We start from the raw sequence: 115,343 nt of genomic DNA on the forward strand, positions 1-115,343 counted from the left end.
ACGTCATAATGAATTTCATTATGTGTTCACTCTTAAGACTTGATATTTTTTTGCGTCCGGAGACGCTTGATATCAATCCTGCGAGTGCCCACACAGATTGTCTGATAAATTGTTAAAGAGCGTTGCGAGCAGTGCTTTCGCTTCCTGCCGCGAGGTGGCGTATATTACGCTTTCCTCCTTCAGAGTCAACCTCTTTTTCAGAAGTTTTCTCCGGCGATTCAGCTTCCTGAACCTCCTGAGCCGCTGGCCTGTAAGCCGTTGTGCCGTCTCAGTGGTTGCGCATTATAGGGAGGCGCCGCGGAAAGGCAAGCGTAAAAATAAACTTTTTTATCGTTCGCTCTATTTTTACTCGCAACGCTGCTTTTTAGCGCTTTTTGATGCGCGAAGGCAGGTCAGCAAGGCTATCTATCACCCAATCTGCTGCATTTTCGCCCTCTTCCGTCACCGGCTTGCCGCTGCGCACTAATACCTTTGTGCCTACACCTGCCGCTTTACCTGCCAGCAGGTCATCAATTTTGTCGCCTACTATATAAGAAGCCGCCATATCGATATTCAGCTCTTTTTGGGCAGAGAGCAGCATGCCCGGCTGCGGCTTACGGCAGTCGCATTCCTGACGATACTCTTCCACTACGCCTTCCGGATGGTGAGGACAATAATAGATGCCGTCCAGGTCGACTTCGCGATCGGCCAGCGACCAGTCCATCCACTCCGTTAACTGCATAAAGGTATCTTCCGTAAAGAGGCCGCGAGCGATACCAGATTGGTTGGTGACCACCACCAGCGCGAAACCCATTTTTTTCAGTTCCTGCATCGCTTCGATAACACCGTCGATAAACTGAAAGTTGTCGATCTCATGGACATAGCCGCGATCGATATTCATGGTACCGTCACGGTCGAGAAATATTGCGGGGACTTTGTTCGTCACGTGGAAACTCCTGCTACTAATGTTAAGACAGAGTATCGCACGTTTGTATCCGCAGAGAGAATGCCCCTTAAGCGCGCATTGATTGATTCAGACGTCTGGATGCCTTACCATCCACTCGCAGCTCTCTGCAGGAAAGTGCAGACGAATATTTGCCACGGCCCACTCTATTACGATAATAAAATGATAAAACTTCAAAATATCAGCAAAGTGTTCCGACAGGGCACCCGCACTATTACCGCGCTGACGGATGTCAGCCTGGAAGTGCCCGCCGGACAAATTTATGGCGTAATCGGCTCGTCCGGCGCCGGGAAAAGCACGCTTATCCGCTGCGTGAATCTGCTTGAGCGTCCTACCTCAGGCACCGTGTTAGTGGATAGCCAGGATTTAACCGCCTTTTCAGAAAGCCAGCTGACCCAGGCGCGCCGCCAAATCGGTATGATCTTCCAGCACTTTAACCTGCTGAACTCCCGTACCGTTGCGGGCAATGTCGCGCTGCCGCTGGAGCTGGGCAAGCTTTCCCGCAGCGAGATCGACTCGCGGGTTAACGAGCTGCTGGAACTGGTTGGTCTGGCGGATAAAAAGGACGCCTGGCCTGCCAATCTTTCCGGCGGACAAAAGCAGCGCGTCGCTATCGCCCGCGCGCTGGCCACCAATCCTAAAGTGCTGCTGTGCGACGAAGCCACCAGCGCCCTCGATCCGGCGACGACCAGAGCGATTCTGGAGCTGCTGAAAGATATCAACCGTCGCCTGGGGATCACTATCCTGCTAATCACCCATGAAATGGACGTGGTGAAACGCATCTGCGATCGCGTCGCCGTGATCAGCAACGGCAAGCTGATTGAACAGGACACGGTCAGCGAAGTCTTTTCTCATCCCAAGACGCCGCTGGCACAGCAGTTTATTCAGTCCACGCTGCATCTGGATATTCCGGAGGATTATGCCGCGCGGCTGTCGGCAACGGCGAAACCGGAAAGCGTCCCTTTATTACGTCTGGAATTTACCGGCAAGTCCGTAGATGCTCCGCTGCTGTCGGAAGCAGCCCGCCGTTTTAACGTTAACAACAATATTATCAGCGCGCAGATGGATTACGCGGGCGGCGTTAAGTTCGGCATTATGCTGACGGAAATGCACGGCGCAGCGGCTGATACGCAGACAGCAATCGCTTTTCTGCAGGAACACCATGTAAAGGTAGAGGTATTAGGTTATGTCTGAGGCAATGATTCTGCTGCTCTGCCGTGGCGTATGGGAAACGCTGGTCATGACTTTTGTTTCCGGTTTCTTTGGCTTCGTGCTCGGCCTGCCGCTTGGCGTGCTGCTGTACGTAACGCGTCCGGGCCAGATTATCGAAAACCGCGGGCTGTATCGCTTTTTATCCGCGCTGGTGAATATTTTCCGCGCCATTCCTTTTATTATCCTGCTGGTCTGGATGATCCCGTTTACCCGCATGATCGTCGGCACCTCGATTGGCTTACAGGCGGCTATCGTACCGTTAACCATCGGCGCCGCGCCTTTTATCGCGCGCATGGTAGAGAACACGCTGCTGGAGCTGCCGCATGGCCTGATTGAGGCCTCGCGGGCGATGGGCGCGACGCCGTTGCAGATTGTGAAAAAAGTGCTGCTGCCGGAAGCCCTTCCCGGCCTGATCAATGCGGCGACCATTACGCTTATTACCCTGGTCGGCTATTCGGCCATGGGCGGCGCCGTCGGCGCGGGCGGTCTGGGACAAATCGGTATTCAGTATGGTTATATCGGCTACAACGCCACCGTGATGAATACCGTATTGGTGCTGTTAGTGGTTCTGGTTTATTTGATTCAGTTCTGTGGCGACCGCATTGTTCGTGCTGTCACCCACAAGTAAATAACGCTTCTTACAGATTAAGGAAAGGATATGTTTAATTTTAAAACGATTGCCGCTGTGGGTGCGCTGATTGGTTCGCTGGCGCTGGTCGGGTGCGATCAGAAAGAGAAGGATCCTAACCATATTAAGGTCGGCGTGATTGTAGGTTCCGAGCAGCAGGTTGCCGAAGTCGCCAAAAAGGTCGCCAAAGATAAATATGGTCTGGATGTAGAGCTGGTCACCTTTAATGATTATGTCCTGCCGAACGAAGCGTTGAGCAAGGGCGATATCGACGTTAATGCTTTCCAGCACAAGCCTTATCTGGATCAGCAGATCAAAGATCGCAACTATAAGCTGGTGCCTGTTGGCAGCACCTTCGTTTATCCAATTGCGGGCTACTCGAAAAAGATCAAGTCGCTGGACGAGCTGCAGAATGGCGCGCAGGTTGCCATTCCGAACGATCCCACTAATCTTGGCCGCTCACTGCTGCTGCTGCAGAAAGTAGGTCTGATTAAGCTGAAAGACGGCATCGGCCTGCTGCCGACCGTGCTGGACGTGGTAGAAAACCCGAAAAACATTAAGCTGGTTGAGCTGGAAGCGCCGCAGCTGCCACGTTCACTGGACGATCAGCAAATTGCGCTGGCGGTGATCAACACTACCTATGCCAGCCAGATCAACCTGACGCCGGCCAAAGACGGCATCTTCGTTGAGGATAAAGATTCTCCTTACGTGAACCTGATCGTGGCGCGTGAAGATAACAAAGATGCTGAAAACGTGAAGAAATTCGTTGAAGCCTATCAGTCCGACGAAGTCAGCGAAGCGGCTAATAAGATTTTCAACGGCGGCGCGGTGAAAGGCTGGTAATTTCCTTTCAGTACCACACTATTCTGGCGGTCACCTGGCCGTCACCTCAGCAAAGCGGGCAATAGCCCGCTTTGTTCATTTATGCGCGCTTGTTATTTGCCGCCGGGCTTGCTTCAATAACGCCTCTTTTACCGACAATGAGGATGTTCCCATGCGTGTTGTACCGCTCTGTTTGTTAGCCCTTTCGCTGACAGGGTGTTCATTGCTGCATAAGCCTTATAAGCCCGTAGAGCCTTTTAAGCAGCCTGCACAAACTGAGCCAGTCAGGAGCAAACCCGCGCCGCGTCCCGCACCGGTAAAACTTTACAGCGACGCCAGCGATCTGGTCAGCAAGCCTTTCCGCGATCTGGGCGAAGTCTATGGCGAAGATTGCCAGAGCAGCAGACAAAGCTCGCCGCCGGCTATCGCCACCGCCCGTAAAAGAATGCAGATCCGCGCCTCCGCGATGAAAGCCAATGCGGTGCTGCTGCACAAGTGTGAAATCGTCACCAATTCCCAGGGCTGCTACCGCCAGGCGGTGTGCCAGGGTTCGGCCCTGAAAGTCAGCGGCCAATGAGTTTTACCTTCCAGCCAATTGGCACTATCCATTCGCCGTGGAAAGAGAAGTTCGCGGTTCCGCGTCAGCCAGGCCTGATCCAGGACGGCGGCGGCGAGCTGCGGCTGCTGTCGCCCTATAATCAGCCGGAAGCGGTGCGCGGGCTGGAAGCGTTCAGCCATCTGTGGCTGCTGTTTGTGTTTCACCAGACGATGGCAGGCGGCTGGCGACCCACCGTTCGCCCTCCCCGGCTGGGCGGCAATGCGCGCATGGGCGTCTTCGCCACCCGATCCACCTTTCGTCCCAACCCGATCGGCATGTCGCTGGTAGAGCTGAAGGGTATCCGCACGGGAAAAGGCGAGGTGGTGCTGGAACTGGGCAGTCTGGATCTGGTCGACGGCACGCCGATAGTGGATATCAAGCCCTATCTGCCTTTCGCCGAGTCGATCCCCACGGCGCGGGCGGGCTTTGCGCAGGAAGCGCCGGAAGCCGCCATGCCGGTAGCCTTCTCGCCGCAGGCGACCCAACAGATTGCGCAGCACGGCGCGCGCTATCCGCATCTGCAACGCTTTATCGCCGAAGTGCTGGCCCAGGATCCGCGTCCGGCCTACCGGAAAGGCGAAGAGCCGGAGCGGCAATACGCCGCCTGGCTGCTGGATTTCAACGTGCGCTGGCGCGTCGACGCCTCGGGCACGCTGGTGACCGCCGTAGAGCGTCGTTAATTTATCTTCTGTCTCTTTTGAGTCTCTGACCACGCTGGTACACTAGCCGCCAGCAATTATTTAGCCTGGCTTAATGTAGCTTTCTGCTTAACTGGAATCGTAACTCATGCGTACTACTCAATATCTGCTCTCCACCCAGAAGGAGACGCCTGCCGACGCTGAAGTGATCAGCCACCAGCTGATGCTGCGCGCCGGGATGATCCGCAAACTGGCTTCCGGGCTTTACACCTGGCTGCCAACCGGCCTGCGCGTTCTGAAAAAAGTCGAAAACATCGTGCGTGAAGAGATGAACAACGCCGGTGCTATCGAAATCTCTATGCCGGTCGTGCAGCCCGCCGATCTGTGGCAGGAGAGCGGACGCTGGGAGCAGTACGGACCGGAGCTGCTGCGCCTGGTCGATCGCGGCGACCGTCCTTTCGTGCTTGGCCCAACGCACGAGGAAGTGATCACCGATCTGATCCGCAACGAGCTGAGCTCTTACAAGCAGCTGCCGCTGAATCTTTTCCAGATCCAGACCAAGTTCCGCGATGAGGTACGTCCTCGCTTCGGCGTGATGCGCTCGCGCGAGTTCATCATGAAGGATGCCTACTCGTTCCATACCTCGCAGGAATCGCTACAGGCGACCTACGACGATATGTATCGCGCTTACAGCCAGAGCTTTGCGCGTATGGGGCTGGATTTCCGTGCCGTGCAGGCCGATACCGGCTCCATCGGCGGCAGCGCCTCACATGAGTTCCAGGTACTGGCCGAGAGCGGCGAAGACGATATCGTGTTCTCTACCGGCTCCGACTACGCGGCGAATATCGAACTGGCCGAGGCCGTTGCGCCAGCCGGCAGCCGTGCAGACGCCACCCAGCCAATGGTGGAAATCGACACGCCGAACGCGAAAACCATCGCGGCGCTGGTTGAACAGCATAAGCTGCCGATTGAGAAGACCGTGAAGACGCTGCTGGTACAGGCAACCAAAGAGAGCGGCCATTCGCTGGTTGCGCTGATTGTGCGCGGCGACCATGAGCTTAACGAAATCAAAGCCGAAAAAATTGATATCGTCGCCGCGCCGCTGACCTTTGCAAGCGAAGAGGAGATTCGCGCGGCAACGGGCGCAGGCCCTGGCTCCCTTGGCCCGGTCGGCCTGACGCTGCCAATCGTGGTTGACCGCACCGTCGCGATGATGAGCGATTTCTGCGCCGGTGCGAACCAGGACGGCAAGCACCTGACCGGCATCAACTGGCAGCGCGATCTGCCGCTGCCGCGCGTGGCCGATCTGCGCAACGTGGTGGAAGGCGACGCCAGCCCGGATGGAAAAGGCACGCTGCTGATCAAGCGCGGCATCGAAGTTGGTCATATCTTCCAGCTCGGCACCAAGTATTCCGAAGCGATGAAAGCCTCCGTGCAGGGCGAAGACGGCCGCAATCAGGTGCTGACCATGGGCTGTTACGGCATCGGCATCACGCGTATCGTGGCTGCCGCTATCGAGCAAAACCATGACGAGCGCGGCATTATCTGGCCTGCGGCGCTGGCGCCGTTCCAGGTGGCTATTCTGCCGATGAATATGCACAAATCCTTCCGCGTGAAGGAGCTGGCGGAAGAGCTGTACGCTCAGCTGCGCGCTAAAGGCATCGACGTGATCCTTGACGATCGCAAAGAGCGTCCTGGCGTGATGTTTGCCGATATGGAACTGATTGGCGTGCCGCACACCGTCGTCATCGGCGACCGTAATCTCGACAGCGAGGAAGTGGAGTACAAATCCCGCCGCGCGGGCGAGAAGCAGATGATTAAAACAGGCGAAATCCTGGATTTCCTGCTGGCCGAAATCAACAAGTAGTCGTCAGGCGGCGGGCGTTCTGTCCGCCGCTTCAGCTGCCCGTTTCTACCGGCGCCAGCCGATAGTTCAGCGTGGTCGATAGCGCTTCGCCGCTCGCGTCCGTCATCTCCAGCCCGCTGTCGCGCGGCCGAAAATAGCGCTTCTCTCCCTGATCCGATACCAACACCAGTTTTTCCGCCGTGCGCGACCAGTGGCCCTGCTGCTGATTTTCAACGTGTTCGTCGGTCAGATAGCGCTCCTGCAAACGGTAGCGCCCGCCCTGCTCTAAAGAGAGCGTGACCTGGATGCCTTCACAGTCGGCGCAGGGAATAACGCCGCGATAGTTCTGCACCTGTGCCTCGCGCGGCTGCACCGTTGCCGCCGCATCGTAGTTCTGACAGCCCATCAGCGGGCCAAAGAACAGCGATATCACCAGAACAATCAGAACCTTTTTCACTTTCCCTCCTCTGTCATACGATCAGTCAGGCACGCGTCGCATTTTGCCGCGCAGCGATTTGGTGGTGGCTTTGCGCGCCTTGCCCTCCAGCCGCCGCTTTTTAGACGCCAGCGTGGGCCGCGTGGCCCGCCTTGTTTTTTCGACTACCGTCAGCTCCTGGATCAGGTTTTCCAGCCTTTTCAGCGCCGCTTCACGATTCATCTCCTGGCTGCGATACTCCTGCGCCTTGATAATCACTATCCCTTCCGGCGTAATCAGATGGTGACTGGCCGACAGCAGCCGCTCTTTATAAAACTCCGGCAGGCTGGAGGCGCGAATATCAAACCGTAAATGGATCGCCGTAGAGCTTTTATTCACGTTCTGACCGCCGTTCCCCTGCGCTCGGATAGCGGTTAATTCCAGCTCGCTATCGGGAATGGTCGCGTGGCGTGACAGGACGATCATGCCGGTTTACCGTCGAGCAGCCAGTCGGTAAAGCGCAGTTCCAGATGCTGCTGCTCGTCGGAAAGCCAGATGGTGCCGTCCTGAATGGTCGCCTGGAGCGTCATGGAGCGTGAGGCAAGCTGCGTCAGCGCCTTCAGCTGCTCATCATCCAGGAAACGCACGGTCAGGTTCGCCTGCTGAAGCTTATTCTGGTTTTGCAGCCACCAAATCTGCGCGGCGCGGGCGTTATAAGTATACAAGTATACGCGGGCTGCGCGATTGCACGCTTTTTTTAGCCGCCGCTCGTCCGGCAGCCCCAGCTCTATCCAGACCTCAATGCCGTTGTGATCGTTCATCAGCCAGATTTCCGGCTCGTCTTCCGCGCTCAGGCCGCGCGTAAAGGTCAGCCTTTCATGCGCGTTAACCAGCCACGCCAGCAGACGCAGCATCAGCCTTTCTTCCGTTTCGGAAGGATGTCGGGCCAGCGTCAGCACGCTGTCCAGAAACACGTTTTTGTCCATATCGGCCACGTTGACGGTGGCTTTATAAATTGTCGCTTTAAGTGCCATGGTATTCCTTATAGTCGTTGTCGGGCATTGTAACCCGTGCGGGCAGCAAATCACGCTCCGCCTGGCTGATTTCCCGTGAAATCCTGTGTTATAGTCGTCAGGTCGCCAAAGAAAATTCTTGAGGTGCATGTGCAAAAGTATTGTGAATTAGTTCGTCGTAAATATGCTGAAATCGGCAGCGGCGATCTGGGATACGTGCCGGACGCGATAGCTTGCGTTTTAAAAGCACTGAATGAGGTAGCCGCAAATCCTGAGCTACACTCTTCAATCAGGGAACAGGCAGCTTTTGCTGCTGCTAACTTATTGGTGAGCGATTATGTTGACGAATGAATACCAACCGATCAACTGCGATGATTACGACAATCTGGAACTTGCCTGCCAGAAACAGCTGACGCTGGCGCTGGCGCTGAAGGACGGCGAGCAGTTGAAGGCAAAGGCCATAGATATGCTGTTGCGCAAGAAGGTGGAATACCTGGTCGTCGATCTCTCAGGCGAGATCCGCGAGCTGCGTCTGGATCATATCGCCAGTTTCAGCCACCCTGAACTGGGTACCGTCGTGGTCAGCGAGTCTGACTAACCCCCAATCGGGCGGAAGCTATTCCGCCCTCCGTCGTCAGGGCTTCAGGCCCGCATAGTAAGCCGCCAGATCCGCCATATCCTCATCGCTCAGTCCCGCTACGAAAGCTTTCATCACCTCTGCCTGGCCGCCGCTGCGCTCGCCTTTTTGATAGGCGTGGAGCGAGTGAGCGAGATAGTCTGCATTCTGGCCCGCCAGATTGGGATACAGCGACACGGCGGCTTTGCCTGCGGCGCCGTGACAGCCCTGACAGCTGGCGGCTTTTTGCTGGCCGCTCTGCGCGTTGCCCGCCAGCGCGGAGAAACTGATCGCCAGCAGCAGCGCCGACGCGATTACTTTTTTCATTGCTCATCCTGTTGCCAGCTGATTTGCCAGCCGGGTTGCTCTTTCGGATCGCCTTCACGGGTAACGAAGACGCCCACGGCGGCAATCAGCTGATTGCCATAAAACAGCAGCGGCGTACGCTCGCGCAGCCACGGGGCCACACCAAGCTCCTGCCAGATTTTTTTTATCGGCCGACTGCCCGCGCGTCCGACAATATGTATTTTCCCCTGCGCCTGGAAGCGCACGCTGACCGCCTCGTCAGCCTGCGGCACCCGCACTTTTGTGCCTGTGTCACCGCGTACCAGCCTGCCCATTTTAGCCGGCAGCGCCAGCGATAAAGACGTCAAAGGCCAGGCAAGCACCTCATCACGGACAGATACGGCGACCGGTAGCCAGTACAGGCGGCCGCGAAAGCGCCGGATTTCAACATTGCCCAACAGCAGGCGCGGCTCCGCATCTTCACGGCTACAGGCCACTTCCTGCCAGATACGCGCCAGCGCATCCCGCGAAGGCATCAGCCCCTGATGCTGCGCTATCCAGCGTCGCAGCAGCGCGGCGCGTCGGCTGTCGCTCATCGCGGCCAGCGGCGCTATCGCCAGCGCGCCCTTTTCATCCATTAGCGAACGGAGCGATTCAGCCAGCAGCTCATCCAGCAGCTGTTCCTGCTCGCCGCACAGGGCCGCGCTGCGCGCCGCCGCGCGGGCAAAATGAGGCCAGCGCGCGCTCAGTTCGGGCAGAATAACCTGACGCAGGAAATTACGGTCGTAGCGCGTATCCTGATTGCTGTCGTCCTCAACCCAGCTCAGCTGATGTTCTGCCGCCCACTGCTCCAGCTGCGCTCGCGTCTGCGTCAACAGCGGCCGTAGGTGCAGATGCGAATCAAGTCTGCCGCTGACGGGCATAGCGGCCAGCCCGGCCGGCCCGCTGCCTCTTTTCAGCGCCAGCAGCAGCGTTTCGCACTGATCGTCCAGATGCTGCGCGGTCAACAGGCATTCGCCGGGCTGAAGGTGCTGACGAAACGCCTGATAGCGCGCCTCGCGGGCAGCCGCCTCTATGCCTTTTTCCCGCCCGTCGACCTGCACATACACCACTTCCAGCGCCACCTGCCAGCGCGCGCACTGCTGCCGACAGTGCGTCGCCCAGCTTTCCGCCAGCGGATTAAGGCCGTGATGAATATGAATGGCGCGTAAAGTGAGGGCGTGCTGCTGACGCAGGCAGACCAGCTGGTGCAGCAGCACGCTGGAATCCAGGCCGCCGCTGAAGGCCACCAGCAGCTGCCGTTGTCCGGCAAGATGGTGTTGAAGATCGGACAGTGACATGCAAATCCCTGAAGCAAAAAGGCCCGGCCGACAGCGGCCAGGCGCTATTTTACGCCTGATACAGCTCCAGCGGCAAACCGTCCGGATCTTTAAAGAAGGTATAGCGCTTGTCGGTCAGCGGATCGACGCGGATCGCCTCGCAGCTGACGCCCTTCTCTTCAAGATGCTGCTTTGCCGCCTCGATATCCTCCACGCTGAACGCCAGATGGCGCAGGCCGCAGGCTTCCGGGCCGTCCGGCCGCGCAGGCGGAAAAGGAAACGAAAACAGTTCAATAGCGTACTCGCCGTTCAGCGCCAGATCGCCTTTCCAGGAATCCCGCGCTTCCCGATACACTTCACCCATCAGCGTAAAACCCAGCACGTCGCAATAGAAAGCCTTACTGGTTTCATAATGGCTGGCGATAATGGCGATATGGTGCACTTTCCTGATAAACATGTCTTTCTCCTGAATAAAAGCTTCCGGCTACCTTACGCAGGCCGGAAGCACAGGACAATGGCACAATTCCGGAACTACGCTTTCAGCACGCGAACCAGATACTGCCCTTCGTCGGTCAGGGTGGCGCCATGAATATCGGTTTCGAAACCGGGATAGTGACGACCGATGGTGCAGAGCATCAGCAGGAAGTCGAGCACCGCGCGGCTCTCTTCGGTGATCATCTCGCCCGGCATCACCACCGGCACGCCCGGCGGATAAGGCAGGATCATATTGGCCGATACTCGCCCGACTAATTTGCTGAGGTCTACCGTTTCCACATTGCCTTTCACCTGCTGCTGGAACATCTGGTGCGGCGTCAGCTTCATTTCCGGCAGCTTATCGAAGGCCTGAAGCATCAGCCTTGGCAAATCGTGATCGCGGATCAGCTTATGGATGCCCTGAGCCAGCGTCTGAATGCGCATATTGCGATAAAACTCCGGCGCCTGCGCGTAGAGGTCCGGCAGCATGTTTCTGACCCGCAGATTAAGGTCGTAGGCGCGCTTAAACTCGGTCAGGCCGCGCAGCACGCTCATCGCCTTGGTTTTATCAATGCCGATGCTGAACAGGAACAGCAGATTGTAAGGCCCGGTTTTTTCCACCACCACGCCGCGCTCGTCGAGGTATTTCGCCACCAGCGCCGCCGGGATCCCTTCATCCGCCATCACGCCCTGCTCGCTCATGCCCGGCGTCAGGATCGTTACCTTAATAGGATCGAGGTACATATGATCGGCGTCGGCATCGTTAAAGCCGTGCCAGTCTTCCTCGCCCGGCTGGATAGGCCAGCACTGCGGCTCGTCGACGCCTTCCGGCTGCCAGATATCGAAGAACCAGCCTTCCGACTCTTCCCGCAGCCGCTGAACTTCGCGCCGGAAATGCAGCGCGCGCTCTACGGAACGATTAATCAGCCGCTTGCCCGGATTGCCGCGCAGCATCGCCGCCGCCGTTTCTATCGACGCCACGATGGGATAGTTCGGCGAGGTGGTGGTGTGCATCATATAGGCTTCATTAAAGGTTTGTTCGTCGTACTCCCCTTTAATATGGATCAGCGAGGCCTGCGAAAAAGCGGCCAGCAGCTTATGGGTGGACTGGGTTTCGTAGATGATCTTACCCGGCGTGCGGTCACCGCTCATGCCGCTCAGCCCGTTATAGATAGGATGGAAATTGGTGTACGGCACCCAGGCGGAATCAAAGTGGATCGACGGCACGTCCAGCGTCTCTTTGATGTAGCGGGTGCTGTAGAGCAGCCCGTCATAGGTGGAATTAGTGATAACCGCGTGCACCGGCCAGCTGGCGCGTTCGGTCTGCTCCACCTTTTGCGCTATGCTCTCGCGGGTAAACTCCCGCTTAGGGATGCCGCCCAGAATGCCCAGCGCGTTGCGCGTTGGCTTCAGCCAGATGGGTACGATATCGCTCATCATCAGCAGGTGCGTTAAGGATTTATGGCAGTTGCGATCGATCAACACCGTGCTGCCCGACGGTGCGGCGTACATGCCGACGATTTTGTTGGAGGTCGAGGTGCCGTTGGTCACCATATAGCTTTGCTCGGCGCCGAAGGTGCGGGCGACATACTCTTCCGCCTCCAGGTGTGGCCCGGTGTGGTCAAGCAGCGAGCCCAGCTCCGTGACCGAAATCGACACGTCCGCTTTTAACGCGTTGCCGCCGAAGAAATCGTAAAACAAACTGCCGACCGGGCTTTTCTGAAACGCAGTGCCCGCCATATGGCCCGGCGTGCAGAAGGTATATTTCCCTTCTTTCACATAGGTGAACAGGGCCTTCGTCAGCGGTGGTGTAATGGTATCGATATATTCATCGGTGTACTGGCGGATACGCTGCCCGATATCTTCCGCCGCGCCCAGACCATATTCAAAAAACCAGATGGCCATGCGCATCTGATTAACGCTGACGTCCATCGTCGAGTGCGTATTAATAAACGCGTACAGCGGCAGATACTCATTCAGCTGATTTATTTCGCTGCACAGATCGAAGCCGTGCTCGTCCCAGTCGAAAATTACGCCGCAGATACGCGGATTGTGTTCAATCAGCTTGAGCAGATCGCCAGCGTCTTTAGGATAAATAGTTTGAAAACCCTGGGCGGCCAGCGCGCCATCCAGTTCGCGGATGGGTTCATCCTTATAGAACGCGTGGTGCGGTCCCATAATCGCGATAATATTCAATGCGGACTCCTTACAATAACGGCAAGGAGTAAGCATAGCGAAGTTGAACAGCGGAGGCAGAAAAATCGCCTCCGCCGGGGTTAGCTCCTGTCGCGCACCTCTTCGGAAGGCGCATTGGCCCGTACGGACTTAATGCCGTTCAGCGCGCCCTGCTTGCTGGCGTACATCTCGCTGGTGGCGATAATTTCATGATTGTTGGCGACCAGCACAAAATACCAGGGCTGATCCGTCTGCTTGTCTGATTTTCTTACTTCGTAGTGACCCATATTTCCCTCCTGTTTTTACTGTTCCTGACGCTATAACAAACAGCTTCGCTCACGGAATCAAGCCAAAACATTAGAAAAGTTGATCTGTTTAACTTTTTATTACGCAGAGAAAGTCGGAGAGACTGAATAAGAGGCGTGATGAGGCAGAATAAAAAAAGCCCGAAGCGAAAACGATATTAATGTTTCCCTTCGGGCTGTAGCGAACGGTCAGGCGTTAGTCGACCTGCTTAACGTCCACGCGCAGTTCTTTCGGCACTTCAAACACGATATTCTCTTCACGGCCGATCAGCTCGATGGCCGCTTCGCCGCCCAGCTCGCGCAGACGCTGGATAACCTGCTGCACCAGAATATCCGGTGCGGAAGCGCCCGCCGTGACGCCCACGCAGCCGACGTCCTTGATCCAGGCTTCCTGAATATCGTCCGCCGAATCGATCAGCCGCGCCAGTTTGCCCGCGCGCTGGGCCAGCTCGGCCAGACGGTTGGAGTTGGAAGAGTTGCGTGAACCGACCACCAGCACCACGTCCGCATCCTTCGCCAGCGTGCGTACCGCTTCCTGACGGTTAGTGGTGGCGTAGCAGATATCATCTTTACGCGGCCCGACGATCTTCGGGAAGCGATCGCGTAGCGCGTCGATCACTTCGGAAGTGTCATCCACGGAAAGCGTGGTCTGGGTCATAAAGCAAAGGTTATCTTCGTTTTTGACCTGGAGCTTGTATACGTCCGCAGGCGACTCCACCAAATACATGCCGCCAGCCGGATTGCTGTACTGACCCATGGTGCCTTCCACTTCCGGGTGCCCGGCATGACCAATCAGGATCGCTTCCGTGCCCTTACGGCTGGCGCGCGCCACTTCCATATGCACCTTGGTCACCAGCGGACAGGTGGCGTCAAACAGCATGGTCAGGTTGCGCGCTTTGGCTTCCGCCCGCACCGCTTGAGAAACGCCGTGCGCGGAGAAGATCAGGATCGAGTCGTCCGGCACTTCGCTGATTTCTTCAATGAAGATAGCGCCGCGCTCGCGCAGGCTGTTAACCACGTAACGGTTGTGCACCACTTCATGCCGCACGTAGATAGGCGCGCCATACATCTCCAGCGCGCGCTCTACGATGCTGATGGCGCGATCGACGCCGGCACAAAAGCCACGTGGATTAGCCAGCAGGATTTGCATGGTTCGCCTCCAGTACCGGATCAATTTCCAGCACTTCTACATCAAAGTGAATCGTTTGTCCGGCCAGCGGATGGTTGAAGTCCACGGTAATCGAATCCCCGGAGATTTCGCGGATTACGCCCGGCATTTCGTTGCCGTCCATGCCGCTGAACAGCATGATGGCGCCGACTTCCGGTTCGCCCGCTTCCGTAAAGTCACGGCGCGAAAAATACTGGATCAGATCCGGGCTGGCCTGGCCGAAAGCGGCATCCGGGCCGAGCGAAAACGCTTTTTTGTCGCCGGGCTTCAGGCCCAGCAGCTGCTCTTCCAGCTCGCCGGAAAGGCTGCCGTCGCCCAGGCTGAACAGCGCGGGCTTGCCGTTATCCCGCGTTGATTCCGCCGTGGAGCCGTCGGCGAGTTTTAAGGTGAAATGCACCAGCACCGCGCTGTTACGCTGTACAGAATCAGTCATGCCCTGCCCTTTTGGCTTTGCCGGCGGGCGTTAAAAAGCCCTCCAGCACGATCAGCGCGGCACCGATACAGATGCCGCAGTCTGCAATATTAAACGTGGCAAAATGCCAGTCGCCCACGTAGAAGTCGATAAAATCGACCACAAAGCCGTGGTAAGCGCGATCGAACAGATTGCCCAACGCGCCGCCAATAATCAGCGCGTAAGCGATATTGTTCAGCTTCTTGCTGGCTTCGGTGCGGTACATCATCACCAGCAGCGCGACGGCAATCGCCACCGCAATCGCGGCGAAGAACCAACGCTGCCAGCCGCCTTTATCCGCCAGGAAGCTGAACGCCGCACCGTAGTTGTGCGCGTAGAAAAAGTTAAAGAACGGCATCACCGACATCGACTCGTGCAGCATCAGCGTATTCATAATCCACTGCTTGCTGCCGAAGTCGACGGCGATCACCACCAGCACCAGCCACAGCCAGCGCAGTCCGGTCGAAAAAATCGGCCTGTTCATCAGGCGAACTTACGCTGTTCGCCAGCGCCGCTGACGTTGGTGACGCAGCGGCCACAGATTTGCGCTTCCCGATCGATATCGGTCGCGTAGTGCCAGCAGCGCGGGCACTTCTCGCCTTCCGCTTTATGCAGCGCGATCTTCAGGCCTTTTACCAGCTCGCTTTGCTGAGCTTCGGACGTGGCCAGCGCATAATCCGCGACCTGGGTGCCGGAAGTCAGCAGCACGAAACGCAGCTCGTCGCCCAGGCTGGTCAGCTTCTGCGCCAGGTCGGCGTCGGCATACAGCGTGACGGTCGCTTCCAGCGAGCCGCCCACGCGCTTGTCGGCGCGCGCCTGCTCAATGACCTTGTTGACTTCGCCGCGCACTTTCAGCAGCTCCGCCCAGAAACCATCGTTCATCGACTCGCTTTCCGCCAGACCAAACAGCCCGTCGAACCACTCTTCGGTAAAGACATACTTCTCACGTTTGCCCGGCAGCTCGTTCCAGATTTCATCCGCGGTAAACGACATGATCGGCGCCATCCAGCGCACCAGCGCTTCCGCGATGTAGTAGAGCGCGGTCTGGCAGCTGCGACGCGCCAGGCCGTCGGCTTTGGCGGTGTACTGACGGTCTTTGATGATATCCAGGTAGAAGGAGCCCATCTCAACCGAGCAGAACTGCATCAGACGCTGCACCACTTCGTGGAAGTCGTAGCTGTCGTAAGAGGCGACAATCGCATCCTGCGCGGCTTTCGCGCGGCCTACGGCCCAGCGATCCAGCACCACCATCTCTTCCGGGCTGACCATATCCGTTTCCGGGTTGAAGCCGTTCAGGTTAGCCAGCAGGAAGCGCGCGGTGTTACGGATACGACGATAGGCATCCGCAGAGCGCTTCAGGATTTCGTCCGATACTGCCATTTCGCCGGAGTAGTCGGTAGAAGCCACCCACAGGCGCAGAATATCGCCGCCCAGCTTGTTCATTACGTCCTGCGGCGACACGGTGTTGCCGATCGACTTGGACATCTTGCGGCCCTGACCGTCCACGGTAAAACCGTGCGTCAGCACCTGGCGATAAGGCGCCTTGCCTTTCATCGCCGTGGAAATCATCAGCGAGGACATAAACCAGCCGCGATGCTGATCCGAGCCTTCCAGATACATATCCGGCGTGTGGCCTTCAAATTCCGGACGCGCATCCACCACCGAATAGCTGGTGGAGCCGGAATCGAACCATACGTCCAGCGTATCCGGCACCTTGACGTAGTTTTCCGCGTCGTCGCCCATCAGCTCCTTCGCGTCCAGATCCCACCAGGCCTGGATGCCGTCCTGCTCGACGCGCTGCGCCACTTTTTCCATCAGCGCCAGCGTATCCGGATGCAGCTGCTCGGTCTCTTTATGCACGAACAGCGCCATCGGCACGCCCCAGGTGCGCTGGCGTGAAATACACCAGTCGGGACGGTTGGCAACCATAGATTCGATCCGCGCCTGGCCCCAGTCCGGGATCCACTGCACGCCTTTGATCTCTTTCAGCGACTGCTCGCGCAGGCCTTTCTGATCCATGCTGATAAACCACTGCGGCGTGGCGCGGAAAATGATGGGCGTTTTGTGACGCCAGCAGTGCGGATAGCTGTGCAGCAGTTTTTCCACGTGCAGCAGCGCGCCTTTTTCACGCAGCAGCTCAACGATCATATCGTTGGCTTTAAAGACGTTTACGCCATCCAGCGTCGGGTAAGTGCCCGGCAGGTAGCGTCCATCCGGGCCGACCGGGTTGGCCGCTTCGATACCGTATTTCTGTCCGATAACGTAGTCGTCCGGGCCGTGGCCTGGTGCCGTATGCACCGCACCGGTACCCGCTTCCAGCGTTACGTGCTCGCCCAGCACCACCGGAGAAGTGATGTCGAGGAAAGGATGACGGAAAGGCTGCAGCTCCAGCGCCGCGCCTTTGGCTTCGCCCAGCACCTGCCAGTCGCTGACGCCGGCACGTTTCATCACGCTTGCCACCAGATCTTTCGCCAGGATCAGCGCGCGCCCTTCGATCTGCACCAGCTGGTAGTCAAATTCAGGGTGCAGAGAGATAGCGCGGTTAGCCGGCATGGTCCACGGCGTGGTGGTCCAGATAACCAGCGAGATCGGGCCTTCTACGCTGTCAGCGCCGAATTTAGCACGCACGGCGTCGGCATCTACCGCGTTGAACATCACGTCGATAGAAGGCGAGGTTTTGTCGTAGTACTCCACTTCTGCTTCCGCCAGCGCGGAGCGGCAGTCCAGGCACCAGTGCACCGGCTTGGCGCCTTTATGCAGGTGGCCGTTGCCGATGATTTTGCCCAGCGCGCGAATGATATTGGCTTCGGTCTGGAAATTCATCGTCAGGTAAGGACGATCCCAGTCGCCCAGCACGCCAAGACGGATAAAGTCTTTTTTCTGGCCTTCAACCTGCTCTGCCGCATAGTTACGGCACGCCTCGCGGAATTCAGCCGCCGTGACCTTCTCGCCCGGCTTGCCGATCATCTGCTCGACCTTGTGTTCGATAGGCAGACCGTGGCAGTCCCAGCCCGGCACATAAGGCGAATCGAAGCCCGCCAGGCCTTTGGACTTAACGATAATGTCTTTCAGAATCTTGTTGACGGAGTGACCAATATGAATGCTGCCGTTCGCGTAGGGAGGGCCGTCATGCAGGATAAAGGTTTTTTTCCCTTTTTTGGCTTCGCGGATGATGCCGTACAGATTGTCAGCATACCAACGTTGCAGCATTCCCGGTTCGCGTTTGGCCAGATCGCCACGCATCGGGAACCCCGTTTCCGGCAAATTCAGGGTAGATTTATAGTCACTCATCAGATTCTCGATTCCGTATTCCGCTTCTGTTTAAACCGGTGCGCTCAGCCCAAAAAAAGTTCGGGCCGCCACCACGTCTTTAGCAATTTGCTCTTTGAGCGCGTCAAGCGAGGAAAAACGCTGCTCGTTTCGTATTTTTTCGCACAGCACCACTTCTATATGGCGCCCGTACAGGTCAATTGCAACGTCCAGCAGATGCACTTCCAGCTGCTGACGTATGCCCGCTACCGTGGGACGCGTGCCGATATTGGCGACGCCGGGCAGCGGCTTGTCGCCCAGGCCGCGGACCTCGACGGCATACACGCCTTTTACCGGCGAAACATAGCGTCTTAACGGCAGGTTAGCGGTGGGAAAGCCGATGGTGCGGCCCAGCGCGTCGCCGTGCACTACGCGGCCGGAGATGCTGAAAGGGTGCCCCAGAAGCGTGGCCGCCAGCGGCAGATTGTCTTCCGCCAGCGCCTGGCGCACCGCCGTGCTGCTGATGCGCTTGCCGTCGTCGCAAAAAGTCTGGGTGCTGATAACGTCAAAACCGTAGTCGGCGCCCGCTTTCTGTAATAACAGGAAATCCCCTTCGCGACCAGCGCCAAAGCGGAAATCGTCGCCGACCGCCAGCAACCGTACACCCAGCTTATCGACCAGCAGATCGGCGACAAAACTGTGTGCCGACAGCGCGGCAAAGCGTCGGTCGAAACGCAGGCAAAGCACCGCGTCCACGCCCGCCTCGTCCAGGTAGCGAAGTTTTTCGCGCAGTCGCGTCAGCCGCGCAGGCGCTTTATCGGCCGCAAACAGCTCCAGCGGCTGCGGCTCGAACAGCATCACCACCACCGGTAAATTACGTTTACGCCCTTCTTCGCGCAGCCGGGACAGCAGCGCCTGATGGCCGCGATGTACGCCATCGAAATTGCCAATGGTGAGAACGCAGCCGCGATGCTGCTCCCGGAGGTTATGTATGCCGCGGATAAACTTCATGGCTGGCTCAGGTTCGTGGAAATCGGCGGATTATACCAACTACCACCAGGAAGGTTAACCCGCGAATGCGCCTTTACCGCGTTAATGCGGGCTTTTTCTGTCGCGGCTGACGGGCGATACCATTTTTCTTGTGAATAAGCTGTATTCATCGCCATGAAGCTGGTAGAATCTTGCGCCATCGAAACGTAACCAGGTGTCGTTGTTTCAGCGGCGCTTATTTGCACAAATCCATTGACAACCACGGGCTAAAGAGGCATATTCCTCGGCCTTTGAATTGTCCTCATAGAACTATTTGGGAGTTGGACCTTGGCTAATATCAAATCAGCTAAGAAACGCGCCGTAACGTCTGAGAAGCGTCGTAAGCACAACGCTAGCCGTCGTTCAATGTTGCGTACTTTTATCAAGAAGGTATACGCGGCTATCGCTACTGGCGATAAAGCAGCTGCGCAGACTGCATTTAATGAAATGCAGCCTATTGTGGACCGTCAGGCAGCTAAAGGCCTGATCCACAAAAACAAAGCGGCACGTCATAAAGCAAACCTGACTGCTCAGATCAACAAACTGGCTTAATCGCCCGTCTGTTAATCAGCTTTGATAAAGAAACCTGCTCAGGCAGGTTTTTTTATGCCCGGCGTTTGGCTCCGGGCTTTTTTATGTCCGCCATTCGGCCCCGGCCTGAGTTTGCCGCCTCCTGAACGCCGGCCTTAGCCGCAAGAGACAACGGCAAGCGGTGAGCCTGCCGTCGTCCTCAATCAGCGCAGCTTGATACGCAGCAGCGTATAGCCTACCAGCGCAGAAACAATCGAGCCGGTAAGTATACCCAGCTTCGCCAGTGTCACCATCTCCTCATGCTGCGCATCGAAAGCCAGCGAGGCGATAAATATCGACATGGTAAAGCCAATCCCGCACAGCACGCCGATGGCGCAAATATCCTGCATGCGCGTATTTTCCGGCAGCGCCGCGATGCGCAGCCTGACGGCCAGCCAGCAGATTAGCGTGATACCTAACGGTTTGCCGATAAACAACCCTAAAATAATGCCCAGCGGCACGGCGGAGAACAAACCGTCCAGCGAGACGCCGCTCAGCGAAACGCCGGCATTGGCGAAGGCAAACAGCGGCAGGATCAGCCAGCTGACCCAGGGCGCAAGCCCGTGAGCCAGGTGGATAGCCGGAGAATGGCCGTTCTGTTTCTCCAGCGGCACAAAGAAGCCGACAATCACGCCGGCCAGCGTGGCGTGCACGCCCGACTTCAGCACCGCTACCCACAGCACCATGCCAACCAGCATATAAATAGCGATATTACGCACGCCCAGCCGGTTCAGTAACGCCAGCACCACGATAGCCCCGGCGGCCACGCCAAGCGAAGCCAGCGACAGATCCTGCGTATAAAAGAAGGCGATGATCAGGATAGCGCCCAGGTCATCAATCACCGCCAGCGCCATAAGAAACATTTTCAACGCTGGCGGCACGCGGCTGCCCAGCAGCGCCAGAATACCCAAAGCAAAAGCGATATCCGTGGCGGTAGGAATAGCCCAGCCGTGAACGGCCAGCGGATCGTTATGATTGAGCAGGGCAAAAATCGCGCCGGGCGCGATCATGCCGCCAATAGCCGCAATCAGCGGGAACATGGCCCGTTCACGCGTGGCCAGCGAGCCGGAAACCAGCTCGTGTTTGACTTCCAGCCCAATCATCAAAAAGAACAGCGCCATCAACGCATCGTTGATCCACAGCAGCAGATTTTTGCTGATATCCAGCGAGCCAAAACGGAATTCCACCGGCATGGCAAGAAGAGACTGGTAGGCTTGTTGGGTGCCGGCCGAATTGGCCAGATACATAGCGATAGCGGCAGCGATAATCAATACCACGCCGCCGGTTGCTTCATTATTGAGTAATCGCTTAATCGCGGATTTCATTGCAATCTTTCCTGATAAACAAATCGTGCGGCCTGACAGCATACGCGTTTCTGACGGCAGGAAAAACGGTTTGCGGTGGTTTATCGGGCAAAAAGGCTGCCGGAGAAATTATTTACGAGGCGCGCCGCATCGCGCTGTTAACGCCCTTAACCGGATAAAACGGGCATGACATGATGTCGGCATTATTTTTCTGATTCAGGATCGATGATGAAAACCCTTTCGCCTGTACCGCATGATGGACTATTTAAAACTTTTCTGACTAATACCGACACTGCGCGGGATTTTCTGTCGTTCTATCTGCCGCCGGAGCTGCTTGAAATCTGCGATATCACCACCTTGCAGCTGGAGTCGGGCAGCTTTATTGAAGAGAATTTGCGGACTTATTTCGCCGACGTGCTCTATTCATTGCGGACCAGTAACGGCACGGGCTATATCTATACGCTAATAGAGCACCAGAGCAGTTCGGATAAGCATATGGCCTTCCGCCTGATGCGCTACGCGATAGCGGCTATGCAGCGACATATAGAGGCGGGACACACGGCGCTGCCTTTGGTCGTCCCGCTGCTGTTTTGTCATGGTCGCGCCACGCCCTGGCCCTATACCACAGACTGGACGGCGCTGTTCGCTGAGCCGGAGCTGGCCCGACGGCTCTATACGCGAAGCTTTCCGCTGATTGACGTCGGCGCGATGGATGATGCGGATATCATGAAACACCGCCGGATGGCGATGCTGGAGCTGCTGCTGAAGCACGCCAGAACGCGCGACCTGGCGGAGCTGACGGAACAGTTGGTGACCCTGTTGCTTGCAGGTTATACTACGAACGAGCAGTTAGTAACCTCAATGAACTGGATGATGCAAACCGGCACGGCGGGTAATCCGGAAAAGCTGCTGCAGGAGCTGACCAGCCATTTATCGTCACAGGAGGACGTGTTGATGACTATTGCAGAATACCTTGAACAAAAAGGATTAACTAAAGGGCTTCAAAAAGGGCGAACCGAAGGCGAGCGCGAGGCCACGCTAAAAATTGCCCGCGCCTTGCTACAGAATGGCATTGCCCCCGACACGGTATCGAAAACAACCGGCCTGTCGGAGCAGGAACTCACCAGCCTCAGCCAGGCTAACCCAACGGCGTAGCTCCGGCGCTGACCCCTTTGCGCTTGCCATAAAAAACGGGCGGTTTAAGCCGCCCGTCTGGTTCTGCACGCTATAAAGGCTAGCGGGTCAGATCGTCAAAGAATTTCTTCACGCCGTCGAAAAAGCTTTTCGAACGCGGACTGTTCTTCTCGCCGCCCACGCCGCCAAAGCTCTCTTCCAGCTCGCGCAGCAGGCTTTTCTGCTTCTCGCTCAGGCTGACCGGCGTTTCCACGACCACACGGCACAGCAGGTCGCCCTGCGCGCCGCCGCGTACGGATTTAACGCCTTTGCCGCGCATACGAAACAGTTTACCGGTCTGCGTTTCCGCAGGCACTTTCAGCTTAACGCGCCCGTCCAGCGTCGGCACTTCGATTTCGCCGCCCAGCGCCGCCATTGCAAAGTTGATCGGCACTTCGCAGTACAGGTTATTCTCTTCACGTTCAAAGATAGGATGCTTGCGCACCTGCACCTGAACGTAAAGATCGCCCGCTGGTGCGCCGTGCTCGCCCGCTTCGCCTTCGCCTGAAAGACGGATGCGGTCACCGGTATCCACGCCTGCCGGAATTTTTACCGACAGCGTTTTAGAACGCTCTACGCGGCCATGTCCATGACAGGCGTTGCAGGGATCTTTGATAACGGAACCGCGACCGTGACAGGTCGGACACGCCTGCTGCACGGTGAAAAAGCCCTGACGCATCTGGACCTGACCCTGACCGTGACAGGTCGGACAGGTTTGCGGCTGCGTGCCCGCTTTGGCGCCGCTGCCGTGGCAGACGTCGCACTCTTCCAGCGTAGGGATGCGGATCTCTTTGGACACGCCGCGGACGGCTTCTTCAAGCGTCAGCTCCATGTTGTAGCGCAAATCGGCGCCGCGCGCAGCACGCTGCTGACGGCGTCCTCCGCCGAAGATATCGCCGAACACGTCGCCAAAGATATCGCTGAAGTCTGCGCCGCCGCCGCCAAAACCGCCGCCGCCGCCACCCATGCCGCCCTGTTCAAAGGCTGCGTGACCGTACTGGTCATAAGCCGCACGCTTCTGCGCGTCGGTCAGAATTTCGTAGGCTTCTTTGACTTCTTTAAATTTTGCTTCTGATTCTTTGTCGCCCGGATTGCGATCGGGGTGATGCTTCATCGCCAGGCGTTTATAGGCCTTTTTGATTTCGCGCTCGTCCGCCGATCGCGAAACGCCCAAAATCTCGTAGTAGTCTTGCTTCGCCATTATGGTGATCCTGCCCTAAATATGCGTGAACGGGCGTGGAGAACACTCCGACGCCCGTAGGTTTCACTGGGGGCCTTGCGGCCCGCCGTGCCCGCTCAAGGGCGATTATTTTTTGTCTTTAACTTCTTCGAACTCGGCGTCGACCACGTCGTCGTCTTTCTTCGCGGAAGCGTCGGCTGCATCAGCTGCGCCGCCGGCGGCCTGCTGCTGCTGAGCGAACTCCATCAGCTTGCTGGAGACTTCCATCAGCGCCTGCATTTTCGCTTCGATTTCCGCTTTGTCTTCGCCTTTCAGCGCGGTGTTCAGATCGGTCAGCGCGGCTTCGATTGGCGCTTTGTCGTCCGCAGGCAGTTTGTCGCCCGCTTCGTCCAGCTGCTTACGGGTGCTGTGCGACAGATGATCGGCCTGGTTGCGAACCTGTACCAGCTCTTCGAACTTACGGTCTGCTTCGGCGTTAGCCTCGGCGTCGCGCACCATTTTTTCGATTTCATCGTCGTTCAGACCAGAAGAAGCCTTGATGGTGATCTTCTGCTCTTTACCGCTGTTTTTGTCTTTCGCAGAGACATGCAGAATACCGTCGGCGTCGATATCGAAGGTCACTTCGATCTGCGGCATACCGCGTGGCGCTGCCTGAATGCCGTCCAGGTTAAACTGGCCCAGCGATTTGTTGTCCGCCGCGCGCTTACGCTCGCCCTGTACCACGTGAATGGTTACCGCAGACTGGTTGTCTTCCGCCGTTGAGAACACCTGGCTGTGCTTGGTCGGGATAGTGGTGTTCTTGGCAATCAGCGCGGTCATCACGCCACCCATGGTTTCGATACCCAGGGACAGAGGAGTAACGTCCAGCAGCAGCACGTCTTTCACGTCGCCTGCCAGCACGCCGCCCTGGACCGCTGCGCCTACCGCTACCGCTTCGTCCGGGTTCACGTCTTTACGCGGCTCTTTGCCGAAGAACTCGGCCACTTTCGCCTGCACCATTGGCATACGAGTCTGACCGCCGACCAGGATAACGTCGTTGATGTCGGAAACGGACAGGCCAGCATCCTGCAGAGCCACTTTCAGCGGCTCGATAGAACGGCTCACCAGATCTTCTACCAGCGATTCCAGCTTCGCACGTGTCACTTTGATGTTCAGGTGTTTAGGACCTGTTGCATCAGCAGTGATGTACGGCAGGTTAACGTCGGTCTGCTGTGCGGAAGAAAGCTCGATTTTCGCTTTTTCTGCCGCTTCTTTCAGACGCTGCATCGCCAGCGGATCGTTGTGCAGATCGATGCCCTGATCTTTCTTAAATTCTGCTACCAGATAGTTGATCATACGGCTGTCGAAGTCTTCGCCGCCCAGGTGGGTGTCACCGTTGGTCGCCAGCACTTCGAAAGTTTTTTCGCCGTCAACTTCATCGATTTCGATAATAGAGATATCGAACGTACCGCCGCCCAGGTCATATACCGCGATAGTACGGTTGCCCTGGCCTTTGTCCATACCGTAAGCCAGCGCGGCTGCGGTTGGTTCGTTGATGATACGTTTTACGTCCAGACCTGCGATACGGCCGGCATCTTTGGTCGCCTGACGCTGCGCATCGTTAAAGTAGGCTGGTACGGTGATAACCGCTTCGGTTACCGGCTCGCCCAGGTAATCTTCCGCCGTTTTCTTCATTTTTTTCAGCACTTCAGCAGAAACCTGCGGCGGTGCCATTTTCTGGCCTTTTACGTCCAGCCATGCGTCGCCGTTGTCGGCGCCAACGATCTGGTAAGGCATGATTTTAATATCACGCTGCACTTCTTCGTCCTGGAAGCGACGGCCAATCAGGCGCTTGATCGCAAACAGGGTGTTCTGTGGGTTAGTCACGGCCTGGCGTTTAGCAGGCTGACCAACCAGCGTTTCACCATCCTGGGTGTAAGCGATGATGGATGGCGTAGTGCGATCGCCTTCCGCATTCTCCAGTACACGCGCTTTGCCGCCATCCATGATCGCGACACAAGAGTTTGTTGTACCTAAGTCAATACCAATAATCTTGCCCATCTAAACGTCTCCCACTTAAATTCATTTCAAATCAGGTTATGCACACTTAATGCGGGCGGTTTTGGCCGTTTCAACTCCCGGCTTCACGCTTTTTTTCGCTACATAACCCTGGATGCCAAATAAGATGGGGCCTGCGCGCCCGGCATCAAGGGGCGAGTTAAAAAAAATTTCGTTTTTATCCTTATGGCAGATCAATGTCGCCCCGCCGATGGCTCTTTATGATGCCGCGCGCTTTGCAGGAAAGCGGCGGTCAGCCGCCCTGCCCGCGCCTCTTCTTAATTTCTGTTATAGCTGAGGACTTATGCATAACAACAAACTGGCCAATCCTGGGCCGCTGGGCCTGATGGGGTTTGGGATGACCACCATACTGCTGAACCTGCACAACGCAGGATTTTTCCCGTTAACGTCCGTGGTGCTCAGCATGGGCATTTTTTTGGGCGGCCTCGCGCAGATCCTGGCTGGCCTGCTGGAATATAAAAAAGGCAACACTTTCGGCCTGACGGCGTTTACCGCCTATAGCTGCTTCTGGCTTAGTCTGGTCGGCATTCTGCTGCTGCCGTCGCTGGGGCTGGCTGCGCCGACGGATGCGGTTTTTCTTGGCATCTGGCTGGCGCTGTGGGGCGTTTTCACCCTGTTTATGTTCTTCGGCACGTTGCAGGCCAACCGCGTCTTGCAGTTTGTTTTTGCCAGCCTGACGCTGCTGTTTGCGCTGCTGGCCGTCGGCAATATCACCGGCAGCGAGAGCATTCTGAAGCTGGCCGGTTACGAAGGCATTATTTGCGGCGCGAGCGCGATTTATCTGGCGATGGCGGAAGTGATTAACGAACAGCTGGGGCGCAAGGCGCTGCCAATTGGCGAGGTAACGCGGGCATAAAAAAAGCCCCGTGTGGATAATCACGGGGCCTGTCTTTTAGCGAACGCTGACCTGATTTAATAACGGTTGCCTGTCGCTACGCAGCAGCCAGCCGCCCAGCACAAAGCCCATCGCCGCCAGGCTCAGCACGTACCAGAGCGGCGCCATGGGTGTCAGCTTCATGATAAAAGTGACGCAAATGGGCGTCAGCCCACCAAAAATGGCGTAGGCGACGTTATAGGAGAACGAAATGCCAGTGAAACGCACGTCCGCCGGAAACGCTTTCACCATGATAAAAGGCGTGATGCCCACTACCCCTACGCACAGGCCAGCCAGCGCATAGGCGGCATAAAGATACTGTGGCGCAGCCGCGGCCACGTAAAAAAAGCAGGCGCTGCCGCCCGCCAGCAGCAGGCTGCCGACCATCAACGTCTTACCCGCGCCGAAACGATCTGCCGCCGCGCCCGCCACCACGCAGCCGATAAGCAGCATAACGGTCGCCAGGCTGTTGGCCTGTAAAGTTTGCGCCGCCGGTAGCCCATAGGTTTTTTGCAGCAGTGCGGGTGCCATCAAAATGACCACCACGATACAGGCGGAAAGCAGCCAGGTCAGCAGCATGGAAACGATCACGCTCCGACGATGCGCCCTGACGATGGTTTTCAGCGGCAGCTCCTGCGCCAGCGCCTTGCGTGCCTGCATTTCCGTAAAGACCGGTGTTTCATGCAGCCAGCGGCGCAGATAAAGCGCGATCAGGCCAAAAATCCCGCCCAGAAAAAAAGGAATGCGCCAGCCGAATGTCGCGATGCTTTGGGCCGACAGCGTGGTGGCGATCAGCGTGGCAACCAGCGATCCCAATAAAATACCCGCCGTCAGTCCGGCGGTCAGCGTGCCGCAGGCGAAACCGATCCGTTTTTCCGGCACGTGCTCCGCCACAAAAACCCAGGCACCGGGCACTTCGCCGCCGATGGCCGCGCCCTGTAACAGGCGCAACAGCAGCAGCAGTACGGGTGCCGCCACGCCCAGCGACGCATAGTCAGGCAGCAGCCCCATCGCCAGCGTCGGCAGGGCCATCAGCAGGATGCTCAGGCTGAACATTTTCTTCCTTCCCCTGCTGTCGCCAAAATGGGCCATGATAATGCCGCCAAGCGGCCGCGCCAGATAGCCTGCGGCAAAGATGCCGAAGGTCTGCATCTGTCGTAGCCAGTCGGGGATATCAGCCGGAAAGAAGCGTTCGCCTATGACCGCCGCGAAAAAAACGAAGATGATAAAATCATAGAACTCCAGCGCGCCGCCCAGGGCGGCCAGAGAGAGGGTTTTGTAATCCTGCCGGTTCAATCGGCGAGTGCTGTTATTGTGCATAATCGTCGCGCAGCCAGAAGTGAGGGAATAAGAGCGTGTAAAGCCAGCATGACTATACCGTTCATTTTCCGCTACACCAGCAGCGCTGAACTTTATGCCTGAATCCGGAAATTTTTAGCTGTTTGTTTCGCGTCTGGCGCTTTTAGGACGAAATGCTGCTACTACCGCCTCATGCGTTTCCACATAAGGGCCGTCCAGCAGCTGGATGCAGTAGGGCACGCTGGCGAAAATGCCGTGCACTTTCGCTTTGCCGTCCGCGTCCTTTAAGCCTTCCAGCGTCTCTTTGATCGATTTTGGCTGTCCCGGCAGATTAATCACCAGTGACTGCTTGCGGATCACGCCAACCTGGCGCGAAAGGATAGCGGTCGGCACAAAATTCAGGCTGATCTGACGCATCTGTTCGCCAAAGCCCGGCATTTCGCGATCGGCGATAGCCAGCGTAGCGTCCGGCGTCACGTCACGTCTGGCCGGCCCGGTTCCGCCGGTAGTCAACACCAGATGGCAAAACAGCTCGTCCACCAGCTCGCAAATGGCGTGCTCAATCATCGGCTGCTCGTCGGGCACCAGCCGTTTCTCAACGGTAAAAGGCGTCGCCAGCGCCGTAGAAAGCCAGGCTTCCAGCGCCGGTAAGCCTTCGTCCTGATAGATGCCGTTAGCCGCGCGATCGGAAACGGAGATCAATCCTATGCGTAAAGTATTCATTGTGTCGTCACTGTGAGGCCGGCCGCGGGAGGGCGCGGTTTTATAAGGGGAACAGGGGAAGGATAAACATTGCCACGCTTGATGTACAGGACGCGGCCGGCGAACCGACCGCGTGAGGGAATTACAGCAGTTCGGCGAGCATCTTATCCAGCTTGGCCTGGTCAAGCGCGAAGTTGCGAATGCCCTGCGCCAGCTTATCAACCGCCATTGGATCCTGGTTGTGCTCCCACAGGAATTCCGCTTCGGTCATTTTAGCGGGACGCGCTTTGACTTCGCCGGTGTAGGAGAGCTTACGCTCCAGCGTGCCTTCGCTTTCCGCCAGCTCTTTCAGCAGCGCCGGGGAGATGGTCAGACGGTCGCAGCCGGCCAGCTCAACGATCTCGCCTACGTTACGGAAGCTTGCGCCCATGACCACGGTTTCGTAACCGTGCTGCTTGTAGTACTGGTAGATTTCAGACACGGAAACCACGCCCGGATCTTCATGCGGCGCGTACTCTTTCTTGTCGGTATTGGCTTTGTACCAGTCCAGAATACGGCCAACGAAAGGAGAGATCAGGTAGACGCCCGCTTCGGCGCAGGCGCGGGCCTGAGCGAAGGAGAACAGCAGCGTCAGGTTACAGTTGATGCCTTCTTTTTCCAGCTGCTCGGCGGCACGAATGCCCTGCCAGGTGGAGGCCAGCTTGATCAGGATGCGGTCGTTGCTGATACCGGCATCGTTATAGAGCTTGATCAGCGCGCGCGCTTTATTGATGCTGCCTTCGGTGTCGTAAGAGAGACGCGCATCGACTTCCGTAGAGATACGACCCGGCACCAGCTTCAGGATCTCCAGACCAATTTTGACGTTCAGCATATCTGCCGCGTACTGGATCTGCTCTTCTTTGTTGCTGGTCTGCTCGCGCGCCCACGTTACGGCTTCATCGATCAGCTTACGGTATTCCGGGATCTGTGAGGCATTCAGGATCAGTGAAGGGTTAGTGGTAGCGTCTTGCGGTTGATACAGCTTCATCGCTGCGATGTCGCCGGTATCGGCAACAACGGTGGTGAGCTGGCGCAGGGAAGTCAGTTTGTCCGTCATGGTTGTCATTCTCTCAGAAGAGTTATCGGGTTCTTGAAACTGTCTGCCACGGATAATATCACGCGAGACCGACCATGCAAGGTAAGCTTGCGGCCAGGCCACTGAGTGCTAAATCGCGCCCTTTATTTAGCTAATTTGTCCGGGCCGATAGCAGTGATTTGTCGTGCCACGGCGCTTTTTTGCTACACTGCCTGCGCTTTTTTTTGCCCTCCGATGGCGTATTACATAAGGATTCTGTCATGTTGATGGTGATCTCCCCGGCCAAGACGCTGGATTTCGCAAGCCCGCTGGCGACCGCCCGCTTTACGCAGCCCGCGCTGCTGAATGATGCCAAAAAGCTGATTGACGTGGCGCGCGACTTGACGCCCGCGCAGATCGGCTCACTGATGAGCATCAGCGACAAGCTGGCCGATTTAAACGCCGGTCGTTTTCAGGCATGGCAAACGCCTTTTACGCCGGATAACGCGCGCCAGGCCATTCTGGCTTTTAAGGGCGACGTTTACGCCGGACTTCAGGCGGAGACCTTCAGCGAAGACGACTTCACCTTTGCCCAACAGCATCTGCGCATGCTTTCCGGGCTTTACGGCCTGCTGCGGCCGCTGGATCTGATGCAGCCTTACCGTCTGGAGATGGGCACTAAGCTGACCAACCCTGCCGGCAAAGATCTTTATGCCTTTTGGGGCGACAGGCTGACCGAAGCGCTGAACGCGGCGCTGGCGGAACAGGGCGACGACGTGCTGATTAACCTGGCTTCCGATGAGTATTTTAAAACGGTGAAGCCAGCGAAGCTGCAAGGCCGCATCGTCAAGCCGGTGTTCCTGGACGAGAAGAACGGCAAGTTTAAGGTCATCAGCTTCTACGCCAAAAAGGCCCGTGGCCTGATGAGCCGTTATATTATCGAGCGCCGCCTGACGCAGCCGGAACAGCTGAAAGCGTTCGACGTTGACGGCTACTTTTTCGTGGCTGACGAAAGCAGCGAGCGCGAGCTGGTGTTTAAACGTCACGAAATCGCCTGATACCGCTTTCGCAGGCGAGCCGCCTTTTCAGATCCAGCCATAGCGTTTTGTTATGGTGCCGAACCGCGCCGCCGATCGCTCTACTCAAGGTTTATCTGCATCAGCCTTGAGGTAATTATGGATCGGCAAGCGCTTCTTAAAACCGTCACTGACAGGGCCTGGCACGCCACGCATCCTCCCACCGTAAACGCCGCCGCGCCCACGCTGCAAAATCCGCTGCCCGTTGGCTCGCATGCCTGGCTGCAAGCGGCAGCGGCGCAGTTTGGCGTAGACGAAAAGGCGCAGCAGCAATTTGCCACAACCGGCCTGCTCCGCCTGGACGCGCTGCATGTAGTTATGATTTGCCAAAGCGAAGATCCCGTCCCGCTGTGGCTCGCCGTTGGCTATTTGCGCACGCCCCAGGCAATCCATTCTGAAACCTGGCAGCAGCTGTTGCTGCGCGCTAACGGCGTGGCGATGGCGATGAACGGCATCAGCCTCTCGCTGGATGAACAGGGTACGACGCTGCTGACCAGACGCCTGGCTTTTGACGCCGTTGATGATGCGCTGGCGCTGGCGGCCATCCTTAACGATATCGACGCCCTTGCCGCCAGCCTGATCGATTTACTGCTGTCTCTCGGCCAGCCCGAGGCAACGCAGCAAGCAGACAAAACGCCAGCACTGCCCGGCTGGGTCATGGGCTGGCAGCAGCAGACGGCTTTAAAAATCGATGCGCTGGCGGAACAGGCGCTGGCCGCCCGGTGGCACTACCCGCTGGTGCAGCAGGCTGTCGCCGCGTTAGAACTGCCCGCAACGCAATACCAGCTCAACGGCTGCCTCTGTTCGCTACGCTTTCCCGAGCGTGAGATAGCCATTACCGCCGACGGTGACGGCCGCCACCTTTTCCTTTCCACGCCGCTTGAGCTGAAGAAGGATGACGCCCGTCGGCTGCTGGTCGCCAACGGGGATTTACAGCCGCTGACGCACTGCTCGCTGGGGCTTTATCAGGAAGAGGTCAGCCTGCTCTGCCGCTGGGATTCCCTGGGGCTGGACGGCCTTGATTTAGGCGAATGGCTGGCAAATCTGATGACCCTGACCATGGCTTTCAGTAGCGATACACAGAGAGGCGACTTATGACTGATTCAATCCAGCGCGCGCCCGCCCTACAGCAGATGACCGTGCAGAACAGCCGGGGCGATATTGAAAGCGGCCCGCTGCCCACGGGGCCAGCGCGCGCGGCCAGGGCGAGCCACGCGGCAGGCCAGTTTTTTTCCGGCCTGGCGGAGGGCGCCAGAAAAGGGTTACAGACGACCTCGGGCGGCCTGCAAACCGTTGGCAACGCGGCATGGGGCGGCTTAAAAACCGGCGGCAGCTACGCCGCCGACAAAATGACGGTAGCGGGCAAAGCGGGCTGGCAGGGCACGAAGTATGTCGGTAATCAAAGCTGGAAAGGCGCAAAAATTGCCGGAAAAGCGGGCTGGAACGAAACCAAACACTCCGCCGTCACGCTGGGGAAATTCGCCTCTGCGCCGCTGCAAAACAAAGCCTGGGGCGCGCTGGGCGGCCATGCGCTACAGCAGATGGTGACCTGCGGGCTGCCGACGCTGATGCGCGAAGAGGTATTTATCGAGGCCTATAACATGATGCTGCCGCATCTGGCCGAGAAGCATCCGGCCGCCGCCGTGGGGCTTCAGGTCGCGGTGTCGCTGGCAAACATCGCCGCGCATCACCATATCAGGGAGCCGCGTCTGGCACGCGATCCGCAAAACAATGCCGTTGCCGTGCGCGGTCAGTTTGGCCTGAGTCCGGGCCAGGCAGACGTGATCCAGCGCGATAAGCCGCAGGAATGGCAAAATATGACGGACAAACACCAGCAGGACTCACAGCGCGTAACCGGGCAGCAGGTCGCCGCCGAACTGATGAATATAGGCATGTCGGCGGCTGGCGTGCTGACCGGCAACCCTGGCTTAACCACCCGCGTGCTCAGCACCCAGCTGCGCAACGTGCTTTACGCGGCCTCGCGCGAATCTTTGCAGGCGACCGGCAGCATGGTGGCCTCGCGCGACGGCAAACCAAGCCACGGCGTCAGCGATGGCGATATGCGTACCAACGGTGCCTGGTACACGCTGAATACGCTGGCGATGGGCATGTTGCAGGACGGTCTGATCCAGAAAGCGCTGCCGCAGGGCTATACCGTTTCCGGCCCTGAAATTCGCGATGCGGCCGGGCAGCGGCTCAGCGGGAAAGAGCTGCACGCGATGGCGGCGCTGGTTTCCGGCATCCGGGCAGCCTGCAACACCGTGATTGAGACGGGCGACGCCTTTCTGGGCAAGCATTATGACGCCAAACGCGCGGGCGACTCGCAGAAGTTCTCCCCTTCCCTGCCGATGAAAGATTATGGCCGCCTGCTGGATCACTCCATTGCCCGCCTGAGCTGGAATAACTTCGCCAATGCCAGCACCCTGGCCGCGCAGCAGGTGCTGAATGCGGCGACCAAAGGCTCGCTGTCGCCGCAGCTCTCCAGCCTGCTGAACAACGGCGGCACCGCAGCCGCGTTTGGCCTGACCTACAAGATGGTGAACCAGATCTATCAGGCGCACAGTAAAGTGCGCGCCGCCGTAGCAGCTGCCACCAGCGGGCCGGTGAATATCACCGCCGCCGGACAGCCGAATCCGGCAGCGGATAGCCGTAGCCAGCAGGCGATAGCCGCGCCGCCTTCCGGGCAGCAAACGGCCGCTATTCAGCCTTCAGGGTCACCACAATCAACCGGAAACTCAGGAGAGCCCTCCACCAGCGGGACGGCATAACAGGCAGGAAAAGACCCTTACGGGTAAGGGCCAATGTTTGATGACAGACTTAAAAGCCTGCGACTCTACACTGTCGTTTTTGATAGCGACACAACCGCTTCACAGCGGCAGAGGCTGAGCGGATAAGCGGACCGTTTTCGCGCATGGACGCGCGAAACGAGCCTACATGGACGTATTCACGGCGTGTCCGTGTTCCGATCTGCCTCCGCTGCTTTCCACCGGCCCCAATGCGACTTGATGACAGAGGATGAGTGTGTCAACAATCTCAGGCCCTTATGAATAAGGGCCGCAGGCGTTATTTGTAAAGCAGGAAGTCGCGCAGCTCGGCGAAATCGGCGGCCATCTTGTGCGACAGCAGCGGCAGATCGGCGCGATCCGCCAGCTCCTGCGGCAGCGGCAGCGTCTGGCCCAGGATTTCTTCCACGCTCTCCTTGAACTTGGCCGGATGCGCCGTCCCCAGGAACAGCCCGAACTCGCCTTCCTGTAGCTGATCGCGCAGCAGTCGGTAAGCGATAGCGGCGTGCGGCTCGGAGATATAGCCCAGATCCGCCAGCTCGCGCATAGTAGCGCGGGTGGTTTCATCATCTACCGCGCCAAAGCCCAGGTCGGTCAGGCGCCAGGTTTTGCGGCGGAACAACTCCTCAACGCGCGGCCAGTTGTTCGGCTGGCTGACGTCCATGGCGTTCGACAACGTGGAAACGGTAGCGGCAGGCAGCCACTCGCCGCCTTTCAGGAAGCGCGGCACGGTGTCGTTGGCATTGGTGGCGGCAATAAAACGCTTCACCGGCAGGCCCAGTGATTTCGCCAGCAGGCCCGCCGTCAGATCGCCGAAGTTACCGCTCGGCACCGACACCACCAGCTGATTGCGTTTTTCCTGCGGCAGCTGCGCCACCGCTTCAAAGTAGTAGCAAATCTGCGCCAGCAGGCGGCTGATATTGATCGAGTTCGCCGAGTTCAGGCCGATGGCCTTCTTCAGCAGCTCGTCGTCGAAGGCCTGCTTGACCAGCGACTGGCAGGTGTCGAAATCGCCGTCGATAGCGATCGTCTGGATATTGCCTCCCAGCGTACAGAACAGCTTCTCCTGCAACGGGCTAATTTTGCCCTGCGGATAGAGGATCACCACGCGCACGTTGTCCATGCCGTAAAACGCATGGGCTACGGCCGCACCGGTATCGCCAGAAGTGGCGGTCAGGATGGTGATCTTCTCGTCCGCGCCGCTGACGTAAGAGAGCATCTGCGCCATAAAGCGGCCGCCGAAGTCTTTAAAAGCCAGCGTCGGGCCGTGAAACAGCTCCAGCGCAGAAATATCGTCGGTGACTCTCGCTACCGGCGCGGGGAACGCAAACGCGTTTTTCACGCGCTCGTGCAGATGATGCGCGTCGATTTCGTCGCCGATAAAAGCAGAGAGAATTTTGCTGCTGCGGCTGACGAAATCCATCTCCAGCATGGCGTCGATATCGGTCAGCTCAAACTCCGGCAGCTCCAGCGGGAAAAACAGCCCCTGCTGGCTGCCCAGACCCTGTTTAACCGCCTGTGAAAAGCTGACCTGCTCGTTGTGATCTTTCAGATTATAAAGTTTCATGCGTTATCCCAGTTTACGTGCGCCAGCCGTGTCTAAGCGGCAAATATGGACGAAGCCTTCCTCGTTTTGCAGGTAGTGCTGGCGAAGCCAGTCTGCCATGCGCTGCGCCGTGTCGGCCTGATTACAGACGGCGAACAGCGTCGGCCCGGAGCCGGAAATGCCGCAGGCCAGCGCGCCGATATCCTGGGCGGCCTGGCGGGCATTGGCGAAGCCCGGTAACAGTTTAGTGCGGTAGGGTTCGGCGATCACGTCGCGCATCAGCTTCGCCGCCAGTTCCGGCTGCTGAGTGTGGCAGGCGTGAATAAAGCCGCCCAGATAGCGGCCGTGTTTGATGATATCTTCTTTGCGATATTGCGCAGGCAGGATCGCCCGCGCCTCGGCGGTGGAAACCTTGATGCCGGGATAGGCCATCACCCACAGCCAGTCATCAAAGCATGGCACCGGCTGGCTGATCGCGCCGTTCTCTTCCAGCATCAGCTGCAGGCCGCCCAGGAAACAGGGTGCCACGTTATCAAAGTGGACGCTGCCGGAAACCCGGCCTTCCAGCTCGCCCATCAGCGTCAGCAGCTGGTTGTCGTCAAGCGGCCTGCCGCAATGTTCGTTCATCGCCATCAGTCCGGCCACCACCGAACAGGCGCTAGATCCCAGACCGGAGCCGATCGGCATATTTTTTTCCAGCGTCATCGCTACCGGTACGCGTTTGCCTATCGCCTCGCAAAAGCGATCCCAGCACTGCCAGACGATATTTTCCTGCGGATCGGCAGGCAGCTTGCTGACGAAGCGTCCCTCGTTGCGCAGGCTGAACTCGCTGGCCGCCTCCACCGTTACGCAGTCGCCCAGCAGCGTTCCGTCGACGGGCGAAACCGCCGCGCCCAGCACGTCGAAGCCGACGCTGACGTTGCCAATTGAGGCTGGCGCATAGATCTTAACCATGTTTAAACTCCCAACTTCCATGACAAGGTGCGTAACAGATCGGCAAACACGCCCGCGGCGGTCACGTCGTTACCGGCACCGTAACCGCGCAGCACCAGCGGTATAGGCTGATAATAGCGGCTGTAAAAAGCTAAAGCATTTTCGCCGTTTTTGACTTTATACAGCGGATCGTTGCCGTCAACGGCGTCGATCTTCACGTGGCAGCGGCCGCCCTCTTCAATCACGCCGACAAAGCGCAACACTTTGTCCTCATCGGCCGCGCGGCGTACGCGGGCGGTAAAAGCGTCGTCCAGCTCCGGCAGCCGCTGCATAAAGGTTTCCACGTCCAGCGCGTTAAACGCCTCCGGCAGCACGGCTTCGATTTCGATATCGCTCAGCTCCAGCTGATAGCCCGCTTCACGCGCCAGAATCAGTAACTTGCGCGCCACGTCCATCCCGGAGAGATCGTCGCGCGGATCCGGCTCGGTAAAGCCCATTTCGCGCGCTGTACGGGTCGCTTCCGACAGCGACACGCCCTCGTCCAGCTTGCCGAAGATATAAGAGAGCGATCCGGACAGAATGCCGGAGAAACGCAGCAGCTCATCACCGGCGTTAAGCAGGTTTTGCAGATTTTCAATCACCGGCAGGCCCGCACCCACATTGGTATCGTACAGGAACTTGCGGCGCGATTTAGCCGCCGCCGCGCGCATCTGCTGATAGTACTGCCAGGATGAGGTATTGGCCTTTTTGTTAGGCGTGACCACGTGAAAACCATCGGCCAGAAAATCCGCATACTGATCGGCTACGGCCTGGCTGGAGGTACAGTCGACAATCACCGGGTTAAGCAAATGATACTCTTTCACCAGACGGTTCAGGCGCGCCAGGTTAAAAGGCTCTTTGGCTTCCTGGAGCGCGGCCTGCCAGTTGTCCAGCGGAATGCCGTGCACGTTGGTCAGCAGCGCTTTGGAGTTGGCGATGCCGCAGACGCGCAGATCGATATGCTTGTTCTTCAGCCACGCCTGCTGGCGGGAAAGCTGTTCGATCAGCGCGGCGCCCACGCCGCCGATGCCGATCACAAACACTTCGATCACTTGGTCGGTGGCGAACAGCATCTGATGCACCACGCGCACGCCGGTCGTGGCGTCGTCGTTATGCACCACCACGGAAATAGAGCGCTCTGAAGAGCCCTGCGCAATGGCTACGATATTGATATTGGCCCGCGCCAGCGCCGAGAAGAACTTCGCGGAGATACCGCGCAGCGTACGCATTCCGTCGCCCACCACCGAAATCACGGCCAGATTTTCCATTACGTCCAGCGGCTCCAGTAGCCCGTCTTTCAGCTCCAGGAAGAACTCGTCTTCCAGCACGCGACGGGCGCGCAGCTGATCGCTTTGCGGCACGCAGAAGCTGATGCTGTATTCGGAAGAAGACTGGGTGATCAGCACCACGGAAATGCCGCTGCGGGACATGGCGGCGAACACGCGCGCGGCCATGCCGATCATCCCTTTCATGCCGGGCCCGGAGACGTTAAACATCGCCATGTTATTCAGGTTGGTGATGCCTTTTACCGGGTTATCGTCGCTGGCGCTGTCGCCGCCGATCAGCGTGCCGGGCGCCTGCGGGTTGGCGGTATTTTTAATCAGGCAGGGAATTTGAAACTGGGCGATCGGCGTGATGGTGCGCGGATGCAGCACTTTAGCGCCGAAGTAGGAAAGCTCCATCGCCTCCTGATAGGACATGGTTTTCAGCAGGCGGGCGTCCGGCACCTGACGCGGATCGCAGGTGTAAACGCCATCGACATCGGTCCAGATTTCACAGCAGTCGGCGCGCAGACAGGCAGCCAGCACGGCGGCGGAGTAGTCGGAGCCGTTACGGCCCAGCACCACCAGCTCGCCCTTTTCGTTTCCGGCAGTAAAGCCCGCCATCAGGATCATATTTTCGGCAGGGATCTGCGCGGCGGCGATACGGCGAGTGGATTCAGGAATATCCACGGTGGACTCAAGATAGTGGCCAACCGCCAGCAGCTTTTCAACAGGATCGATCACGCTGACGCCGTAGCCGCGCGCCTGGAGCAGCCCTTCCATAATGGCGATCGACAGCTTCTCGCCGCGACAGATAATGGCGGCATTGACGCTGTCCGGGCACTGGCCGAGCAGGCCGATACCGTGCAGCACCTGCTTCAGCTGAGCGAACTCCGCATCCACCACGGCTTTCAGACGGGCGTAGGGAAATTTCGGCTCCGCTTCCGCCAGCCCTTGCAGCAAAACGTCAAAAATCTTTTCGGCATCGAGCAGGTTTACCTGCGCATCCTGCCCGCTGATGGTTTTTTCAATCATCGCCACCAGATGGTTGGTGATTTTGGCCGGCGCGGACAATACGGTAGCGACCTGTCCCTGCTTAGCATTGCTCTCCAGAATATCCGCCACGCGCAAAAATCTTTCCGCGTTGGCGACTGAGGTTCCACCGAATTTCAGCACTCGCATAATCATCTCCTGAATTTTTGCCGAAAAAAAAGCCCGCACTGTTTAAGGTGCGGGCTTTTTTTATTTTTTCCTGTATGCGTCAGCCCGCACCGTTACCTGTGGTAATGGTGGTGGTGGTAATAATGATTGTTGTCATCAGGCTGTAAGTACGCATTTTAGATTTTACTGTCTGTCTTGAATTTGTCCGCTTTCAGAAGTAAAGCAAAGCCCTGGCTAAGTCAATTTTTTTATCCGCAGGCGCAAATCGGCTGACAAAACGCCCGCCAGGGATTTGGCCTGAAAACAGATCTTAATCAAGGCGAAAGCCGCTTACCCTTAGCATGTCTTGCTATGTATAAAGCGTTAACCAGTTTTTTTATCTATAAGATTTTTTTCTATGTCGTGCAGCAGCCGGTGCAGCATAGCGGTGTCGCGCTGTTGCAGCGTGCCCAGACGCTGATCCAGCCAGTCGACCAGTTTGCGATCGTCGCTGACCTCAAGCCGCTCAACCAGCTGGCTGAGCCGCTGGCGCAGCGCCTTCAGCTGCTGACCGTCAGCCGTGACGGCCGGCACGGCGGCGACCTGACGCAGCGCCGACAGCTGATAGCAGTACACCATCACCGCCTGCCCAAGATTCAGCGAAGGATAGTCCGCCGCCATCGGAATGCCGGTCAGCAAATCCACCTGGTCTAACTCCTCATTCGTCAGGCCGGTATCCTCACGCCCAAACACCAGCGCCGCGCTGCCGATCCACTGCTGCTTTTCCGCCAGCTGGCTTTCTACCTGCTGCGGCGTGGCGTAATAGCGGAATTTTGCCCGGCTTCGCGCGGTGGTAGCGATGCTGAAGTCGATATCCACCAGCGCGGCAGCCAGCGAAGGCCAGTGCGTAGCCTGTTCCAGGATCTCGCCTGCGCCATGCGCGACCCGTCGTGCGCCCGCTTCCAGATGCGCCTGACTGTTTACGATCCGTAATTCATCAAATCCCATGGTTTTCATGGCGCGGGCCGCCGCCCCCACATTTTCAGGTCGGGCAGGTGAAACAAGTATCAGGGGAAAACGCATAAGGGCCTTCTTAAGTTCAGTGTGGACATATCCTGAGGGTCCCGTGGCATAAGATGGACGGGAAACCTCTGCTATCATTTTAACAAATCAACAACATACTAACGACCTGTCTGACCAGCTATAATTATAAACTACGGCTTTTTTCCGCTGATTTTAGCGATAAAAACATTTATCTGACGATAATCTCATGTAGTTCAGGCAATTAAGAATTGTTAAATTTTATCTATACTCTTTGCAAAGAAAGCCGTTTATTTTTTCATCTTTGCGCGGCGCTTATCCAGCTAAATCGCCCTTTGGCGGGGCGTTTTTCAACAGCACCTCAACGTGCTACAATTGGATTGATATAAGTCAATTAAGCTTTATTTATTGGCTGTTGGTCGTGGCTTGTGCTGTTATGTTGCTGTTAATGAGGTTAGGATATACGCCATTTTTGACCTTGCCGAGACAGGGAATATACTTTTTTATCTGGTATTTTCCGGTCCATGAATGGCTTGTGAACATATTCCGTACAGCCCGCGTTACGCGTCAATCGGCGCCCGCGTATTACCCATACGGTAACTGCTGTATGCCCATATCGTTTTTTGGCAATTTTAGGTAGCGAACACATGCAGACCCCGCACATACTTATCGTTGAAGACGAATTAGTTACTCGCAATACTCTCAAAAGTATTTTTGAGGCCGAAGGCTACATGGTTTATGAAGCTACGGACGGTGCAGAAATGCATCAGGTTTTGACAGAGAACGACGTCAACCTGGTCATCATGGATATAAACCTTCCCGGCAAAAACGGCCTGCTGCTGGCGCGCGAACTGCGTGAACAGGCCAACGTGGCGCTGATGTTCCTGACCGGCAGGGACAACGAAGTCGATAAGATCCTCGGCCTTGAGATCGGGGCGGATGACTATATCACCAAGCCTTTCAACCCGCGTGAGCTAACTATCCGCGCCCGTAATCTGCTGTCGCGCACCATGAATCTGGCGCCGCACAGCGAGGAGCGCAAGCTGGTTGAAAGCTACCGCTTTAACGGCTGGGAGCTGGATATCAACAGCCGCTCGCTGATTGGCCCGCAGGGCGAACAGTACAAGCTGCCGCGTAGCGAATTCCGCGCGATGCTGCACTTCTGCGAGAATCCGGGCAAAATCCAGACCCGCGCCGATCTGCTGAAAAAAATGACCGGCCGCGAGCTGAAGCCGCACGATCGCACCGTGGACGTCACCATCCGCCGCATTCGTAAACATTTTGAGTCCACGCCGGACACGCCGGAAATTATCGCCACTATTCATGGTGAAGGTTACCGTTTCTGCGGCGACCTGCAGGAGTAAGCCAGTGCTGCGTTGAGGGGTCGTTTTTCGCGGCCCCCTCTCGCTTGCCTTAGCGGCTCCAGGGCATGATGGGAACGGCGCTTAACGCATTTTTAGGCGAGCCTTCCACCACCTTGTCGGAATAGCTAAGGTAAATAAGCGCGTTACGTTTGCGGTCGTAAAAGCGGACTACCTGTAGCTTTTTGAACACCAGCGAGGTGCGCTTACGAAACACCACTTCACCTTCTGCTTTCCCTTGGGCAATCTTGTCGCTGAGCGTTATCGGCCCAACCTGCTGGCAGGAAATAGCGGCATCCGACGTATCTTCCGCCAGACCTAACCCGCCTTTGATCCCGCCGGTTTTTGCCCGGCTGAGGTAGCAGGTCACGTTTTGTACATCGGGATCGTCAAAGGCTTCGACCATAATCTTATGATCGGGCCCAAACACTTTAAAGGTGGTATCGACCGAGCCGACCACTTCGGCACGCGCCATAAAAGGGGTGAGCATTATTGCCGTGACCATTAACATTTTTTTCATTGTCATAACGTTACCATTGCATAGAAAATAGATGACATTGTAAGTTACCTCGCTTAGCGCTTTTACGCTGGCGGACCTGGCGTGCCCCGGTATAGCATACCGGACTAACAAAACGAAATTTCACTCTCAGCACGTCCAGCACTGCTGCTGCACCAATATTAACCAGGATGAGGACGTTTTATGGATCAAGCCGGTATCATTCGCGACTTGCTAGTCTGGCTTGAAGGCCACCTTGACCAGCCGCTGTCTCTGGATCACGTCGCAGCCAGAGCAGGCTATTCAAAATGGCATTTGCAAAGGATGTTTAAAGAAGTTACCGGTCATGCTATCGGCGCCTATATTCGTGCACGTCGGCTGTCAAAAGCCGCGGTCGCGCTGCGCCTGACCAGCCGCCCTATTCTGGATATTGCCCTGCAGTATCGCTTCGACTCGCAGCAGACCTTTACGCGCGCGTTTAAAAAACAGTTTAACCAGACGCCGGCCTGGTATCGTCGCGCCTCCGACTGGCACTCCTTCGGCCTGCGTCCGCCGATCCGGCTGGATGACTTTCAGCTGCCCGAAGCCACTTACGTCACCCTGCCGGAAACGGTGCTGGTGGGACAAACGCAAAGCTATACCTGCACGCTGGAGCAGATTTCCAGCTATCGCGATGAGATGCGCCTGCATTTCTGGCGGCAGTTCCTGACGGAAACCGACACCATCCCGCCCGTGCTGTACGGCCTGCACCAGTCGCGGCCCAGCGTGGAAAAAGATGACGAGCAGGAAATTCTCTACACCACCGCCGTGCCGTCCGATAAGCTTTTCCATCCCGTCCCGGCAACGCAAACGGTGCTGCTGGAAGGCGGCGAGTACGTGCAGTTTACCTACGAAGGGCCGAGAACCAGCCTGCAGGAGTTTATCCTGCTGCTTTACGGTACCTGTATGCCGACGCTACAGCTGACGCGCCGCCACGGGCAGGATATTGAGCGTTTCCACACGCACGGCGGCAAAAGGCAGCCGGAACCGCCACAAGATATCCGCTGCGAATATCTGATCCCGATCCGCCGCCAGGCTGAGGAGTAAGCCGGTTCAGCCCGGCTTCGCGTCTTCGTTAGCGTTGCAGCTCGTCCAGCGCGGGCGCATCCAGATGCGACACGTCTCCCGCCGTTTCCACTACCCAACCGGACGCCAGCCAGGCGCTCTTTTGGTAATCGACGCGGGAAATGGAGCAGTTGCGCAGCCGTAGCCGACGCTCGGCCCACGCAGGCAGCCCCAGCAGCGTACTCACCAGCACGCCCAGCGCCATACCGTGGCTGACCAGCAGCGGACGGCTGCCGGCGGGCAGGTTCAGACAGGCGTTCAGCGCCTCGTGCATTCGCGCGGCCAGCTCCGTCATCGACTCGCCGTTCGGGATACGACCGTTTTCGGTGCCGTTGATCAGCGTGGCGCGCCAGCTCTCTTCTTCCGGCGTCAGCGAATCCAGCGGGCGCTTTTCCAGCACGCCCATATTCAGCTCGCGCAGACGCGGCTCCAGCGTCACTTCACAGCCGCAGGCGTCCGCGATGATTTCAGCCGTGCGTTTGGTGCGGCCCAGGTCGCTGGCGATGACGTGAGTAATGCCCAGATGTTTCATCCGTTCACCCACCTGCTGCGCCTGCTGCTCTCCTTTAGCCGTCAGCGCGCTGTCCGACTGTCCCTGAATGCGTCTCGCTGCATTCCAAAGCGTTTCTCCGTGGCGAACAAGATAGACCTGTAACATTGCTGTTTTCCGTTATACTGCGGCAAATTTGCGTAAGGGGTTCAAACAATTATGTACCATGTTGTCGCTGCAACCATTAATCCGGCAAAAATTAAGGCAATTTCTCAGGCTTTCAGCGATATTTTCGGTGAGGGATCCTGCCATATGGAGGGCGTCGAGGTCGACAGCGGCGTGGCCCTGCAGCCCCTTACAGATGCAGAAACGAGAACTGGCGCACGCCAGCGCGTGCAAAATGCCCGTCAGCTGCGTCCGCAGGCGGATTTTTGGGTGGCGATTGAAGCCGGTATTGAAGGCGAAAGCGCGTTTGCCTGGATGGTGATTGAAAACCGTCAGCAGCGCGGCGAGTCACGCTCCGCCAGCTTTACGCTGCCGCCGGTGGTGCTGAAAGGCATTGCGGCCGGACGCGAACTGGGCGAAGTGATGGCGAGCCTGACCGGCATTGAAAACATCAAGCATAAGGGCGGCGCGATCGGCGCCTTTACCGCCGGGCAGCTCAGCCGCACCAGCGTCTATCATCAGGCGCTGATCCTGGCGCTCTGCCCTTTCCATAACGCGGTATACCAGCAAAGCACCGACGGATCAGATCTTATCTGAACCGTTCAGCAGCTGCGCCTCCAGCCAGGTTTTCAGGGCAGGCGGCGCGCTTTTCAGGCTGTTCGAGCCACGGGTGATGGTAGCGATGCCGACGCCCAGATCGTTTTTCAGTTCGCGCTGACTCATCTCGCCGCGCATCAGCTCTTCGATAATACGCAGGCGCGTGCCCAGCGCCTCGCGTTCGTCCGGCGTCATCATCAGCTGAAGTAGCGGCAGGTGCAGTCCGTTGTCAAAAGCGTGCTGGAGCAGCACAACAAAGCGCTGCCACTCTTCGTTGTGCGGTTCCATCGTTACGGGAATGGAAGGTTCAGTCATAGGTGGCCCATACTCTTTAACTAGTACAGCAGTCTAGCACAGGCCGGGCGGGATCAATAGCGTCGCTGCCACTCGCCGTCAGAGAGAATATTGTCCGACTGCCGCATAAAGTGACGATAGTAGGCATCGTAGGCCAGCACGTTTTTTACATAGTTACGCGTTTCCGAAAAAGGAATGGTTTCGATAAAAGCGACCGCGTCCAGGCGGCCAGCGCTGTTCCCCAGCCACGTTCTGACCCGCGACGGCCCGGCGTTATAGGCCGCCGAAGAAAAAATGCGGTTCTGGCCAAACTGTTGATAGACCGATTCCAGATACTGGGTGCCGATCTGGATATTGGTTTCCGCATCCAGCAGCTGGCTGCTGTTGCTGTAGCCCGGCAGGCTATAGACCTTCACCGTATGCTGCGCGGTCGCGGGCATGACCTGCATCAGCCCGGATGCGCCAACCGGCGAGCGGGCTTTCGGATTCCAGGCGCTCTCCTGGCGGGCAATCGCCATCGCGTAGCTGACAGGGATCGCTTTGCCTTCCGTATAGCGCTTAAACTGTTCCTGATAGGCCAGCGGGAAGCGCTCCTTCAGGCTGTTCCACAGCTTGCCGGAAATGGTCGCCTGCACGCTGAGCACCCACCAGTTCTGCTCGTAGGCGTAGCGCGCCAGCTGCTGCTGCTGGCTGCGGCTTTTGCTGCCGACCAGGTAGCTCCACTCGGTTCGCGCCAGGTTATCCATATTCCAGTACATCAGTTCACGCACGCGGGCGATTTCCGGCCCCTGAGTCAGGCTGCGCTCTACCGACGGCGCCTCGTCAATCTGTAGGGGATAGGCAACGCCAAGACGCTGGGCGGCGACCATCGGATAGAAGCCGCGCTCCTGCATCAGGCCGCGCAGAATTTTATCGGCTTCCTCTTTGCGGCCCTGCTCCAGCAGCAGATCGGCCTGCCAGTACTGCCATTCATCTTTCTGCTTGGTTTCTACCGGCAGTCGGGCGATCCAGGTGTTCAGCCCGCGACGATCGTTGTTGCCCAGCGACATCCTGACGCGGCGCTCGATTAGCGCATCGGAATCGCTGCGCATCACCACGTCATCGCGCCAGCGCGCCTGTTCCGTCGTCACGTCGCTGCCCATTAATCGCCACGCGACCGCCTCTTTCAGGCTCTGCTCTTCCTGCTCGCTCATCTTTTGCAGCCGCACCAGCGTCGGGATCATCGCGCGGGCGTTTTCGGCATCTTCACGCGCCACGCGCGCGAAAGCGATGGCGGTGGCCTGGCGGGTAAAATCGGTCGGGCCGGCGATACGGGCGAAGGCCTCCACGTTTTGCGGATTGTTTTGCAAATCTTTCACCGCGCTGGCGATGGTCTGATAATCCTCAGGAAGCTGATCCGCCAGGAAATTCACCAGGTTGCTGTTGCCGGCCACCATAGCCAGACGAATACGCTCCAGCGTGGTAATCGGCGTCTGTTCGCCTGCCGCCTGCCAGGCGCTGAACAGCCTGTCGCAGCCCGGCGGCAGCGAGGTGCCGCGTAGCCAGATCGTTTTAGCGCCTTTCCAGGCCACCTGCTGCTCGCCAGTGGCCCATTTGGCGTAGTACCAGTTGCAGCGTGCGGCAACAGGTTTAGGTTCGGTCGGGCTGAACACCAGCAGGCCGCGCCAGTCTTCGCGTCGCGCCAGCTCGTTGATAAAGCTTGAGGAAAGCGCGCGAACCGGCGGCAGCGTCGGGTTTTTTTTAATAAAATCGTTGATAACGAAGCTGCTCTGCTGATCGAGGCTTTGCGCCAGCTCGCGATATTCAAGATAAGGATAAAGCGGGTAATCGCGCAGCGTGGGCATCAGCTGCGCAACCTGATCCATCTGTTTATTGTCCCAGGCCTGCTTGATTTGCAGGTAGCGCGTGCGCTGCGCATCCAGCGAATCCGCGTGCGCCGTGCCTGTTACTATCGCCAGGCAAACGCCTGCCGCCCAAAACCGCCACTTGTCCGCCATGACTTTTCCCACGTTAACGCCTCTCTTTGTCCTGTGCTTACCATTAAAGCTCTTAACATGCTAACCAGGCCTGGCGACTCCCGCTATGCCGCATCGGCAAATTTACTTAACCTGACTTCTTTAAACGCCGGGTCAACAGGGCTTCGTCAGGCTATTTTGGCTGGCTAAAGGTTAATTGCGATCAACAATCCTTGCCCTGCTTTCCTTCAGCATAGCCTTCCTTGCTCGCCTCAACGCTACCCGCCTTTAGCCTGACTGGCGGAGAACAGCCATCTGACTCACTGATGTTATGACGTTGGTAGCGGGTTCTGTTATCCACTCCCCGCAAGGATTACCTGTGATGCAAAAATTAAAATCGCCGCCTGCCTGGTATCGTTATGATGCGGCTGGCGTAATAAAAAGAATGCAGAGTCATGAATCGGGGCTTTCCGCAGAAGAGGCGCAGAAACGTCTGGTCGGCCTCGGCCCCAATACGCTGCCGCCGCGCAGGCGTCGGTGCCCGCTGATGCGCCTGCTGACCGCGCCAATCTGCGTTCTGCTGTTGGCTTCGGTGTTAACCGCCGTTACCGAACATTGGCTGGATACCGGCGTCATCCTTGTCGTTATTCTGCTTAACCTGCTGGCTAACTGGCTACAGCAAAACGCCACGCAAAGCTCGCCAGATCTTGCAGACGGCTTTCCCGATCGCGCAAGCGTCAGGCGCGAGGGTAATATTCTGCAGGTGGATACCCGCAGCCTGGTGCCGGGCGACATCATTATGCTGGGCGCGGGCGATAAAGTCCCTGCCGATCTTCGCCTGATCGAGGCGCAAAATCTGCGGGTGGATGAAAGCATGTTAACGGGAGAAGCAACCGCCGTTGCCAAACAAACGGCCGCGACCGAAGGCGAACGGCCTGCGGAAGTCCGCAGCAATATGCTTTTTTGCGGCTCCACGCTGGTTTCAGGCTGCGCCACCGGTATTGCGGTAGCCACCGGAGCAAAAACGCAGCTGGGTCGCATCGAGGCGGCCCTGTGCTCTGTCAGACCGCGCCGGACGCCGCAGCTAAGATCGTTCGACAGGCTCGGCAACGGCTTCTGGCTGCTGATGGTCACGCTGATCGCTTTTCTGTTCTTCTATGCGCTGCTGCGGCACAGCCTGCCGATGCAGGGACTGATGCAGACGCTGGCCGGTCTGGCGGTTGCCGCCGTGCCGGCAGGGCTGCCGATGATTATCGTGCTGGCGCTGGCGTTGAGCATATGGCGCCTGAGGAAAATGAATATTGCCGTCCGCCATCTCTCCACGGCGGAAACGCTGGGCGCGCTGAGCGTCGTCTGCTGCGATAAAACCCACTCGCTGACGATGAACGAAATGACGGTCAGGGCGCTGATCCTGCACGAAGAAACGATCCGCGTAGAGGGCAACGGCTACCAGCCGACAGGCCGCTTTTTACAGGACAAAGACTGTAGCGTCATAGCGCCAGCCGTACACGCCCGGCTCCGCGACCTGCTAAGAAATATGGATCTGTGCAGCGACAGCACGCTGCTAAAAGATGAGGGAAAAAACTGGCGCATCACCGGCGAGCCGACGCAGGCCGCGCTTAAGGTGGCGGCTGCCAAAGCGCACCTGCCTGAACGGGCGGCGCTGCTGCTGGATAAGCTGCCGTTTGATGAGCTCAGAAAGTATCAGGCAACGCGCTATCTGGTTGACGGCGAAAGCTATATTCTGGCGCTCGGCGAGCCGGAAGCGCTGCTGCGGATATGCGACTTCCAGCAGACCGGACAGGGTCTGGAAGCGCTGGATGTTGCCTGGTGGCAGCAGCAAATAGCGCACCACGCTGCAGAAGGCCTGCACCTTATTGCCAGCGCCTGCCGTCCGGCCGATAAAAACCAGGCCGCGCTTTGCCACGACGATTTGCAAAACGGCCTGATTTTCTGCGGCATAGCGGCCATGATAGATCCGCCGCGTCCTGAAGCAGCCAGAACGATTGTCGACTGCCAGCGTGCCGGGATCCGGGTAAAAATGCTGGCCGACGACCCTGTGGCAACGGCGCTGGCCATTGGTCGAATGACAGGCATTGGCGGCAGCCATAGCGAGTTGACCGGCCGCCAGCTGGAGCGAATGAGCGATATTGAGCTGGCCCGGGTGGTGGATCGCTATGACATCTTTGTGGGCATGACGCCCGCGCACAGGCAACGGCTGGTCGCCGCGCTGCAAAGCCAGGGCGAAGTGGTCGGCATCACCGGCAACGGCGCTCAGGATATCCCCGCGCTCAAACAGGCCGATGTCGGAATAGCGACACAGGCTGCAAACGGCAACGCGACAAAAGCGATCGCCGATCTCGTGCTGCCCGATAATCATTTCGCCGCGCTTATCAGCGCCGTACAGGAAGGCCAGCGCCTTCGCGACGGCCTGAAAAAAGCGGGACGCTTTATGCTGCCAATCTGCCTGGCGCAGACGCTGCTGTTTATCGCCGCCCTGCTGGCAGGAAAATTTATTCCGATCGCGCCTCTTCAGGTTTTATGGATAAATGTCGCGGCGTCGGTCACGCTTGCCGTTAGCCTTATCAGCGGAAAAACAGCGTCCACGCCTGTCTGTTCCCGGCCGCGAGAAGCGAGCCATTCGGCGCAAGGCTGCCGGTTCTGGCACCTCGGCTTTACAGGCGTAACCATTATGCTGAGCGCTTTCGTAACCGAGCTGTGGCTGCAATCACGCGGCTACGAACCAAAATTTATTCACGCCGTGCTGCTACAAACGCTGATCGTGGCGCAGTGGGTCTGGCTGCTGAACTGCCGCGAACCGGCGCGATCTTCGCTCAATACCGGCCTGCTGAAAGATTATGGTTTCTGGCTGGCGAGCGCTCTGCTCGCGCTGTTGCAGCTGGCTCTGTTCGGCCTGCCGGTGATGCAAAGCCTGTTTGCCACCGTGCCGCTGCCGCAGGAAATCTGGCTGCTTACGTTGGCCGTCGGCGCGCTGCTGTTTGCCGTATTCGAGCTGGAAAAAATGCTGACGCGGCGCCGACAGCAGTCCGCCATCGAACAGTGGCATCCGGCAGAATAATAGCGCACGGCCTGGGCGCCGCTCGCTGCGGCCCCTGGTGCTGTACGTTCCCGCACGGCCAGCTTCCTTATCGCCCCTTTTTTGTTCATTCACTGCCCAAATAACGTGCACCCTCGCCTGCCTTATTTATTTAAATATTTAATAATCAGTAAATTATCCGTGTGGCACGGCTTTTGCTCTGTTTATTCCATCTTGTATACCAGATGGAATTCAACCTATGGCTTTCACCGGTTTTACCCTGAATGACTGGCGGCGTTACCATCAGCAGCAGCCGCAGGAGCTGTTCGCTACCCTTTCCTCTTTGCTGGCGGAGCTGAGCCTGGAAGATAACGCCTGGCTTTATCTTGCCACCCCTTCTCAGCTGCGGGCGCAGACGGAACCGCTGCTGGCGGCCTGGCAGAAGGATCCGCAGTCGCTGCCGCTGTTCGGCGTGCCCTTTGCGGTGAAAGACAATATCGACGTGGCGGGCTGGCCGACCACCGCCGCCTGCCCTGCTTTCGCTCACGAAGCCGCATCCGATGCCGTTGCGGTCGCCAGGCTGAAGGCGGCGGGCGCCGTGGTCATCGGCAAAACCAATCTCGATCAGTTCGCTACCGGCCTGGTCGGCACGCGGTCGCCCTATGGCGCGGTGAAAAACAGCTTTAATGCGGATTACGTCAGCGGCGGCTCCAGCTCCGGTTCGGCTTCCGTGACGGCTCGTGGCCTGGTCTGCTTTGCGCTGGGCACCGATACCGCTGGCTCAGGGCGCGTCCCGGCCGGCTTTAACAATATCGTCGGCCTGAAGCCGACCAAAGGCTGGCTGTCGGCCACCGGCGTGCTGCCAGCCTGCCGCCTGAACGATACGCTTTCCGTGTTTGCGCTGACGGTAGAGGATGCTTTCCAGGTAGCGACGTGTGCGGGCGGCTATGACGCCAGCGACGCCTATTCACGCGACAATCCGGCGCTGGCGCCCGCCGCCCTGCCTGCCGCGCCGCGCCTGGCTGTTCCTTCTCATCCCACCTTTTTTGACGATGCGCAGGCCGAAGCCGCCTGGGAAAAAGCGCTGGCCGCGCTGCAGGCGTGCGGCGCCACGCTGCATCCCATCGATTTCGCGCTGTTCCACCAGCTGGCCGAACAGCTTTACTCGGGACCCTGGGTAGCCGAACGTACCGCGGCCGTCGGCGAGATGCTGCACCATCCGGAAAAGATGGATGCGACCGTGTACGGCATTATCGCCAGCGGCCAGCACTACAGCGCGGTTGACGCTTATCGGGCGGAATACCTGCGCGCGGAGCTGAGCCGTCAGATCCAGCAGACGCTTGCCCAGTTTGACGCGCTGGTGGTGCCAACGTCGCCGACCATCCACACGCTGGAAGAGATGCGGCAGGAGCCGGTGCGCTATAACTCGCAGTTTGGCACCTATACCAACTTTACTAACCTGGCCGATCTCTCGGCGCTCGCCCTGCCAGGGCCATTCCGTGAGGACGGGCTGCCCGCCGGGATCACGCTGATTGCGCCCGCGTGGCACGATCGCGCGCTGGCGACCTTTGGACAGCGCTGGCAGCAGAGCCTGGCGCTCGACCTGGGCGCGACCGGAAAAGCCTGCGCCGCGCCGTCCGCTTTGCCCGCTTCGCCACACCACGTTCGTGTCGCGGTCGTTGGCGCGCACCTGACTGGAATGCCGTTGAATCATCAGTTAACCCGCCGCAATGCGGTGCTGGTGGAAGAAACCCGCACCGCCGACGCCTATCGCCTTTATGCGTTGGCCAACACCCAGCCGCCCAAGCCGGGGCTGGCGAAAGCGACCGGCGGCAAAGCCATTACCGTCGAGCTGTGGGACATTCCGTTGGCGCGCTTTGGCGAATTCGTAGCGGAAATCCCTGCGCCGCTCGGCATCGGCACGCTGACGCTGGAGGATGGTCGTCAGGTAAAAGGCTTTATTTGCGAACCGGCGGCGCTGGCCGACGCCCGGGACATCACCGAGTTTGGCGGCTGGCGCAACTGGCTGGCGCGCAAGGAGGCTTCCCATGTTTAATACCGTTCTTGTCGCCAACCGGGGCGAAATCGCCTGCCGCGCCCTGCGCACGCTGAAAAAGCTGGGCATTACCGGCGTGGCGGTCTATTCCGACGCGGATAAAAACGCGCAGCATGTCAAAGAGGCGGATATCGCCATCGCGCTGGGCGGCGAAAAAGCCGCCGACAGCTATCTGCGTATCGACAGGATCCTGGCAGCGGCGCAGCAGAGCGGCGCCCAGGCGATCTGGCCCGGCTACGGTTTTCTTTCCGAAAGCCTGCCGTTTGCGGCGGCCTGTGAAGCTGCGAACATCGTTTTCGTCGGCCCCACGGCGCAGCAAATCGGCGAATTCGGCCTCAAGCACCGCGCCCGCGAGCTGGCCGCCGAGGCTGGCGTGCCGATGACGCCGGGCACGCCGCTGCTGAACTCGCTGGCGGAAGCCTTAACCGCCGCGGACGCCATCGGCTATCCGGTGATGCTGAAAAGTACTGCGGGCGGCGGCGGCATCGGCTTAACCCGCTGCGGCGACGCGCAGGCGCTGCGCGACGCCTGGGAAAGCGTCCGCCGCCTGGGCGAGCAGTTCTTCAGCGATGCGGGCGTCTTTCTGGAACGCTGCATCGATCGTGCGCGCCACGTGGAAGTACAGATTTTTGGCGACGGCAAAGGCAAAGTCGTCGCCCTGGGTGAACGCGACTGCTCGCTACAGCGCCGTAATCAGAAAGTGGTGGAAGAGACGCCCGCGCCCAATCTGCCGGAAGCTACGCGTCGCGCCCTGTTGGAATCAGCTGTCCGGCTGGGCGAGCGCGTCAACTATCGCAGCGCGGGCACGGTGGAATATATCTACGACGCGCAGCGCGACGAATTCTTCTTTCTGGAAGTGAATACCCGTTTACAGGTCGAGCATCCGGTCACCGAATGCGTGACCGGGCTGGATCTGGTCGAGTGCATGTTGCAGGTGGCGGCGGGCGTGGAGCCGGACTGGGCGCGTATGGCGCAGGCCCCGCAGGGCGCAGCGATAGAAGTGCGGCTCTATGCCGAAGATCCGGTAAAAAACTTTCAGCCTAGCCCCGGTGTGCTGACGGACGTCTGCTTCCCGGAAGGGGTGCGCGTGGACAGCGGTGTAACGACGGGTTCAGAAGTTTCCGCCTTTTACGATCCGATGATCGCCAAGCTGATCGTTCACGCGGAAAACCGCGAGGCGGCGCTGGCAAAAATGCGCGAGGCGCTGAATGAAACGCGGCTGCACGGCATTGCTACCAATCTTGACTATCTGCGTCAGGTTATCGCCACCGACGAGTTCCGCAGCGGCCAGGTGTGGACGCGCCAGCTGGACAGCTTTACGCCTGCGGCCCACGTCATTGAAGTGCTCCAGCCCGGCACCTGGAGCAGCATTCAGGATTACCCTGGCCGTCCCGGCTACTGGGACATCGGCGTGCCGCCGTCCGGCCCGATGGACGACTTCGCTTTTCGGCTGGCGAACCGCATCGTCGGCAACGCGGAAGAAGCGGCGGGCCTGGAGTTTACCCTGCAAGGCCCGACGCTGCGCTTCCACACCGACGCCGTGATCGCCTTAACCGGCGCGGATTGCCCGGCAACGCTGGATGACGCGCCGGTCGGCTACTGGCAGCCGGTGACGGTCAAAGCCGGACAGACGCTGACGCTGGGCCGCGCGCAGACGGGCTGCCGCACCTACCTGGCGGTACGCAACGGTTTTGACGTGCCGGACTATCTCGGCAGCCGTTCGACCTTTGCCCTTGGCCAGTTTGGCGGCCATGCCGGACGCACGCTGCGCGTGGCTGATATGCTGCCCGTTTCGCAGCCGCAGCTTGCCGCCTGTACCACGCCAGCGCCGGTCGGCGAGCCGCAGGCCGTTGACGCCGCGCTGATCCCCACCTACGGCGACGAATGGCGCATCGGCGTGCTCTATGGCCCGCACGGCGCGCCGGACTTTTTTACCCAGCGATCCATTGATGAGTTCTTCGCGCAGTCGTGGCAGGTTCACTACAACTCCAACCGGCTTGGCGTGCGGCTGGCTGGGCCAAAACCGGACTGGGCGCGCCCCAACGGCGGCGAAGCGGGCCTGCATCCTTCTAACGTGCACGACTGTGAATACGCTATCGGCGCGGTGAATTTTACCGGCGACTTTCCGGTGATCCTGACGCGCGATGGGCCAAGCCTCGGCGGCTTCGTCTGTCCTGTGACCATCGCCAAAGCGGAGTTGTGGAAAGTCGGCCAGGTCAAGCCGGGCGACCGCATCCGTTTCCATCCGATTAGTTTTGACGAGGCGCTGGCGCTGGAGAAAGCGCAGGAGGCGCGGATTAACACGCTGCATAACATAACCACGCCCGCCTTTGCCGTGCCGTCGCTGGCGGAAACCGCGCACGGTTCGGGCACTATCCTGGCCGCGCTTGAAGCCACAGCCAGCACGCCAGCCGCCGTTTATCGGCAGGCGGGCGATAACTATATCCTGCTGGAGTATGGCGACAACGTGCTGGATCTGGCTCTACGGCTGCGCGTTCATCTGCTGATGATTGCCCTGCGCGAAACCGGCCAGCCGGGCATGGAGGAGCTGTCGCCGGGCGTGCGCTCGCTGCAAATCCGCTACGACAGCCGCATCCTCAGCCAGAAACAGCTGCTGGCGCTGCTGCTACGCGTGGAGAAAGAGCTGGGCGACGTCAGCCAGCTGCGGGTGCCTTCCCGCATCGTGCATCTGCCGATGGCCTTTGAGGATAGCGCCACGCTGGGCGCCGTCGAACGCTACAAAGAAACGGTGCGCGCCAGCGCGCCGTGGCTGCCGAACAACGTTGATTTTATTCAGCGCATCAACGGGCTGCCAACGCGCGAGGCGGTGCGCCAGACGCTGTTCGACGCCAGCTACCTGATCCTGGGGCTGGGCGATGTCTATCTGGGCGCGCCCTGCGCCGTGCCGGTGGATCCGCGTCATCGTCTGCTCAGCTCCAAATATAACCCGGCCCGCACTTTTACCGCCGAAGGCACCGTCGGCATCGGCGGCATGTATATGTGCATCTACGGCATGGATTCCCCCGGCGGCTATCAGCTGGTGGGCCGTACGCTGCCGATCTGGAACAAATTCCTGAAAAACGACCAGTTTGCGGCGAATGAACCCTGGCTGCTGCGCTTCTTCGACCAGGTGCGTTTCTATCCGGTCAGCGAGACGGAGCTGGACAGGCTGCGGGAAGACTTCCGCGAAGGCCGGGGCCGCATCGCCATCGAAGAAACCTTCTTTGATTTTGCCGAACATACGCGCTTTTTACAGGAAAACGCCGCCGATATCGCCGATTTCCGCCAGCGCCAGGCCAGCGCCTTCGAAACCGAGGTCGCGCTGTGGGCGCAGGAAGAGGAAGGCGCGCCGCTGACCAGCGAGGAGACGCTGCTGCCGCAGGAAGAGGAGGATGGCCTGCTGGTCAGTGCCGATCTCAACGGCAATATCTGGAAAGTGCTGGTACAGCCGGGCGACGAAGTGGTGGTCGGCCAGCCGCTGATCGTAGTGGAGGCGATGAAGATGGAGCTGACCGTCAACGCGCCGCAGGCGGGCCGCGTCAGGCGTATCGGTTGCCAGCCGGGTCGGCCGGTCAGGCCGGGTGACGCGCTGCTGTGGCTGGAATAAGGCGCGGCGCGATGCAGACACCAAAACCTCGTCCCCTGCCGCTGGCGGACAAAATCTATCAGACGCTGAAAAACGATATTTTCGATTTCCGCCTGATGCCCGGCGATCGCTTCAGCGAAAACGAGATCGCCGGACGGATGGCGGTGAGCCGCACGCCGGTGCGCCAGGCGCTGTTTCGGCTGGCGCGCGAAGGCTATGTCGAGGTCGAATTCCGCAGCGGCTGGCAGGTATGCGAGTTCGACTTTACCCGTTTTGAGGAGCTGTACGATCTGCGCATCGTGCTGGAGTGCGAAGCCGTTAAGCGCCTGTGCGCGATGCCGCTGGCGCAGACCGGCGAGCGGCTGGCCGCGCTGCGGCGCTTCTGGCTGGAGGCGCCGCAGCTGGCCGACGGTAAAGCGGTGTCGCTGCATGACGAAGCGTTTCATATGGCGATAGTGGCGGCGGCGGGCAACCACGAAATGGCCGCTATCCATGCCGAGCTGACCGAGAAAATCCGCATTATCCGCCGCCTCGATTTTACCCGCGAGGATCGGATTGCTGCGACTTATCAGGAACACGCCCAGATTTTGCTGGCGGTACTTCAGCAGCAAAGCGAAGCGGCCCGGCGCATCCTGACGGCGCATATTGCCGTCAGCAAGGCCGAGGTCAGAAAAATAACGCTGCACCGGTTGCAGCAGGCCAGAACTTTACCCGATCCACTTAACTCTTGAGGTTCACCGGATGAAAAGACGTTCGTTATTAAAGGCTTTTGCGCTTTCGGCTTCGGTCATCGCGATGGGCGCGGCATGGAGCGCGCAGGCGGCGGAGACGATCAAGGTCGGCATCCTCTCGTCGCTGTCCGGCACAATGGCGATTTCCGAAACGCCGCTGAAGGACGTGGCGCTGATGACCATCGACGAAATCAATGCCAAAGGCGGCGTGCTGGGTAAAAAGCTCCAGCCGGTGGTGGTCGATCCGGCGTCCAACTGGCCGCTGTTTGCCGAAAAAGCACGCCAGCTGCTGTCGCAGGACAAAGCCGCCGTGGTCTTCGGCTGCTGGACCTCCGTTTCCCGCAAGTCGGTGCTGCCGGTATTTGAAGAGCTGAACGGCCTGCTGTTTTATCCGGTGCAGTACGAGGGCGAAGAGATGTCGCCGAACGTCTTCTACACCGGCGCGGCGCCGAACCAGCAGGCGATCCCGGCGGTGGAGTATCTGATGAGCGAAGACGGCGGCGGCGCGAAACGCTTTTTCCTGCTCGGCACCGACTATGTCTATCCCCGCACCACCAATAAAATCCTGCGCGCTTTCCTGCACGTCAAGGGCGTGAAGGACAGCGATATAGAGGAGGTCTATACGCCGTTTGGCTACAGCGATTACCAGACCATCGTCGCCAACATTAAAAAGTTCTCTGCGGGCGGAAAAACGGCGGTGATCTCCACCATCAACGGCGACTCTAACGTGCCTTTCTATAAAGAGCTGGCGAATCAGGGCATTAAAGCCACCGACGTGCCGGTAGTGGCGTTCTCGGTTGGCGAAGAGGAGCTGCGCGGCATTGATACCAAACCGCTGGTCGGCAACCTGGCCGCCTGGAACTACTTCCAGTCGGTGGACAATCCGGTCAATAAAAAGTTTGTCGCGGACTATCGCGCTTACGCCAAAGCGCACAATCTGCCGAACGCCGCGACCGCCGTCACCAACGATCCGATGGAGGCCACCTACGTAGGTATTCATATGTGGGCGCAGGCGGTCGAGAAAGCGGGAACCACCGATGTGGACAAGGTGCGGGAAGCGATGGCGAATCAAACCTTTAACGCGCCGGACGGCTTTACGCTGACCATGGATGCCACCAACCACCATCTGCACAAGCCGGTGATGATTGGCGAGATTGAAGAGAACGGCCAGTTCAACGTGGTGTGGCAGACCGACAAGCCGGTGCGCGCGCAGCCGTGGAGCCCTTATCTTCCCGGCAACGATAAAAAGTCCGATCGGCCGGTAAAAACAGCGCAGTAACCTCGTGGCCGGGATGGCAGCCGCCGCCCGGTCATCTTTTTTTCACTGAATGGGCATCGCGATGATTCTACGTCAACTGCTAACGCTCTTTATTACTCTGTGCCTGCTGCCCGCCGCCTTTGCCGGGCCGGCCGCGGATTTCGCCGCCGCCAGCCGTCCGGGCCAGGTCGCGCTGCTTCAGCAGTGGGCAGCCCAGCCGGACGCCTCGCGTCTTGCGCTGCTGACCGCGCTGCATCAGGAAAACGTGGTGCTGGACGCCAGCAAACGGCCGTTCAGCCTCGTTGACGGCAGGCTGACGCCGCTTGATGGCGATGCGCCGCCCGAGGGCAGCACCAAAAAACTCTTTATGAACAACCGGCTGCGCGTGCTGGTCGCCACCACGCTGGCCGCCCATCAGCTGGTCAGCGACAGCGCCGCCACGCGCCTGGCCGCCGCGCGCGAGCTGCAAAACGAAGCGCAGGCCGATCAGCTGCCGCTGCTGACCGGGCGCCTGGCCGCAGAACAGGACGACGACGTACGCGCCGTGCTGGCTCAGGCCGTGGCCGGATTACAGCTTGCCGACGCCGATCCTCAGATACGCCTGAAGGCCGTAAAGCTGCTGGGCGAAACCAGCGACCCGCAAACCCAGGCCGCGCTGACGCGCCTGGCGCAAAACGAGCCGGATGCGCAGGTGCGCGCCGCCGCTGCCGACAGCCTGAAGCAGATCCAACAACGTCTGCGGCTGGGCGAGCTGCTCGGCCAGGCATTCTCCGGCCTGTCGCTGGGATCGGTGCTGCTGCTGGCGGCGCTGGGCCTGGCGATCACCTATGGCCTGCTGGGCGTTATCAATATGGCCCACGGCGAAATGCTGATGCTGGGCGCCTACGCCACCTGGCTGGTGCAGACGCTGTTTCAGCGCTACGCCCCGGAGTGGCTCGCTTTCTATCCGCTGCTGGCGCTGCCAGTGGCCTTTTTCGTCACCGCCGCCATCGGCATGGCGCTGGAGCGCACCATCGTGCGCCATCTTTATGGCCGTCCGCTGGAGACGCTGCTGGCGACCTGGGGCATCAGCCTGATGCTGATCCAGCTGGTGCGCGTGCTGTTCGGCACGCAAAACCTGGAGGTCGCTAACCCGCCGTGGCTGTCCGGCGGCTGGCAGGCTTTGCCGGGGCTGGTGCTGCCTTACAACCGTATCGCGGTGATTTTGTTTGTGATCTTTGTGCTGATCCTGACCTGGCTGTTGCTGAACAAAACCCGTCTTGGGCTGAACGTGCGGGCGGTGACGCAGAACCGCGCCATGGCCGACTGCTGCGGCGTACCGACCGGACGCGTGGATATGCTGGCGTTCGGGCTGGGTTCCGGCATTGCGGGGCTGGGCGGCGTGGCGCTGTCGCAGCTGGGCAACGTCGGGCCGGAGCTGGGCCAGAGCTACATTATCGACTCTTTCCTGGTGGTGGTGACCGGCGGCGTCGGCCAGCTGGCGGGCACGGTGCTGGCCGCGTTCGGGTTAGGCATCCTCAACAAAATCCTGGAGCCGCAAATCGGCGCGGTGCTGGGGAAAATCCTGCTGCTGGCGCTGATCGTGCTGTTTATCCAGAAGCGGCCGCAGGGCCTGTTCGCCATCAAAGGAAGGGTGACTGACTGATGACGCAACCTATTACGCTGACTCTGACGCGAAAAGCGCCGCGCCTGAGCGTCGTCGCCGGTCTGCTGGTGACGGCGGCGCTGCTGATCCTGCCTTTTCTCGCGCTGCTGCCGGCGGACAATCCGCTGGCGATCTCTACCTGGACGCTGACGCTGATCGGCAAAATTCTTTGCTATGCGATCGTCGCCGTGGCGCTGGATCTGGTCTGGGGCTATGCCGGACTGCTGTCGCTCGGCCACGGGCTGTTTTTCGCGCTCGGCGGCTATGCAATGGGCATGTACCTGATGCGCCAGGCCTCGGGCGACAGCCTGCCCGCCTTTATGACCTTTCTCTCCTGGCAGAAAATGCCGTGGTTCTGGGCAGGTACGCAGCACTTTGCCTGGGCGCTCTGCCTGATCGTGCTGGTGCCGGGCCTGCTGGCGCTGATCTTCGGCTGGTTTACGTTTCGCTCGAAAATCAAAGGCGTCTACTTTTCGATTATGACGCAGGCGCTGACCTGGGCCGGGATGCTGCTGTTTTTCCGTAACGAAACCGGCTTTGGCGGCAACAACGGCTTTACCGGCTTCACTACCCTGCTCGGCTTTCCGGTCACGGCGACCGGTACCCGCATCGCCCTGTTTATCGTTACGGTGCTGCTGCTGCTGGCCACGCTCGCTATCGGCTTTGCGCTGGCGCGCAGCAAATTTGGCCGCGTGCTGACGGCGGTGCGCGATGCGGAAAACCGCCTGATATTTTGCGGCTACCATCCGCAGGGCTTTAAGCTGTTTGTCTGGACGCTTTCCGCCGTGCTGTGCGGGCTGGCGGGCGCGCTCTACGTGCCGCAGGTCGGCATTATCAATCCGGGTGAAATGTCGCCGACCAACTCTATCGAGGCGGCTATCTGGGTGGCGCTCGGCGGCCGGGGCACGCTGATCGGCCCGCTGCTCGGCGCCGGGATCGTCAACGGCGCTAAGAGCTGGTTTACCGTCGCCTTTCCCGAATACTGGCTCTTTTTTCTGGGGCTGATGTTTATCCTGGTCACGCTGTTTCTGCCGCACGGCGTGATTGGCCTGCTTCGCCGGAGGAAGCATGACTGAACCGCTTTTTACCCAGCCGCACCCTGCGGATCGCTATCGCGGACAAACCGATCCGGTGCTGCAACTGGAAAACATTACGGTGGCTTTCGACGGCTTTAAGGCGCTGACCGACCTGTCGCTACAGATTGGCGTGGGCGAGCTGCGCTGCATTATTGGCCCGAACGGCGCCGGAAAAACCACCCTGATGGACGTGATCACCGGCAAAACGCGCCCTACCAGCGGGCGAGTATTTTACGATCAGACCACCGACCTGACGATGCTGTCGCCGGTAGAGATTGCGCGGCAGGGCATTGGCCGTAAATTCCAGAAGCCCACGGTGTTTGCGGCGCTTTCCGTATTTGAAAATCTGGAAATCGCGCTCAAAGGCGACAAATCGGTGTGGGCCTGCCTGCGCGGCAAACTCAACGGCGAGCAGCAGGATCGTATTGACGATGTCCTGAAGCTGCTGCGGCTGGGCGCGGAGCGCGGGCGTCCGGCGGGCCTGCTCTCGCACGGGCAAAAGCAGTTTCTGGAGATTGGCATGCTGCTGGTGCAGGATCCGCATCTGCTGCTGCTGGACGAGCCCGCGGCGGGCATGACCGATGCGGAAACGGAGTACACTGCCGGGCTGTTTAAGGATCTGGCTGGCCGCCATTCGCTGATGGTGGTGGAGCACGATATGGGCTTTGTGGAAGCAATAGCCGACCGCGTAACGGTGCTGCATCAGGGTCAGGTGCTGGCGGAAGGCTCGCTGCGCGAGGTGCAGGCGAATGAGCAGGTTATCGACGTTTATCTGGGGCGCTGAGATGCTGAAAGTCACCGATCTGAATCAATATTATGGCGGCAGCCATATTTTACGCGGCCTCTCTTTTGAGGTCCGTCCGGGCGAAATCACCTGCCTGCTGGGGCGCAACGGCGTGGGGAAAACCACGCTGCTGAAGTGCCTGATGGGCCTGCTGCCAGCTAAGTCAGGCGTCATCAGCTGGCAAGAACAGCGCATCAACGGCCGCAGGCCGCATCAGCGCGTGCAGGCCGGGATGGCCTATGTGCCGCAGGGACGGGAAATTTTCCCGCGCCTGACGGTGGAAGAGAACCTGCTGATGGGGCTGTCGCGCTTTTCCGGCTCGCGGGCAAAACAGGTGCCGGAAGAGATTTATCAGCTTTTCCCGGTGCTGCGGGAAATGCGGCTGCGGCGCGGCGGCGATCTTTCCGGCGGGCAGCAGCAGCAGCTGGCCATTGGCCGCGCGCTGGCCGCCAGTCCGCAGCTGCTGATCCTGGACGAGCCGACGGAAGGCATCCAGCCTTCGGTTATTAAGGAGATTGGCGCAGTGATCCGCCAGCTGGCGCAGCGCGGCGATATGGCTATCCTGCTGGTGGAGCAGTTTTACGATTTTGCCGCCGAGCTTGCCGACAGCTATCTGGTGATGTCGCGCGGCGAAATTGTGCGGCGCGGCCGGGGTGAAACCATGGAAGCGGACGGCGTACGCGGGCTGGTGGCTATTTAATGGCGACGCCTGCGCTGAAAAAGGCCGCAGGCGTTGTTTATTTCCCGACAGGACTTAATATTTAGCGATTAATATATTGCCATCTCAATTATATTTCCCAGGACTTTTGCACATTACCTTTAAACATTATTCGCAGCGATAAATATACACCTATCCCTAAAATACATTGCCATCCCAATAACCACATGCCTGTTCAATCCTGTAAAACCTTTTTTAAATAGCGCTGTACCACCGTCTCTAAAAAAGACCAATATCTCTATTTTTCCTTATTTAACTGTTTATCAAACAATAATTGTTTTTATCCCATAAAAAATTAACGGCATATTAATTAAGGTTAATTTACTCATAACGTTTCCTCCAATTTTTCATATCTTCTTTTCGTAAACTTTATATACTTAACCACCTTGTTACTGATTTATTTTTTCCAATTATCCCTCATCGGAGGTATTTGCGTGGCTACTTTTCCTTTGACTACCGTACAGCAAGCCGTCTGGCTCGATCAGCTTCTTACCCCAGAAGCACCCTGCTATAACGTGGGCGCGCTGTGGCACATCGATACAACATTTACCGCAGATCTATTGCATGACGCTACCAGGAAAGTTATGGCGCAGCATGAGGCGTTAAATATCATTCTTGAAGAAGATGAACACGGCATTAATCAGACGACCGTCCATAAAAAAGAACCCGTCCTTGAATACCACGATGTCAGTCAGGCGTCTCTGTCGTTAAATGAAGCCAAAGCATTTATTCGCCGCCAGTTTATTAAACCTTTTAAATTACATGGCGAACTGCTCTGGCGCAGCATGACGGTTAAAGTTAATGATGTCACTACGCTCTGGCTGTTCAGCACGCATCATATCATTGCCGACGGCACCTCAGTTTCGCTGTTAAGTAAAATGATTATGGCCGGTTATAAATCATTACAGGCGCAGGCGCCCTGTGCGCCCGTTCTCTCTGCGGGCTATAGCGATTTTATTATCCGCGACCAGCAATATCTCTGCTCCGAGCGCTATCAGCACGATCGGGCATATTGGATTAACCATTTTGCCGAAGCGCCCGCTTCATTGCTGGAGCGCCGTCAGGGCTTTCAGGAAAATAAAGCCTGGCCCAGCGCGCACGCGGTGCGGCGTATTACGGCGGCACGCTATCAACAGCTGAAAAACTTTGCAGAGCAGCACGGCGGCTCTGCTATGCATTTTTTTAGCGCGCTCCTCGCCTGCTGGTTCGCTCGTCAGTGGCAGACCGATTCGCTTACCCTGGGCATGCCGGTGCATAACCGCAGCGGCGCACGCTATAAGCAAACGCCCGGCATGTTTTCATCGATGATCCCGGCCAGGCTGGCTATCGACGTTAGCCAGCCTTTTGCCCCCTTGATTAAACAGGTCGCTGACGAACTGCGCCGAAGCTACCGTCACCAGCGTTTTCCCATCGCCGAGCTGAATCGCCATCTGCGTCTTAGCCAGCAGGGCCGCCGCCAGCTGTTTGACCTGAGCTTTTCGCTGGAAACGTTTCCGACCGACATCGAGCTGAACGGCCTGCCGCTCAAGGTCGAGGCGATGCGCCATCACCATGAACAAATGCCGCTGGCCGTGTATTTACGGCACTACCATCCCGGCGACGACCCGCTGCTTGAGTGCAACGTCAATCTGGCCTGGTTTAGTGAAGAAGAAGCGCAACGTATCGCCGATCGCCTGCTGCAAATGATGACGGCAATCCTGGACGGCCCTCAGGATCTGCCCGTGGCGCAGCTGCCTTTGCTGCTGCCCGACGAGCAGAAAAATATTTTTCATCGCTGGAACGCTACGGAGCAAGCCTGGTCTTTTCCCGAAGGTATCCACCGCTATTTTGAACAGCAGGCCGCCGACCGTCCCGACGCCATCGCGCTCTGTGGCTACAGCCAGCAAACCAGCTATCAATCGCTCAACCGCCAGGCTAATCAGCTGGCCTGGCATTTACGCAGGCAGGGCGTTAAGGCGGACGACCGCGTGGCGCTTTGCGTTGAGCGCAGTCGCGAGATGGTGGTAGCGCTGCTGGCGATACTGAAAGCCGGCGGTGCCTATGTGCCGCTTGACCCCGATTACCCGCAGGAGCGCCTGGAACATATGCTTGAAGACTGCGGCGCCGTCGCGCTGCTGGTTGACGATGCCGGGGAGAAAGCCCTGCGGGGGTTGGGATCGGTTCCCCGCCTGCATCTGCTGAATGATAAAATGCACTGGCGGGAAGCGCCAACCGGCAACCTTTCCGCTGCCTGCGACCATCCACAGCGCTCGCTGGCCTATGTTATTTATACTTCAGGCTCGACCGGTAAGCCGAAAGGCGTAATGAATGAACACCTGGCCGTTATGAACAGGCTGAAATGGATGCAGCAGGCTTATCAGCTTCGGCCGGAAGAGACGGTGTTACAAAAAACACCGTTCAGTTTTGACGTCTCGGTCTGGGAGTTTTTCTGGCCGCTGATGACAGGCGCGCGGCTGGCGCTGGCGAAACCTGGCGGTCATCGCGAGCCGGATTACCTCAGCGAGGTTATTCAGCAGTACCAGGTTACCACGCTGCATTTTGTTCCTTCCATGCTGCAACTTTTTTTACGCCACGGCGACATGGTCCAGTGCGGCAGCCTTAAACGCATCGTTTGCAGCGGTGAGGCGTTGCCGCTGGCTACCGTGCAACGCTGCCACCAGCAGCTGCCCCAGGCGGCTTTGCACAATCTTTACGGCCCGACGGAAGCCGCCGTGGATGTTTCTGCCTGGCACTGCTCGCCTGCGGATCCGCGTCCGCTAATCCCTATCGGCAAACCCATTGCCAATACTCGCCTCTATATTCTTGACGCGCAGCTGCAACCCGTTCCGCCTGGCGTCAGCGGCGAGCTGCATATTGGCGGCATTCAGGTCGCAAGAGGCTATCCCAACCGTCCTGAACTGAGCAGGGAACGGTTTATCGCCGATCCTTTCAGCGCCTGCGGTGAAGGCCGGCTGTACAAAACCGGCGACCTGGCCCGCTGGCTGGACGACGGCAGCATCGACTATCTGGGGCGCAATGATTTTCAGGTAAAAATTCACGGTTTGCGTATCGAACTGGGCGAAATTGAGCAGCAGCTTGGCCACTGCGCTGGCGTAGAAGGTGCGCTGGTGCAGGCCTGCGATGACGATCGGGGCGATAAGCGGCTGGTCGCCTGGGTAGTGGCTAAACCGGAAGCGCGGCTTGAGCAGCGGCTTCGCGAACAGCTGAAGGAAACGCTGCCCGATTATATGATCCCGTTCGCTATTGTGCGGCTGGATGCCTTCCCGCTCTCGCCCAACGGCAAGCTGGATCGTAAAACGCTGCCGCAGCCCGTTTTACAGGCACGGGAAGAGAAAACCTTTCTGCCGCCGATCGATAACGAGGAGCATCTGCTGGCCGCGTGCTGGAGCGATCTTCTGGGCGTTTCCCGGATCGGCCGCGACGATGATTTTTTCGAGCTTGGCGGTCATTCAATTCATGCCATCCAGCTGATGATGAAGTTGAAAAACCAGGGGATCGCAATAGAGATGAAGACGCTGCTCTCGCACGCTACGCTGCGTCAACAGGCCAACGCTATTCGCAGCGGTTACCATGCCGAAACCCCGGCCGCCTCGCCGCCGCCGCTGCAAAAACTGCTTCAGCATATGAACAGGTCGCAGACAGAGTTTCGTCTGCTTCAGCCTTTGAATGTTCATACGGCCAGCCGAGAAATGTGGATGGTGCATCCCGCCATTGTCGGCTGCGAGATCTATCAGGATCTGGCGCTAAGCCTGGAAGGCAAAATGAACGTCATCGGGATTAATAACTATAACCTTTTTAATCAGCCTGCCGTGTCTGCCCTGCCCGCGCTGGCTGCTTACTATTTGCAGCATATGCTACAGCGCGGCCTGCCGCAGGATCGGCCGGTTTATCTGCTCGGCTGGTCGTTGGGCGGCATTATTGCGCTGGAAATCGCCGCGCAGCTGGAACGCGCCGGTTATCGGCATATCCACGTTTTTGTGCTGGACAGCCTTTACCAGACGGCCGTTCAGCAGCGCGTTACCCCAGGCATGCTGGGATCGCTGCTGGCGGCTATTGGCTTAGAAGGCGAAGCGGCCCGGCGCGTTATTCGCATTGAAGACACGGAGTTAAAGCTAAACGATCAGCCGCTGAGTTCAGCGCTTCGCCATACCAGGGTGACGCTGTTCAAGGCCACAAAATTTGTGAACCTGATTAATATCGATCGAAACGATGGGCGCGAAATACTGGCGATGACCGATAATGGATTAGGTCAAATTTGTCAGCATCTTAAAATCGTGCCGCTGGCAGCGGATCATCACTCTATTATCTCTTGCCATCAGGACATTATCGCCGCGCTAACCGACAACCACGCGACGAAAAGCTCTACCGCATAACCGCTGCTTTCAGGGCCGTAACCACTGGCGTTTGCGGCGCTTTACCGATGCGGGTAAGATAATCCCTCTGCCTGCATCTTTCCCTGCAACTTATTAAAATCAGAGCGATTTATACGGAAAAGCAGCGCCCGTCCCCGAACAGGAACAACCGTTTATGGAAAGCCGTAGCAGCGAGCGAGTAAAAAAACTGGCCCACGCGCTGAAGCGTACCGACAAGATCCATCTGAAAGAAGCGGCGCTGCTGCTGGGCGTTTCCGAAATGACCATTCGACGCGATCTTGGCGAGCAGCCCTCTTCCGTGGTGCTGCTTGGCGGCTATATCGTCAGCGATCCTAAAGCTACCCAGCGCCACTACTTCGTTTCCGATCAGCAGGCGCACAACGTGGAAAAGAAGCGGCGGCTGGGCCAGCTGGCGGCCACGCTAATTCAGCCCGGCGAAACGGTGTTTTTTGACTGCGGCACCACCATGCCGTGGATTATCGACGCCATTGATAACGAGCTGGAGTTTATCGCCATCTGCTGCGCGGTAAACACCTTCCTGGCGCTGAAAGAAAAACCCCGCTGTAAGGTGATCCTCAACGGCGGCGAGTTTCACGCCGACAACGCCATTTTCACGCCGCTGGGCCAGGGCTCGGTTATCGATAATCTTTGTCCCGGCAAAGCCTTTATCTCTGCGGCGGGCATTGATGCGCATCAGGGCGTGACCTGCTTCAACCTCAACGAACTGCCGATGAAGCATCAGGCCCTACAGCGCGCCAGCCAGAATATCCTGGTGGCGGACAGCAGCAAATTCGGCAAGGTGCTGCCCGCGCGCATCGGCGAGCTCTCGCTGTTCGATACCCTAATCAGCGATAAAGCGGCGCCGGAAGCGCTGGCCCGGCGGCTGGAACAGGCGGGCGTGACGCAGTACTCAGGATAATCTGCCGCCTGCGTCTGTGATTGCCGGGTGAAACCAGCTAAACTTCGCTATCTGAGTGGGCAGCGACTGCCCCGATTATTACACAGACACCAAGAGGCTCATCCTACGTGGCTCAATTCGTCTATAGCATGCATCGCGTCGGCAAAGTGGTTCCGCCGAAGCGTCATATCCTGAAAAATATTTCCCTGAGCTTTTTCCCCGGCGCAAAAATCGGCGTCCTGGGCTTAAACGGCGCGGGTAAATCTACGCTGCTGCGCATTATGGCCGGCATTGATAAAGATATCGAAGGGGAAGCTCGCCCGCAGCCCGGCATCAAGATCGGCTATCTGCCGCAGGAGCCGCAGCTCAACCTGGAGCATACCGTTCGTGAATCGGTAGAAGAGGCGCTGGCCGACGTCGTGGGCGCGCTGAAGCGTCTGGACGAAGTTTACGCGCTGTACGCGGAAGAAGACGCGGACTTCGATAAGCTGGCCGCCGAGCAGGGTCGTCTGGAAGAGATTATCCAGGCGCACGACGGCCACAATCTGAATACCCAGCTGGAACGCGCCGCCGACGCGCTGCGCCTGCCGGACTGGGATGCGAAAGTCGCTAACCTTTCCGGTGGTGAGCGTCGCCGCGTCGCGCTGTGCCGTCTGCTGCTGGAAAAGCCGGACATGCTGCTGCTGGACGAACCGACCAACCACCTGGATGCCGAATCCGTGGCCTGGCTGGAGCGCTTCCTGCATGACTTCGAAGGCACCGTAGTGGCGATTACCCACGACCGTTACTTCCTGGACAACGTCGCGGGCTGGATCCTGGAGCTGGACCGTGGCGAAGGTATTCCGTGGGAAGGCAACTACTCCTCCTGGCTGGAGCAGAAAGATGCCCGCCTGGCGCAGGAAGCCTCCAGCGAAGCGGCCCGCCGTAAATCGATCGAGAAAGAGCTGGAGTGGGTGCGTGCCGGTACCAAAGGCCGTCAGTCTAAAGGCAAAGCGCGTCTGGCCCGCTTTGAAGAGCTGAACAGCACCGACTATCAGAAGCGTAACGAAACCAACGAACTCTTTATTCCACCTGGCGCGCGCCTGGGCGATAAAGTGCTGGAAGTCAGCAACCTGCGCAAATCCTATGGCGACCGCCTGCTGATTGACGACCTGTCGTTCTCCGTGCCGAAAGGCGCCATTGTCGGCATCATCGGCCCGAACGGCGCGGGTAAATCAACGCTGTTCCGCATGATGTCCGGTCAGGAACAGCCGGATTCCGGCAGCATCGTGCTGGGCGATACCGTCAAGCTGGCCTCGGTCGATCAGTTCCGCGACAGCATGGATAACTCGAAAACCGTCTGGGAAGAAGTATCCGGCGGCCAGGACATCATGCGCATCGGCAATACCGAAATGCCAAGCCGCGCCTATGTCGGCCGCTTTAACTTTAAGGGCGTCGATCAGGGCAAACGCGTAGGCGAACTGTCCGGCGGCGAGCGCGGTCGTCTGCACCTGGCCAAGCTGTTGCAGGTCGGCGGCAATATGCTGCTGCTCGATGAGCCAACCAACGACCTGGACATCGAAACCCTGCGCGCGCTGGAAAACGCCCTGCTGGAGTTCCCTGGCTGCGCAATGGTTATCTCGCATGACCGCTGGTTCCTGGACCGTATTGCCACTCACATCCTGGACTATCAGGATGAAGGCAAGATCGAGTTCTTTGAGGGTAACTTTACCGAATACGAAGAGTACAAGAAGCGTACGCTGGGTGCGGAAGCACTGGAGCCGAAACGCATCAAGTACAAGCGTATGGCGAAGTAATCTCGCTACGCCGTGCCCGGCTGTCTGCCGGCACGGCGTGTCACCTTTTTCTGCCGTTGAAATCCCCGTAGTTCGCCTGAACGCACCACGCCCTGACGATAAAATCCCCGTAGTTCGCCTGAGCACACCGAGCCCTAACGATAAAACTCCCGGAAAATCTCCGACTCCAGCGCGAAATCGACAAAGCGCACCAGCGCGGGCGAGTTCAGCTTACGGCTGGGATAAACCAGCCACAGCTCGCTGCCCAACGCTTTCCAGTCCTGGAGCACCTCTACCAGCTTTCCTTCAGCCAGCATGTCTTTAGCCAGCATTTCCGGCAGCAGCGTAATACCCGCATCGGCCAGGGCGCATTCTCGCGCGTACAGCAGATTATTGGCGGTATGCACCGGCGGCAGCTGCCAGCGATAATACTCATCCTCTTTTCTTAACGGCCACTCGTTCCATACCTGATGGGCAATGCAGCGGTGATCCGCCAGCTGCTGAGGATGGGTAAGCGCTTCATAGCGCGCCAGATAGGCAGGTGAAGCGACCAGTAAGCGCCTGGTGTAGCCAACCCGCCTGCCGATAAGCGAAGAATCCTGCGGCTGGCCGGTACGTAGCGCAATGTCATAGCCTTCCTGCACGATATCGTGCATCCGATCCGATACTGACACCTCCAGCATGACATCCGGCCAGGCCTGCTGAAAAGCGGCGTTAAACCGCGCCAGCAGCGTGGCTCCGATCCCGGCCGGCGACGTGATACGTAAGCGTCCGCTTGGATTGTCCCGCAGGCGATCGATGGTCATGCTGGCCCTTTCGCTGGCCTGTAGCATCTCGCGGCAGTGCACCAGATAACGCTCGCCAGCAAAAGTCAGATTAAGCTGGCGGGTCGTACGGTTAATCAGGCGCAATCCCAGCGCCTGTTCAAGTTGACTGATACGTTGGCTGACGCTGGATTTCGGCAACCCTGCGCGCTTTGCTGCCCCGGTAAAACTGCCGCACTCGGCTACCATTGCAAAGAGAGCCATATCCTGCAGCTGTTTAAACATTATTGTTCACCTGAAACGAACGCTGAGTTAGTGATTGTGCGACTTATCATTAGTCTGCTTAGCTTCTACACTCAATAGCATAAATCAAAGGAGAGGTGTTATGACAATCAGAGCTATTGCCGTTAATCCAGAAAAACCGGATCAATTTATTGAAATACAAACAGATAAGCGTGGCCCTGAGGGTTACGACCTGCTGGTCGAAGTGAAAGCCGCCTCGGTGAATCCGGTGGATACCAAAGTCCATAAGGGCGCGCAGAAAAACGGCCTTAAGGAGCCGCGCATCCTGGGCTGGGACGCCAGCGGCGTGGTGCTGGAAGTCGGCAGCAAGGTCAGCAATTTTAAAGTCGGCGACGAAGTCTATTATGCGGGCGATCTCACCCGTCCGGGCAGCAACGCCACGCAGCAGCTGATCGATTCCCGCATCGTCGGCCACAAGCCCACCTCGCTGAACTGGGCCGAAGCCGCCGCGATCCCGCTGACCGCCCTGACCGCCTGGGAAGGTCTCTTTGACCGCCTGCTGATTGATAAGGCTGAAGAAGGCAAAACGCTGCTGATTGTTGGCGGCGCAGGCGGCGTAGGCTCGCTGGCTATTCCTTTCGCTAAGCTGCACAGCAAGGTCACCATTATCGCCACCGCTTCTCGTCCTGACTCGGCGCAGTGGTGTAAAGATCGCGGCGCGGATCTGGTTATCGATTATAAAGATATGCCTGCGGAACTGGAAAAACATGGCCTGAAGCAGGTCGACTATATTTTCTGCCTGAACGATACCGACGGCCACTGGGAGACGCTGGCACAGCTGATCGCGCCGCAGGGGCAAATCTGCACCATCGTGGAAAACGAAAAGCCGCTCAATATGGATCAGCTGAAGCTGAAAAGCGCCGCGCTGCACTGGGAGTTTATGTATACCCGCAGCATGTATAACACGCCGGATATCGCTCGCCAGGGTGAAATTCTGGACGCCACGGCGAAACTGCTGGACGACGGAAAAGTCACCACGTCGCTGAGCAAAACGTTGCAGGGACTGAGCGTGGAAACGCTGACGGAAGCGCACCGTCTGGTGCTGGAAGGCCATATGCGCGGTAAAGTGGTGATGGTTTATTAATCGAACTCCCGAGACGGCTCGCAATCCTTCGAGGGTAGAAACGATATAATGGCGTCGGCGCTTGAGGCTTTTTGCCTCATGTCGTTGGCAGCGATGCTGATGGAGAGTGTGGCAGAAAGAAGAAAGCCCCGAAGGTCATTTTTCAATTAACCAACGAGGCGTTCTGCATGACCAACAGCATCAGAATAGCCTCTTGCCCGCCGCAAGGCAAGGAGAAGGCAGCCATGAAAATACCGCATAACACGCTTATTCTGTGCATATTAATAGTGTGTCTCACGCTGTTACTATTCACCGGCCTGGTAAGGAAATCGCTCTGCGAGATCCGCTACAGGGACGGTAACAGGGAGGTGGCGGCGCTCATGGCTTACGAATCCGGCAAGTAGCTACCTGAAGGCGGGGGAAACCCTGCCTTTTTGGAGATGATGAAAGCTGGCGTGCCGCAAGCGCCTTTTACAGGGCCGTCGGGTAACGCTGACGGCCCTTTCCGATCTTTTTATCCGCCGCTTCTGTGAGCTGTCCCGCAGCCGCTTAGCCAGATGCCAAAATTTCCCTCGCCTTGCCCCGCCATCCTTGTGCGGCTGTACGATGCCGCCGCCTGGACGCTTTTTTATACTGAAACGGCAACAGGCAGCCGGCGCTCATAAATCTGATTACAAGCCGCTGTCTCCCTCCCTACCCGATGAGGTTTATGGCATGAAAATCAGTCACATTGAGGCGTTCCGCCTCGCTATTCCTTTTGAAAGCGATCGCAGTACGCCAGAGGAGCAGACAACGGCCTGGAACGCCGCTTCGCCTGCGTTAAAGAAAATGGAAACGCTGCTGGTGCGCATTACCACGGACGATGGCCGCCAGGGCTGGGGTGAAGGCTTCGGCCATTTATGCAATCCGGTGACGCTTCAGGCGCTGGAATCGCTGGTCATCCCGCTTTTTCTGGGAAAAACGGCGCCCGCAAGCCGCGAGGCGCTGACGGCGCTGGTTAGCGAGGCGGAGCAGGCGCTGCACGCTTTTGGCCGCAGCGGGCCGGTACGCTATGCGCTGTCGGCTATCGATATCGCGCTATGGGATCTGCTGGGTCAACATCTTGGCCAACCTTTATGGCAGCTGCTGGGCGCGACGCGCAGCGAGATCGGCCTCTACGCCAGCCTGGTCAGCTACAACAACCAGCCGGAAGAGGTCGCTCGTCAGGTACGGCGCGCCTGGCAGGCGGGCTTTCGCACGATGAAACTGCATGAAACTGATTACGCCGCCATTGCCGCCGCCAGAGCCGCGCTGCCGCAGGAAGCGACCCTGATGGTGGACGTAAACTGCCCGTGGACGGTAGCGGAAGCCACCGCCCGCGCTCGCCAGTTGGCGGAATTAAAGCTGGGCTGGCTGGAAGAGCCGATCTGGCCGCCGGATGATATTGCAGGCCTGGCGGCGGTACGCCGCGCGGGCACGCCGATAGCCGCCGGGGAAAATGTTTGCGGTGACTGGGGATTTGAGCCGTTTTACTCTGCGGCGGCGGTGGACGTGCTGCAGCCCAGCGTGGCAAAAGTAGGCGGCATCACGGCCATGCTGCGCGTGATGGCCCAGGCGGCCGGGCACGGCATTAAAGTGGTGCCGCACTGTTTCTACTACGGCGCAGGTTTGCTGGCGACGGCGCACCTGGTGGCCGCTTTGCCGCAGGATATCCTGCTGGAAGTGCCCTGGATCCGCTTCATGCCGCAGCTCTATCCGCAGCTCGATTTTTCCCCGACGCTTGCCCTCTCCACTACGCCAGGCCTGGGTTTCTCGCCCGATCTGGCCGTGCTGAAAGCTCATACCATCAGCCATATCACCTTAAGCGCGGAGGCCAGTCATGTTTAAAAACTATCGCAGCGTTGTGGCGCTGCTGCTGTTTTTCGCGGGCGTGCTCAACTATCTGGATCGCGCCGCGCTGTCGGTGATGGCGCCGCTGGTGAAAAAGGATTTGCAGATTGACGACGCGCAGATGGGCATCCTGTTCAGCTGCTTTTTTATCGGCTACTGCCTGTTCTGCTTTTTGGGCGGCTGGGGCGCCGATCGCTACGGCCCGCGCAAGGTATTTGGCTGGGCGGCGGCCGTCTGGTCGCTGTTCTGCGGCGCGACGGCGCTGGCGGGCAGCTTTACGCACCTACTGATCGTCCGCGTGCTGTTTGGCATCGGCGAAGGGCCGATGGGCACCACCACCAATAAATCGATCTCCAACTGGTTCCCGCGCAAGGAAGTCGGCCGCGCCGTCGGCTTCACCAATGCCGGTCAGCCGCTGGGCGCCGCTATCGCCGCGCCCGTGGTAGGATTGGTCGGGCTGCACTTCGGCTGGCGCGTTTCTTTTATCGTGATTGCCGCGCTGGGCTTTGTCTGGCTGGCTTTCTGGCTGTGGCTGTTTCGCGACAGGCCGGAACACCATCCGCGCGTCAGCGAGCCGGAAAGACAGATGATCGCCGCTCAGCGCCCCGCCACTCGCGTTACTCCGACGGGCCAGGCTAAGACGCCGCTCTGGCACTACGTGCTGTCGCTGCCGGTACTGGGCGTCGCGGCGGCCTTCTTTTGCTTTAACTACATCCAGTTTTTCTTTCTGTCATGGCTGCCCAGCTACCTGACCGACTTTCAGCATCTGGATATTAAAAGCATGAGCCTGATCGGCATTCTGCCGTGGCTGGGCGCGACCATCGGCTTTATCGGCGGCGGCATGATTTCCGATGCGCTGTTCCGCCGTACCGGCAATTTTTTGCTGTCGCGCAAGCTGGTGATCTTCTCTGGGCTGGCGGTAGCCGCCGTCTGCGTGATGCTGACGGCCTGGGCCAGCAGCGTTACGCTGGCGGTTTCGCTGATTACGCTGGCCAGCGTGTTCGCCTATATGACGCCGCAGGCGTGCTGGTCGCTGCTGCAGGATATCGTGCCCGCCGAGCGCATCGGCACCGCCGGCGGCTTTGTGCATCTGCTGGCGAACCTGGCGGGCATCCTGTCGCCGGGCATCACCGGGTTTCTGATCCAGTATGGCGGCGGCTATTCGTCGGCCTTTTTACTGGCCAGCGTACTGGCGCTGACCGGAATGGCGCTGCTGGGTATCTTTGTGCGTGAGCGCAGCGTCAACGCGCTGCGGGCGCTGGCTTAGCCTGCAAAAAGGGAGCGTCCTTTGCTCCCTTCAGATTGATGACAAACTTAAAAGCTTGCGGGTACACCGCCGTTTTTTTACAGCAACACTATCGCTTCACGGCGGCAGAGGCTGAGCGGATAAGCGGACCGTTTTCGCGCATGGACGCGCGAAACGAGCCTACAGGGACGTATTCACGGCGTGTCCGTGTTCCGCTCTGCCTCTGCCGCTATTCACCAGACTAGTAGCTATCTGATGGCTGAGTACAGGTTTGTCAGCAGCCTGAAGGGAGCGTCCTTTGCTCCCTTTATTCTATTCGCTCAACTGCCGGTTGAACGCGCGCCCAGCATCTCCTGTACCAGCTCCACGCAGCGCAGAAAGCGCTCGTCGTAGCTATCCTGCTCGACGTGCACAAAATCGATATTGTTCGCCTCCAGCATGGAAACCAGCAGCGCCTGGAACTCTTTGCGATCCACCGAGCTGCCGAGGCTACGCAGCCCGTCCGCTACCCAGGGGACGTTGTTCTCGACCAGGATCACCAAATCAAAGCGGTACTCATCAATCAGCGCCTGCACAAAAGGATGCTCGCGCCCCTCATACTTCTTACAGAAGGCCTGGGTCGTCACAAAGTCGGTATCGATAAAGGCGACCTTGTTCGCATATTTCACCGCAAAATCGATGTACTGTGCCTGGCCCAGCGCGATCTTATCGTAGTCAGAATATTGCAGCGCCATCTCGTCGCCGCCCAGGTGCGAGAACACGTAGTCGCGGCCAAATTCCCAGGCGCTGGTAGTGTTAAAAATATTTGCCAGCTTGTTAACCAGCGTCGATTTACCGCTCGACTCGCCGCCCAGGATAGCCACCGTGCGCACAAAGAACGGTTTTACTTCCGTCGGAATATATTCCCAGTAGCGGAAAGGATCCTGGCGGATCTGCGCGCCGCTGATGTTCATAAAGGATCGTTTAGGATCGATCAGCACCGCCTCAATGCCCAAATGCTGCTGATACTGCGGCGCATCCGGCTCTTCGCTGGTATAAACCCGATTGGGGACAATACCGTGGTTTTCCATAAAGTCATTGATGCCCCGGCTCCAGACGTCCCAGCCGTGCGGATAAGGCTCCATGCCCTCTTCGTTAAACGAATGGATACGGATATTTTTCTGGTACTTAAAAGTTTGCAGCAGCCAGCGCAGGCGATCGCTGACGGTCGGCTGCTGCGACATGGCGCTGGCCTCGAACAGCTCGCGGTCGCGCGACTCGTCGTAGCCCATAATGATATGCAGCTCGTCAACCTGACTACAGGCGCGCTGGATCAGATAGATGTGGCCGGTATGCAGCGGATAGAATTTGCCGAACACCACGCCGATGGTTTTTTCACGGCGCGGAAACTCCAGGCCAAGATAGCGGTGCAGCGCCTCCAGCTTTTGCGCGCTGGGGCTTTTGATCTTGGCGTTGAGCAGCTGGCTGAGGTAGCCCTTGGTCATGCCGCTGGCTTCCGCCACCTGCTGCAACGTACAGCCCTGCTGGCGAATAGCCGTTTTCAGATAATCAAATGACGACACCGGGTGCCTCCTGCATAACGGGCGTACGTTCCGCCGCTTTGAAATGCGGAGCGCGCAACACGCTCCGCTTTTAAGTTAAAGCTCGTCGAGGATCGCCAGCGCGTCGGCCAGCTTTTTCACGCCGTACACCTTCATGTTCTCCGGCGTTTTCTTCGGCACGTTGGCAATGGGCACAATGGCGCGACGGAAGCCGTGCTTGGCCGCTTCGGAAATACGCTCCTGGCCGCTCGGCACCGGACGGATTTCTCCGGCCAGCCCGACCTCGCCAAACACCACCAGATCCTGCGGCAAAGGGCGATCGCGCAGGCTGGAGACCATCGACAGCATTAACGCTAAGTCGGCGCTGGTTTCCGTGACCTTCACGCCGCCGACCACGTTGACGAAAACGTCCTGATCGGCCATTTGCAGACCGCCGTGACGATGCAGCACCGCCAGCAGGATCGCCAGACGGTTCTGCTCCAGGCCGACCGCCACGCGTCGTGGATTCCCCAGCATCGAGTGATCCACCAGCGCCTGGATCTCAACCAGCAGCGGCCGCGTGCCTTCCCACAGCACCATTACCGAACTGCCGGAGGTAACCTCGTCGCCGCGGCTGAGGAAGATGGCGGAAGGATTGCTGACTTCCCGCAGCCCCTGTTCGGTCATGGCGAACACGCCCAGCTCGTTCACCGCGCCGAAGCGGTTTTTATGGCTGCGCAGGGTGCGAAAACGCGAATCCGCATCGCCATCCAGCAGCACCGAGCAGTCGATGCAGTGTTCCAGAACCTTTGGCCCCGCCAGCGAGCCGTCTTTCGTAACGTGGCCGACCATCACGATCGCCACGCCGCGTGTTTTCGCAAAGCGGGTCAGGTAGGCGGCGGTTTCCCTGACCTGCGCCACGCTGCCGGGCGAGGACTGGATATCCGCCATATGCATCACCTGAATGGAGTCGATCACCATCAGCTTCGGCTCTTCCTGCTCGGCGATCTGGCAGATCTGCTCAATGCTGGTTTCCGAAAGCATATTCAGATTGGCGGTCGGCAAACCCAGCCGGTGCGCGCGCATCGCCACCTGCTGCAGCGACTCCTCGCCGGTGACGTAGAGCGTTTTCATGTTCTCGGAAAGCTTGCAGAGCGTTTGCAGCAGCAGCGTACTTTTCCCCGCGCCGGGGCTGCCGCCGATCAGGATGGCGCTGCCCGGCACCACGCCGCCGCCCAGCACGCGATCGAACTCCTTAAAGCCGGTGCTGAAGCGCGGCAGCGCCTCCAGGCTGATTTCCGACAGTTTTTGCACGCGGCTTGGGCCAGCGCTGCCCGCATAGCCGGTCAGACGTTCGTTACGCGCCACCGTTGGCGACGCCGCCAGGCGCACCTCGGTGATGGTGTTCCAGGCCTGGCAGGCGCTGCATTGCCCCTGCCAGCGTGGATAATCTGCGCCGCATTCATTACAAACAAAGGCGCGCTTTACCGCTTTGGCCAAATCTACCCCTTAGCGTTCTTCATGGATCAGGCTGCCGGTCAGGATGCAGAGCACGCCTAACAGGTCAGCATGACGGATGGTAACTTCTGTTTTTTCGTTAACTTTCGGCTTGGCGTGATAGGCAATGCCCAGCGCGGACGCCTGGATCATCAGCAGATCGTTGGCGCCGTCGCCAATTGCCACGGTTTGTTCCGGCGCGATCTCAAAGCGCTTCGCCAGCTTTCGCAGCGTCTCGGCTTTGTATTTCGCATCGACGATATCGCCCAGCACTTCGCCGGTCAGCTTGCCGTCGCGGATTTCCAGCTGGTTCGCCACAATCGCGGAAAGGCGCAGCTTATCGCGCAGGTATTCCGCAAAATAGGTAAAGCCGCCGGAAGCGATCGCCACCTGCCAGCCCAGCGCCTGGAGCTTGTGCACCAGCGAACTGAGACCCGGCATCAGCGGCATTTCCGCCCTGACCTGTGCCAGAATATTGGCGTCGGCGCCTTTAAGTGTAGCCACGCGCTGGCGCAGGCTGGCGGTAAAATCGAGTTCGCCGCGCATCGCGCGTTCGGTCACTTCCGCCACCAGCTCGCCGCTGCCCGCCAGTTTGGCGATCTCGTCGATACATTCAATCTGGATAGCGGTGGAATCCATATCCATTACCAGCAGACCCGGCGTTTTCAGGTGCGGAATACGGCCCAGCGGCGCCACGTCCAGCCCGGCTTCGTGCGCCAGTTTGGCCGCGCGCGGCGTCAGCGAGCCCGCCAGCCGGATAACCTGATAGTCCTCCACCGCCCAGGCGCTGACGATAACCATCGCCGCCCCCAGCCTGTGCTGTAGCGCCGTCAGGCGATCTTTATTCAGGCCGCGCCCATACAGAAGCCAGCCGGTGCGGCCAGCGCGATAATCCAGCGGCATCACTTCATCGCCGCTGAGGGAAAGAGGTAAACCCGGCCAGAGAGAGACATCCGAAGGCAGGTCGCACCAGGTCAGACTATTTGGCATTACAGCTCCTGTAGGGGACAGTTTAATCACGCAAGAGGCTACCCTGTCTCGCCCGCTTCTGGCAACATAAATGCGGTTCCGTTTCCGGACAATAGGTGAAGGGCAAAAATGGCAAAAGCCAAACTAACATTTCGGCTGCACCGCACGGTAATCGTCCTGATCTGCCTGGCGCTGCTGGTCGTGCTGATGCAGGGCGCATCATGGTTCAGCATGGGCCATCAGATGGCCCGCTCGGAGCAGGTGGAGGAGCTGGCGCGCACGCTGACTCGCCAGGTCGCCTTTAGCCTGTCGCCGCTGATGGAAAACAGCGATGACAACCATCAGAAGATTATCGATGTTCTCGCACAGCTGACCAAAGAGAGCCGCATTCTGGACGCATCGGTCTATGACGACAGCGGCACGCTGCTGGCGCGCAGCGGCGAAACCATTAACGTGCGCGACCGGCTGGCGCTGGACGGACAACGGGCCGGCAGCTACTTCAACCATCAGCTGGTGGAGCCGCTGGCCAGCGCTGACGGGCCGCGCGGTTTTCTGCGCGTCACGCTGGATACCCACGTGCTGGTGACGGATTCGCGGCAGGTCGATAACACCACCAATATCCTGCGCCTGATGATGCTGCTGGCGCTGGCTATCGGCATTATCCTTACCCGTACGCTGCTGCGGGATCGCCGCACGCGCTGGCAGCAGTCGCCCTTTCTGCTTACCGCTAACCGTCCGGTAAAAGAAGATAACGGCGACGACGCGCCTGCGGATAAAAGCTAGCGGTCGCTTTTTTCCGGGCGGCCTTCACCTCTTACGCCATTCGCTCAATCTGCGGCGGCAGCGCGTTCAGCGTCTGCTGCATAGCCGCCGCAATCCGGCAAAACTCGTCACTCCATTCAGCGCCTGCGGCAATCATCTGCCAGTAGCGCTGCGCCATAGCTAATGCCCGAAACCACACCTCGCGCGGCACGGCGGGATCGAGGGCAATCTGCGGCGGCATCAAGCGGGCCGTGCAGCAAAAGTGACGTTATTGCAGACATAATGACCCACCATGAATAGATACTTATCACTTAATTGTCTGAGGATAAAGGACAATAGCAAAAAACGAGCGGGAAAGATGAATAGATACTTTTACGGGAAAACCGGTCGGTTCACCGACCGGTTTTAGCCAATGGCCGCTGAGGGCAGCGGCCGCTTAAATCAGGCTTTATCGCCCAGCAGAACGGATTCCAGCGCGATCTCAACCATGTCGTTAAACGTGGTCTGACGCTCGGCCGCCGAGGTCTGCTCATGGGTGCGGATATGGTCGGAAACGGTACAGATAGCCAGCGCTTTCGCGCCGAACTCCGCCGCCACGCCATAGATGCCCGCTGCTTCCATTTCCACGCCCAGGATGCCGTACTTTTCCATCACGTCGAACATCTGCGGATCCGGCGTATAGAACAGATCGGCGGAGAAGATGTTGCCGACGCGTGCTTCCACGCCCAGGTTTTTCGCCGCGTCTACCGCGTCGCGCACCATATCGAAATCGGCGATGGCCGCGAAATCGTGATCCTTGAAGCGCATCCGGTTCACTTTGGAATCGGTGCTGGCACCCATACCGATCACGATATCGCGCAGCTTCACGTCTTCACGAACCGCGCCGCAGGAGCCTACGCGAATAATCTTCTTCACGCCGAATTCGGTGATCAGCTCTTTGGCGTAGATTGAGCAGGAAGGAATGCCCATGCCGTGGCCCATCACGGAGATTTTGCGGCCCTTGTAAGTGCCGGTATAGCCCAGCATCCCACGCACGTTATTGACTTCCACGGCATCCTGCAAAAAGGTTTCCGCAATATGCTTTGCGCGCAGCGGATCGCCCGGCATCAGCACCACGTCAGCGAAATCACCCATTTCTGCGTTAATATGAGGGGTAGCCATCTTTTATCCTTATTTACTTTTTGCCGGCTTGCACCGGCGTGTTACGTTGCGCTGATTACAGCATGCTTTTGCCATATTCCATCGCGGACAGGCCAAAATACGTTGCGACAGTCTGACCGATATCCGCAAAAGTGTCACGGTATCCCAGCGAGCCGGGCTTAACGTTCGGGCCGTAAATCAAAATTGGGATGTGCTCGCGGGTATGTTCCGTGCCCTGCCAGGTTGGATCGCAGCCGTGGTCGGCGGTGAGGATCAGAATATCGCCCTCTTGTACCAGCGCCATCAGCTCCGGCAGACGACGGTCAAACAGCTCCAGTCCGCCCGCGTAGCCAGCCACGTCGCGACGGTGGCCCCAGGTGGAGTCGAAATCCACAAAGTTGGTAAAGACGATGCTGTTGTCCGGCGCCGTTTTCATCTCCTGTACGGTCGCGTCAAACAGCGCGTCCAGCCCGGTCGCCTTCACTTTTTTGGTGATGCCGACGTGCGCATAGATATCGGCGATTTTGCCCACGGAGACCACTTCGCCGCCTTTTTCCTCCACCAGCTTTTTCAGGATGGTGGGCGAAGGCGGTTCAACGGCCAGATCGTGACGGTTGCCGGTACGTTCGAAATGCCCCGCTTTGTCGCCCACAAACGGACGTGCGATCACGCGGCCAATGTTATAGCCGCCTTCGGTCAGCGCTTCGCGGGCGATTTCACAGAGATCGTACAGGCGCTGTAAGCCAAAGGTTTCTTCATGACAGGCGATCTGGAACACCGAGTCGGCAGAGGTATAGAAAATCGGCTTGCCGGTTTTCATATGCTCTTCGCCCAGCTGGTCAAGGATCACCGTGCCGGAAGAGTGGCAGTTGCCCAGATAGCCAGGCAGGCCCGCTTTTTCTACCAGCTCGTCCAGCAGCGCCTGCGGGAAGCTGTTCTCTTTTTCCGTGAAGTAGCCCCAGTCAAACAGCACCGGCACGCCGGCGATTTCCCAGTGGCCGGAAGGCGTATCTTTGCCCGACGACAGCTCGCTGGCATAGGCGTAGGCGCCGATAATTTCAGCGTCTTTATCCAGCCCCAATGGGAACTTACCGGTAGAGGCCTCCGCCGCTTTGCCTAAGCCCAGCGCGGTAAGATTGGGCAGATGCAGCGGCCCTTTGCGGCCGATATTCGCTTCGCCTTTAAAGCAGGCTTCGGCAATATGCCCCAGCGTATCGGAACCTTCATCGCCAAACTTATGAGCGTCTTTGCTTGACCCAATGCCGAAAGAGTCGAGCACCATAATAAATGCACGTTTCATCGTGGTCTCCTGCGTTGTTAACGCGATGAGCTAAATTTTATCGATCGGAACAGTATGCCGTTTATTGCGTCACTCTGCGATAAATAACTGGCGTCGGCTGCGGTGATTTTTCTGCCAGGGCTATCGCCTGTTTCACTGCGGCGGCGGCCTCCTGCCAGCTCGCTTCGCTGGCGGCGTGGATCACCGCCAGCGGCCGCTGGCCGTCCACGCTGTCGCCCAGCTGCGCCATCTCGCTCAGCCCTACGCTGTAGTCGATACTGTCGCTGGCGCGACGACGACCGCCGCCCATCGCCACTACGGCCAGCCCCAGCGCGCGGGTATCCATTGCGCTGACGATGCCGGGCCGGTCGGCATACACCGCTTTGCTGAGCATCGGCGCGGGCAGGTAGCTGTCCAGCCTGTCGATAAAGTCGGTTGGGCCTTTTTGCGCGGCCACCATGCGCGCAAACACTTCCGCCGCGCGGCCGTTATCCAGCACCGCCTGAAGCTTACGCATGGCTTCGTCGCGATCGGCCGCCAGCCCGCCTGACAGCAGCATTTCGGCGCTGAGCGCCATCGTCACTTCCAGCAGGCGCGGATTGCGGTATTCGCCGGTCAGGAAGCGCACCGCCTCGCGCACTTCCAGCGCGTTGCCCGCGCTGGAGGCCAGTACCTGATTCATATCGGTCAGCAGCGCGGTAGTTTTGCAGCCTGCACCGTTGGCCACGCCGACAATCGCCTGTGCCAGGCTTTCAGACTGCTCAAAAGTCGGCATAAAAGCGCCTGAACCGACTTTAACGTCCATCACCAGCGCATCCAGCCCTTCGGCGAGCTTTTTCGCCAGGATCGAGGCGGTGATCAGCGGAATGGAATCAACGGTCGCCGTGATATCGCGCGTGGCGTAGAAGCGCTTGTCGGCCGGCGCCAGCGAGTTGGTCTGGCCGATAATCGCCACGCCAACCTCTTTGATAATATTACGGAAGGTGTGATCTTCCGGGAAGATATCGAAGCCGGGGATCGCCTCCAGCTTATCCAGCGTGCCGCCGGTGTGACCAAGGCCGCGCCCGGAGATCATCGGCACATAGCCGCCGCAGGCCGCCACCATCGGGCCAAGCATCAGCGAGGTGACATCGCCCACGCCGCCGGTAGAGTGCTTATCCACTACCGGCCCGTTCAGCCCCAGGCTCTGCCAGTTCAGCACCGAGCCGGAATCGCGCATTGCCATCGTCAGCGCCACGCGCTCCGGCAGCGTCATATCATGGAACCAGATGGTCATCGCCAGCGCGGCAATTTGTCCTTCCGATACCGCATTATCGCGTACACCGTTAATAAAGAAGCGAATTTCTTCCTCGCTCAGCGCCTGACCATCTCTTTTTTTACGAATAATTTCCTGTGGCAGAAACACGTTACCCCCTGGTGAGGTTTGATGGCCCGGCCGTCGCGTCCGGGCTGGGTTGACGGGCGCCCGCTTATTTCGGCAGGCGGGCTGACCCGTTTATGAAGGTGGATTAGTAAGCGGAATCGCTTTTTGCGCCAGCGTGACCGGCCGCGTTCAGCAGGCTGGCCAGCAGGCTGGAGGCGCCGAAGCGGAAATGCCGCGCGTCGGCCCACTCTTCGCCCAGGATATCGTCCGCCAGCTTCAGGTAGATAGCCGCGTCTTCAGCAGTTTTCACGCCGCCCGCCGGCTTAAAGCCAACCTGGTGCTTTACGTCTTTTTCGGCGATAACCCGCAGCATGATTTCCGCCACTTCCGGCGTGGCGTTAACCGCGACTTTACCGGTAGAGGTTTTAATAAAGTCTGCACCGGCATCGATAGCGATTTCAGACGCTTTACGGATCAGCTCTTCTGTTTTCAGCTCGCCGGTTTCGATAATGACCTTCAGCAGCACGCCCGCGTCGGCGCAGGCTTCTTTGCAGGCGTAAACCATGTCGTAGCCGACTTCTTCGTTACCGGCAATCAGCGCGCGGTAAGGGAAAACTACGTCCACTTCATCAGCGCCGTAGGCGATAGCGGCATGCGTTTCCGCCAGTGCGATTTCGATGTCGTCGTTGCCGTGCGGGAAGTTAGTCACGGTAGCGATACGAATATCCGGCGTGCTCTGCTCGCGCAGCGTTTTACGCGCAATCGGAATAAAACGGGGATAGATGCAGATGGCCGCCGTCTCGCCAACAGGCGTTTTGGCCTGATGACACAGCGCAACCACTTTGGCGTCCGTATCGTCGTCGTTCAGGGTGGTCAAATCCATCAGCTTCAGCGCGCGAACGGCGGCGGTGGTTAAATCAGTCATGGTTTTCTCCGAAAAGGCGGTTGGCGTGGGCGCAGCACAGGGACAATGTTAGGATAGTAACATTCGTTCCGGGCTTCGTCTGTGATAGCTTTCACATTGAGGCCGCTGCTGTTGCCGTAATTGTAGCGCAAACCGGACAGAAATCACACCAGACTGCCGGAATACAGGGTACAGGCCCGCCGATCGGACATCACAAAATGTTATGATAGTAACATTGAGAAACGACGTTATTCACTGGCGGAGAATAACATCAGGCATATTTCTTCAGACGATAATTATGGATGCCCTGCCTGATAAACCTCTCTGCCAGCAGCATGGGATCCACGAATTATGAAATAACTACGTCACAGGTTATGACACTGCGCGCCGCCCGCATCAATGTTAGCATTAATGGTGCTGCTATTTATGGCCCTTTCAATAAATAAGGCCGCTAATCAAAGCGACCTTGAGCGATATGGGCTGATTCATTCAGGCATTTCAATAATTACTGTCCCTACCGGATTTATTTAATCTGTTAAGAAGAAAAACAAAGATATCATCTAAAAGCCGAATGCTGCCCAAAGAAGTTATTATTATCACTGCCCAGCGAGAAAAGCTTTGCGGTAGCGGGCACCAGGCGGACACAATGCCCATCCCACTTAATATGGCTGATGCAAATTGAAACCCCACGATAATAACAATTATATGCCCAATTTTTATTAAGGATTGTTTCTTTACCAGGTACATTGCCCCGGGGAAATGCTCCCCCCTCCGTTTGAGTTTCAGTTAGGTTCCCTTACACATGATTTATAGCTGTTAGCAACCATGCCGCTTATCATTCCCGCCGGGCCTTTTTTAAGCCCCCCAATTATACCCATTCCTCTGTCTACCAGGCAGTCAACATTAACATCTTTGTAAATATCTACGCCAGCTCCCCGCTGTATAGTTGATTGCCGTGAATTTTTTTTACCTGCACCACCAGCCTCATAATTGCTATATCCATTACCCCCTGAAATAGCCCCCCAAAGTTCAGCACTAATTTCTCGAATAGCCATAATAAAATCCTTTTAACTTCAACCTGAAATATAATTAGTTTCCTTTCACGTCTTAACAAGGCAAAGAAAGTTTTACACCTGATTCAGGAAACCGTCAAGCAGCGAAATTTTCGTCAAAAATAAAGACTAAAGACATTATCAAACAAAGGATTGGGAATTAATTTTGCGCGATATCAGGTGGGATATGGAATACACGATCGGCAATAACTGAATTAATATGATGGCAATCACAATTATTGTGCCGTGAAAGGGTGGCCTGACGTATCACAGCGATAGCAGCCCGGTCTGCCGGGAAAGGTTTCGAAACCGTACATTAGCCAGGATGGACGGTTAATGACCTACTGTATATACCAGCTTCAGATCCGAAACAGTTGGCGGGTATTTTCGCGAAGCGTGTCGGCAATCTCCTGCGGCGATTCATCGCGGATCTCGCACAGGCTCTGCCAGACGTGCTTGATTCTTTCGGGACGGTTTGGCTGGCCCTGAAAACCCTGCACCGGCATATCGGGCGAATCGGTTTCTAACAGCAGCGAGGTCAGCGGCAAACGTGCAATAGCATTGCGGGTTTTGCTGGCCCGCTCGTAGGTGATAGTGCCGCCGACGCCAATGGCAAAGCCTTCGCGGATAAAGGCTAACGCCTGCTGCTCGCTACCGGCAAAGCCGTGCACCACGCCGCGCGCGGGCAAGTCGAGCTTGCGCAGCTGCATCGCCAGCTTGTCGTGCGTGCGCCTTGAATGCAGGATCACCGGTAAATCATAGCGCCTTGCCAACCGCAGCTGCGCCTCCAGCACCGCCTGCTGCTTGTCGAACTGCGGGTTTTCAATATAAAGATCCAGCCCGATCTCGCCGATCGCTATCAGCTTCGACGACCCCTGCCGTAGATGGTTTTCCAGCTGTTGCAGATGCGCTTCCTGATGGCCGGCAATCGCCATCGGATGCGTACCCAGCGCCGCGTATAAAGGCGCATACTTTTCCGCCAACGCCAGCACCCCGGCAAAACGATCCGCCGAAACGCCCACCGCAATGATCTTTTCCACCCCGGCTTCCGCCGCCAGCCGCAGGCTTTCCGCCTCGTTGCCGCAGAAGGGCGGAAAATCAAAGTGACAGTGCGTATCGACAAAAGTCATGCCAGCGATCCTTCAGGAAAATCATCATCATTGCTCGCCGGTGGTACGATCGCCGGTTCATTGGCGGGCGGCACGTCCGGCACCACTGGCGCAGTAGCCTGTGCTTCACCCTGCAACCACTGCCCTATTGTAGCCAAAAAATAACGGCCGCAGCGACGGCCCAGATGATAGTCCTGATTGAGCGAGGCGATGCGGCTGCCCAGCGCCATGCTTGCCAGCGCGCGCGGCGGGAAAATTTCAATGATATTCAGATCGCCAGGCGGCTCGTTAATGAACTGCTGGGTCTGGCGGTAGCTCTCTTCATGCAGGTGCATGATATTAACCAGCGGCTGTAGCGCGCCTTTGTCCAGCCAGCGCTCGACGCGCTTCAGCCACTGCGGCGTATAGGTCATCTGCGACGGCACGGTTCGGATGACGACTATGGTGTCGGCACCGCGCCGCGCCGCTTCGCGTACCGGCACCGCATCGCTGATTCCGCCGTCCAGGTAGCTGATGCCTTCCAGATCGACGCCGGGTCGGTACATGCCGGGAATGGCGCTGGAGGCTTTGATGATGTTCAGCCAGTTCGCTGCGGTGGGGGCAAAGTAGCCGGGCGAATAGTCGTCGCTGCGGCAGGCGCACATGTAAAACTCGCGCCCCCGGGAAAACGCCTCTTCCCCCGCCGTCATCGCCAGCGGAAACTCTTTGGCGGTAATATCCACCAGCCAGTCCAGATCGATCAGATGGCCGCCGCGCACAAAGCGCAGCGGATCGAAGAAAAGTTTGCTGGTGGTATAGCGCGTGATCACCCGCCGGGCATAGCCAGGCTGACCGCAGATAAATGCAGAGAGGTTCTGCGCGCCTGCGGAAGTACCAATCATCAGGTCAAAAGGATTAAAACCAACCCGCTGAAACTCGTCCAGTACGCCTGCGGTAAAAATCCCGCGCTGTCCGCCGCCTTCACAGACCAGAGCGAGCTTGCCCGGATGAAAAGGTGCCAGCGCCAGCGGCGTAATATTGCCGAGCGTAATCGGAATGCGTCTGCCCACCTTTCTCCCTCCCTCTGATAGCTAATGCGGTGAGGATACGCTCACGTAGTGGCAGCGGTTTGGCGCTTATTGCTATGAGTGTTAATGCGGGGAGTGAAAAGCGTGACGAAGTGTAGCGAGAAATGAACGCGGGGCAAAAAGGTAATGAAATGCAGCGTGAAATGAACGCAGGTAAAAAGTGACGAAATGCAGCGTGAAATGAACGTGGGAAAAAAATGCAGCGAGAAGTGAACACAGGAAAAAAGTGAAGAAATGCAGCGTGACATGAACGTGGGAAAAAAATGCAGCGAGAAGTGAACACAGGAAAAAATGCAGCGAGAAGTAAACGGGGAAAAGAGAGAACATGCAGACGGGCGAGACGTTTCTTCCCACGGCAGCGCTGACGCTGCCGTGGAGAGCGTTAAAGCTATAACTTCTTGCGGCCGGTAAACAGGCTGATCAGGAAGATAATGATACCGACAACGAAGACAATTTTCGCTGCCCATGCTGCCGTACCTGCCAGACCACCGAAACCTAATGCAGCGGCGATCAGTGCGATAACCAGAAAGATAATACCCCAACGAAACATAAGCTTCTCCTTACCCTATATTAAAATCGAACATCATCTGTTATTGATTTCTGCCTGACGACGGCGCCGTCACGGGCTGGCCGTAATAGCCAGCCCGCGCCGGTATTACGATTTCACCGCCAGATCGTTTTTCACGCTCTTGACGCCTTCAATCGCTTTGGCAATGCCTTCAGCACGATCTGACTGTGCCTGGGTTTTTACCGAACCGGAAAGCTGAACCACACCGTTGGTGGTTTCAACTTTCACGTTGCGGGACGGTACGATGTCATCCGCTAACAGTTTAGCTTTAATTTCGCTGGTTGTTGCTGCATCACCGGCATAGCCGCTGACGCTGCTTTTTGCGCTGTCTTTAACGTGTAGTTTATCGCTGACGGATTTTACGCCCTCAATTTTTTTCGCTTCGGAAACGGCCAGTTCAGCCTGATCCTGAGAAGCGACAAAACCACTCAGCGTCACGACGCCTTCATGAGTTTTGACTGAGATATCCGTACTTTTAATAGCGTCGTTATCAACCAGGGCAGCTTTCACCTTGGCGGTCACGCCGCTGTCATCCATGTATCCACCGACTTTTTTCATAGAGCTATCGATTTTAGAACCCGCGCTGTCGGTCGTGGACTGTACTTTTGGCGTAGTGGTGTCTTCTGCCATCGCAGCGCCACTAACCAGTGCAGAACCTACCAGAGCAGCCATCAGAGTTTTAGCAATCTTAGTCTTGTTCATCGATCTCTTCCTTCTTAGGTTGATGCACCCACAACTGTGAGCTTTCAGTCACAAACGGCGTGACTGCAGTAGTCAGGCTTTGTAGCAACCGCGCCACATATTTTGCGTCCTGTTGAAATAAATATAGACGCTGATCTGAATTCTGCTGCCCTTTGTGGTTGATATGGCGGATAAATGGGCAAAAGCGGATTTTTTTAAGATGAGTCTGTAAGGTGGGATCTGAACAACAGCGGGCAAAAAAAAGCGGCGCCGAAGCGCCGCCTGTCAGGGTAACCGTATGTAGGCTGCCTGTTAGTGTTCGCGCGTTTTGCGGAACACCACGTCAGGATAGCGTTCCTGGGTAATATTCAGGTTGACCATGGTCGGCGCGATATAAGTCAGGTTATCGCCGCCGTCCAGCGCCAGGTTTACCTCGTTTTTACGCTGGAACTCGTCGAACTTCTTCGCATCGCTGCATTCCACCCAGCGGGCGGTAGAGACGTTGACCGACTCATAGATCGCTTCGACGTTGTATTCGCTTTTCAGTCGCGCCACCACCACGTCAAACTGCAGCACGCCGACCGCGCCTACAATCAGATCGTTATTGTGCACGGGACGGAACACCTGTACCGCGCCCTCTTCCGACAGCTGCACCAGCCCTTTCAGCAGCTGCTTTTGCTTGAGCGGGTCGCGCAGGCGAATACGACGGAACAGCTCCGGCGCGAAGTTCGGAATACCGGTGAACTTCATGTTCTCGCCCTGGGTAAAGGTATCGCCGATCTGAATGGTGCCGTGGTTATGCAGGCCGATGATATCGCCCGGATACGCCTCTTCAACATGCGAGCGATCGCCCGCCATAAAGGTGAGCGCGTCGGCAATCACCACGTCTTTGCCCAGACGAACCTGACGCAGCTTCATGCCCTTTTCATACTTGCCGGAAACCACGCGCAGGAAGGCCACGCGGTCACGGTGTTTCGGATCCATATTCGCCTGGATCTTAAACACGAAGCCGGTGAATTTCTCGTCTGCGGCGGTAACGGTACGGGTATCGGTGGCGCGCGGCATAGGCGACGGCGCCCACTCCACCAGGCCATCCAGCATATGATCCACGCCGAAGTTGCCCAGCGCGGTACCAAAGAACACCGGCGTCAGCTGGCCGTTCAGGAACGCTTCTTTCTCAAACTCGTGCGACGCGCCCTGGACCAGCTCCAGCTCTTCGCGCAGCTGTGCCGCCAGCTCTTCGCCAATGGCGGCGTCCAGCTCCGGGTTATCCAGCCCTTTCACCACACGGACTTCCTGAATGGTGTGGCCTTTACCGGACTGATAAAGATAGGTTTCGTTTTTATAGAGGTGATAAACGCCCTTGAACAGCTTGCCGCAGCCGATTGGCCAGGTGATCGGCGCGCAGGCAATCTTCAGCTCGCTTTCCACCTCGTCCAGCACTTCCATCGGATCGCGGATATCACGGTCCAGCTTGTTCATAAAGGTCAGGATCGGCGTATCGCGCAGGCGGGTGACTTCCATCAGCTTGCGGGTACGATCCTCAACGCCTTTAGCGGCATCGATAACCATCAGGCAGCAGTCGACCGCCGTCAGCGTGCGGTAGGTATCTTCCGAGAAGTCTTCGTGTCCCGGCGTATCCAGCAGGTTGACCAGGCTGTCGCGATAGGGAAACTGCATCACGGAGGTGGTGATCGAAATACCACGCTGCTTTTCCATCTCCATCCAGTCGGATTTCGCGTGCTGGCTGGAGCCGCGTCCCTTTACCGTACCGGCGGTCTGGATCGCCTGTCCGAACAGCAGCACCTTTTCGGTGATGGTGGTTTTACCGGCATCCGGGTGCGAGATAATGGCAAAAGTGCGGCGACGAGCCACCTCTTGCATAAAAGGTGCATTTGACATGAAAAAACTCTGTTTGGTGCTGTGCCGCCGCTGCGCGGTTTGCGCAGGAAGACACAGGCGATTAATCATCAATGGCCGGCATTTTCGCCGATTCGGACGCTATACACAATCCACAACGGCGAATGCCTGGCGTAAATGGAAGAAAGGCCGCAAAGCGCGGCGTAAAAGTGCGCCCGTCAGCGGAAGCCAGCGGCGCTAAAGGACGAAGTCTCTTTTTACGTCTAGCGGCGATGGCGGCTTACCAGACAATTTTCTCACTCTCCTGATCGGTCCGTACCTTTTATTCTTTTTCAGAGTACGATGTTAACTCGTGCTGGTTAGCACAAGGCAAGCAGGCCTTTTCCCTTGCCGCCTCTACCGCCCTACGGCATTCACAACCTGTCAGATGGTCGTTCACCAGGCCCAGCGCCTGCATTAGCGAATAGGCGGTTACCGGCCCGACCCATGTCCAGCCGCGCTTTTTTAACGCTTTTGACATCTTTGTCGCTTCCGGCGACGTTTTGGTTTGCTGCCAGTACGCCAGATCGATAATTTCCGGTCGGGCATCAGGCCCGGGCGCAAACTGCCAGAACCACTCCGCCAACGATCCCGCCTCGTTAAGCAGCTCAATAGCCCGCTGCGCGTTGTTAATAGTGGAAAGAATTTTCGCCCGATTGCGCACAATGCTTTTATCCGCCATCAGCCGGGCGACGTCGTCTTTCGTGAACGTCGCCACCTGATGAAAATCGAAGTCGGCAAAGGCCCGACGAAAATTTTCCCGTTTGTTATAGATGAGCTGCCACGACATCCCCGAGTGAAAGCCTTCAAGGCAGACTTTTTCAAAAAGACGACGATCGTCCACAACCGGCCTGCCCCATTCATTATCGTGATAGTCCGGCATTGACGGTTGCCAGTAACAGCACACGCGACCATCCTCGGACAGCGTCAGCCCCGCCTGTTTTAATGCGGCTTTGTCGTGCTTCATTCTCTCTCCTTACGGAAGTATCTGAATTACCGTAGCGATCGCTCTTTCCAGATAAACGTCTGCGCGGTAGCGGTGCTATATCTGACATCAGCTGTAACAACCGCTTTTGGTGCAGTGCGGCAATCGACGCTATTTTTAGACCATTAACAGCGAGAAGTCAGTCCCGCTACGCCATCCAACCGTGAAAAGGGAAAATTTTATGAGCAGCAACGATTATCAGCCGGCTAAAGTCTGGTCGGAGAACAAAAATGCAGGCGGCACCTGGGGCAGCATTAACCGCCCGACCGCCGGTTCGCGCCACGAAGCTATTCTGCCAATCGGCAAACACCCTTTGCAGCTCTATTCTATGGGTACGCCTAACGGCCAGAAGGTTACTATCCTGCTGGAAGAGCTGCTGGCGCTGAACGTTAACGATGCCGAATACGATGCGCATCTGATCCGCATTGGCGACAGCGATCAGTTCTCTTCCGGCTTTGTAGAAGTGAACCCGAACTCTAAAATCCCGGCGCTGCTGGATGTCTCTACCACGCCACCGACCCGCGTGTTTGAATCCGGCGCCATCCTGCTTTATCTGGCAGAGAAATATGGCCACTTTTTACCAAAAGATCCGGCAGGCCGTACCGAAACGCTGAACTGGCTGTTCTGGCTACAGGGCTCTGCACCTTACCTGGGCGGTGGCTTTGGTCATTTTTATAACTACGCGCCGGTAAAAATCGAATACGCCATCGACCGCTTTACCATGGAAGCCAAACGTCAGCTCGATCTGCTGGATCGCCAGCTGGCGGAGAACCGCTATATTGCGGGTGAAAATTACACCATCGCTGATATCGCCATCTGGCCATGGTATGGCGCGCTGGTTCGGGGCGATCTGTACAACGCAGCCGAGTTCCTGGATGTAGGATCGTATAAGAACCTGCAACGCTGGGCCGATGAAATTGCACAGCGCCCTGCCGTTCAGCGTGGCCGCATCGTCAACCGCACCTGGGGCGAGCCAGCCGAACAGCTGCACGAGCGCCACGATGCCTCTGATTTTGAATTGCGTACCGAAGACAAGCTGGCGAAGTAACAGGCCAGGCCCGTAGCGCGCAGATTATTACAGCGCTACGGGTCGCTTTGCAGCCAATGACCAGTCAGCGCGTTATTTTAATATGCAAGCATCTTTTCGTGGCTATAATTTAGCAGTTGGCAACCTGAAAAATATTTTTACTAATTTATCTTATCAGGAACGCTACGCTATAAGGTATACGGCGCAAATACACTTAAATATTAACCTGCTACAAATAATAAAAAAATACAAGAAATAATAAGGATAAACCAGCTATAACGGAGCAGTCACTTAGCAATCAGCCCTGTAATTACCCCTTAACCACCCTTTAATTACCCTTTAATTATACCTTTAATTACCCCTTAAATCCCCCGGCTTTATTCAATTATTAAAATTCGGCAATCCTAATGACACTGCACGGGTTTTATCAGGGGCTTAATATAGGGCCGGCGCTGCTGAGACGCTATCAGCAAATCATATCCAGCCTGCATCGCTAACCACATAACGGGGCTGGTTCCCAACGCGACCTCCAGCCGCAGCGCCATATCGGCGTTAATACCTGACCGCCCGCTTAGCAGGCTGGAAAGCGTCTCGCAGGTGATATCCAGCGCGGCGGCGGCTTCAGAAACCGTTATCTCGCCCAGATATTCCCGCAGGATAATCCCCGGATGAACGGCTGTGATTACTTTCATATTGTTCCCTCAATGCTTGCTATTCCTGAGGGCTATATTACTGCCGCTGCATTAAATAAAAATATTTGATGCTCTTTCTTGCGAGACGGCTCGCAAATTAAATAAGCAGGCGCCGATAGATGGCGGCTGCGCCTGAATAGTAGAAGCGGGAGGTTGCTCAACCGGATTATATTAATAAGAACATAATAAAAAACGATTACGAACCCCTAAATATTAAAAAAGTGATCCAGCCAGACCACCTAATTTAATAATATAGCCTACCTATGCTAACTACCTCTAATAACATTTTATCATTTGATATAAATTTATAAATAAAAATATAAAATTAAATATCCAGAATACTTGATTGTAGTAATGGCTCTATATCTTGAATTTTTTCATCAAAACGCTTCAAATAGAAAGTAGGGATAGGATAATCACTGTCACTTTGTGAAAGAGCATTCTTGACATAAATTTTTAAAAGAACATAATCACCACTACTATTTATCTCAATTACTGGCCATCTTTTGTTTTTGCAATTATTCCAATCTCTTAATTCATTACCAGGAATAACACTATACATTTGAGATGATGGTTTAAATTTATAGAAACCACAGTAGCCAGTATCTACCCCAATTAAACTATCTATGTCTTCATAGTTGCCAGAGTTAATATAATACACCCATGGCGTATGTCCCCAACTTAGAATCATTAAACCTTCATCAAAGAGTTCATTTGCTATCTCGGTGGTAGTAAACTCTTCGATTAAATCGTTAGAGCTGATCTTTGGAGATATAAACTTATCAAACTCATTAACATCTAATATTGCAAAGCCTAAAGTTCCATATGCATCAAAAACTTGTGATTCGTTTCTTTCAAATGAAACATTATGATCACCTGAAATAATTACATATAAATTTAATATCTTTGAAGATTCCACGTATTCTTTTTTAGATTCAGGAACAGGACCTCTGGCGATATAGGGAACATCAATTGAGCTAAAAACAAGTAAATATTTCTCTCCGAGAACACTTATAGAAAAATCCTCATTATAATGATTATTTATTTTATTATCATTCGTTTTTAAATTGAAGTTAACAGTAGAGTGTATTTTATCTTTTGAAATTAATAAAACATCTCCTTTCATAGCAGAAAAGCTTTCATTTAAGTGTTCTACTTGTTCAAAATTTATTATAACCTTACCTTTAAATCCCTGTGGAAAAAATGATTTCAAATCAATGCTTTTATTATCAAAAATTAAACCTGCATGGGTAACTGAAACTGTGCTATCCACTGCATAAATTCGCTTTCTTTCCATTATTTACCTCCACATCTAATTTCTTTAGCCCAGTTTTTTGTAACATCCCAAGCCTGAGCCGCCGTCACATTTTTCGCCAGAAGTTGTCCTTTTTTTTCCAGAGCTTGTAATTAAATGAACATCACTTCGAATATTTTTTAGCTCTGGATTATTATAATGTCTTTCAAGAGAGTTTAGCCATTGCTCTTTCGTCAAACCCGATTTTATCACAGCAGCTGGTTTAACTAACGGCTTCGTAGTCGTCCCAATACCATTGTAGCCATGCATTGCACTATGCTCTATATTCAACCATTGAGATTCATCCCAGTACATAGCAGGTACATTCGTCTGAGAATTAAATGGTGTAATATCCAAGTGAGTTGCTACTTCATGCGGTACCATATGATGACCTTGATTTATAGGATTGCTCAATGGCATTAACCCTAGAGGATCAATTATTTTTATAGGATCCGTCACATACCCATAAGTATTAATCCCGCCCGCCAGTCCTATCGGGTCAACCTGGGTAAACCGCCCACCCACCGGATCGTAATAGCGGAATAAATTGTAATGAAGGCCCGTCTCCCTGTCCAGGTACTGCCCCTGAAACCGGAGGTTCTGCTGTACCGCCTGGAAGCCGGTGACGCTTTCGCGCTCCGTTTCGCCCCAGGTGGAGAAACGTCCGCGCCACACTACTTCACAGTGTATCAGTCATATGTTAGGAGATGTCTTCAACAGCCTTGCGCACTTTATCAGGCCAAGGCCGTCATAGCGCCAGTACGCGCCCTTCAGCTTTTCAACAGATTGTGCCAGATGATATCGCCCGGTTCATCGGTCTGGTTACCCGCCGCATCCCACATGAAGTGCCCTTCCTTAAAAGACCGCACCCCGTGCGTCACCTGGCTGCTGGTCCTGTCACTTTCGCTGCTCACTGCTGCTGTCCGTCACTAGCTGACGCATCACCTTATTGGGACGATCTGAGCAGTAATGGCGCTCACACAACTACGATGTTGCGCCCGCTGAAGCCATTAAGCCACATCACAATGCGTCCCGTCAGGTCGTAGCGCGTTTCCTGATGCAGCACGCTCTGGCTTCGGCCGGTCTCAGGATTCACACCAGCGATTTCCTGAAGTTTGCCGTTGTGCTTCAGGTTCATCTGTAGCATATGCCCGGTGCCATAACGCATGCAGCTCAGCTCGCACCCGTCCGTACGGCATTATGATCGAGTCCATGTTGCTCCGCACGTCATACTGATGCGCGATGAGGCCGTCGTCGTTTTACTTCGTAAGCAGGTACACAAAGCATGGCTGGCGAAGCTCACCACCTCGACGTCGGTAACTTTCCGCCCTTCGGCCTGCATGCTCAGCCAGGCAGCCAGCGGCATCTTTTCACCGTCACGCCGTTGTCAACGTAGTGGTATTTGATGCGCCTCTGCACTGCAGTTTTTACCGTCTGGCGGTTCACTGGGTGGTATTCAAAACGAATGCTGTGCGGCGCCAGCATCGCTTTCAGAATGCATAATATGTAAGGGGGTGCACGCTTAAATTTTAAAACCGGAAGGATTTGAGGCCATTTTCCTACCTCCGGCTTACATTTTATTTACTCAGCAAGTCCAAAGTCTATATATCCTTCTGATGTTATAGCTAAACACCAGGAACCCTCATTATCAAAAAAATAATGATGCTGTGGTATATTATTTGTTGCATAGCTAGCAAAATCTATAAATGAATTTGGTTTCAGCAAGAATGCAAAGTCTAATGAAGAATCATTTATGTAATAAATTACATTACTTTTGCTAATTTTATTAATCGCACCACTTTTTATCAGAAACCTTTCAATCTCTTTTGAGTGATCGTCACTTGAAAAATTAAATTTATCTTCAACATGACATTTTAAATGATTCCAATCAATCTTTGACCCTTTCCAGGGGAATCTATCTGAGAGTATATCTGCTATTGGTTCCCAATCTTCAATGACTTCTGGTGGATAGCGTAAGTTACTCACACCTTTTAATACCTCATATTGCAATGTCATTGCCCCCTCCAAATTTTAGATGGTAAATTAAATAAATTCTGCAATCGGGTCACTGATGATTCAGTCGCATCAAAAAGGAAGTGCTCACCTTTTTCCTTACCACTAAACACGTTTATATGAGCTCCGCTGCGTTCATCATATTCAATCCTGAAACCTGTTTTACCATCAGAAGTTGTCATCCCCACGGGTCTTCCTTTAGTCATACCAAATTTACCAGTATTTACTTTCTCAGCCTTAAAACCTCGTTCTTCAAGCCATTTTAGTGCTTTATTCCTGGCTTGCTCAAAACTCTCGTGACATTTCGTTAAACCAAGAGGATCGATCCAGTTTAATGAGTTAGGTGCGTAAGCGTACTGGTTAATCCCACCCGCCAGTCCTATCGGGTCGACCTGGGTAAACCGCCCACCCACCGGATCGTAATAGCGGAATAAATTGTAATGAAGGCCCGTCTTCCTGCCCAGGTACTGTCCCTGAAACCGGAGGTTCTGCTGTACCGCCTGGAAGCCGGTCACGCTTTCGCGCTCCGTTTCGCCCCAGGTGGGGAAACGTCCGCGCCATACCACCTCGCCGTGTTCGTCGGTCATCCGTTCCGGCAGGCCGTTCAGTTCGGTGTGATACCAGAAAATGTCCGACTGTTCGCCGATGCTGTCTACGCGCGCCAGCGGTTCCCAGCTGTTTTCGCCGTAGATGTACTGCGTGTTGCGCGCAGGCTGAAGGCTGCTGCTTTCGCCCACCATCCGCATGCCGCTCCACAGAAACGAAATAACTTCCTTTTCCCTTCCGTGGCGATGCAGAATTTTTTGCGTACGGCGACCCAGCGCGTCGTAGCGATATTCCGCACGACTGAACTCCCTGTGCCCGTCGAAACGTACTTCGCTGACGCGGTGCTCGTCGTCATAGCTGAAGTGCTGCTCCACGGCATCGGCAGACGATTTCCGCCACGTCATGCGACCAAAGCCGTCGTAGCGCCAGCGCGCACCCTTCAGCCTGAGCAGCAGGTTGCGCCAGACGGTTTCGCCCGGGCTGTCGGTCTGGTTTCCGGCAGCGTCCCAGCTGAAATGCTCTTCCTTATAGGTGCGGACTTCACGCGTGACCTGCCCCGTTGCATCATAGCCAAAGCGCTGCTGCTGGTTTGCTCACTTGTTCTGCTACATTGCGCTGACGTCATCGTGAGCTCTCCACAAGAAGGCGATTACATTTTAGTGTAGGTAAATATTACAGATAAGTGGGTGGCACAGGCGTGATTTAAGATGGAACAAAATTCCGTTTGAAGTTACAAGTCTATTTAATACCCATCTTCTATTCTGTCAGAAAACACACCTGCGCAGGTATATAACAATAAAAATTATTTTTTAAATTAACATACCTTTCTAAATCCAGAGCCAAAATGATAGCAAGTAATTAAAAAAAAAGCATAAATATAAAATGACATTCCAGACTTAAAGACCCGGAAGACATTAATGTTGCCTTCCGGTTTACAGCTATAATTCTATTTCATACAAGTTATTTAAAAAATTATCAAAACTTGATGCTATCAGATGCATGTTATCCATTCCAGGTTTATCGCCGTCTTCAGCTTCATTTTCATGATCCCAATAATAAACATTATCACCCCCGCTATTAATCTCTATTAAAATTAGGTTACCCCCAGGATCTTTAGCTATGGGGAAATAATTTTCAGGAATACGATCCTTATAATTTCTAAAGTATTCTATAAGGCTTTCGCTTTTTGAACTGCTAATTTCTAAAAATTTATCAATGCTTGAGCCATCACTACCATCAGCAAAGTCAAAACCATCTGGCTGAGGATAACCACCATTATGTTTTTTTAAGAAATCTTTATAGCTATCAGGTAGTTTAATGGCATGCTGGCTTTCTATATCGAATATCTCTTTTTCACTTACAACACCCTTTGAACCATGTATTTGTGTCATAGATTCATCTCCCTGTTGCTATGCCACCAGTATGTTTTACAGCGGCGTGTATGTCGGTTGGTATTAACTGCATGTAACCTGAATCCTGGTGATGATGCCAGGTATAATTTCCAGGCCTTGGGTTAGCCCTATCATATCCTGCGGCTCTATCTGCGCGAGCAAAATCAATACCACGAGTTCTACCAAGTTCAATACGAACATTCTTTATTGCATATCTAGTAAAGTCAGGGAACCCCGCGTGATTAAATGGAACACTATGTGGATATTTGCTTCTTATCCCTACAGGTAAACTTTCAAGAGGATACATCCTTCCTGCAAATTTACCATTAATTGGCATTCGACCATTGACTGACTTCACCATTTTGGAAGCTAAACTACACTTACTCAACCCCAGCGGATCAACCCAAACCAGCGGATCGCCCACATACCCATAAGTATTAATCCCACCCGCCAGCCCTATCGGGTCGACCTGGGTAAACCGCCCGCCCACCGGATCGTAATAGCGGAATAAATTGTAATGAAGGCCCGTCTCCCTGTCCAGGTACTGCCCCTGAAACCGGAGATTCTGCTGTACCGCCTGGAAGCCGGTCACGCTTTCGCGCTCCGTTTCGCCCCAGGTGCAGAAACGGCCGCGCCATACCACTTCGCCGTGTTCGTCGGTCATCCGTTCCGGCAGGCCGTTCAGTTCGGTGTGATACCAGAAAATATCCGACTGTTCACCGATGCTGTCTACGCGCGCCAGCGGTTCCCAGCTGTTTTCGCCGTAGATGTACTGCGTGTTGCGCGCAGGCTGAAGGCTGCTGCTTTCACCCACCATCCGCATGCCGCTCCACAGAAACGAGATAATCTCTGTTTCCTTTGCGTGCCGGTGCAGGGAGGTAACCCTTGATCACCGCTAACCGACGCGATTGTAGTGTAGAAGGAAATGTTTCCAGAACGGAACGGCGCTGCATTGTGGGCTAACGTACGCAGGGCGGCGATCGGAGCACGTTCCAGGTGAACCTTGCGGGTAGTAAGTGGCTGGCCAAAGCGGGATTTATGGTAGGAACAGGCGTGATTCTGAAGGTGCAGGGCGGCTGCCTGATGCTGCTCCCCGATAGGCGTGAAGAGATACGGTTACGACAGGAGCAGATACGGCTTGAGCAACAGCGGCGGGAGATAGATAGAGCTTACACGGTTGCAGGTGCAGGAACTCCTGAGCCAAGTCATCTGCTAAAAATAAAGCTGGAAGGATCCCAGGGTCGCTTCCGGATTTTATCATTGATTAGGCGTCATTTTCAGCATACTTGATCAACCGTGAGCACTGATCTTTTAATGAAGGTTTTTGATCAAGGCTCGACAACCAGCCTTCTAAGAACTCTTTTGCGAGGAAGATTTCTATAAAATACTCTGCGTTCATTTTTGCCGCTTGATCCGGCACTCCACCATCATCTGGTTCAGTTTCGATAACAACCTCAGAGTCAGGTGTCCAAGGTTTTTCCGCATAAATCGTATCGTCGTTATTGAGGTCACCCAGCTGATTTATAACGTCAATCAAAGTCATTTTATTTCCCCCATACAGCGTACCCACCGTAACCATCAGGATGTAATATTTTCCAGAACTCACTACCAGGCGTGTGCTGGGAACGAGGAACCAACCGCATTAAACCGTCTTCAAGTTCATGGTGCCATGTCCAGCCCGTTGGAGGTTGTCTTGGTGCTAACTCAGTAGGCGTACGCTCCAAATTAATCCCTAGCTCTTTCATATTTTGAGCAAATTCTTTATCAGACTCCATCGCTTTCAATAGCGATTCGTTTGCCTCCTGAAAATGTCGGCCACGTGAAACACCAGGATAGGAGGTTTCGCCCCAAGTGGAGAAACGGCCGCGCCATACCACTTCGCCGTGTTCGTCGGTCATCCGTTCCGGCAGGCCGTTCAGTTCGGTGTGATACCAGAAAATATCCGACTGTTGACCAATGCTGTCTGCGCGCGCCAGCGGTTCCCAGCTGTTTTCGCCGTAGATGTACTGCGTGTTGCGCGCAGGCTGAAGGCTGCTGCTTTCGCCCACCATCCGCATGCCGCTCCACAGAAACGAAATAGCTTCCGTTTCCCTTGCCTGGCGATGCAGGATTTTTTGCGTACGGCGGCCCAGCGCGTCGTAGCTATATTCCGCACGGGGCTGAACTCCCTGCGCCCGTCAAAGCCTACTTCGCTGACGCGGTGCTCGTCGTCATAGCTGAAGTGCTGCTCCATGGCGTCGGCAGACGATTTTCGTCACGTCATGCGGCCAAAGCCGTCATATTGCCAACGCGCGCCTTTCAGCCTGAGCAGCAGGTTGCGCCCGGGCTGTCGGGCTGGTTTACGGCAGCATCTCCTGGTAAATAAATACCTTCAAGCGGTTAGGGATTTTGCTCTGCTTAACGTATTTCAGATTGATATGCAGCAGATGATCAGTGCCGTTCAGCTCGCTAACCGGAAGGCAGAGTGCTGCCAATCTGAAAGGCATATTATTGTGGGTTACCGTCCGAGAGGCGGTAACTGCAGTACGCCGTAGGTAAATATTACCGTTGATTGGCTGGCTGAAGCGGGGTTTGAGGTGGGCACCTGTGTCAATCTGAAGGTCCCAGACGGCGGCTTGTTGCTGAGTCCCGACAGCAGCGAAAAGATACGACTACCTCAGGAACAGGCGCAGCTTGAGCAAGAGTAGTGGGAGATTGAGCGGCTCCGCCAGCAGGCGCTGGCGTTGCTGGTTCAGGCCAGCGGCTAAAAATAAAGCCGGAAGGATCGTTGAAATCGCTTCCGGCTTATTTTTTTAATTTAATGGGTTTATAATCCTTTATCTTATCAGCTATTCCAGACGATCCCAGCAGGCGCGATATTCAAACGCTACGCCAGATATATCGACATAGCCGCTTATTGACCACCCAGACAATTACTAACTTAGTATTAACCTCTATAACGAGAACCCTTTACATTAAAAAATAAACTTTCCCGAGGTGTTTAACAATCTTAATAATAAAGAAAAATCACCAACAAAAAAATCTACATATCGTCTATGGCTTCTTTTATTTGTGAATAAATAAACTCACCGTAGCTGTCAAAGATTATATTCTTCTTACCTGTTCGCTTAAAAGACAACTCAGTTTCAACTATTACAGACTCACCAGAACTACCGACCATTTCGGTATCTATTGAATATAAAGGGCCATACCCTGATGATTTAACAAGAATCATATTATCGCTTATATCACCTCGAGCTCTGGCTTCAATAGTAGTATATAAAACGCAAGGCACTTGATTTTCGTCCTTACCTTTTTGGGTAATGCCATAATATGTATCACCACAAAAAGACAGCGCCCCATAGTTTTTCAAGAAATATTTATATGAATTTGGAAATTTAAGTCCAATCAATTTTTCAAACTCTTTTATTTTAAGGTCATTAACTCCTCCTGTAGAAAGGATATCTTCCCCACTTAATTTCATTTCTTTGTCAGCAAGATCAATATGATTCATAATTTTCCTTAAAATCCAAGGCTCTAATTTTCCAATAAGATTTTTTCCATTTATTAAATGGTCTTCTATCCATAGATGGCGGAGCACTGTTGTAGGGGCGTCTGACCCCGTCTGGTCCAACCCACGACTTATCCCATTGATTTGAGTATATATGTAAGACTCTATCCTTTGCACTATGGTAGCTGCTCAAGATTTCTGCCATAGAGCCGGGTTCATCCTGAGTAAGGTGATGTAAATTAACTTCAAGTCCATCATTTCCTATGGGAGCGTCCCTTTTTTCATTCGCTGTATATTTGACCTCCCAAAAGCATCAACATGATAAGGATCAAAAAGGTTATCCCGCTGATAAACCTTACGGCCCGCAACTTCTTTTGCGGTCCAGCAAGCTAACCCCAGCGGATCAACCCAAACCAGCGGATCGCCCACATACCCATAAGTATTAATCCCACCCGCCAGCCCTATCGGGTCAACCTGGGTAAACCGCCCACCCACCGGATCGTAATAGCGGAATAAATTGTAATGAAGGCCCGTCTCCCTGTCCAGGTACTGCCCCTGAAACCGGAGATTCTGCTGTACCGCCTGGAAGCCGGTCACGCTTTCGCGCTCCGTTTCACCCCAGGTGGAGAAACGGCCGCGCCATCTCGCTTTATTCGTCGGTCAGAAGGTGGTGAACGCAGAGAGCCGCAGGTGAATATGTTGGGTAAATTCCTGGCAGAGAGAGGTTTGTGGTAGGGGGCGGGGGTTGGTCATAAGGTATTGGAAAGCTGTCTGGTACTGCCCCCCACAGAGGGAGAGGATTCAGCAACGTAGGAAACAGGCACAGCTTGAATAGCAGAAGCAAGAAAGGAAAGGCCCGGCTGCAGACACTGGCTCTACTGGCACAGGTTAGCGGCTAAAAATGAAGCTGTAAAAATCCTTAAGATGGCTTACAACTTAATACGCAGTCTAAAAACATCCTTTTTAGAGGCACACTTTTTAAATGTGCCCTTCAAAAATTTAACCTTTAACCTTTAACCTTTAACCTTTAACCTTTAACCTTTCAATAATAAGTCATAAAGCGGATTAGAATTGAACTTAGCATTATTGATAGCTAGATTAATCAATTCTATTTTATAAATTCCACAGCGATCTTTTCCTCATGAGTAAAATATAAATAACCTTCTTTACCATCAATTATTTCTATTTAAATTTTAATATAAATACCCATACAATGAAACTTATTCATTTCGACAAATTTTTCGGCACCTCATATCCTTATGCATGCCCTCCCACGATTATGATTAATACTTTTAAAATCACATGCGGATTTAATTCTTGAAAAAATACAATTGAATTAAATTAAACACGTAGAAAAAATAACTACCTTTCCCAGAAAGATAAAATCACTGTATTTTAATAAAATCATAGGATAAAACGATTAAACCCTAACGATATCAGTGATATGGTTAACCTTTATTTTGCTAGGCTCAAAGGAGATATTAATACAATTCAATTCTTTATTAAACCTCAGCTCGTAACTTCCTGGAGCTAAATCTACTATAGCCCCAGAGATATATTCAGAATTATCTGGCTCGAGATCTCCGCCACTTGTGTCTTCGCCTGCGCCTATAAAAACCTTTCCTGATGGTATATTCAAATATAATGAATCGTATTGACCATCTATCTCATCGCAAATATTTATTTTATACTCACCATCAATACCAAGATTTAAAAAAATAACATTCCCCTGATTAACCTCCGCAATTTCATCTTCGGGGATACTCCACCAATCAGCATCATCATTAATTCTATGCCTAAGTGAAACCAGATCGAAAATAGACAAAGTTGCAGTATCAGTCGAAATTGAAAATTTCTTATTCATTAATACCTCTATTGAAAAATAATTTCACTAATCATATCACCCGGCTTAAGACCAGCTTTTCTACCTGCATTTTTTAAAGAACTACCAACACTCTTATTTATCGATTCGTTTAACATTTGTAGCCTTTGGGTTGGTGAACCACCAACTATCAAATCCACAGGGTGATCGGCATTTAGTTTTGTTAAATCCGGTGAACTTCCAAACATTCTTTCATAGCGGGCTGCAATTCGTCTTCTGTAAGAGCTTTGTATTGATGAAATTCTTACATCATGGGTTCCCGGTGACCACATCAATTCTCCTCGTTGAGCAGCACGATTAAGAGCATTTTGTTTTTTCTGAAACTGTCTTTCAAGAAAACCTCTCTCAGAATCCGATAAATTAGCATTACTCAAAATTTTAGGCTTGCTTACGGTTAGTGTTGCACCAGAAGTACACTTACTCAACCCCAGCGGATCAACCCAAACCAGCGGATCGCCCACATACCCATAAGTATTAATCCCACCCGCCAGCCCTATCGGGTCAACCTGGGTAAACCGCCCACCCACCGGATCGTAATAGCGGAATAAATTGTAATGAAGGCCCGTCTCCCTGTCCAGGTACTGCCCCTGAAACCGGAGGTTCTGCTGTACCGCCTGGAAGCCGGTGACGCTTTCGCGCTCCGTTTCGCCCCAGGTGGAGAAACGGCCGCGCCATACCACCTCGCCGTGTTCGTCGGTCATCCGTTCCGGCAGGCCGTTCAGTTCGGTGTGATACCAGAAAATGTCCGACTGTTCGCCGATGCTGTCTACGCGCGCCAGCGGTTCCCAGCTGTTTTCGCCGTAGATGTACTGCGTGTTGCGCGCAGGCTGAAGGCTGCTGCTTTCGCCCACCATCCGCATGCCGCTCCACAGAAACGAAATAACTTCCTTTTCCCTTCCGTGGCGATGCAGAATTTTTTGCGTACGGCGACCCAGCGCGTCGTAGCGATATTCCGCACGGCTGAACTCCCTGTGCCCGTCGAAACGTACTTCGCTGACGCGGTGCTCGTCGTCATAGCTGAAGTGCTGCTCCACGGCATCGGCAGACGATTTCCGCCACGTCATGCGACCAAAGCCGTCGTAGCGCCAGCGCGCACCCTTCAGCCTGAGCAGCAGGTTGCGCCAGACGGTTTCGCCCGGGCTGTCGGTCTGGTTTCCGGCAGCGTCCCAGCTGAAATGCTCTTCCTTATAGGTGCGGACTTCACGCGTGACCTGCCCCGTTGCATCATAGCCAAAGCGCTGCTGCTGGTTTGCCCACTCGTTCTGCCGCGTTGCGCTGTCCGACACCAGCTGCTGCATCACCTGATCCAGACGATCCCAGCGATAGCGGCGCTCCAGCACCACGCCTGAACGATCGATAAAGCCGCTGCGGCGCATCACGATCCGCCCGACAGGATCGTAGCGCGTCTCCTGATGCAGCGCGCCCTGGGTGCGATCGATCTCACGATGCAGCTTATCGCGCTGATAGCCCGCGATTTCGCTCTGCTTACCGTGCATTTTCAGGTTCATCTGCAGCAGATGACCGGTGCCGTAGCGCAGGCAGTTCAGCTCGCGCCCGTCCGGCAGCGTGCTGCCGGTCAGGTTGCCCAGCGCGTCATACTGATGCGTGAACAGCCCGCCGCTGTTCTCTTCGCTGAGCAGGTTGCCCAGCGCGTCGCTGGTTAAGGTCAGTACTTCGGCTTCTGCCTCACGGCCTTCAGCTCGTGCCTTCTCCCATTCCGTCAGCGCTATCTTTCTGACTTCCACGCAGTCCGGGCCGTAGTGATATTCGGTACGGTGCTGCTGCGTAGTTTTCACCGTCAGGCGACTGACTTCATCATATTCAAACTGCGTGCGGTGAGGCGGCAGGTTTTCGCCTTCAACAGACAACGGATGCTGTACGACTTCCGTAACCTGGCCCAGCTCGTCATAACCATAGCTTTTGCGACGCCCCGCGTAGTCAATCTGCGCCAGCAGGCGCTGGCTGTTGTCATACTCGAACTGCCAGCGATCGCCGTTTGGATTGATTAACGCCGTCATCCGTCCAAAGCGATCGTACTGATAGCGGGTAATATGCCCTGCTGGATCGGTCTGGCTGACGATCTGCCCGCGCACGTTACGGGCCACGTGCCGCTCTGAAAAGCTGTCGACGTTCTCGCCAACCAGCATGCCGGCGCGATCGTATTCATATTCCGTTTCACGTCCGTCAGGACGCGTCAGGCACTGCAGACGACCCGCAGCGCTCCAGCGATAACGCGTAGTGTTGCCTTCCGCGTCCGTGCTGCTCAGCAACCTTCCCGCATCATCATACAGACGATAACTTTGGTTGCCGGAGCAGTCCTCGTCGCGCCGGAGCTGCCCGCGCTCGTTCCACCAGAAGCGATGCATGTTGTCCAGCGCGTCGGTGCGCGTGATTAAATCGCCCTGCTCGTTCCAGGTAAAACGGCTGGTACCGCCGAGCGGATCGGTTACGGCTACAACATCTCCGGCGTCGTTGTACTCGTATTGCCACACGGCACCGTCGGGCTGCACCTCTTTTAACGGAAACGCATAGGATGGATGCCAGAGGGTCGTAGTGGTCTGACCCAGCGGATCGCGCACCATCGACAGATTGGCGCGTTCATCGTAGTCATAGGTCCAGACCCGATCGCCCGGCGCAAGGGTAGCCATCAGCAGGTCGCCCTGCTCCGCCCAGCGGTATCGCCAGTGCGCGCCATAGCTGTCGATATAGTCGGTAATACGACAAAGCTCGTCCCAGCGATGCTGCGTGGTGCCGCCAGAAAAACAGGTCACGTTTGCGCTGCGATCTTCTTCGTCTGCATCGATCAGCCAGCGCTCCAGGCAATGCTGATGTTCGTCCAGCACCTGATACTCATATACGCGCCAGTAACGTGGATCGCGGGCTGGCTGCCACTGGTAGGCCACGGTCAGGCCGGTGGCGTAACTGTGCGAGGCCATCAGATCGCTGGCGCGATCCCAGCTGAAGCGGCGGGTTTCAACCCCATCAGCATCCTGCACCGCAATCAGCTGTCCCTGCGGGTTATAGCGATAATTCACCAGAGGACATAATTCCCCGGCGACCACCTGATGCAGCGCCGTCAGTCGGCCATATTGCGGTTCATAGCTCAGCCGCACGTCCAGCGCTTCGTTATCGCCAGCGATGGCGGTCAGCTGTCCGGCTTCATTCCAGGTAAAATGCTGGCAGTTTTCATGACGGTCATAAATGCGGCCGATTCGCCATTCACCCTCACGCTGCGGATCTGGCTCGTAAAGATGAAACTCGCCTTGGGCGGTCTGCATGACGATAACGCCCTGCAGCGAGCAGAACAGCGTAAAGCCCTCTTCATCAAAACGCACCACGTCGCCTGGCGCAATCTCGCCCAGTCCCAGCTCCTGACCCGTTATGTCGCGCCAGGCAAACTGGAAAGTCCCGTCCGGATGACGAAAGCGGAGCAGACGCGTTTCAAACGGCAGCATCCAGCCCGTGCCCAGCAGACCGGTCGTCAGGTTGCGGCTGTGATAGATGCGTTGCCAGTAAAGCGGGATACGATCTTCCAGCACAAAATCCAGATCGTCCTGACCGGCCAGGATCTTGGCCCCGGTAGCATAGTTAACCGGGTGAAAACTCTGCATCGCCGCGGAGGAGATGGCGCCTGCGGCAACCGTTCCTCCGGCTTCAGAAACGATCGTACAGGTGATTTGCCGCAGCGCGCGCCGGGCGGCGATGCGGGTAAAAAGCTGTTCCAGCAGTTTTGCCCCTTCTTTACCGATACCGCCGCTCAGCAGGCCGCCGATAAAATAGGCCAGCATGTTTTTGCCGCTGCGAATATCGCGCACCACCACGCTGTCCCCGCCGATACGCACGCGCGGGTTATCGCTGACCTGAACAGTAGCTTCACAGGTGCTGCGATGCCCGTTGCGCACTGCAGGATGGCCGTTGATCATCACCTTTTTCGAGCCTTCCGCCAGAAAATTGGCATTCTCGGCCAGATGCCCTTTGGTACAGGCGACGGTATCTTTATTGGCTGGCGTGGCATAAGGACTGGCACTGGCAACGGTCGGCTGAATCAAATCATCCCAAAGATTGCTAAACCAGTTGCCTACCGATTCAGCGTTAAGATGGCTGACCTTATCCAGCGCGGCGCTCACGGCATCGCCCGGATGACGGATAGTGGAAGCGATCCCGCCCGCCACGGCCATGGCAATATCTTTCAGCCCCGGCGCTTCTTCGCTGCCGACAGACGGCGAAGCCAGCCAGGCACGGCTTACGGTTCCTGCCGCGCGTGCAGCCGGTTTGCCCATGATCTTAACGTTATCAGAACCGCTGGTTATAACCGCATCCGGCGGCCCGCGCATGCCCAGCGTATCCAGCAGGCCGTCAACGGCGTCGCTGGCTTTGTTGCCCAATTTTTCAGGATAGCCGGATGCCATCGCACCCAGCATGGCTGCCGCGCCAACCGCGACGCCGGCTACCGGGTTGACGGCAAACAGCAGGCCAGCGCCGGCTAAAATGCCGGTATAGATAGCTCCTTCAACTAATCCGCTGACAAGATCCGCCAGTGCGGAGCTGTGCACTAAAGGATCGTCTAAACGAGCTGCGATCGAATCGGACATCACTCAAGCCTCCGATCCTGCGGCAGGAATAAACCCTTTTTTAATATCTTGCCAGACGGCCAGGGAAGCCGCATCGAAAGAGCCTGCGCGGCTAAAGGTCAACGTCATCAGATGCGTAGCGGTTCTGGCGACCAGCAGCTTTTGCACGACCGCCACGCCCTGGTTTTCAAAACGCATCGCCACTTCCTGCGCAGGCAGGCCGCCGAAAAGCGCCTCCTGCACTTTTTCAGCCGCGAATTTTTTCATATCGCGTTTCACTTTTTCCAACTGCTGTTGCAGATAGCGCGCTTCTTCGCCTTCCTGCACATCCCACGCTCGGGTCACGACCAGCGTGGCGCGTGCTTTGGGCAGTTTCAGTAAGGTGATGCTTTGTTCCTGGACCGCTTCAGGTAACGTCAGCGTGCCTTCGGATAAAATGTAATTCATGAATTGCTTCCTTTTTTATCGAAGGCCTGAAGAACCTCATAGCCGATAGTCATCGGTGTTGGATCGGGCGTGATGCCCGGCGTTGGCGTGCTGATATTCAGATCCAGCGTGCCGCCGGTATTGATTTGTCCGTTGCCGGTGGCGTTGATTTGGAACTGAATGCATTGCAACGAAATAGTGCCGTTGGGATCGAGCGTCAGCACGCTCTCGCCCGAAACAAAGCTGATGCCTTGTCCGGCGGCAATTTGCAAGCCATCCTGCGCCCAAAGCTCGTAATCTCCTCCCACCAGTTCATTTCGTGATTTCTGTGTTTTCTGCACGTAAGCGCCGCTCACCGTGCTGGTAAAATCTTTATTAACGGATACCGTCTGATTACCGCCTACCGTGTGGGTTTCATCGTTTTTGATATTGGTATCCATATTCTTCTGCGCCTGGATCCACACCTGTTCCTCGCCCGCCTTATCTTCAAAGCGCAGCGCGTTGGCGTTGTCCGGCGTGCCGTCCTTCGAGCGGCTTAAAAAGCCCATCTGCGTTGCCGCGCCGGGCAGCGCCCACGGCGGCATGCTCGCCTCGTTGTACACGCGGCCCGTCACGATCGGCCTGTCCGGATCGCCGTTGATAAAGTCGATCACCACCTCGTCGTTGACGCGCGGGATCTGCACGCCGCCGAATCCCTGGCCCGCCCAGGCGCTCGACACGCGCACCCAGCACGAGCTGGTGTCGTCCCCCTTCGCCAGACGGTCCCAGTGGAACTTCACCTTGATGCGCCCGTATTTGTCCGTCCAGATGGATTCGCCCTTCGGCCCCACCACCTTCGCCGTCTGCGGCCCGTGCGTGCGCGGCCACGCCGTTTCCGGCGCCGCACGGTACGTCACCGCCGACGGGATAACCCCGATGGCGATATTGTGCTTCGTGCCGCCGTCGCCCCCGCTGGCGTAGCGATTCTCCTCGAAGTCGTAGTACGCGCTCACCGTCAGGTACTCACCGTTGTCGCTGAAGAACGGCGCGTTCAGCAGCGTGAAGGTGTTCCCCGGCGCCAGCCCCAGCGCCGTGCCCACCGCGCTTATCTGCTGGTGCTCCACCTGCCACACCTCCTGGCGGATTTTCGCGTAGTGCTCCCCGTGGTCGTGGTCCACGAAGTGCCCCGGCCAGTCGTACACGTCTATCTGCCCCGGCGCCGGCGACGCCGGGTTCTGCCGCGCCTGCAGCATCCACGCGTTCGGCTTGCGGAAGTCGTAGTCGTCTATGCTGTAGATGCCCGGCGTCACGCTGTCCTCCATCTCCCACACGCTGATGCCCTCGGCGGAGGTGCTGCCGCCCGACGGCGTCGCGTGGTACGGAATAACCCCGTAGCCCGGGAAAGGCTGGTGCTGCCGCGCGCTGTCCGCCAGCACCAGCGTGTGCCTGTCCGCCTCGTGGCGGAAGAAGTAGTAAATCCCCTCCAGCTCCATCAGCCGGCTGATAAAGTCGAAGCTGCTCTCCTGGTACTGCACGCAGTACTCCCACACCCGGTAGCTGCCCGTCAGCCTGTCCTCCACCGTCACGCCGTACTCGTCCAGCAGCGTTTTGATTATCTGCACCACCGTCTGCCCCTGGAAGATGCGCAGGTTGCGGTCGCGCTTCATCGGCCACAGGTCCGGCTCCATGCTCAGGCGGTACACCGCGTAGCGCGTGCCGTTCAGCTCCTGGCTGTAGACCCCGGCGCGGGTGATTTTGCCGTTCAGGTAGCGCGTGCCCATGCCCTGCGTGGGGATGCACACGGTAACCGGCTGGCCCAGCAGCGTTTTGCGGTCGAGGCGCGCGTCGGGGCTCAGCAGCTCCACGGTGAACTCAAAGGCGTCGGCGAGCTTCTCCCGGCCGCTGAGCTTCCAGAACAGCAGGCCCTCGACCGGCAGGATGACGGTGATACGATCAAACATAGTAATTTCCCGGACTGGCAGGCCCGGCGGGACGCCGGGCGGATAAGGAATGGACAGGAACTGAGCGGCGCGCGCGGCCTCAGCTTTGCGGGTTCAGCAGCCACACGCCTTCGCGATCGACGGTAATGCGCTGATCGCGGGTCTGGCCGCTGTTGCTGATGCTGAAGCGGTAATCGCCCGGCGGCAGCTGCAGCATAGCGAAGCCGTTCGGCGACGGCACCAGCGCCTGCGGATTGCCGTTCATCGCTACTTTATCGCCCGGCAGCAGCTTGATATAGACCTGGGCGACAGGCTCCGGCGGTGGCGCAGGTTCGGCGGCCTTCGCCGTTTCCGCTGGCGGCTGAGAGGCCGTTGGCGTTACTGCTGGCGCAGAAGTCACCTCAGGCGCAGAAGTTGCCGCTGGCGCATTCGTGGCGGCCGTCTGCGGCGCATCGTCGCTGCCGCCGCCCGCCATCAGCGCGCCCACGCCAATCCCCACCAGCACGCCTGCGGCAATCAGGCCAGGCACCATAAAGCGCTTCAGCCCGGCGGCTTTTGGCGCAGCCTGCTCTTCTTCTACCGGCACCAGCATGGTGCCAGGCCCGCTGACCTTCACCTCAACGATTTCACTGATATCGCTGGCGGAAAGCGCCATCAGCGCCGCCAGCTCGTCTATGGTCTGCGGCCGATCTTCCGGTTGCAGCGCCAGCGCGCGGTCAATCGCGTGCAGCAGCGGCAGCGAGTAGCCGGCGGGCTTCTGCTGCACCAGCGGCTTATAGTTATCCTCGATGCTGCGCACCACGCTGACCGGCGGCGGCGAGCCAACAATCAGCGTATGCAGCACTGCGCCTAGCGCATAGATATCGGTCCAGGTGCCCTGCTCGCTCTCGTTGTCGTCGCTGTACTGCTCAATCGGCGCAAAGCCCGGCTTGAGCATGGTTTCGGTTTCATCAGAAAGGTTGCCGATAGCCTTGCGGGCGGAACCGAAGTCCAGCAGCACCGGCACGCCGTTTTCCTGGATCTGGATATTATCCAGCGAGATATCGCGATGCAGATAGCCTTCGCGGTGGATAGTATTGATAGCGCCGAACAGCGGCGGCAGCAGGCAGCGGATCCAGGCTTCGCTAATCATCTCCGGGCGGCGGCTGTGCAGCTGCGACAGCGTGGTGCCGGTATAGAACGCCGTGCCCATATAGGCGGTATCGTTCTGCACCCAAAAGCGCAGCACGTGCAGCAAATTCGGATGATTAAAGCGGGCCAGCAGGCGCGCCTCCTGAATAAAGCTGTTCAGCCCGGCGTGAAACGTTTTGCTGAAGCGCTCGCTGCGCAGTACCAGCGTCAGATCGTCGCTGCGCACCGCCAGCGAGGCGGGCATAAACTCTTTAATGGCGATGGTGCGTTCAAGCTGATGATCCCAGGCGCGATAGACGATACCGAAGCCGCCGCCGCCGATGACCTCTTTAATTTCAAACTCGTTAAAGCGGTAGCCCACCGGCAGAGCGCCAGGAATGGCTCGCGGAATATCTTGTTCTGACATATTGGACAACTCTCTTAATTGCGGCTTACGCCTCAAACTGACACTGGAACTCGCCGTCGTGCAGGGTTACCCGCAGGCGCTGGTACTGCTCTTCACGCCGGTGTGCGTCCAGCAGCAGCTGGCTCATCTGCGGCAGCAGCGTGTTGGTAAGGATGGCATCGACCATACGGCCGCCGGATTCTACCTCGGTGCAGCGCTGAACGATGCGTGCAATCACGCTGTCATCCACCTCGGAGACGATGCCGTGGTTCTGCGCCAGACGCTGCTGGATGCGCTTTAGCTGTAGCCGCACAATGCTGGCGAGCATGTCGTCGCTCAGCGGATAATAAGGCACCACCAGCAGACGGCCCAGCAAAGCCGGCGGGAAAACCTCCAGCAGCGGCCCGCGCAGCGCGCCCGCCAGCGCGTCCGGTTCCGGCATCAGTTCCGGATCGGCGCACATGGCGCTGATAAGCTGCGTGCCGACGTTGGAAGTCAGAATAATCAGCGTGTTGCGGAAGTCGATATGACGCCCTTCGCCATCTTCCATCCAGCCTTTATCAAAGACCTGGAAGAAAATTTCATGCACATCGGGATGCGCCTTCTCGATTTCGTCCAGCAGCACCACGCTGTAAGGACGACGGCGCACGGCTTCGGTCAGCACGCCGCCTTCGCCATAGCCGACATAGCCCGGCGGCGCGCCTTTCAGCGTCGAAACGGTGTGCGCTTCCTGAAACTCGCTCATATTGATGGTGATAATGTTCTGCTCGCCGCCGTAGAGCGTTTCGGCCAGCGCCAGCGCGGTTTCGGTTTTGCCGACGCCGGACGGGCCGCAGAGCATAAAGACGCCCACCGGCTTATTCGGGTCGTCCAGCCGCGCGCGGGAGGTGCGCACGCGTTTGGCGATCAGATCCAGGCCGTGGCGCTGACCAATTACGCGCTCGTTCAGCGTGTCGGCCAGCTTCAGCACCGCGTCGATTTCGTTTTTCATCATGCGGCCCAGCGGGATGCCGGTCCAGTCGGCAACTACAGCGGCGACCACGTTGGCATCGACGGCGGCAAACAGCAGCGGCGCTTCGCCCTGTAGCGTTTTCAGCTGCTGCTGCTGCTCTGCGAGCAGCTGCTGAAGGGCGGCAACATCTTCCGCATCATCCTTATGCAGCCGCTCGCGCAGTGCGATAATGGCGTCCACCAGCCCGCGTTCGCTCTGCCAGCGTGCCGTCAGTTCATCGCGCTGGCGGCCTAGCGCAGCCAGCTGCTCGCTGATTTTTGCCGCCCGGGACGCATCGCCAATCGCCACTTTCGCCTCGCGCTCCGCTATCTCTTTTTCAATCGAAAGCGCGTGGATGCGGTGCAGGCAGTCTTCCAGCTGCGGCGGCTGCGCGCTCTGGCTGACGGCGACGCGGGCGCAGGCGGTATCCAGCAGCGCCACGGCTTTGTCGGGCAGCTGGCGTGCCGGAATATAGCGATGCGAAAGCTTAACCGCCGCCGCCACGGCCTCATCCAGCAGCAGGACGCGATGGTGCTTCTCCAGCGTGGTGACGGTGCTGCGCAGCATCAGCAGCGCTTTCTCTTCGTCCGGCTCCTGCACCTGCACGGTCTGGAAACGCCGGGTCAGCGCCGGATCTTTCTCGATATATTTTTTGTATTCCGCCCAGGTGGTCGCGCCGATAGTGCGCAGCTGGCCGCGAGCCAGCGCGGGTTTTAACAGGTTGGCGGCATCGCCCGTGCCCTGCTGGCCGCCCGCGCCGATCAGCGTGTGGATCTCGTCGATAAACAGGATGATCGGCGTCGGGCTGGACTGCACTTCATTGATCAGCGCCTGAAGCCGCGCCTCAAATTCGCCTTTCATGCCCGCGCCGGCCTGCAACATACCGATATCCAGCAGCCACAGCTGCACGTTGCGTAGCGGCTCCGGCACGTCGTCTGCCGCCATGCGCAGCGCCAGGCCTTCCACCACCGCCGTTTTGCCGACGCCCGCTTCGCCGGTCAGCAGCGGGTTGTTCTGGCGGCGACGCATCAGGATATCCACCATCTGGCGGATCTCTTCATCGCGTCCGGCGATCGGATCGATCTTGCCTTCGCGCGCGCGCGCCGTCAGATCCTGCGCGTACTGTGCCAGCGTGCTTTTTTGCTGCGGCACGGCACCCTCCTGAACGGGCGCGGCGGTGATGCTGCTCTCCTTGCTGTTGGCGAACACGCTGTCGAACTGCTCCAGCAGCGTATCGGCGCTGATACGGCCAAACTGCGGCGAAATACTTTTCAGCACGTTGGCCAGATTGAACGTTTTCAGCAGGCCAATCAGCAGATGGCCGCCACGGATCTGCTGCACGCCGAACTTCAGCGAGCCGTACACCCAGGCGCGCTCAACCGCGCTGTCGATATGTTCGGACAGATCCGACACCGCGCTGGCGCCGCGAGGCAGACGATCCAGCGCCCCGACGATATCGCGCGTCAGCGCCTCTTCATCCAGTGAAAAATAGCGGATCGCCTGTTGCAGATCGCCTTCCTGCTGCTGCATCAGCTGATGCAGCCAGTGCACCAGCTCCACATAGGGATTGCCGCGCAGCTTGCAGAAGGCGGTGGCGCTTTCCAGCGAGGTAAATAACAGCGTGTCCAGTTTGCCGAACAGTACGGCGCGGCTGATTTCTGACATGGTTGTTCTCGGTAAGTAGATGACGGTTAAAACAGAGAGCCGTAAAGAACAAGCCCGATAAGCGAGCGGCCCGGTTCGGCAAGGCGGCCGGAAAAAGTGACTTTCTCTGTCAAGGTCGTGCGGGTTTTAACAAAACGTTATCTGGCAGCGACCTGCTCCGCCGGTTCCGGGCTGAAGGTCAGATCGCGCAGCGGCTCGCCGCTTTTTAAATGGCCGAGCCAGCTGTTAAAGCCGAGCCGGGTTGCGTCGCCGGGCCGGATCCCTTTGGCCTCTTCCGCCGCCAGGATCAGCTTCAGCTCCCAGATATATTCAATGCCCAGGTATTGCCGTACCCAGTCGCGCAGCGCAAGAGTCCAGGCCTCGCCCGGCAGAAAGCGGTTATAGGTTTCCAGCGGCATCGGCCCCAGCTCGATGCGGAACTTATGCTGCACGTCACGCACCGCCACGCCCAGAAACATCGATTCGCCCAGCTTCGGCGCATGTCGGCCCGCGCCCAGCTTCGCCCGCTCGCGGCTGTCGATCGGCAGCCAGTGCGGCACGTTTCCCACCAGCCTGACCGGCACCTTAAAATAGTGGCTGAGGATCTTTTGCAGGCCTTCGACGTCGCGCGCGTGGCGGGTTAAATGCCCGGCCACCGCAAAGCGCGCGTGATCGCTCAGGCTGCCTTTTGCCAGCTGGCCCGGCTGGCCCATGCCGATCAGGCTCGCCAGATAACGATCGAAGCGCTGATTGTCTTCCCGATCCAGCGATACCGTTGGCTGCGCGTCGGCCCAGGCGCGGTAAAACAGCAGCGTCAGCCGATGGTGAAACAGGTCGGCAAAGGCCGACATACTGCGATCCTGATGATGAATAATGCGCTCGCGGGCGTACTCCGTCAGGTGCGTCGGCAGCGGGCCGTTCGGGCCAAACAGGCCGAAGCTTAAAATTGAGATGTCGTGCAGCGAGCTGTTGTCGCGCGGGCCGGCCTTTGACAGCGTGGCGGGCGCGAAGGCCAGCGACGGCTCCTGACCGATGCGCAACGGCTCATGGCGCGGCAGCGGCGCGCGGCCGAGCGGATAGCGCTCGCCGCCCTGTGCGTCCAGCCTGCGCAGCAGCTGAAACAGGTCGTAGCGCCACGGTGCCTGCGTCACGCCCGACCAGAACGCCTCCGGCAGCCGCTGCGTTTTGCGAATGCGCAACACGTTCATATCAGCGCCCTTTTGCCCATGCGCGCGGGCCAGTAGCCGACCTCGCCGCGCTGCTGGCTGGTCAGCGTCAGCTCGGTAAAGCTGTTGATGGCGACCAGCCTGGCGAAGACCTGCTCCAGCACGCTGCCCAGCAGCCACGGGCTGGCGCCGGAAAACGCCTGCTCGTCGACGCTCAGCTCAATGCCGATGCCGCGCGCGAACACGATCGGGCCGGGTTCCGGCACCCGACGGCTGACCGGTTTGAGCCGACAGTGGCGAATGCCTTCAATCTGCCGGGCCACCGGCGCTTCCGCCAGATTGGCATACAGCCCCAGCAGCTGGCGCAGCGCCGTGGCGCCCTGGCCGTCATCGCTGTCCATCAGGCTTAAATAATTCAGCTGCAAATGGCTGATCAGCCGCCAGGTCGCCATGCCTTCCGCCAGCGCCGGACGCGGCGGCGTTGGGCCTTTGCGCAGCGTCAGCTGGCTGACCGGCACCGAGTCCGCCATCATAAAGTTGCCCTGATCCTGCGCCAGCAGCATCAGCGGCAGATCGCGACTGGTGCACAAAACTTCTGCCGTCAGATGGGTCAGATCGTCGCGCCACGGCGACTGGCGCTCATCCACCAGCGAAAGAAAGACTTCGGATCCGATATAGCCGGTGCGCGTACCGTAACGCTGCGCGCGCTCAGACAGCGTGCGCTGCTCGCGGCGCAGCGAAAAATAAGCGCCGTAGTCGCCTTCGTCACGGCTGAAGGTGCTCCAGAAAGGCCGGAACACCTGCTCGCCCTGCTGCCTGTCGCCCGTGGCGTACAGCTTCTGCACCGAGTAAATCTCGTAGTCGAGCGGACGAATGTTATCGACCACCAGATGGTATTCATGCACGCCTTCGCTGATTTTCTGCCGCTCCGCCGTTTTCGGGAACAGGTTGATAACCGGCGTACAGTGCAGCGCCAGATGGCTTTTGTCGATCGTCCGCTCCAGCGCCGCGTCGGCTTTGTCCAGCAGCAGGACGATCTCAAAGGCTTTTACCTCTGGCCCACAGCGTGAAGGCAGCTCGCCCAGGCCGCTGATGCTGACAAACTGGAAGCGCGCA

General features: G+C 57.0%; 98 protein-coding genes, 4 pseudogenes and 1 other annotated feature (1 of these 103 running past the window's edge). Of the genes and pseudogenes, 35 read left to right on the plus strand and 67 right to left on the minus strand.

The genetic code is table 11. The features are described from left to right. Positions 1-364 precede the first annotated feature (364 nt). Complete coding sequence (gmhB, locus tag QZH36_RS10500) at positions 365-925, minus strand: D-glycero-beta-D-manno-heptose 1,7-bisphosphate 7-phosphatase (RefSeq protein ID WP_253455360.1); 561 nt, start codon at positions 923-925, stop codon at positions 365-367. Positions 926-1,105: 180 nt separating this feature from the next. Between gmhB and metN the strand changes: the two genes are divergently transcribed. From metN to proS, 6 genes are all read left to right on the plus strand, one after another. Next, positions 1,106-2,137 (plus strand): methionine ABC transporter ATP-binding protein MetN, encoded by a 1,032-nt coding sequence (metN, locus tag QZH36_RS10505; RefSeq protein WP_253455361.1) that lies wholly within the window; start codon positions 1,106-1,108, stop codon positions 2,135-2,137. Further along, entirely contained in the window at positions 2,130-2,783 is a 654-nt protein-coding gene (locus QZH36_RS10510; RefSeq protein WP_125290540.1) for a methionine ABC transporter permease MetI, read from the plus strand. Before metN ends, QZH36_RS10510 begins: the two co-directional genes overlap by 8 nt. Before the next feature lie 30 nt (positions 2,784-2,813). Then, positions 2,814-3,626: a MetQ/NlpA family lipoprotein gene (locus tag QZH36_RS10515; protein WP_253455363.1), complete on the plus strand. Its 813-nt coding sequence runs from the start codon at positions 2,814-2,816 to the stop codon at positions 3,624-3,626. Positions 3,627-3,777: 151 nt separating this feature from the next. Next, entirely contained in the window at positions 3,778-4,182 is a 405-nt protein-coding gene (gene rcsF / locus QZH36_RS10520) for an envelope stress sensor lipoprotein RcsF (RefSeq protein ID WP_253455364.1), read from the plus strand. Beyond that, the gene (gene tsaA / locus QZH36_RS10525; RefSeq protein WP_301730168.1) at positions 4,179-4,883 is read left to right on the plus strand and encodes a tRNA (N6-threonylcarbamoyladenosine(37)-N6)-methyltransferase TrmO; all 705 of its coding nucleotides are present in this window, start codon (positions 4,179-4,181) and stop codon (positions 4,881-4,883) included. The genes rcsF and tsaA overlap by 4 nt, the downstream gene beginning before the upstream one ends. A gap of 106 nt (positions 4,884-4,989) precedes the next feature. Further along, positions 4,990-6,708 (plus strand): proline--tRNA ligase, encoded by a 1,719-nt coding sequence (proS, locus tag QZH36_RS10530; protein WP_301252448.1) that lies wholly within the window; start codon positions 4,990-4,992, stop codon positions 6,706-6,708. A gap of 31 nt (positions 6,709-6,739) precedes the next feature. Here the strand turns inward: proS and QZH36_RS10535 are convergent, their stop codons facing one another. Genes QZH36_RS10535 through QZH36_RS10545 form a run of 3 tightly spaced genes read right to left on the minus strand, consistent with a single transcriptional unit; the run spans position 6,740 to position 8,136 of the window. Then, a complete protein-coding gene (locus tag QZH36_RS10535) occupies positions 6,740-7,144 on the minus strand; it encodes a copper resistance protein NlpE N-terminal domain-containing protein (protein ID WP_253455367.1) in 405 nt (134 codons plus the stop codon). A 21-nt stretch (positions 7,145-7,165) separates the two neighbouring features. Continuing rightward, positions 7,166-7,588 carry an alternative ribosome rescue aminoacyl-tRNA hydrolase ArfB gene (gene arfB, locus QZH36_RS10540; protein ID WP_253455368.1) on the minus strand — a complete coding sequence of 141 codons (423 nt, stop codon included), beginning with the start codon at positions 7,586-7,588 and terminating at the stop codon, positions 7,166-7,168. Next, positions 7,585-8,136: a YaeQ family protein gene (locus QZH36_RS10545; protein WP_253455369.1), complete on the minus strand. Its 552-nt coding sequence runs from the start codon at positions 8,134-8,136 to the stop codon at positions 7,585-7,587. The genes arfB and QZH36_RS10545 overlap by 4 nt, the downstream gene beginning before the upstream one ends. 129 nt (positions 8,137-8,265) lie before the next feature. On the opposite strand from QZH36_RS10545, the gene QZH36_RS10550 reads away from it, so the two are divergent. Beyond that, positions 8,266-8,466, plus strand: coding sequence for a YaeP family protein (locus tag QZH36_RS10550; protein WP_125290532.1), 201 nt, complete (start codon positions 8,266-8,268; stop codon positions 8,464-8,466). Next, positions 8,453-8,713, plus strand: a complete 261-nt coding sequence (gene rof / locus QZH36_RS10555) for a Rho-binding antiterminator (RefSeq protein WP_301289610.1) — start codon at positions 8,453-8,455, stop codon at positions 8,711-8,713. Before QZH36_RS10550 ends, rof begins: the two co-directional genes overlap by 14 nt. 36 nt (positions 8,714-8,749) lie before the next feature. On the opposite strand, the gene QZH36_RS10560 is transcribed toward rof, so the two are convergent. The 10 genes from QZH36_RS10560 to ribF all read right to left on the minus strand — a co-directional run bounded on the left by QZH36_RS10560 (position 8,750) and on the right by ribF (position 19,168). Further along, positions 8,750-9,058: a c-type cytochrome gene (locus tag QZH36_RS10560; protein WP_301730170.1), complete on the minus strand. Its 309-nt coding sequence runs from the start codon at positions 9,056-9,058 to the stop codon at positions 8,750-8,752. Then, positions 9,055-10,356 carry a tRNA lysidine(34) synthetase TilS gene (gene tilS, locus QZH36_RS10565; protein ID WP_301730171.1) on the minus strand — a complete coding sequence of 434 codons (1,302 nt, stop codon included), beginning with the start codon at positions 10,354-10,356 and terminating at the stop codon, positions 9,055-9,057. The genes QZH36_RS10560 and tilS overlap by 4 nt, the downstream gene beginning before the upstream one ends. 49 nt (positions 10,357-10,405) lie before the next feature. After that, positions 10,406-10,792 carry a VOC family protein gene (locus tag QZH36_RS10570; RefSeq protein ID WP_125290528.1) on the minus strand — a complete coding sequence of 129 codons (387 nt, stop codon included), beginning with the start codon at positions 10,790-10,792 and terminating at the stop codon, positions 10,406-10,408. Between the two features lie 74 nt (positions 10,793-10,866). Next, positions 10,867-13,005: a lysine decarboxylase LdcC gene (locus QZH36_RS10575; protein WP_301730172.1), complete on the minus strand. Its 2,139-nt coding sequence runs from the start codon at positions 13,003-13,005 to the stop codon at positions 10,867-10,869. A gap of 80 nt (positions 13,006-13,085) precedes the next feature. Next, on the minus strand, positions 13,086-13,271 hold the full coding sequence (locus QZH36_RS10580; RefSeq protein ID WP_125290526.1) for a YegP family protein: 186 nt from the start codon (positions 13,269-13,271) through the stop codon (positions 13,086-13,088). 214 nt (positions 13,272-13,485) lie between these two features. Further along, on the minus strand, positions 13,486-14,439 hold the full coding sequence (gene ispH, locus QZH36_RS10585; protein WP_253455373.1) for a 4-hydroxy-3-methylbut-2-enyl diphosphate reductase: 954 nt from the start codon (positions 14,437-14,439) through the stop codon (positions 13,486-13,488). Further along, the gene (gene fkpB / locus QZH36_RS10590) at positions 14,420-14,890 is read right to left on the minus strand and encodes an FKBP-type peptidyl-prolyl cis-trans isomerase (RefSeq protein ID WP_253455374.1); all 471 of its coding nucleotides are present in this window, start codon (positions 14,888-14,890) and stop codon (positions 14,420-14,422) included. Before fkpB ends, ispH begins: the two co-directional genes overlap by 20 nt. After that, positions 14,883-15,392: a signal peptidase II gene (gene lspA / locus QZH36_RS10595; protein ID WP_253455375.1), complete on the minus strand. Its 510-nt coding sequence runs from the start codon at positions 15,390-15,392 to the stop codon at positions 14,883-14,885. The genes fkpB and lspA overlap by 8 nt, the downstream gene beginning before the upstream one ends. After that, positions 15,392-18,199: an isoleucine--tRNA ligase gene (gene ileS, locus QZH36_RS10600; protein WP_301252443.1), complete on the minus strand. Its 2,808-nt coding sequence runs from the start codon at positions 18,197-18,199 to the stop codon at positions 15,392-15,394. The genes lspA and ileS overlap by 1 nt, the downstream gene beginning before the upstream one ends. A 30-nt stretch (positions 18,200-18,229) precedes the next feature. Then, a complete protein-coding gene (gene ribF / locus QZH36_RS10605) occupies positions 18,230-19,168 on the minus strand; it encodes a bifunctional riboflavin kinase/FAD synthetase (protein WP_253455377.1) in 939 nt (312 codons plus the stop codon). A 306-nt stretch (positions 19,169-19,474) separates the two neighbouring features. Here ribF and rpsT point away from each other — a divergent pair, with 306 nt between their 5' ends. Further along, positions 19,475-19,738: a 30S ribosomal protein S20 gene (gene rpsT / locus QZH36_RS10610; protein ID WP_125290520.1), complete on the plus strand. Its 264-nt coding sequence runs from the start codon at positions 19,475-19,477 to the stop codon at positions 19,736-19,738. A 182-nt stretch (positions 19,739-19,920) separates the two neighbouring features. Here rpsT and nhaA read toward each other — a convergent pair whose 3' ends face one another. Further along, positions 19,921-21,081, minus strand: coding sequence for a Na+/H+ antiporter NhaA (gene nhaA / locus QZH36_RS10615; protein ID WP_253455378.1), 1,161 nt, complete (start codon positions 21,079-21,081; stop codon positions 19,921-19,923). Between the two features lie 204 nt (positions 21,082-21,285). Here nhaA and QZH36_RS10620 point away from each other — a divergent pair, with 204 nt between their 5' ends. After that, positions 21,286-22,215, plus strand: coding sequence for an Rpn family recombination-promoting nuclease/putative transposase (locus QZH36_RS10620; RefSeq protein WP_301252440.1), 930 nt, complete (start codon positions 21,286-21,288; stop codon positions 22,213-22,215). 79 nt (positions 22,216-22,294) lie between these two features. Here the strand turns inward: QZH36_RS10620 and dnaJ are convergent, their stop codons facing one another. Both dnaJ and dnaK read right to left on the minus strand, forming a co-directional pair. Then, the gene (dnaJ, locus tag QZH36_RS10625; protein WP_125290517.1) at positions 22,295-23,434 is read right to left on the minus strand and encodes a molecular chaperone DnaJ; all 1,140 of its coding nucleotides are present in this window, start codon (positions 23,432-23,434) and stop codon (positions 22,295-22,297) included. 105 nt (positions 23,435-23,539) lie between these two features. Next, positions 23,540-25,453 carry a molecular chaperone DnaK gene (gene dnaK, locus QZH36_RS10630; protein ID WP_253455380.1) on the minus strand — a complete coding sequence of 638 codons (1,914 nt, stop codon included), beginning with the start codon at positions 25,451-25,453 and terminating at the stop codon, positions 23,540-23,542. A gap of 301 nt (positions 25,454-25,754) precedes the next feature. Here dnaK and satP point away from each other — a divergent pair, with 301 nt between their 5' ends. Further along, positions 25,755-26,327 (plus strand): acetate uptake transporter, encoded by a 573-nt coding sequence (gene satP / locus QZH36_RS10635; protein WP_301730175.1) that lies wholly within the window; start codon positions 25,755-25,757, stop codon positions 26,325-26,327. 36 nt (positions 26,328-26,363) lie between these two features. On the opposite strand, the gene QZH36_RS10640 is transcribed toward satP, so the two are convergent. The 3 genes from QZH36_RS10640 to tal form a co-directional block, all read right to left on the minus strand. Then, positions 26,364-27,665, minus strand: coding sequence for an MFS transporter (locus tag QZH36_RS10640; protein ID WP_253455382.1), 1,302 nt, complete (start codon positions 27,663-27,665; stop codon positions 26,364-26,366). 114 nt (positions 27,666-27,779) lie between these two features. Then, positions 27,780-28,367 (minus strand): molybdopterin adenylyltransferase, encoded by a 588-nt coding sequence (mog, locus tag QZH36_RS10645; RefSeq protein WP_125290515.1) that lies wholly within the window; start codon positions 28,365-28,367, stop codon positions 27,780-27,782. A 121-nt stretch (positions 28,368-28,488) separates the two neighbouring features. Then, a complete protein-coding gene (tal, locus tag QZH36_RS10650; protein ID WP_253455383.1) occupies positions 28,489-29,442 on the minus strand; it encodes a transaldolase in 954 nt (317 codons plus the stop codon). A 239-nt stretch (positions 29,443-29,681) separates the two neighbouring features. Here tal and yaaA point away from each other — a divergent pair, with 239 nt between their 5' ends. From yaaA to QZH36_RS10665, 3 genes are all read left to right on the plus strand, one after another. Then, positions 29,682-30,458: a peroxide stress protein YaaA gene (gene yaaA / locus QZH36_RS10655; RefSeq protein ID WP_301730176.1), complete on the plus strand. Its 777-nt coding sequence runs from the start codon at positions 29,682-29,684 to the stop codon at positions 30,456-30,458. Between the two features lie 117 nt (positions 30,459-30,575). Continuing rightward, positions 30,576-31,574: a type III secretion system chaperone gene (locus tag QZH36_RS10660; RefSeq protein ID WP_301730177.1), complete on the plus strand. Its 999-nt coding sequence runs from the start codon at positions 30,576-30,578 to the stop codon at positions 31,572-31,574. Then, positions 31,571-33,244 carry a hypothetical protein gene (locus QZH36_RS10665; RefSeq protein WP_301730178.1) on the plus strand — a complete coding sequence of 558 codons (1,674 nt, stop codon included), beginning with the start codon at positions 31,571-31,573 and terminating at the stop codon, positions 33,242-33,244. Before QZH36_RS10660 ends, QZH36_RS10665 begins: the two co-directional genes overlap by 4 nt. Before the next feature lie 295 nt (positions 33,245-33,539). Here the strand turns inward: QZH36_RS10665 and thrC are convergent, their stop codons facing one another. The 5 genes from thrC to QZH36_RS10690 all read right to left on the minus strand — a co-directional run bounded on the left by thrC (position 33,540) and on the right by QZH36_RS10690 (position 39,262). Continuing rightward, the gene (thrC, locus tag QZH36_RS10670) at positions 33,540-34,826 is read right to left on the minus strand and encodes a threonine synthase (RefSeq protein WP_301252432.1); all 1,287 of its coding nucleotides are present in this window, start codon (positions 34,824-34,826) and stop codon (positions 33,540-33,542) included. Positions 34,827-34,829: 3 nt separating this feature from the next. After that, positions 34,830-35,759, minus strand: a complete 930-nt coding sequence (thrB, locus tag QZH36_RS10675) for a homoserine kinase (RefSeq protein WP_301730179.1) — start codon at positions 35,757-35,759, stop codon at positions 34,830-34,832. Between the two features lie 2 nt (positions 35,760-35,761). After that, positions 35,762-38,221 (minus strand): bifunctional aspartate kinase/homoserine dehydrogenase I, encoded by a 2,460-nt coding sequence (gene thrA, locus QZH36_RS10680; RefSeq protein WP_253455391.1) that lies wholly within the window; start codon positions 38,219-38,221, stop codon positions 35,762-35,764. 22 nt (positions 38,222-38,243) lie between these two features. Then, positions 38,244-38,368: a sequence feature (Thr leader region), on the minus strand. Beyond that, positions 38,301-38,375, minus strand: coding sequence for a thr operon leader peptide (gene thrL / locus QZH36_RS10685; RefSeq protein WP_301252455.1), 75 nt, complete (start codon positions 38,373-38,375; stop codon positions 38,301-38,303). It overlaps the preceding feature by 68 nt. A gap of 188 nt (positions 38,376-38,563) precedes the next feature. Next, positions 38,564-39,262: a tRNA/rRNA methyltransferase gene (locus tag QZH36_RS10690; protein WP_301730180.1), complete on the minus strand. Its 699-nt coding sequence runs from the start codon at positions 39,260-39,262 to the stop codon at positions 38,564-38,566. A 605-nt stretch (positions 39,263-39,867) separates the two neighbouring features. On the opposite strand from QZH36_RS10690, the gene arcA reads away from it, so the two are divergent. Continuing rightward, on the plus strand, positions 39,868-40,584 hold the full coding sequence (gene arcA, locus QZH36_RS10695; protein ID WP_125290506.1) for a two-component system response regulator ArcA: 717 nt from the start codon (positions 39,868-39,870) through the stop codon (positions 40,582-40,584). 49 nt (positions 40,585-40,633) lie between these two features. Here arcA and creA read toward each other — a convergent pair whose 3' ends face one another. Further along, a complete protein-coding gene (gene creA, locus QZH36_RS10700) occupies positions 40,634-41,107 on the minus strand; it encodes a protein CreA (protein WP_301730181.1) in 474 nt (157 codons plus the stop codon). Positions 41,108-41,281: 174 nt separating this feature from the next. On the opposite strand from creA, the gene robA reads away from it, so the two are divergent. Then, positions 41,282-42,163, plus strand: a complete 882-nt coding sequence (gene robA, locus QZH36_RS10705) for an MDR efflux pump AcrAB transcriptional activator RobA (RefSeq protein ID WP_253455397.1) — start codon at positions 41,282-41,284, stop codon at positions 42,161-42,163. 28 nt (positions 42,164-42,191) lie between these two features. On the opposite strand, the gene gpmB is transcribed toward robA, so the two are convergent. Next, on the minus strand, positions 42,192-42,839 hold the full coding sequence (gene gpmB, locus QZH36_RS10710) for a 2,3-diphosphoglycerate-dependent phosphoglycerate mutase GpmB (protein ID WP_253455399.1): 648 nt from the start codon (positions 42,837-42,839) through the stop codon (positions 42,192-42,194). A gap of 51 nt (positions 42,840-42,890) precedes the next feature. Between gpmB and yjjX the strand changes: the two genes are divergently transcribed. Then, the gene (gene yjjX / locus QZH36_RS10715) at positions 42,891-43,433 is read left to right on the plus strand and encodes an inosine/xanthosine triphosphatase (RefSeq protein ID WP_301730183.1); all 543 of its coding nucleotides are present in this window, start codon (positions 42,891-42,893) and stop codon (positions 43,431-43,433) included. Here yjjX and trpR read toward each other — a convergent pair. Next, the gene (gene trpR / locus QZH36_RS10720; RefSeq protein WP_125290501.1) at positions 43,419-43,748 is read right to left on the minus strand and encodes a trp operon repressor; all 330 of its coding nucleotides are present in this window, start codon (positions 43,746-43,748) and stop codon (positions 43,419-43,421) included. The two genes, yjjX and trpR, sit on opposite strands and share 15 nt — an antisense overlap. A 53-nt stretch (positions 43,749-43,801) precedes the next feature. Further along, entirely contained in the window at positions 43,802-45,724 is a 1,923-nt protein-coding gene (gene sltY, locus QZH36_RS10725; protein ID WP_301730364.1) for a murein transglycosylase, read from the minus strand. A gap of 340 nt (positions 45,725-46,064) precedes the next feature. On the opposite strand from sltY, the gene QZH36_RS10730 reads away from it, so the two are divergent. From QZH36_RS10730 to ettA, 12 genes are all read left to right on the plus strand, one after another. Further along, a complete protein-coding gene (locus tag QZH36_RS10730) occupies positions 46,065-48,761 on the plus strand; it encodes a P-type ATPase actuator domain-containing protein (RefSeq protein WP_301730184.1) in 2,697 nt (898 codons plus the stop codon). 217 nt (positions 48,762-48,978) lie between these two features. Next, positions 48,979-50,775 carry an allophanate hydrolase gene (gene atzF, locus QZH36_RS10735; RefSeq protein WP_301730185.1) on the plus strand — a complete coding sequence of 599 codons (1,797 nt, stop codon included), beginning with the start codon at positions 48,979-48,981 and terminating at the stop codon, positions 50,773-50,775. Next, positions 50,768-54,382, plus strand: a complete 3,615-nt coding sequence (uca, locus tag QZH36_RS10740) for an urea carboxylase (protein WP_301730186.1) — start codon at positions 50,768-50,770, stop codon at positions 54,380-54,382. The genes atzF and uca overlap by 8 nt, the downstream gene beginning before the upstream one ends. An 11-nt stretch (positions 54,383-54,393) precedes the next feature. Continuing rightward, positions 54,394-55,092, plus strand: a complete 699-nt coding sequence (locus QZH36_RS10745) for a GntR family transcriptional regulator (RefSeq protein WP_301730187.1) — start codon at positions 54,394-54,396, stop codon at positions 55,090-55,092. A 10-nt stretch (positions 55,093-55,102) separates the two neighbouring features. Further along, on the plus strand, positions 55,103-56,371 hold the full coding sequence (urtA, locus tag QZH36_RS10750; RefSeq protein ID WP_301730188.1) for an urea ABC transporter substrate-binding protein: 1,269 nt from the start codon (positions 55,103-55,105) through the stop codon (positions 56,369-56,371). 61 nt (positions 56,372-56,432) lie between these two features. Beyond that, positions 56,433-57,995: an urea ABC transporter permease subunit UrtB gene (gene urtB / locus QZH36_RS10755; protein ID WP_301730189.1), complete on the plus strand. Its 1,563-nt coding sequence runs from the start codon at positions 56,433-56,435 to the stop codon at positions 57,993-57,995. Continuing rightward, positions 57,995-59,071, plus strand: coding sequence for an urea ABC transporter permease subunit UrtC (urtC, locus tag QZH36_RS10760; RefSeq protein WP_253455415.1), 1,077 nt, complete (start codon positions 57,995-57,997; stop codon positions 59,069-59,071). The genes urtB and urtC overlap by 1 nt, the downstream gene beginning before the upstream one ends. Continuing rightward, positions 59,064-59,855: an urea ABC transporter ATP-binding protein UrtD gene (urtD, locus tag QZH36_RS10765; RefSeq protein WP_301730190.1), complete on the plus strand. Its 792-nt coding sequence runs from the start codon at positions 59,064-59,066 to the stop codon at positions 59,853-59,855. The genes urtC and urtD overlap by 8 nt, the downstream gene beginning before the upstream one ends. Position 59,856: 1 nt before the next feature. Then, the gene (gene urtE / locus QZH36_RS10770; protein WP_253461124.1) at positions 59,857-60,555 is read left to right on the plus strand and encodes an urea ABC transporter ATP-binding subunit UrtE; all 699 of its coding nucleotides are present in this window, start codon (positions 59,857-59,859) and stop codon (positions 60,553-60,555) included. A 452-nt stretch (positions 60,556-61,007) separates the two neighbouring features. After that, entirely contained in the window at positions 61,008-64,946 is a 3,939-nt protein-coding gene (locus QZH36_RS10775; RefSeq protein ID WP_301730191.1) for a non-ribosomal peptide synthetase, read from the plus strand. A gap of 154 nt (positions 64,947-65,100) precedes the next feature. Then, positions 65,101-65,865, plus strand: a complete 765-nt coding sequence (gene deoR, locus QZH36_RS10780) for a DNA-binding transcriptional repressor DeoR (RefSeq protein WP_301252421.1) — start codon at positions 65,101-65,103, stop codon at positions 65,863-65,865. A 107-nt stretch (positions 65,866-65,972) separates the two neighbouring features. Continuing rightward, the gene (ettA, locus tag QZH36_RS10785) at positions 65,973-67,640 is read left to right on the plus strand and encodes an energy-dependent translational throttle protein EttA (RefSeq protein ID WP_125290490.1); all 1,668 of its coding nucleotides are present in this window, start codon (positions 65,973-65,975) and stop codon (positions 67,638-67,640) included. A gap of 134 nt (positions 67,641-67,774) precedes the next feature. Here the strand turns inward: ettA and QZH36_RS10790 are convergent, their stop codons facing one another. After that, positions 67,775-68,671 carry a LysR family transcriptional regulator gene (locus QZH36_RS10790; RefSeq protein ID WP_253461126.1) on the minus strand — a complete coding sequence of 299 codons (897 nt, stop codon included), beginning with the start codon at positions 68,669-68,671 and terminating at the stop codon, positions 67,775-67,777. A gap of 97 nt (positions 68,672-68,768) precedes the next feature. On the opposite strand from QZH36_RS10790, the gene QZH36_RS10795 reads away from it, so the two are divergent. From QZH36_RS10795 to QZH36_RS10810, 4 genes are all read left to right on the plus strand, one after another. Continuing rightward, the gene (locus tag QZH36_RS10795; protein ID WP_253455423.1) at positions 68,769-69,770 is read left to right on the plus strand and encodes a zinc-binding alcohol dehydrogenase family protein; all 1,002 of its coding nucleotides are present in this window, start codon (positions 68,769-68,771) and stop codon (positions 69,768-69,770) included. 224 nt (positions 69,771-69,994) lie between these two features. Next, positions 69,995-70,153, plus strand: a complete 159-nt coding sequence (locus QZH36_RS10800; protein ID WP_253461128.1) for a type I toxin-antitoxin system Hok/Gef family toxin — start codon at positions 69,995-69,997, stop codon at positions 70,151-70,153. 310 nt (positions 70,154-70,463) lie between these two features. After that, a complete protein-coding gene (locus QZH36_RS10805) occupies positions 70,464-71,615 on the plus strand; it encodes a mandelate racemase/muconate lactonizing enzyme family protein (RefSeq protein ID WP_301730192.1) in 1,152 nt (383 codons plus the stop codon). Beyond that, entirely contained in the window at positions 71,608-72,885 is a 1,278-nt protein-coding gene (locus QZH36_RS10810; RefSeq protein WP_253455427.1) for an MFS transporter, read from the plus strand. The genes QZH36_RS10805 and QZH36_RS10810 overlap by 8 nt, the downstream gene beginning before the upstream one ends. Before the next feature lie 299 nt (positions 72,886-73,184). Here the strand turns inward: QZH36_RS10810 and nadR are convergent, their stop codons facing one another. From nadR to serB, 3 genes are all read right to left on the minus strand, one after another. Continuing rightward, positions 73,185-74,426 (minus strand): multifunctional transcriptional regulator/nicotinamide-nucleotide adenylyltransferase/ribosylnicotinamide kinase NadR, encoded by a 1,242-nt coding sequence (gene nadR / locus QZH36_RS10815; RefSeq protein ID WP_301730193.1) that lies wholly within the window; start codon positions 74,424-74,426, stop codon positions 73,185-73,187. 75 nt (positions 74,427-74,501) lie between these two features. Further along, a complete protein-coding gene (radA, locus tag QZH36_RS10820; RefSeq protein ID WP_253455435.1) occupies positions 74,502-75,884 on the minus strand; it encodes a DNA repair protein RadA in 1,383 nt (460 codons plus the stop codon). Between the two features lie 9 nt (positions 75,885-75,893). Further along, positions 75,894-76,871 carry a phosphoserine phosphatase gene (gene serB / locus QZH36_RS10825; protein ID WP_125290483.1) on the minus strand — a complete coding sequence of 326 codons (978 nt, stop codon included), beginning with the start codon at positions 76,869-76,871 and terminating at the stop codon, positions 75,894-75,896. A gap of 108 nt (positions 76,872-76,979) precedes the next feature. Between serB and QZH36_RS10830 the strand changes: the two genes are divergently transcribed. Beyond that, positions 76,980-77,633 carry a YtjB family periplasmic protein gene (locus QZH36_RS10830; RefSeq protein ID WP_253455437.1) on the plus strand — a complete coding sequence of 218 codons (654 nt, stop codon included), beginning with the start codon at positions 76,980-76,982 and terminating at the stop codon, positions 77,631-77,633. A 31-nt stretch (positions 77,634-77,664) separates the two neighbouring features. Here QZH36_RS10830 and QZH36_RS10835 read toward each other — a convergent pair whose 3' ends face one another. From QZH36_RS10835 to QZH36_RS10890, 12 genes are all read right to left on the minus strand, one after another. Continuing rightward, complete coding sequence (locus QZH36_RS10835; RefSeq protein ID WP_301730194.1) at positions 77,665-77,853, minus strand: hypothetical protein; 189 nt, start codon at positions 77,851-77,853, stop codon at positions 77,665-77,667. Positions 77,854-78,053: 200 nt separating this feature from the next. After that, positions 78,054-78,773 carry a purine-nucleoside phosphorylase gene (gene deoD / locus QZH36_RS10840; RefSeq protein WP_125290481.1) on the minus strand — a complete coding sequence of 240 codons (720 nt, stop codon included), beginning with the start codon at positions 78,771-78,773 and terminating at the stop codon, positions 78,054-78,056. Between the two features lie 55 nt (positions 78,774-78,828). Beyond that, on the minus strand, positions 78,829-80,052 hold the full coding sequence (deoB, locus tag QZH36_RS10845) for a phosphopentomutase (RefSeq protein ID WP_301252413.1): 1,224 nt from the start codon (positions 80,050-80,052) through the stop codon (positions 78,829-78,831). A gap of 61 nt (positions 80,053-80,113) precedes the next feature. Further along, a complete protein-coding gene (gene deoA, locus QZH36_RS10850) occupies positions 80,114-81,436 on the minus strand; it encodes a thymidine phosphorylase (protein ID WP_301730196.1) in 1,323 nt (440 codons plus the stop codon). A gap of 103 nt (positions 81,437-81,539) precedes the next feature. Beyond that, positions 81,540-82,319, minus strand: coding sequence for a deoxyribose-phosphate aldolase (gene deoC, locus QZH36_RS10855; protein ID WP_301730197.1), 780 nt, complete (start codon positions 82,317-82,319; stop codon positions 81,540-81,542). A 761-nt stretch (positions 82,320-83,080) separates the two neighbouring features. Continuing rightward, a complete protein-coding gene (locus QZH36_RS10860) occupies positions 83,081-83,353 on the minus strand; it encodes a hypothetical protein (protein WP_301730198.1) in 273 nt (90 codons plus the stop codon). A gap of 356 nt (positions 83,354-83,709) precedes the next feature. Further along, the gene (locus QZH36_RS10865; protein ID WP_301730199.1) at positions 83,710-84,480 is read right to left on the minus strand and encodes a TatD family hydrolase; all 771 of its coding nucleotides are present in this window, start codon (positions 84,478-84,480) and stop codon (positions 83,710-83,712) included. After that, complete coding sequence (locus QZH36_RS10870) at positions 84,477-85,508, minus strand: patatin-like phospholipase family protein (protein ID WP_253455449.1); 1,032 nt, start codon at positions 85,506-85,508, stop codon at positions 84,477-84,479. The genes QZH36_RS10865 and QZH36_RS10870 overlap by 4 nt, the downstream gene beginning before the upstream one ends. 406 nt (positions 85,509-85,914) lie before the next feature. Continuing rightward, positions 85,915-86,076, minus strand: a complete 162-nt coding sequence (locus QZH36_RS10875) for a DUF1328 domain-containing protein (RefSeq protein WP_071995405.1) — start codon at positions 86,074-86,076, stop codon at positions 85,915-85,917. A 105-nt stretch (positions 86,077-86,181) separates the two neighbouring features. Further along, the gene (osmY, locus tag QZH36_RS10880) at positions 86,182-86,796 is read right to left on the minus strand and encodes a molecular chaperone OsmY (protein ID WP_125290474.1); all 615 of its coding nucleotides are present in this window, start codon (positions 86,794-86,796) and stop codon (positions 86,182-86,184) included. A 291-nt stretch (positions 86,797-87,087) separates the two neighbouring features. Then, on the minus strand, positions 87,088-88,677 hold the full coding sequence (prfC, locus tag QZH36_RS10885) for a peptide chain release factor 3 (RefSeq protein ID WP_253455451.1): 1,590 nt from the start codon (positions 88,675-88,677) through the stop codon (positions 87,088-87,090). A gap of 280 nt (positions 88,678-88,957) precedes the next feature. Continuing rightward, entirely contained in the window at positions 88,958-89,641 is a 684-nt protein-coding gene (locus QZH36_RS10890; protein ID WP_253455454.1) for a DNA-3-methyladenine glycosylase I, read from the minus strand. A 199-nt stretch (positions 89,642-89,840) separates the two neighbouring features. Between QZH36_RS10890 and yghU the strand changes: the two genes are divergently transcribed. After that, positions 89,841-90,707, plus strand: a complete 867-nt coding sequence (yghU, locus tag QZH36_RS10895; RefSeq protein WP_253455456.1) for a glutathione-dependent disulfide-bond oxidoreductase — start codon at positions 89,841-89,843, stop codon at positions 90,705-90,707. A 383-nt stretch (positions 90,708-91,090) separates the two neighbouring features. Here yghU and QZH36_RS10900 read toward each other — a convergent pair whose 3' ends face one another. The 22 genes and pseudogenes from QZH36_RS10900 to tssF form a co-directional block, all read right to left on the minus strand. Beyond that, a complete protein-coding gene (locus QZH36_RS10900; protein ID WP_253455458.1) occupies positions 91,091-91,378 on the minus strand; it encodes a HigA family addiction module antitoxin in 288 nt (95 codons plus the stop codon). 325 nt (positions 91,379-91,703) lie between these two features. Beyond that, positions 91,704-92,675 (minus strand): hypothetical protein, encoded by a 972-nt coding sequence (locus QZH36_RS10905; RefSeq protein WP_301730201.1) that lies wholly within the window; start codon positions 92,673-92,675, stop codon positions 91,704-91,706. A gap of 414 nt (positions 92,676-93,089) precedes the next feature. Beyond that, positions 93,090-93,353 (minus strand): annotated as a pseudogene (locus tag QZH36_RS10910) (RHS repeat-associated core domain-containing protein); the annotation flags it as partial. Between the two features lie 89 nt (positions 93,354-93,442). Then, on the minus strand, positions 93,443-93,586 hold the full coding sequence (locus tag QZH36_RS10915; protein ID WP_301252408.1) for a hypothetical protein: 144 nt from the start codon (positions 93,584-93,586) through the stop codon (positions 93,443-93,445). A 62-nt stretch (positions 93,587-93,648) separates the two neighbouring features. Continuing rightward, entirely contained in the window at positions 93,649-93,840 is a 192-nt protein-coding gene (locus tag QZH36_RS10920; RefSeq protein ID WP_301730202.1) for a hypothetical protein, read from the minus strand. A gap of 413 nt (positions 93,841-94,253) precedes the next feature. Next, on the minus strand, positions 94,254-94,688 hold the full coding sequence (locus QZH36_RS10925; protein WP_301253539.1) for a type IV secretion protein Rhs: 435 nt from the start codon (positions 94,686-94,688) through the stop codon (positions 94,254-94,256). After that, positions 94,685-95,806 (minus strand): annotated as a pseudogene (locus QZH36_RS10930) (RHS repeat domain-containing protein); the annotation flags it as partial. The gene QZH36_RS10925 and the pseudogene QZH36_RS10930, both read right to left, overlap by 4 nt. Before the next feature lie 363 nt (positions 95,807-96,169). Beyond that, on the minus strand, positions 96,170-96,622 hold the full coding sequence (locus QZH36_RS10935) for an SMI1/KNR4 family protein (RefSeq protein WP_301730203.1): 453 nt from the start codon (positions 96,620-96,622) through the stop codon (positions 96,170-96,172). A gap of 4 nt (positions 96,623-96,626) precedes the next feature. After that, positions 96,627-97,481, minus strand: a pseudogene (locus QZH36_RS10940) (RHS repeat-associated core domain-containing protein); the annotation flags it as partial. Positions 97,482-97,886: 405 nt separating this feature from the next. Then, positions 97,887-98,165 carry a hypothetical protein gene (locus tag QZH36_RS10950; protein ID WP_301730204.1) on the minus strand — a complete coding sequence of 93 codons (279 nt, stop codon included), beginning with the start codon at positions 98,163-98,165 and terminating at the stop codon, positions 97,887-97,889. Between the two features lies 1 nt (position 98,166). Beyond that, entirely contained in the window at positions 98,167-98,673 is a 507-nt protein-coding gene (locus tag QZH36_RS10955; RefSeq protein ID WP_301730205.1) for an RHS domain-containing protein, read from the minus strand. 971 nt (positions 98,674-99,644) lie between these two features. After that, positions 99,645-100,115 (minus strand): SMI1/KNR4 family protein, encoded by a 471-nt coding sequence (locus QZH36_RS10960; protein ID WP_301730206.1) that lies wholly within the window; start codon positions 100,113-100,115, stop codon positions 99,645-99,647. After that, the gene (locus tag QZH36_RS21400) at positions 100,102-100,377 is read right to left on the minus strand and encodes an HNH/ENDO VII family nuclease (RefSeq protein WP_367652773.1); all 276 of its coding nucleotides are present in this window, start codon (positions 100,375-100,377) and stop codon (positions 100,102-100,104) included. Before QZH36_RS21400 ends, QZH36_RS10960 begins: the two co-directional genes overlap by 14 nt. Positions 100,378-100,499: 122 nt before the next feature. Then, positions 100,500-100,754, minus strand: a pseudogene (locus QZH36_RS10965) (RHS repeat-associated core domain-containing protein); the annotation flags it as partial. A gap of 778 nt (positions 100,755-101,532) precedes the next feature. Next, a complete protein-coding gene (locus QZH36_RS10970; RefSeq protein ID WP_301730207.1) occupies positions 101,533-101,976 on the minus strand; it encodes a DUF6386 family protein in 444 nt (147 codons plus the stop codon). A gap of 8 nt (positions 101,977-101,984) precedes the next feature. Further along, positions 101,985-106,586: an RHS repeat-associated core domain-containing protein gene (locus QZH36_RS10975; RefSeq protein ID WP_301730208.1), complete on the minus strand. Its 4,602-nt coding sequence runs from the start codon at positions 106,584-106,586 to the stop codon at positions 101,985-101,987. A 3-nt stretch (positions 106,587-106,589) separates the two neighbouring features. Beyond that, on the minus strand, positions 106,590-107,012 hold the full coding sequence (locus QZH36_RS10980) for a DcrB-related protein (RefSeq protein WP_301253541.1): 423 nt from the start codon (positions 107,010-107,012) through the stop codon (positions 106,590-106,592). Next, positions 107,009-108,931, minus strand: a complete 1,923-nt coding sequence (locus tag QZH36_RS10985) for a type VI secretion system Vgr family protein (RefSeq protein ID WP_301730209.1) — start codon at positions 108,929-108,931, stop codon at positions 107,009-107,011. Before QZH36_RS10985 ends, QZH36_RS10980 begins: the two co-directional genes overlap by 4 nt. 79 nt (positions 108,932-109,010) lie before the next feature. Beyond that, positions 109,011-110,447 (minus strand): serine/threonine protein kinase, encoded by a 1,437-nt coding sequence (locus QZH36_RS10990; protein WP_253455479.1) that lies wholly within the window; start codon positions 110,445-110,447, stop codon positions 109,011-109,013. A gap of 25 nt (positions 110,448-110,472) precedes the next feature. Further along, complete coding sequence (gene tssH / locus QZH36_RS10995; protein ID WP_253455481.1) at positions 110,473-113,082, minus strand: type VI secretion system ATPase TssH; 2,610 nt, start codon at positions 113,080-113,082, stop codon at positions 110,473-110,475. Between the two features lie 137 nt (positions 113,083-113,219). Next, entirely contained in the window at positions 113,220-114,269 is a 1,050-nt protein-coding gene (tssG, locus tag QZH36_RS11000) for a type VI secretion system baseplate subunit TssG (protein ID WP_301253415.1), read from the minus strand. Then, positions 114,266-115,343: the 3' portion of a type VI secretion system baseplate subunit TssF gene (gene tssF, locus QZH36_RS11005; RefSeq protein ID WP_301730210.1), read on the minus strand. 800 nt of this gene lie beyond the right edge of the window; only the last 1,078 of its 1,878 coding nucleotides appear in the window; the start codon falls outside the window, past its right edge — the gene reads right to left on this strand; its stop codon occupies positions 114,266-114,268. Before tssF ends, tssG begins: the two co-directional genes overlap by 4 nt.

The organism is Erwinia wuhanensis (genome assembly GCF_030484085.1).
Lineage (GTDB): Bacteria > Pseudomonadota > Gammaproteobacteria > Enterobacterales > Enterobacteriaceae > Erwinia > Erwinia aeris.

Excerpts from the sequence above, each read along its gene's own strand:
- QZH36_RS10545 (WP_253455369.1), bottom strand. The coding sequence starts at position 8,136 with ATGGCACTTAAAGCGACAATTTATAAAGCCACCGTCAACGTGGCCGAT.
- QZH36_RS10900 (WP_253455458.1), bottom strand. The coding sequence starts at position 91,378 with ATGAAAGTAATCACAGCCGTTCATCCGGGGATTATCCTGCGGGAATAT.
- QZH36_RS10970 (WP_301730207.1), bottom strand. The coding sequence starts at position 101,976 with ATGAATAAGAAATTTTCAATTTCGACTGATACTGCAACTTTGTCTATT.
- fkpB (WP_253455374.1), bottom strand. The coding sequence starts at position 14,890 with ATGACTGATTCTGTACAGCGTAACAGCGCGGTGCTGGTGCATTTCACC.
- QZH36_RS10745 (WP_301730187.1), top strand. The coding sequence starts at position 54,394 with ATGCAGACACCAAAACCTCGTCCCCTGCCGCTGGCGGACAAAATCTAT.
- yaaA (WP_301730176.1), top strand. The coding sequence starts at position 29,682 with ATGTTGATGGTGATCTCCCCGGCCAAGACGCTGGATTTCGCAAGCCCG.
- rcsF (WP_253455364.1), top strand. The coding sequence starts at position 3,778 with ATGCGTGTTGTACCGCTCTGTTTGTTAGCCCTTTCGCTGACAGGGTGT.
- trpR (WP_125290501.1), bottom strand. The coding sequence starts at position 43,748 with ATGACTGAACCTTCCATTCCCGTAACGATGGAACCGCACAACGAAGAG.
- deoD (WP_125290481.1), bottom strand. The coding sequence starts at position 78,773 with ATGGCTACCCCTCATATTAACGCAGAAATGGGTGATTTCGCTGACGTG.
- metN (WP_253455361.1), top strand. The coding sequence starts at position 1,106 with ATGATAAAACTTCAAAATATCAGCAAAGTGTTCCGACAGGGCACCCGC.
- ispH (WP_253455373.1), bottom strand. The coding sequence starts at position 14,439 with ATGCAAATCCTGCTGGCTAATCCACGTGGCTTTTGTGCCGGCGTCGAT.
- yghU (WP_253455456.1), top strand. The coding sequence starts at position 89,841 with ATGAGCAGCAACGATTATCAGCCGGCTAAAGTCTGGTCGGAGAACAAA.
- dnaK (WP_253455380.1), bottom strand. The coding sequence starts at position 25,453 with ATGGGCAAGATTATTGGTATTGACTTAGGTACAACAAACTCTTGTGTC.
- satP (WP_301730175.1), top strand. The coding sequence starts at position 25,755 with ATGCATAACAACAAACTGGCCAATCCTGGGCCGCTGGGCCTGATGGGG.
- QZH36_RS10805 (WP_301730192.1), top strand. The coding sequence starts at position 70,464 with ATGAAAATCAGTCACATTGAGGCGTTCCGCCTCGCTATTCCTTTTGAA.
- QZH36_RS10640 (WP_253455382.1), bottom strand. The coding sequence starts at position 27,665 with ATGCACAATAACAGCACTCGCCGATTGAACCGGCAGGATTACAAAACC.
- osmY (WP_125290474.1), bottom strand. The coding sequence starts at position 86,796 with ATGAACAAGACTAAGATTGCTAAAACTCTGATGGCTGCTCTGGTAGGT.
- QZH36_RS10795 (WP_253455423.1), top strand. The coding sequence starts at position 68,769 with ATGACAATCAGAGCTATTGCCGTTAATCCAGAAAAACCGGATCAATTT.
- urtC (WP_253455415.1), top strand. The coding sequence starts at position 57,995 with ATGACGCAACCTATTACGCTGACTCTGACGCGAAAAGCGCCGCGCCTG.
- deoB (WP_301252413.1), bottom strand. The coding sequence starts at position 80,052 with ATGAAACGTGCATTTATTATGGTGCTCGACTCTTTCGGCATTGGGTCA.
- ribF (WP_253455377.1), bottom strand. The coding sequence starts at position 19,168 with ATGAAGTTTATCCGCGGCATACATAACCTCCGGGAGCAGCATCGCGGC.
- thrA (WP_253455391.1), bottom strand. The coding sequence starts at position 38,221 with ATGCGAGTGCTGAAATTCGGTGGAACCTCAGTCGCCAACGCGGAAAGA.
- QZH36_RS10990 (WP_253455479.1), bottom strand. The coding sequence starts at position 110,447 with ATGTCAGAACAAGATATTCCGCGAGCCATTCCTGGCGCTCTGCCGGTG.
- deoR (WP_301252421.1), top strand. The coding sequence starts at position 65,101 with ATGGAAAGCCGTAGCAGCGAGCGAGTAAAAAAACTGGCCCACGCGCTG.
- QZH36_RS10985 (WP_301730209.1), bottom strand. The coding sequence starts at position 108,931 with ATGTTTGATCGTATCACCGTCATCCTGCCGGTCGAGGGCCTGCTGTTC.
- QZH36_RS10875 (WP_071995405.1), bottom strand. The coding sequence starts at position 86,076 with ATGTTTCGTTGGGGTATTATCTTTCTGGTTATCGCACTGATCGCCGCT.
- serB (WP_125290483.1), bottom strand. The coding sequence starts at position 76,871 with ATGCCAAATAGTCTGACCTGGTGCGACCTGCCTTCGGATGTCTCTCTC.
- tilS (WP_301730171.1), bottom strand. The coding sequence starts at position 10,356 with ATGTCACTGTCCGATCTTCAACACCATCTTGCCGGACAACGGCAGCTG.
- urtB (WP_301730189.1), top strand. The coding sequence starts at position 56,433 with ATGATTCTACGTCAACTGCTAACGCTCTTTATTACTCTGTGCCTGCTG.
- prfC (WP_253455451.1), bottom strand. The coding sequence starts at position 88,677 with ATGTCAAATGCACCTTTTATGCAAGAGGTGGCTCGTCGCCGCACTTTT.
- QZH36_RS10570 (WP_125290528.1), bottom strand. The coding sequence starts at position 10,792 with ATGTTTATCAGGAAAGTGCACCATATCGCCATTATCGCCAGCCATTAT.
- QZH36_RS10890 (WP_253455454.1), bottom strand. The coding sequence starts at position 89,641 with ATGAAGCACGACAAAGCCGCATTAAAACAGGCGGGGCTGACGCTGTCC.
- lspA (WP_253455375.1), bottom strand. The coding sequence starts at position 15,392 with ATGAACAGGCCGATTTTTTCGACCGGACTGCGCTGGCTGTGGCTGGTG.
- urtE (WP_253461124.1), top strand. The coding sequence starts at position 59,857 with ATGCTGAAAGTCACCGATCTGAATCAATATTATGGCGGCAGCCATATT.
- yjjX (WP_301730183.1), top strand. The coding sequence starts at position 42,891 with ATGTACCATGTTGTCGCTGCAACCATTAATCCGGCAAAAATTAAGGCA.
- QZH36_RS10835 (WP_301730194.1), bottom strand. The coding sequence starts at position 77,853 with ATGCCGCCGCAGATTGCCCTCGATCCCGCCGTGCCGCGCGAGGTGTGG.
- QZH36_RS10980 (WP_301253541.1), bottom strand. The coding sequence starts at position 107,012 with ATGAATTACATTTTATCCGAAGGCACGCTGACGTTACCTGAAGCGGTC.
- arcA (WP_125290506.1), top strand. The coding sequence starts at position 39,868 with ATGCAGACCCCGCACATACTTATCGTTGAAGACGAATTAGTTACTCGC.
- urtA (WP_301730188.1), top strand. The coding sequence starts at position 55,103 with ATGAAAAGACGTTCGTTATTAAAGGCTTTTGCGCTTTCGGCTTCGGTC.
- ileS (WP_301252443.1), bottom strand. The coding sequence starts at position 18,199 with ATGAGTGACTATAAATCTACCCTGAATTTGCCGGAAACGGGGTTCCCG.
- deoC (WP_301730197.1), bottom strand. The coding sequence starts at position 82,319 with ATGACTGATTTAACCACCGCCGCCGTTCGCGCGCTGAAGCTGATGGAT.
- QZH36_RS10935 (WP_301730203.1), bottom strand. The coding sequence starts at position 96,622 with ATGACACAAATACATGGTTCAAAGGGTGTTGTAAGTGAAAAAGAGATA.
- QZH36_RS10730 (WP_301730184.1), top strand. The coding sequence starts at position 46,065 with ATGCAAAAATTAAAATCGCCGCCTGCCTGGTATCGTTATGATGCGGCT.
- arfB (WP_253455368.1), bottom strand. The coding sequence starts at position 7,588 with ATGATCGTCCTGTCACGCCACGCGACCATTCCCGATAGCGAGCTGGAA.
- QZH36_RS10690 (WP_301730180.1), bottom strand. The coding sequence starts at position 39,262 with ATGCGTTTTCCCCTGATACTTGTTTCACCTGCCCGACCTGAAAATGTG.
- QZH36_RS10950 (WP_301730204.1), bottom strand. The coding sequence starts at position 98,165 with ATGACTTTGATTGACGTTATAAATCAGCTGGGTGACCTCAATAACGAC.
- QZH36_RS10955 (WP_301730205.1), bottom strand. The coding sequence starts at position 98,673 with ATGGTGGGCGAAAGCAGCAGCCTTCAGCCTGCGCGCAACACGCAGTAC.
- mog (WP_125290515.1), bottom strand. The coding sequence starts at position 28,367 with ATGAATACTTTACGCATAGGATTGATCTCCGTTTCCGATCGCGCGGCT.
- QZH36_RS10560 (WP_301730170.1), bottom strand. The coding sequence starts at position 9,058 with ATGAAAAAAGTAATCGCGTCGGCGCTGCTGCTGGCGATCAGTTTCTCC.
- QZH36_RS10865 (WP_301730199.1), bottom strand. The coding sequence starts at position 84,480 with ATGACTTTTGTCGATACGCACTGTCACTTTGATTTTCCGCCCTTCTGC.
- rof (WP_301289610.1), top strand. The coding sequence starts at position 8,453 with ATGTTGACGAATGAATACCAACCGATCAACTGCGATGATTACGACAAT.
- QZH36_RS10620 (WP_301252440.1), top strand. The coding sequence starts at position 21,286 with ATGATGAAAACCCTTTCGCCTGTACCGCATGATGGACTATTTAAAACT.
- QZH36_RS10905 (WP_301730201.1), bottom strand. The coding sequence starts at position 92,675 with ATGGAAAGAAAGCGAATTTATGCAGTGGATAGCACAGTTTCAGTTACC.
- thrC (WP_301252432.1), bottom strand. The coding sequence starts at position 34,826 with ATGAAACTTTATAATCTGAAAGATCACAACGAGCAGGTCAGCTTTTCA.
- gpmB (WP_253455399.1), bottom strand. The coding sequence starts at position 42,839 with ATGTTACAGGTCTATCTTGTTCGCCACGGAGAAACGCTTTGGAATGCA.
- QZH36_RS10810 (WP_253455427.1), top strand. The coding sequence starts at position 71,608 with ATGTTTAAAAACTATCGCAGCGTTGTGGCGCTGCTGCTGTTTTTCGCG.
- urtD (WP_301730190.1), top strand. The coding sequence starts at position 59,064 with ATGACTGAACCGCTTTTTACCCAGCCGCACCCTGCGGATCGCTATCGC.
- QZH36_RS10660 (WP_301730177.1), top strand. The coding sequence starts at position 30,576 with ATGGATCGGCAAGCGCTTCTTAAAACCGTCACTGACAGGGCCTGGCAC.
- QZH36_RS10800 (WP_253461128.1), top strand. The coding sequence starts at position 69,995 with ATGAAAATACCGCATAACACGCTTATTCTGTGCATATTAATAGTGTGT.
- QZH36_RS10925 (WP_301253539.1), bottom strand. The coding sequence starts at position 94,688 with ATGACATTGCAATATGAGGTATTAAAAGGTGTGAGTAACTTACGCTAT.
- QZH36_RS10515 (WP_253455363.1), top strand. The coding sequence starts at position 2,814 with ATGTTTAATTTTAAAACGATTGCCGCTGTGGGTGCGCTGATTGGTTCG.
- QZH36_RS10580 (WP_125290526.1), bottom strand. The coding sequence starts at position 13,271 with ATGGGTCACTACGAAGTAAGAAAATCAGACAAGCAGACGGATCAGCCC.
- atzF (WP_301730185.1), top strand. The coding sequence starts at position 48,979 with ATGGCTTTCACCGGTTTTACCCTGAATGACTGGCGGCGTTACCATCAG.
- tal (WP_253455383.1), bottom strand. The coding sequence starts at position 29,442 with ATGACGGACAAACTGACTTCCCTGCGCCAGCTCACCACCGTTGTTGCC.
- QZH36_RS10510 (WP_125290540.1), top strand. The coding sequence starts at position 2,130 with ATGTCTGAGGCAATGATTCTGCTGCTCTGCCGTGGCGTATGGGAAACG.
- creA (WP_301730181.1), bottom strand. The coding sequence starts at position 41,107 with ATGACAATGAAAAAAATGTTAATGGTCACGGCAATAATGCTCACCCCT.
- QZH36_RS10975 (WP_301730208.1), bottom strand. The coding sequence starts at position 106,586 with ATGTCCGATTCGATCGCAGCTCGTTTAGACGATCCTTTAGTGCACAGC.
- tsaA (WP_301730168.1), top strand. The coding sequence starts at position 4,179 with ATGAGTTTTACCTTCCAGCCAATTGGCACTATCCATTCGCCGTGGAAA.
- thrB (WP_301730179.1), bottom strand. The coding sequence starts at position 35,759 with ATGGTTAAGATCTATGCGCCAGCCTCAATTGGCAACGTCAGCGTCGGC.
- proS (WP_301252448.1), top strand. The coding sequence starts at position 4,990 with ATGCGTACTACTCAATATCTGCTCTCCACCCAGAAGGAGACGCCTGCC.
- nhaA (WP_253455378.1), bottom strand. The coding sequence starts at position 21,081 with ATGAAATCCGCGATTAAGCGATTACTCAATAATGAAGCAACCGGCGGC.
- QZH36_RS10665 (WP_301730178.1), top strand. The coding sequence starts at position 31,571 with ATGACTGATTCAATCCAGCGCGCGCCCGCCCTACAGCAGATGACCGTG.
- sltY (WP_301730364.1), bottom strand. The coding sequence starts at position 45,724 with ATGGCGGACAAGTGGCGGTTTTGGGCGGCAGGCGTTTGCCTGGCGATA.
- QZH36_RS10860 (WP_301730198.1), bottom strand. The coding sequence starts at position 83,353 with ATGGCTATTCGAGAAATTAGTGCTGAACTTTGGGGGGCTATTTCAGGG.
- robA (WP_253455397.1), top strand. The coding sequence starts at position 41,282 with ATGGATCAAGCCGGTATCATTCGCGACTTGCTAGTCTGGCTTGAAGGC.
- QZH36_RS10830 (WP_253455437.1), top strand. The coding sequence starts at position 76,980 with ATGGCAAAAGCCAAACTAACATTTCGGCTGCACCGCACGGTAATCGTC.
- uca (WP_301730186.1), top strand. The coding sequence starts at position 50,768 with ATGTTTAATACCGTTCTTGTCGCCAACCGGGGCGAAATCGCCTGCCGC.
- QZH36_RS10960 (WP_301730206.1), bottom strand. The coding sequence starts at position 100,115 with ATGAATCATATTGATCTTGCTGACAAAGAAATGAAATTAAGTGGGGAA.
- dnaJ (WP_125290517.1), bottom strand. The coding sequence starts at position 23,434 with ATGGCGAAGCAAGACTACTACGAGATTTTGGGCGTTTCGCGATCGGCG.
- QZH36_RS10920 (WP_301730202.1), bottom strand. The coding sequence starts at position 93,840 with ATGCGTTATGGCACCGGGCATATGCTACAGATGAACCTGAAGCACAAC.
- tssG (WP_301253415.1), bottom strand. The coding sequence starts at position 114,269 with ATGAACGTGTTGCGCATTCGCAAAACGCAGCGGCTGCCGGAGGCGTTC.
- tssH (WP_253455481.1), bottom strand. The coding sequence starts at position 113,082 with ATGTCAGAAATCAGCCGCGCCGTACTGTTCGGCAAACTGGACACGCTG.